Genomic DNA, 115,343 nt, shown 5'->3' on the forward strand with positions numbered 1-115,343 from the left:
CAAAATCTCGGCATCCGGGTCTCCCAGCTCGGCGACCGCGCCGGAGTGATCGGCGCCTCGGTCCTGGTCATCGAGCACGTGCTCAACCCCGTCGCCGTCGACCGCTCCGTAGCGGGCGGCTAGCACCCGAACAGGTACCGGCCGCGGTGCTGGGCGGGCTCACCCCTGCTGTGAGGGCGGCGTCCCCGGCCTGGCCGTCCTCCTCGCTAGGAGCAGGATCGGCGTGCTCAGTCGCGTGAGCGGACGGGCCCGGTCGTGCCGCGGAGCGAGATGGGCGGGGCGATCAAGAGGTGGCGGTGCGGGATCGCGGGGTCGGCGATGCGCCTGATGAGCAGTTCGACGGCACGGGCGCCCATCTCGTCGGCCGGGACGTCGGCGGCGGTGAGCGGCGGCTGCAGGTTCTCGGCCCAGTGCTGGGCGGCCACGCCGGCGATGGAGAAGTCCCGGGGCACGGCCAGGCCCGCCTCGGCCAGCGCGCGGTACATGCCGGACACCGCCGCCTCGTTGATGGTGGCGATGGCCGTCAGCTCCGGGTGGTCGGCGAGGAGTTGCCGGAGGCAGGTCTGCCCCGCCTGGGCGTCGTCGGCGCAGCAGACGTGCACGCCCCGCAGGCCGCGTTCGGCGATGGCGCGATCGAAACCGGCCTGCGCGCGATGGCCGGGACCGTACCCGGCGGCGACCAGCTCGGCGTTGCGGTTGACCAGGGCGAGATGCCGGTGGCCGAGGTCCGCCAGGTGATGCACGCACCTGCCGATGAGCGTCTCGTAGTCGATGTCCACCCAGGACATGTCCTCAGGGTGGCGGGTGCGGCCGATGCCGACGAACGGCAGCCCGCTCTCCAGTAGCCGGCTCACCCGGTCGTCCTCCAGCCGGATCTCCATGAGGACGACGCCGTCCACGCGCTTGCCGGTGACGACGCGTTCGAAGGAACGGTCGTGCTCGCCGCCCGAAGGGGAGAGCAGGACGTCCAGGTCGGCGCGGGCGGCGGCGTCGACCACGCTGGCCACGAAGCCGAGCTGCATGTCGGTCAGCCGCTGGCCGGCCGGTGGTATGACGAGGCCGATGGTGCGGGTGCGGCCCTCCTTCAGCGCGCGGGCGGCGGCGTTGGGCCGGTAGCCGAGTTCGTCGATGACCGTCTGGATGCGCCGCTTGGTCGCCTCCGACACCGGGCGCCTGCCGGTGAGCGCGTACGAGACGGTGCTCCGCGACACGCCCGCCCGCTTGGCGATCTCTCCGATGTTCACCCGTGCTCCTCGTCCTGTTCGCTCCTCGGTGACCATCGTAAGTCGAACCGGTTCACCCGGCGGCACCCTGCCCGATCACCCGCGGGGGATGTCCGTCCTGCGCGCCTCGCGCGCGACATCTCCGCGGCCCTTGCGCCCGCGTCCCATTGACGTCCACGGCGAAGCGGGCCTATGTTCGGTCGAACCGATTCGACTCGGTCCGGAAGTCAGCCCGGTCACGCCTGTCAGCGGAGGTCAGCTCAATGAGATCAGCGGCAAGGAGCCGGCGTGCGGCCGGCGCGAGTCTGGCGGTCCTGGCCGCCGTGGGCGGGCTGGTCGCCTGCTCGTCATCGTCCGGCGGGGGGACCGGTGGCGGCCCGGCGAACGGGAGCCACTCCGCCGGGGGTGGGACCTACACGATCTGGGATCCCTACCCGCAGTACGACAAGAGTTCGGCGTGGGTGAAGCTGCTGGATAAGTGCGGCGCCGACGCCGGCGTCACGGTCGAACGCACCGGTCACGACACCAGCGACCTGACCAACAAGGCGCTGCTGGCGGCCCAGCAGGGCAACTCGCCGGACGTGCTGATCGTGGACAATCCGGTGGTCTCCACACTGGCCGAGGCCGGGGTGCTCACCACCACCGAGCAGAACAAGCTCGACGTCACCGCGATCGCGCCGAACCTGCTGGCCGCGGGCCAGAGCGGCGGCAAGACCTACGGTGTCCCGATCGGCGCCAACACCCTCGCCCTGTACTACAACAAGGACCTTCTGAAGAAGGCCGGGGTGGACATCGCCTCAGTGAAGGACTGGTCCTCGCTGACCGCGGCGCTGGAGAAGGTGAAGGCGTCCGGGAAGAAGGGCATCACGTTCTCGGCGATCGGCACCGAGGAGGGCAGCTTCCAGTTCCTGCCCTGGTTCTGGGGCTCGGGCGCGAATCTCCTCAAGCTCGACTCGCCCGAGGGCGTCTCGGCGGTGGCGCTGTGGACCGACTGGCTGAAGAAGGGCTACGCCCCCAACTCCGTCATCAACAACACCCAGACGACCAGCTGGCAGGAGTTCGCCGGCGGAGACTTCGCCTTCGCCGAGAACGGCACCTGGCAGCTCGCCAACGCCAGGAAGACCGGCTTCGGCTACGGCATCATCCCGGTGCCCGGCAAGAACGGCGGCACCGCCCCCGCCCCTACCGGCGGCGAGTTCGTCAGTATCCCGGTGCGGTCCGACACGGGCCGCTACGCCACGTCCCGGAAGCTGGTGACCTGCCTGACCAGCACCGACAACTCGCTCACCACGACGACCACGCTCTCCTACATCGCGCCCACCGAGGCGGTGCAGGCCAAGCAGGTGGCGGCCACCCCGGACCTGCGGGTGTGGGTGGACGCGGTCAAGGCGGCCAAGGGGCGCACCAGCGACGACCTGGGCACCAAGTACCCGAAGATCTCCGAGCCGATGTGGGGCGCGGTGCAGGCGGCGCTCAGCGGGTCCAGGTCTCCCCAGGAGGCGATGGCCACCGCGCAGTCGGCGGCGGCGAGCGCGATCCAGTAGCACCATGAGCCGAGTCACACAGACACAGGCACGCCCTGCCGCCCGCGGCTCCGTACCGGCGGCGGCGCGCAGCCGCCAGGCGCCACGCGCGCGGTCCGGGCAGTGGGCGGCATGGGCCTTCCTCGCCCCGGTCGTGCTCTACCTGCTGCTGTTCTACGCCTATCCGCTCTACCGCAACGTCGAGCTGAGCCTGCGCGACTACACCGTGCGCTCCTTCGTCCAGGGCGACGCCCCGTTCGCCGGGTTCGCCAACTACGTGAAAGTGTTCACCGACGCGACCTTCTGGCCCGCGCTGTGGCACACCTCGGTGTTCACGCTGGTCTCGCTGACCTTCCAGTTCGCCATCGGGCTCGCGCTGGCGCTGTTCTTCCAGAAGAACTTCCGGCTGTCGGCCACGCTCAGAGGACTGTTCCTGGTGCCGTGGCTGCTGCCGTTGATCGTTTCCGCCTCGACCTGGTCGTGGATGCTGAACAGCGACTCCGGCGTGGTCAACGCGGTGCTGTCGTGGTTCGGGATCGGCCCGGTGAACTGGCTGACCTCGCCGGACTGGTCGCTGTGGTCGGTCGTCGTCGCCAACATCTGGATCGGCATCCCGTTCAACCTCGTGGTGCTGTACTCCGGACTGCAGACGATCCCGCCGGCCATCCACGAGGCCGCGGCGCTGGACGGCGCGAACGGCTGGCAGCGGTTCTGGAAGGTGACGTTCCCGCTGCTGCGCCCCGTGTCGGCGATCACGCTGCTGCTCGGCCTGGTCTACACGCTCAAGGTGTTCGACATCATCTGGATCATGACCAGGGGCGGGCCGAGCGGGGCCTCCACCACGTTCGCGACCTGGTCCTACCGGCTCGGATTCGGCAACCTGGTGCCCTCCTTCGGGCCCGGCGCCGCTGTGGGCAACCTGCTCATCGTGACGGCCCTGGTCTTCGGGCTGGTCCACATCCGCGCGCAGCGAGGGCGGACCTCGGCATGAGGCGCCTCAAGACCGCGATCGGGCTCGTGCTGACCGCCGTGATGCTGTTCCCGGTCTACTGGATGGTGAACGTGTCGTTCACCCGTGACCAGGACATGCGCAAGAGCCCGCCGAACTGGTTCCCCGCCGACGGCACTCTGGACGGCTACCGGGCGGTGCTGGACCACCAGCTGCCCTACCTGGGGGTGAGCCTCGTCATCGGGCTCGGTACGGTGGCGCTGACCCTGGTGCTCGCGGCGCCGGCGGCGTACTCGCTGGCCAAACTGCGCCCGCGCGGTGGCGGGGCGCTGAGCTTCGTGCTGCTGGTCGCGCAGATGATCCCCGGGATCATCATGGCCATGGGCTTCTACGCCGTCTTCCTGTCCACCGGCGTGCTCAACACCGTTCCCGGGCTCATCGTGGCCGACTCCACCCTTGCCGTGCCGTTCGCCGTGCTCGTCCTGACGGCGTTCATGTCCGCCATCCCCGAGGAACTGCTGCAGGCCGCCCGCACCGACGGCGCGGGCGCGGTGCGCACGTTCGTCTCGATCGTGCTGCCCGTCAGCCGCAACGCGGTCATCACGGTGTCGCTGTTCGCCTTCCTGTGGGCGTGGTCGGACTTCATCTTCGCCTCCACCCTCGACCAGGGCGGCGACCACCAGCCGATCACCCTTGGCATCTACCACTACATCGGCAACAACAACCAGGAGTGGAACGCCATCATGGCCACCGCCGTGATCGCCTCCATTCCGGCCACCATCCTGCTCGTCGTCGCCCAGCGCTTCGTCGCCGCAGGTGTCACCGCAGGCGCCGTCAAAGACTGATCTTCGAGAAGGGACCCTCACTTCATGACCGCCGCCGTCTCAGGCCCGGTGTTCTCCCTGCGGGAAATCCCGTTCAGCTACCGCGGTTCCTGGTTCGGTTTCTCCCCCGTGGTGGCGGAGAAGACCTATGCCGAGGACGTGCACCTGGTCTCGCACCAGACCGGCATGCACCCGATCCTGCGGCTCATCCCCACTGCCGGCGCCGCCGTCACCGCCACCCCGCACCAGCTCACCTGGAGCCGCGACGACGGGCGGATCGACCTCGCCTACGAGAGCGCCGACACCGTACGCCTCAAGGGACGCGGCCTCGGCCTGCGCCTGATGGCGGCCGACCCGCTGCTGACGCCGTTCAGCGGCCCGTACTTCTACCAGGACCCCGTCGACGGATCGTTCGTCTTCACCGTCTACCAGACCGGTCGCCGCTACCGGGTCACCGTGCTCGGCGGGCAGGCCGAGCCGTTCGGCGGCCAGGCGCTCGGCGCCGCCGACCGCGGCGTCGCCCTGAGCGGCGAGTGGGAGATCGCCGTCGAGGAGTACGAGACGGCCCGCGCCCCCTACGCCGGCACCGCCGCCTTCGAGCAGGTGGTCAAGGCGGCGCGCGCCGAGTTCGACGCGTTCGCCGTGGCGGTCGCCCCCTGGCGCAGCGACCGCACCCCCGCCGCCGAGCTGGCCGCCTACGTGCTGTGGTCGGCCACCGTTCGCACGGCCGGGTTCGTCACCCGGCCGGCCGTGCTGATGTCCAAGCACTGGATGGACAAGGTGTGGAGCTGGGACCACTGCTTCAACGCGATCGCCCTGGCCGGCGGCCTGCCCGAGCTGGCCTGGGATCAGTTCCGTCTGCCCTTCGACCACCAGGACGCCGCCGGCGCGCTGCCCGACTCCGTCACCCATTCCGAGGTCCTCTACAACTTCGTCAAGCCGCCCATCCACGGCTGGGCCCTGTGCCACCTGCCTCCGGAGCAGGACCCGGGCGAGACCTACCGGCTGCTGGAACGCTGGACCGTCTTCTGGCTCGACGCCCGCCGGGTCGGTGGCCGCGAGCTGCCGCACTACCAGCACGGCAACGACAGCGGCTGGGACAACGCCACCACCTTCGACCCCGAGCGGGTCGTCGAGACCGCCGACCTGGCCGCCTTCCTCGTGTTGCAGATGCGCGAGCTGGCTCGCCTGGCCCCCGGCCCGGACGCGTCCGCCCGGTGGACCGAGCGTGCCGACCGGATGCGTGACGCGCTCCTCGCCGAGCTGTGGGACGGTGAACGGTTCGTCGCCCGGGCCGCGCGCTCGGGGCGAACGTGGTCCAGCTCCAGCCTGCTCGATCTCATGCCGATCGTGCTGGGGGAGGAGCTGCCGCGCTACGTCCGGGCGGCGCTGGCCGCCCGGATCGAGCGGCACCTGACCGTGTTCGGGCTCGCGACCGAGCTGCCGGCCTCTGAGCACTACCAGGACGACGGCTACTGGCGCGGCCCCATCTGGGCGCCCTCGACGGTCCTCATCGAGGACGGCCTGCGCCGCGCCGGATATCCGGAGCTGGCCGACGAGATCAGCGCCCGCTTCCGGGCGCTGTGCGAGAGGTCGGGATTCGCCGAGAACTTCGACGCCCGCACCGGGGAAGGGCTACGCGACCGTGCCTACACCTGGACGGCCAGCGCCTACCTCATCCTCGCCGCCGCCCACGAGCGGCGAAGCAGGAGGTGATTCTCGCCCCGGCGAGGCACCCCACAGGCCCCGAGGTGGGCGTTCACACTTCTTCGCGGGGCGGGCGGACCGGCTCCAGAGAGATGGGCGCCGGGGCCGCCGTGGGCCCCGGCGAGGGTGTGGTGGGTTCAGGTCCGGGTCCACTGCTGGTTGGTGCCGCCGTGGCAGGTCCAGATTTGGACCTTGGTGCCGTTGGCGGTGCCGGCGGCGGCCACGTCCAGGCACTTGCCGGCGCCGACGGCGGTGATGGTGCCGTCGCTGTTGATACGCCATTTCTGGTTGTTCTGGCCGTTGCAGTCCCAGATGATCACGGCTGTGCCGTCCGCGGTGGCGGCGCCGTTGACGTCCAGGCACTTGTTCCCGTACACCCGCAGCTCACCCGAGCCGGTGGAGGTCCACTGCTGGTTGGCCTGACCGTTGCAGTCCCACAGCGCCACCTGGGTGCCGTTCGTCTGGGAAAGGGACGGGACGTCCAGGCACCTGCCGGCGTTGACGTTGCGCAGCACGCCGTTCGCCCCGGGATTCACCTTGATCGGCCCGTTGAAGCTGAGTTTCACGACGTATGCGAGCGCGGAGTACGGCTGGTTCGGCATCGTGATGTGCAGGCCGCTGGCGTCCTGGTTGCGCGTCGGCAGGGTGATGTACGTGCCGGCGGTGTCGCCGATCATCTCGACCTTGCTCAGGTTGGACAGGTCGACCCTGCCGCTCGCCAGGGACGCGAGGTTGAGGGTGGCGCCGTTGCCGGGCCATCCGAGCACGGTGGCGTACAGGACGGTGTTGTCCTTGCTGCGGGTGTAGCGGATGTCCTGGGCGGTGCCGGGACGTGGCGTGGTGAACGAGCCGCCGCCCATCTTGGTAGGGCCTTCACCGTAGGTGGTCCAGGCGCGGGTGGAGTAGATCGACTCCCCGTTGCGCCTCAGGTAGGTGCCGAAGGCGTTCAGCACGTCTTTCTGGCCCTGGGGGATCGTGCCGTCGATCATCGGTGAGATGTTCAGCAGCATGTCGCCGTTCTTGCTCACCCGGTCGATCAGCGAGTGGAGCATCGCCGGCGCGCTGTAGTAGCCGATTCCGTTGGTGTAGGACCAGCTCGAGCTGCTGATCGCGTCGTCGGTCAGCCAGTAGGGGTACTGGATGTCGCCGGGGCCGCCGCGCTCGTAGTCGAAGACCTCACCCTTGTTGTCGAAGCCGTCCTTGTAGGTGGCCACGACCTCCTTGCCCCAGGCGTTGGCCTGGTTGTAGTAGTACGACAGGAACTTGAGCCGCTGCGACTCGTCGACGTGGGTGAGGTTGAAGTCCTGCCAGAGGATGTCCGGCTGGGCCTTGTCGACGACCTCCTTCAGCTTGTCGTACCAGAGTTGGTTCTCCGCGGCCGGGCCGAGCTGTCCGTAGAGCTTCTTCAGCGACGTGGTGGGCTGGGCCGGCACGTGGTCGTAGTAGCCGGTGAAGTTGTAGGCATGGTGCATCGCCACCAGCAGCTTCATGTTCTTGGCGCGGATCGCGTTGGCGAACAGCTGCAGCAGATCCAGCTTGGGGCCTCGGCCGGCCGAGTTCCACTCGTTGGCCTGGCTGTTCCACATCGAGAAGCCGTCGTGATGCTCGGCGACCGGGCCGGCGAACTTGGCGCCGGAGTCGGCGATCAGCTGGGCCCACTCGTCCGGGTCGAAGTTGCCGCCCGCGGACTTCAGCTTCGGGGCGAACTGCACCCAATTGCCCGCCTTGTCGCGGGCGCCGTCGATGAAGGAGTTGTACGGCCAGGCCGAGGGATCGCCGTAGACGCTCTTGTGGTGGTTGTTCTCCGCGGATCCGCCGACGTACATGTTCCGCGGGTACCACTCACTGCCGAAGGCGGGCGTGGCGAAGGCCCCCCAGTGCCAGTAGATGCCGAACTTCGCGTCCTGGAACCATTCCGGCGCGGCCGGATGCTGGTCCACCGACGCCCACGTGGGCTCGTAGACCGAGGGGGCGGCCGTGGCCGTGCCGGTGAGGACGGGCGCCGTGAGAAGGGCTCCGGCGAGCAGGCCGGCGCCGGCGAGGGCGGTGAGTCTGCGGAGCGCCGATAGCTTGATGGGGGACACGCTGTCTCCTCGTGTTGGCCATCGTTTCGCGGACATGGGATGTATTGACGATCGGGGACGGACCGGCGGCCCGAGGGCGTCCGTGGGACGCCCTCGGTCGATTCAGCGCGTCGGGAATGACCTGCCGCACACGAGTGCGCTCAGGCGCGGGTCCACTGCTGGTTGGTGCCGGCGTGGCAGGTCCAGATCTGGACCTTGGTGCCGTTGGCGGTGCCGGCGGCGGCCACGTCCAGGCACTTGCCGGCGCCGACGGCGGTGATGGTGCCGTCGCTGTTGATGCGCCATTTCTGGTTGTTCTGGCCGTTGCAGTCCCAGATGATCACGGTTGTGCCGTCCGCGGTGGCGGCGCCGTTGACGTCCAGGCACTTGTTCCCGTAGACCCGCAGCTCACCCGAGCCGGTGGAGGTCCACTGCTGGTTGGCCTGACCGTTGCAGTCCCAGATCTGCGCCTGGGCACCGTTCGCCTGTGAGGCGCCGCTGACGTCCAGGCACCGGCCCGATCCCACGCCCTTCAGCGCACTCGTGTCACCCGGAGGCGTCGGAGTGGGCGAGGGGGACGGGGAGGGGCCGCCGCCCTGGAACTGGGTGAAGAACTTCCACACTTCCCCGGAGGTCCAGGTCCTCCAGCCGTCGCAGGTGCACCCGTCGATGGGACCGGGGTCGTGACCTGCTCCGTCGAACGCGGCCCACACCACCGGATACCCCGCCCGGCACCCTGAGTAGGCGGTGACGATGTGCGTCAGGCTGCCGTACGCCGGCTCCGGCGGGTTCTGCGGGGCGCAGCCGTTGTTCCGGACGAACGTGTCACGCAGCTGCCGCCCGGATGAGATGGACAACACGTTGTCCCTGATCCCGTGGAGCCCCATGTAGGCGACGGGCTGGGTGCCGCCGCTGCACCCGCTGAGGTTCGCGCCGGAATAGACCGCGACGGCACGGAAGACCGCCGGCCGGGCACAGGCGAGCGCGTACGTCATCGCCCCGCCGTAGCTGAATCCCGAAGAGAAGATTTGCGTCGTGTCGACACACAGGCCCGCTTCGATCTGCCTGATCATGTCGTCGACGAAGGTGACGTCCTGGCCGCCGGAGTTGCCCCAGCCGTTGTTGATGCCCTGGGGCGCGACGAAGATCGTGCTGTTGTTCGCGTTGTCCGCCAGTCGCCTGAGTCCGTAGTACGACCAGTTGTACCCATCGGTGCCGCCCGAGTCGACATCGTTGGCGGTGCCGCCCACCCAGTGGAACCCGAAGATCAACCGGTAGGGGTGACCGCTGTCGTAGTTGGCGGGAACACGCAGGATGTAGCTGCGGTTCTGGCCGCTGCTCACAAGTGAATGCGTACCGCTCGCCAGCGTCGGGGCCCGGCCGCAGCCGGCGGTCGGCGCAGCCGCGACGGTGCTGCGCGTGGCCGGCGTGGCTCCGCCGAACGCCGTACCCGCCGCTCCCAGGACGAGAAGTGCCGCCGCGGCGATGGCGGTGAACAAGGTTTTATGCCTCACGTTACGCAGCTTCCTTTGACGATGGGGGATAGGGGGTTTCCTGCTCGTACTTCCTTGAGAAGTGGGATCGTCACTGCATGCGTGGTACTCGCCGGCGGCGCCACGGGAGGGTGCGTGGCGGGCCGGAGGCCATGAGCCGGGGATGCGGAGCGGTACCCGCGGCCACCGCCTTGCTCCGATCACCGGTCGAACCGGCGAGAAGGCCTCGAGAGGTGTCCCGGCGGCCTCGGATACTCATTACGGTCCCGTCAGCCAGGACTGTCAAGCATTAAGCGGGCTTATCGTCGGTCCGTCCATGCGGCACTTCATGCCGTCGTCGAACCTCTGGTTCTCGTCCGAGCCCCGTCACCTCGGGATACATCGGACCTGGCCCGCCGAGCCTTCCGCGCCCGGGCGTGCCTGTGCCTGCTCCAGAGCCGGGCGACGAATGAAAATAAGTCCTATTCTTTCAGGCGATCACGAGAGCGGGGATGACCGTCAGCGGTGGAGAAGCGCGGGGACAGGCCCAGCTCGGCGGCCAGTGCCTGTTCGGGGGCGGCCGGGCGCCGGGGCGCTACCGGCACCGGGCTGGGTGCACCGGGGAGCGGGCCCTGGGGGAGCGAGGGCCGATCGAAGGGGTGACGTACGGCGCTAACGCCGCAGTCGTACCGGATCGGCCGGTCCACTGCGGCGGACGAGCCAGGCCTCGGTGATGTGGTGGAACATCGCCTCGGCGGCCCCGTCGGGATCGTGGGCGGCGATGCGTTCGTAGATGCGGCGGTGGCCGAGGTTCGAGGCCACGCACAGGGCCCGCTCGGTCCGGCCCATGTACCGGGCGGTGTTGATGACCTGGCTCTCCAGTGCCCTTACGACGCCACGAGCGATGCGGTTCCCCGACGCCTGCATGATCGTGTCGTGGAAGGCGCGGTCGCTTTCGGCGTACACGACGTGATCGTCCACGAGCTCGTCCATCCGGTCCACCAGCGCGCGTAGCCGCTCCACCGTGTCCGGGCCGGCCAGGCGGGCGGCGACGTTCGCCATGTCGGACTCCAGCACGCGCCGCGTGACGACGAGGTCGTCGAGAATGGCCAGGCTCTCGTCCTCGGCGATCGTCGCGGCGAGGACGAGCTCGTCGAGCATGTCCCACATCGCCGGAGGGTTCACCATGGTGCCGGCGCCCTGGCGGACCTGTACCAGCCCCTTCGCCTGCAGGACTTTCACGGCTTCCCGGACGACGGTGCGGCTCACGGAGAAGGCTTCGCAGAGCGCGGGCTCGGGGGGCAGGGGCGTCCCCGGCGGGTGCACGCCGCGAACGATGCGCTCCACCAGCTCGGCCGTGACCGCTCGGGCGAGAGTGGCCGGGCGTCGTACCCAGGCCGGAGGCGCCGGGATACCGCCGGCCGTTTCCTGCGATGCCGTCATATCCCCCTCCGGGTGGCCTGGCGAGGACAGCGCCACCGCGTCAGTATAAGTGACCCGTATTGACGTAAGACGTCATACGAGTTACGTTTCCGGCGAGATGGCCGGGTCCATCGGCCGCTCTCGGAGAGTGAGCAGCTATGAAGCAGCGAGTGGTGTGGTCGGTCCTGGTGGTCGCAGGCCTGACCCTGACCGGCTGCGGGAGTGCGGCACGGACGGACTCCTCGTCCGCGGCCTCCCGGCAGAAGCAGCAGAAACTCGTGGTCTGGGACTGGAAGTCCGGTGAACCGGCGGCCGCCGCGTACGTCGAGAAGGCGAAGGCCGACTTCGTCAAGCGGCATCCCGGCGTCACCGTCGAGTTCGTCGCCCAGCCGTACGACCAGTACTACACCTTGCTCGGCACGGCCATCCAGTCCAGGAACGGGCCCGACGTCATGCTCTTCAACGGAGGCGGCCAGATCCGCGACCGGGTCGACGCGCTCCTTCCGCTGGACCAGTACGTGGCCCAGGACAAGAGCCGGCTGGCGGGCTGGGACGCGTTCTCGAAGGACGGCAAGATCTACGCCGCGCCGGTGACCCTGCAGGGACATCCGATCTACTACAACAAGACGCTCTACAAGAAGGCCGGTCTCGACCCGGCGAACCCGCCCAGGACATGGGACGAGTTCGTCGGCGACTGCGCCGCCATCAAGAAGGCGACGGGGGCCGCGTGCTTCGCGCTCGGCAACAAGGAAGGCTTCGGAATCCAGTTCTTCATGTCCGGCCTGGGATCCGGCATCCTGACGCCTCAGGAGTACGACGACTGGATCGCCGGCAAGCGCGACTGGACCTCTCCCCATGTGCGGCGGATCTTCGAGCTGTGGAAGGACGCCGGCGACAAAGGGCTGAACAACGACGGCGCCAACTCCACCGCCATGTTCACGGACATCTTCAGGGTCTTCGAGAGCGGCAAGGCCGCTCACATCATCGGACTGATGTCGGACGTCGGGCACTGGAAGGACTTCGGCGAGTTCCTGCCGCCCGATGAGATCGGCGTCATGCGGGCACCCGTCGTCACCGAGGGAGCCACTCCGAGCCTTCCGTACGACGGCGGCATCGGCTACGCGGTCGCCAGATGGACGAAGGCCCCGCAGCTGGCCGCGGACCTGGTCCGATCCCTGACCTCGACCGACGCCTTGACCGCGTTCTACTCCAAGGCCGGCGCGATCGCGTCCGACACCACGATCGACGTCTCGCAGGCCGGCCCGGCCGTCGCCGCGATCGTGCCCGAGATCAAGACCGGCAGGCCCGCCCTGCACGTCGCGCTGTCCTCCAAGACCCTGGATCTGATGGGAAGACTGTCCCAGCAGCTCCTGAGCGGGTCGACCACCGTGGACAAGGCCGTGAAGCAGCTGGCCGCCTCCGACCGGGCCGGCTGATCGCGTGCCGCCCGGAGGTTCGTCGCCGTTGGTCCGCCTGGCCGGTTCCGGGCGGACCGAGGGCGCGACGACGAAACAGGAGGGAGGCCACAGGGACTCCCGTACGGCCACCCGGCCGGCCCCCCGTGGGGCGCGCGCCGAACGCCTCGCGCCCTACGTCCTGGTGGCCCCGGCCGTACTGGTCCTCGTGACGCTGCGGCTGTGGCCGCTGGTCCTGGGGATCGACTTCTCCTTCACCGGTGACGGCGAGCTCAACGGGACCCCGGTCGGTCTGAGCAATTACCTGGAGCTGGCCGGCGACCCGTTGTTCCGCACCTCGCTGAGCAACGTCGGGCTGCTGGTGCTGCTCCTCCCCGTGGCGGTGGCGATCCCGGGCCTGCTCGCGACCTTCATCTACCTGCGCGTGCCGGGTCACCGGGTCTACCGCAGCGTCTACTTCTTCCCCGCCGTGCTCTCACCGGTGATCGTCGGTGCGATCGTCAACCTCATGCTCGGGTTCGACGGCCCGTTGAACGCCGTCCTCGGGATGATCGGTCTCGGACCGGTCGACTGGCTCGGCGATCCGGGCATCGCCATGTTCACGGTTGTCGGTGTGCACATGTGGGCGACGTTCGGGATGGCCCTGGTGGTGTTCCTCGCCGGTTTCAGCACCTTGGACGCCTCGCTGCTCGACGCCGCCCGCGTGGACGGCGCGTCGCTGCGCCAGGTCATCTGGCACGTGATCATCCCCGGCCTGACGCGCACCATCCAGTTCGTCTTCGTGACCACGATGATCGGGATGCTGACGTCCATGTTCGGCCTGCTCTTCGTCATGACCAGCGGGGGCCCGGAGGGATCGACCTACCTGCCGGAGTACTACATCTGGCACCAGCAGGGACAGATGAACCGGCCGGCGCTCGCCTCGGCCGCGTCGACGGTTCTCTTCGTCGTCATGCTCGTGGTGGGGCTCCTGCAGATCACACTGCTCCGCCGCACGGGAAGGCAGGACTGATGCCGGGCACGCGTCTGGCCAGGTGGGTGGCCGCCGTTCCGATGGCCGCTCTCGCGTTGGCGACGATCTATCCTCTCGTGTTCACCGCCAACGTCGCGATGAAGACCCGGCGCGACTACGTCCTCGACCGGTTCTCCCCGGTGCGCTCCCTGCGCTGGGACAACATCGCGGAGGCATGGGCCGGTGCCGGGATGGCGCGGTACTTCGCCAACTCGCTGGTCGTCGTGGCGTTCGCCGTGGCCCTGCTGCTGTTGCTGGGCTCGATGGCGGGTTTCGCGCTGGGCCGGCTGCGGTTCCGTGGTTCTTCGGTGGTCTTCCTGGGCTGTCTCGCGGGGCTGTTCATCCCGTTCCAGGTGATCATGGTGCCGCTCACCAGGATCATGGCGGACAGCGGCCTCGTCGACACCTACCCGGGACTGATCCTGGCCTACGTCGCGCAGTTCCTCCCGTTCACCGTCTTCCTGATGACGAGCCACTACAGGACCATTCCGTCGGAGATCGTCGACGCGGCCAGGATCGACGGGAACACGGTGTACGGCGTGTACCGGCGGATCATGCTGCCGCTGGGGGTGCCGGCGCTGCTGTCGGTCGGCATCCTCGACACCCTCTTCTGCTGGAACGACGTGCTCATCTCTCTGCTGATGATGCCGTCGCCCGAGCACCGCACCCTGATGACCGGAGTGAACTCGCTGCGCGGGCAGTACTCCGATGACATCCCCACCTTCGCCTCGGGGGTCCTGATCGCGGCGATACCCGTGCTGCTGATCTATCTGGTCCTCCAGCGCCAGATCGCCGACGGCGTCACCGCCGGTTCCACGAAGGGCTGACATGCGGATCACGGGATATCGGACCACGACGACGGTTCAGGAATGGGGCCGGCCGGTCGGTGACGCCAACGGTGTCTTCGCCGACGGGGCCGTCCCGGTGCCGGTCGTCATGGTGGACACCGACGAGGGGATCACCGGCGTCGGCCTCGGGCCGCACGTGGAGATCGACGCCGTGTGGGCCGCGATCGAGGGCGAGGATCCACGCGGCGTGACGGCGCTCTACGACCGCATGTTGCGCCAGACGTTCAAGGCGGGGCACGCGGGAGCCGTGTTCGGCACGATCGGCGCACTCGACACCGCGCTGTGGGACATCAAGGCGCAGGCGGCCGGTGAACCGCTCTGGCGCCTGCTGGGCGGACGCGACAGAAGGGTTCCCGCCTACGCTTCGGGCCTGGACATCGGCCTGACCGACGACGCCCTCGTCTCGGTCTACCAGGTGTACGCCCAGCACGGTCTGCGCGCGGCGAAGATCAAGGGTGGCCTCGACATCGAACGCGACCGGCACCGCCTGACGTTGGTACGCGACGTCCTGACCGAGGCCGGGCGCGGATCACGGCCGGGTCTCATGCTCGATGTGAACGAGGCCTGGACGCGCAAGCAGGCGGTCCGGCACGTGTGCGAGCTGGAGCGCAGCCTGGATCTCACCTGGATCGAGGAGCCGGTGCGGCGGTGGGACGCCGAAGGCCTCGCCGCCGTCGGCCGTGGCATCCGCGCCTCGGTCGCCACCGGGGAGAACCTCACCGGGCTCGAGCAGTTCCGTCCGCTGCTGGCCGCGGGGGCCGTCGACGTCGTGCAGACGGCCGCGGTCTGGGGGGTGTCCCACTTCCTGCGGGTGTCCGCTCTGGCGCACGCCCATGACCTGCCGGTGAGCCCGATCGGCACCACGCCGGTCGGGCTGCTGCACGCCGCGACGTCGGTGCCGAACCACATGGCCAGCGAGCTTCAGGACCTGCGCCCGCCACTCGGGATATCGCTCGACCTGTACGTCGAGGACGGCGCGTTCATCCTCGGAGACGCGCCGGGGCTCGGCATCACCCTCGACGAGCAGGCCATCAGCGCCTGCACCCGGCGGCCGGACGCCAGGGCCGCAGGGGGCCCCAACATCCGGCCGGAGCACGCCGGACGACGACTGCTGCCGGTGACCGGCGGCCTTCAGGCGGAGCGGTCACCGGGAGGAGTCAGCGGTAGCCGGCGGCGATGACGTCGGCCTGGACGGCGTTATCCACGGCGTCGGTGGGGTAGCCGGCGACCATGGCCCCTTCATAGAAGGTGCCCGCGCTGAGGTTGGCGCCGCCGCCGGGCTTGCAGCAGTCGCCGCCGCTGCCCAAGACGATGGCACCCTGCTTCTTCATCGGGCTGTAGCCGTTGGGGAGCGAGCCGTCGTACAGCGTGTACAGGCTGCCGGACTGGGCGTTGCCGCCCTTGATGGCGAACCGGGTCGTGCCGTTGTTCTTCAGGGTGGCGGTGACGAACTTGTGGGGGAAGGCCCGCTGGTTGGGGTTCCACGACTGGCTGCCACCGGGGTAGAGCCCCCATTCGAGGTCGGCCTGGACCCACGGGCCGGTTCCCTGACAGCCGCCGAACCAGCATTGGGTGCTGAAGTTGATGGCGTCCATCGCACCGGCGGCGTCGGCCTTCCTGGTCGTCTCGCTGTTGCCGTAGTCGAAGCAGCAGCCGCCGTTGACGTGGGTGCCGCTGGTCACCATGTACATGCCCTCCGGCGCGCTGCCGGTGGGAACGCCGGTCAGGTGACCGTCCCGCCAGTAGCTGTTGCCGGGGTTGATGTAGAGCGAATAGGCCTTGCCGCCGCCGACGGTGAGCGACTCGGTGGTCGCGGTCGCGGGCCTGCTCTGCGGGGAGCCGGGGACCACGCTGGAGCCCTGGTACCACAGGTCGTTGCCCCGTCCGGACTGGTCGTACACGACGGTGATGACGCAGGTGGTGCCGGCGCAGAAGGAGTCCTGGGCCGCGGCGTCGGCGGCCCCGCCCGCGGTCAGGACGCCGATGTTCCGGGTCGTGTTGTCGGAGGAGCGCCTGACCTGGTACAGGTTGCCGCCGTAGGAGCCGTAGAGCGCCCGGGTCGTGCTGTGCGCGGCCACGCACGGTGTGCCGCCCGAGGCGTAGATGTCGCATGGGCGCGCGCCGGGCGGGGGCGGCGTGGGGCTGGTCTCGGCCCCGGTGCTCCACCTCTGGTTGGTGCCGCCGTGGCAGGTCCAGATCTGGACCTTGGTGCCGTTGGCGGTGCCGGCGGCGGCCACGTCCAGGCACTTGCCGGCGCCGACGGCGGTGATGGTGCCGTCGTTGTTGATGCGCCATTTCTGGTTGTTCTGGCCGTTGCAGTCCCAGATGATCACGGTTGTGCCGTCGGCGGTGGCGGCGCCGTTGACGTCCAGGCACTTGTTCCCGTAGACCCGCAACTCGCCGGAGGCGGTCGGTGTCCACTGCTGGTTGGCCTGACCGTTGCAGTCCCAGATCTGCGCCTGGGCACCGTTCGCCTGTGAGGCGCCGCTGACGTCCAGGCAGCGCCCCGACCCCACACCCACCAGTGGCGAGGTCGCCGCCGAGGCCGGTACCGACCATGTCAACACGGCGGCCAGGAGTGCCGTCACCGCCGCCACGACGGACGCGACGACGGCCCTCGGATGGCGCCGCCCACGCGGCGCACGGCCCCATAAGGGAACGGATGAAGGTTGCATGGGCGTACTCCTTGGGAGTAGGGCATGGCCGAGACGGCCGCGGGTCCCGCCGGGAGACGGTACGCGCCCGCCTGACGGGCGCCGAGGACCGGAGCGCCCCGATCCGGGAACAGGGCGTGAGGGCCGCTCGGAAATCGATCGCCACGATCGACGCGAATCGATTCGCCAACGTACGGAATCCGCTGAGGAGGGGAGACGGCGGGTGTACAGCGAAGCACATACGACGGGCGAACCGCCTGTCAAGGCTCCGCCTCGTCCGCTGTCCGCGGGAGGCTCTCCCGGTGGTTCCCATCGGCGCGGCTCGCACTCCGCCGAGCCCGGCTCGATGAAACGTTCATCCGGCCGGCCCGCGGGCACACGTCCGGCCCGAGGGTCAGTGGGACGAGGAGAAGAGGCGCTGCTGGATCTCCCGGCGGTAGTCGTCGAGAGTGTTGTCGATGTGCGTGGCGGCGGCCTGGGCGGCCGCTTCGGGGTCGCCGGCGCGGATGGCCTGGTAGATCGCCTCGTGTTCCTCGACGGCCTCGGCGGCGTGCCCGCCCACCGAACCCTGTAACCCGATCAGGCTGGACTGCGCCTGCAGTCGCCGGGCCTCCTTCACGGCGATCTGGAGGAACATGTTGTGCGAGGCCGTGGCGATGGCGGTGTGGAAAGTGTCGTCGCCCTCGTTGAAGAGGTCCTCACGTGCGGTCTCGAAGCCACGACGGCACATGACGGCCGCGTCCTCGATGGCCCTCAGTTCCGCGGGGGTGGCGCGGCGGGCGGCCAGCCGGCTGGTCTCTATCTCCTGCGCCCGGCGGAACTCGAACAGCATGTAGACGTGGTCCAGGTCGGTCGGGAGGAAGAAGGTCGCCCAGCGCCCGGTGCCGAGCATCCCCTCGTCGTCGGCCACGTACAGGCCGCGGCCTTTCTGAGCGCGCACCCGGCCCAGCGCGGAGAGTATCTTCACCGCCTCGCGTACGACGGTGCGGCTGGTGCCGAGCTGCCGGGCCAGCTCGTTCTCGGTCGGCAGGCGGTCTCCCGGGCGCAGGCGCAGCCGGACGATCAACTCCAGCAGCTGCTCCGTGGCCACCTCGTAGCCCGGCCGGTATCCGCTCTCACGCGGGGTGTCGGTCACCGTGCCTCCTCCTCGCCGTTCCCCTGCAAGAGTACGACTGATCGGCATTGTCGAACTTCGGCGTCTGGGCGGCCCCGATCAGTACGAAACATCTGAATGATTCATACGGGAATCGCCGATAGGGGCAGCCGTAGCGGCAAGCATCGCCGCTGTTCAGCAAGGTGAAGGAGTGGATCGTCGCCAGGGCCCGAGTCTACCTAGGGCGAAATGAGTGGGCTTAAGGGCTTGACGGGCACCAGCGTTCCGATCGTAATAAGGAGCGAGGTCCCGGGAGGTGCTCCTCTCGGAACCTCCGCGGCCGGAACACATGGGCGGGCTGTGACGGCGCTTCTCGGCCCTCGGCATCGTGGCCGGCCACGCCCGCGTACACGGTCTCGCCTCACCACCCGCCCCTTGGTGGTGTCACCGGTGAGGCGCGCCATGTCCCCATGCCGTCGAGCAGCATGATCCGGCCGGCCCGGGAGCCGGGGTCCGCACGGCCGGCCGCCGTCGTACCCCTGCCCGTTCGACGACGGCCTCCTCCTCGGGAAGGCGTCACCCGCTCGAGGAGGAGGGCGTGACCTGACCACACCTCCGACCCCAGAGGAACCACCGTGCAATCATCCTCGCCCGTCACGGCGCTGGGACCGCTCCTGACCGGCATCATCGCCGTGGCGCTGGCCGCGGCGTTCGCCCTCGTCGTCCCGGTCACCTCGGCCTTCGCGGCTGCCACCACCCTGTACGCGTCACCCTCCGGTACCGGAACCGCCTGCACCTCGGCACAGCCGTGCTCGCTGCCGGCGGCGCAGACGGCCGTGCGGTCGCTGAACGGCGCCATGTCCAACGACATCGTCGTGGAGCTGGCCGACGGGGTGTACCGGCTCTCCGCGCCGCTCCGGCTGACCGCCGCCGATTCCGGGAACAACGGCCACACCGTCACGTGGCAGGCCGCCGCGGGCGCTCGCCCCGTCATCAGCGGGGCCCGGGCGGTGACCGGATGGTCACTGGCCGACTCCGGGAAGAACATCTGGCGCGCCACCGTCGGCACCGGGATCGACACGCGGCAGCTGTACGTCAACGGCGCCGCCGCCACACGTGCCCGCACCCAGGTGAACCGCGCCGACTTCACCGCGACCAGCACCGGTCTGAGGTTCGGCAACAGCGCGCTGAGCTACCTGAACAACCTGGCCGACCAGAACCGGGTCGAGATGGAGAGCGTCGGCTCGTTCACCGACCGGTACGTGACGGTGCAGAGCATCAGCGGCAACGTCATCACGATGCAGCAGCCCGGCTGGAACAACAACACCTTCGGGTACGACACCTTCACGCAGCCGCACCGGGCGGGACCGCTGTACCTGGAGAACGCGTACGAGTTCCTGGACGCGCCGGGGGAGTGGTACATCAAGCCGGGGACCGGCATCCTTTACTACATTCCGGCGGCCGGGCAGAGCATGGGCGACATCAGCGTCGAGCTGCCCGTGCTGCAGTCTCTGGTGGACGTCGGGGGCACATACGACGCCCCCGCGCACAACATCGGCTTCAGCGGGATCACGTTCACCGGCACGAGCTGGCTCGGGCCCGGCAGCGGCCAGGGGTACGCGGACCAGCAGACCGGCTCGTACATCACCGGCAACTGGAACTGGCCCGCCGACAGGCTGACCTCCTGCCAGGAGGGCTGTCAGCAGTTCGAGGCCACCCGGCCGAACTGGAACCAGATGCCCGCCGCCGTACAGGTCTCCGCCGCCAACCACATCACCTTCACCGACTCCCGGTTCGTCAACCTGGGGCAGACGGCGATCGGCATCGGCAACGACGCCGACGCGCACGCCAGTGGGGTCGGCCTGGGCGCGAGCGACATCACGATCACCCGCTCCGAGGTCGCCCGCAGCTCGGCAGGCGGCATCCTGGTCGGCGGTGTCCGGGCCGACGCGCACCACCCCGGCGACCAGCGGATGGTCGACCGGAACATCACCATCAGCAACAACCGCATCCACGACCTCGGCCTGGACTACCGGGGCGTGGTCTCGGTCCTGACCACCTACGTCACCAACACCGACGTGTCGCACAACGAGGTCTACAACATGCCGTACACCGGCATGTCGATCGGCTACGGCTGGGGCGCCAACGAGCCCGGTGGCAGCAACCAGTACGCCAACCGCGGTCTGTACAACTACCAGCCGCGATACACCACGCCCACCACCGCGTCGGGCAACCGCCTCGTCGGCAACTACGTGCACGACGTCATGCAGCAGATGACCGACGGCGGGTGCATCTACACGCTGTCCTGGAACCCGAACGCCGTGATCAGCGACAACTACTGCCTGCGGACCAACGGCTGGTTCGGGGTCTACTTCGATGAGGGCTCCAAGTACTACACCGTCACCGGCAACGTGCTCTCGAACACCGGCACCTGGGCCACCGCCAACTACTGGGGCGGCGAGAACATGGGGAACCTCACCGTCACCGGCAACTGGTCGACCAACGGCAGCACCAACGTGACCAACGGCGACCGGGGCAACGTCGTCTACGGCAACGTCACCGTCGGCAACGGCAACTGGCCGGCGGGCGCCCAGGCCGTGATGGCCTCCGCTGGGCCCCAGACCGGTACGTCACCCTCGCCCACTCCGACGCCTCCGGGTGACACGAGTGCGCTGAAGGGTGTGGGGTCGGGGCGCTGCCTGGACGTCAGCGGCGCCTCACAGGCGAACGGTGCCCAGGCGCAGATCTGGGACTGCAACGGGCAGGCCAACCAGCAGTGGACCTCCACCGGCTCGGGTGAGTTGCGGGTGTACGGGAACAAGTGCCTGGACGTCAACGGCGCCGCCACCGCGGACGGCACAGCCGTGATCATCTGGGACTGCAACGGCCAGAACAACCAGAAATGGCGCATCAACAACGACGGCACCATCACCGCCGTCGGCGCCGGCAAGTGCCTGGACGTGGCCGCCGCCGGCACCGCCAACGGCACCAAGGTCCAGATCTGGACCTGCCACGGCGGCACCAACCAGCAGTGGACCCGCGCCTGACCTCGATGCGCCCCCGGACGCCGGAGCCGGGCCGCCTCTGCGGACCGGTTCCATCGGCCGCCTCCGGCCGCCGACGAATGCCGGTGACGGCCGGTCGGTCTGTGCATCGATTGCCGCTGGAGACCGTGCCGGTCTCCAGCGGCACCATGGCGAACCGGTCCATCTTTCCGGCAGGGTTTCAGGATTCTGACGAATCGATTCGCTGAAACTTACATCCCGCGCCATCGCGGCGGTCGCGACCGTCCCCTGGTCAGAAGCAAAGGGAAGGGGGCGTCGCGGGCGAGCGTCGCCAGGAGAAAGACCGCCCCCCTTGACAGTTCTGTCGCGGGCATATTTGCTCCGCTGCGTCATCACCTTCCCGCACTCTTCCGGAGAGGAGCAGTGGAGACTTTGTTGTTAACGTTAACATGAATTCTGCGAAACGCCTGAGCGGTTTCAGGCGTTCGATCCTCCTGATCAGAAATGCATCGCAGCAGCCCGATACTCTCACCCCGATAAAGGAGAGATGAATGATCCCACCATCAGAATCCCTTCATGTTCCATCCGTGGAGGGAGTTGGGTGATGTTACGGCGCAGCCCCTTCTTGGGGGCGATCGCGGCCGCGGTGCTTCTCGTCCTGACCATGGGGCACTCGGCGTTGAGCAAGAGCATCGATGGAGCCGCGCCGGCCACGGGCCGTTCCCTCGCGGCGACTGCCGGATGCGGCAGGACTCCGACGCTGAAGAGCGGTACTCAGTCGATTCAGACCAGCGGCAAGAACCGCTCCTACATTCTGCGGCTCCCCGACAACTACAACGCCAACACGCCCTACCGGTTGATCTTCGCCTTCCACTGGCTGGGCGGCACCGCCGCCGAGGTCGACTCGGGCGGGACCAGTGGCTATCCCTGGTCCTTCTACGGACTCAGGCAATTGTCGAACAACGGCGCGATCTTCGTCGCGCCCCAGGGCTTCAACAACGGCTGGGCCAACTCAGGGGGCGAGGACCTGGTATTCGTCGACGACATGATCAGGCGTATCGAAGCGGATCTCTGTGTCGACACCTCGCAGCTCTTCGCCACCGGATTCAGCTACGGGGGTGCCATGAGTTACGCGATCGCGTGCGCCCGGGCGGACGTCTTCCGTGCGGTCGCGGTCTTCTCCGGGGCCCAGCTCAGCGGATGCAGCGGGGGCGGTCAGCCCATCGCCTACATGGGGCTCCACGGCATCGGTGACACCGTGCTCGACATCTCACAGGGACGCTCGCTGCGTGACCGGTTCGTCCGGAACAACGGCTGCACCGTGCAGAACCCACGCGAGCCGAGTTCGGGCAGCCGGACGCACATCGTCACCGCCTATTCCGGGTGCCGGGCCGGGTATCCGGTCGTCTGGGCGGCGTTCGACAACGGTCACACGCCCGGTCCGGTCGACGGGACCTACACCGAGAACGGCATCGCGACCTGGACCAAGGGGGAGGTGTGGAAGTTCTTCTCCCAGTTCGACAGCGACTCGTCGCCCGGTCCCACACCCACTCCCACTCCCACTCCCACTCCCACCCCGACGCCTGTACCCGGTGGATGCGCGGCCATCATAGAGACGGTGAACTCCTGGCCCGGTGGCTTCCAGTCCACCGTCACCGTCCGAGCGGGCACCGGCGCCATCAACGGCTGGACGGTCGCCTGGACCTGGCCCGGTGGGCAGACCATCAGCAGCCTGTGGAACGGCGTCCGCTCCGGCTCGGGAGCCGACGTCAACGTCCGGAACGAGTCCTACAACGGCTCGGTCGCGGCCGGCGGCACCACCACGTTCGGCTTCACCGCCAACGGCACAGCGGCCACCCCCGCCCTCTCCTGCAGCGCCTCCTGACCAGGTGATGGCCGGCGACGCGCCGGACTCGCGAACCCCCGGCCGCGGCACCCTCGTCACCACTGGGACGCCGCGGCCGGGGCGGAGGACGATGTCCCCCGCCGGCGGGTCAGCTCTTTGTCCATTTCTGGCTGGTCGTGCCGGTGCAGGACCACAGCTGCACCTTCGTTCCGTTCGCGGTCCCGAAGTTGCTCGCCTCCATGCACAGGCCGGACTGCACTCCGATGACGGTGCCGTCGGCATTGACGTTCCACCGCTGGTTCGCCTGGCCGTTGCAGTCCCAGATGATCACCTGCGTGCCGTCGCCGGTGCCCTGCCCCTTGGCGTCCAGGCACTTGTCGCCGTACACCTGCAGCTGACCGGACGAGGTCAGGGTCCACCGCTGGTTGTCGCCGCCACCGCAGTCCCAGAGCTGGAGCTGGGTGCCGTTGCTCGTGCTCGCGTTCGGGACGTCCAGGCATCGCCCGGCGTTGACGTTGCGCAACACCGACGTCGAGCCACCACCGGGGCCGGTGGGGGGCAGGAGCGTGATCGTGTAGGTGTCGTCGATGGCGGTGTGCGGGAGGTTGACCGTCGTGCCGTTGCCGGACAGGGTCACCACGGAGTCCTGGACGGTGCCCGGGCCCTGGACGGCGCCGCCACCGTTGTAAGGGATGCGCTCGGCGACGACTCTCACCTGGTTGTTCCGCACGATGCCGCTCGTGGTGTCCAGGCGCCGCAGATCGACGGCGATGCCGCCGGTCGTGGTGCCGCCGCCGACCAGGATCTTGGCCGTCCCGGTCGCCTTCGTGGCGAACGCGTCGTACGAGGAGCTGGGGGTGACGGATGCGATCTGGCCGGTCTGGGAGCCGTAGAAGCGGTAGACCCACCATTCGCCCTTCGGCTGGTACTGACCTGCCGAGTCGCGGACGAGCAGGTTGCCGAGGTCGTTGTGCAGGTTTCCCCCGCCCGCCCAGTTGGCGCGCAAGCCGTCGGCTCCGGCCCTTTCCAGGCGAGCGATGTACCAGGCCCCGTCCGCGGGGTTCTGCTCGTTGGACGCCCCGTATTCGTTGATCTGGTACGGGCGCGGGTGCGGGATGCCCCGGGGGTTCAGCGTGCTGTCGGCCGCCGCCACATTCGCGACCGGGTCGCCGGGCAGGGAGTGCCAGCTGATGATGTCGGGGACCACGTTGTTGGCCTTGACGTAGTCCAGGTACTGGTTCCAGAACGCGTGGGTGGCCGAGGGTACGCACGCGCAGCTCGGCCCGACGATGAGATGCGTCGGGAACGCGGCCCGGATGCGCTGGTAGGCGCGCCTCCACATCTCGAAGTACTGGGACTGGGGGCGGTTCCAGAACAAGGTGATGTTGGGCTCGTTCCAGAGGTCCCACTGTACGGTGGCGCCCGTCGCCCGTACGTCATTGATCAGACGGGTGAGGAAGTTGTCGTAGTCGGTCCAGTCGCCGTTGTCGCCGGGGAAGCGTGAGATCGGGTAGCCGTCGGCGCCCCACAGGTCGTGGACGAGCAGGATGAACTCCCCGCCCAGCGATCGGGTGCGCAGCAGCTGGGCGCGGGTGGCGTTCCACCGGCGGTCGTATTTGCCCGACACCCAGCCGCCCGGGCTGTCGAGCTGCGCCCCGCCGGCGCGCATGTACCGGAACTTCACATCGGTGTAGAAGTGGTCAGGCGGCGCCGACGCGTTCTCCGTCATGCCGTAGATCCACCCCGAGGCCCGGTAGGTCGGAGAGCCGCCGCCGGCGGAGAAGTCGACGGTGATGGTCTGGTCCGCGGCCAGGGCCGGCGTGGCGTCCGTCATGACGGACCCGGCGACGAGCGCGCCGGCGGCGATGAAGGCGGCGATCCCACGACGGCTTCCGTGCCGCGTGCCGGCTGTGGCGCCCACACGGGACTCCTTGCTCACGGAGGGACGGGGCGGGTGGACCGGTGGCGTGGAACGCCACGGCCGGGCTCGGCGGATCAGGTCGCCGACGTTCATCTCGCGCTCCTCACTCAGGGGGTCGTGCTCACGGGTGAGCGGCCCGGCGGAGGTGTACAGGCGCCGGGCCGCCGAGACCGGGTCAGGTGCGGGTCCAGCGTTGGTCGGCGCCGCCGTCGCACGACCAGATGGCCGGCTTGGTGCCGTTGGCGGTGACTGGAACTCGAGGTGCTCAGCGCGTGCTCTGTCCGGTTTCGGGGCCGTTGTCAGGGCACGCCCGGCCAAAGCTCGGCCACGGAGGCGGCCGGGCCCGCCGACCTCACCGCGGGCGTCATCGGCCCGACTCAGTGTGGAAAGCACCGCGAGACGTGTCAAGGACATCCACGAATCGATTCGATCGCTGGTCGGCGCCCAAAGGGGCTGTGCGCTGGTGCGTCCTCATCCGGACGCGCCGTCCCGGGGATGAACGTTTCATCGTCGCGCCCCGCCGTGACAGCGCGACGGCATGCCATCGCGCCAGATCAGGTCATTTCGGCGGGCGACGGAGCGGTGGCGCGGGCGGAGGTGACCCCTTGACGGATCTCCTCACGTCATGTTTGCTCCGCCACACACCACCTCGGCCGGTCCGCACGGAAGGAGCGCTGGATTCACCCACGGAAATGTTAGCGCTCACAGAGGCAAGTCGAGAGCTGCCGTCGAGGTGGCGAATCGGTCGGCCTCCCCGCTGTGCTCGCCGCGAGCCGACTCGCCGAAATCTCCCCCAAGGAGGTCCTCTTGTCCGTGACAGACCCGCTGGAGCCGCACTGGATACGGTCACGTCCGAACGGACGCCGTGGAGGATGGGCGGCCGGCGTCCTCGCGACGCGCGCCCGGCGGGCGCATCCGGCGCCCCGGGGGCTCGTTGAGGGATTCGATGAGTTAACGCGAACAATGCCCATCGATTCGGGCTCCTCCTGATGGCGGCGAGGGGTTGAGCATGCGTACCTGGGGACGATGGTGGGCCGCCGCGGTGACGGCCGTGGCCTTGGCGGTGGCGGGCACGGCGACGTGGACGGGAGTCGCCGTCGCGGAGTCCAACGGCGGGGTACGGGTCATGCCGCTGGGCGACTCGATCACCGAGGGCACCCAGGTGCCGGGCGGATACCGGATCGGGTTGTGGCAGCGCCTGGCCGCCGGACGCTACACCGTCGACTTCGTCGGGTCACAGTTCAACGGACCGGGCGGCCTGGGCGACCACGATCATGAGGGCCATCCGGGATGGCGGATCGATCAGATCGACGCGAGCATCGCCGGCTGGCTGCGTACGTACACACCGCGCACGGTGCTGCTGCACATCGGCACCAACGATGTCCTGCAGAACTACAATCTGGCCGGTGCCCCGCAGCGGCTTTCCGCGCTGATCGACCACATCACCACAGCGGTGCCCACTGCGGACATCTTCGTCGCGACCATCATCCCGCTGTCCAACGCCGGGCAGGAGTCGGCCGGGCGCGCCTTCAACGCGGCTATCCCGGGCATCGTCCAGAGCAAGGTGAACAGCGGCGCACATGTCCACCTGGTCGACATGCACAGCAAGGTGACCACCGCCGACCTGATCGACGGTGTCCACCCCACGGCCGGCGGCTACGACAAGATGGCCGCCGCCTGGTACGACGCGCTCCAGTCGGTACCTGGAAGCATCGGCCAGCCGGGGGGCGGCACGCCCACGCCGGGTGCGGGGGCGATCAGGGGTGTGGGGTCGGGCAGGTGTTTGGACGTGTCCGGTGGTTCGCAGGCCAATGGCGCGCAGGTGCAGATCTGGGACTGCAACGGTCAGGTCAACCAGCAGTGGACGCCGACGGCGAGTGGTGAGTTGCGGGTCTATGGCGGCAAGTGCCTGGATGTGTACAACCGGGGGACCGCCGACGGTACCGGGGTGATCATCTGGGATTGCAACGGCCAGGACAACCAGCGGTGGCGGTTGGACTCCGACGGCACCATCACCGCGGTGGGGGCGGGCAAGTGCCTGGACGTGCCGAACAACGCCACCGCCAACGGCACCAAGCTGACCATCTGGTCGTGCAACGGCGGCGCCAACCAACGCTGGACCCGCACCTGACCCATGACATCCCTCCTCGGAGAGCGGCCGTCGACCTGCACGCCGTCACCCGAACCGATTCGACCACCTCCTGACCCACACCGGCGCCGCCGCGACGAGCGAGGGCGGATCGCCCCAGCCTCCAGGCGAACCCTCCAGAACCCCGACGGATCACCGGAGATCTCCCCGACACCCGGCAGGTAGAGGAATCAGATGCGCAGAAGTCTCGGCTCGGCACTGGCGACGGTGCTCGCAGCCTGCTCCATCGTCGCGATCGGCGGTGGGACGTCGCCCGCCGCCGCCCTGGACAACGGCCTGGCCCGCACCCCCCAGATGGGCTGGAACGACTGGAACAGCTTCGGCTGCAACGTCAACGACGGCCTGATCCGTCAGACGGCCGACGCCATGGTCTCCAGTGGCATGGCGGCCGCGGGCTACACCTATGTCAACATCGACGACTGCTGGTCCACCAAAACCCGCAACTCCAACGGTGACCTGGTGCCGGATCCGCAGAAGTTCCCCAACGGCATCAAGGCCCTGGCCGACTACGTCCATTCCAAGGGCCTCAAGCTCGGCATCTACTCCTCGGCCGGAACCACGACCTGCGCCGGGTACCCGGCCAGCCTGGGCAACGAACGGCGGGACGCGGCTCTGTGGGCCTCCTGGGGGATCGACTACCTGAAGTACGACAACTGCGGTGACCACCAGGGCCTGAACGGGCGGCAACGGTACACGGCCATGCGGGACGCGCTGGCCGCGACCGGGCGTCCGATCCTGTACAGCCTGTGCAACTGGGGGCAGGAGAGCGTGTGGACCTGGGGGATGCCCGTGGGCAACTCCTGGCGCGACACGGGCGACATCGCGGCGAACTGGAACTCGATCACCGGGATCCTGGACCAGCAGGTCGGCCTCGACGGGTACTCGGGCCCGGGCGGGTGGAACGACCCCGACATGCTGGAGGTGGGCGTCGGCGGGCTGACGGGGACCGAGGGCCGCGCGCACTTCAGCCTGTGGTCGCTGCTCAACGCGCCGCTCCTGGCCGGGAACGACATCCGCACGATGAGCGCCGACGCGCGCACGATCCTCACCAACACCGAGGTCATCGCGGTCGACCAGGACTGGGGCGGCAGGCAGGGCCACAAGATCAGCGACAACGGCGACCTGGAGGTCTGGCGCAAGCCGATGTCGAACGGCTCGGTCGCGGTCGTCCTGCTCAACCGGGGCACCTCGACCTCGACGGTCTCCACCACCGCCTCCGCCCTGGGGCTGGGGTCCGCGTCCTCCTACTCGGTGCGCGACCTGTGGGCGCACACGACGTCCTCCTCTACCGGGACGATCAGCGCGTCCGTCCCCGGGCACGGGGCGGCCATGTACGTCGTGACCGGAGGAGGCGTCGTCACGCCCCCGCCCGCGGGGGCGATCAGGGGTGTGGGGTCGGGCAGGTGTTTGGACGTGTCCGGTGGTTCGCAGGCCAATGGCGCGCAGGTGCAGATCTGGGACTGCAACGGTCAGGTCAACCAGCAGTGGACGCCGACGGCGAGTGGTGAGTTGCGGGTCTATGGCGGCAAGTGCCTGGATGTGTACAACCGGGGGACCGCCGACGGTACCGGGGTGATCATCTGGGATTGCAACGGCCAGGACAACCAGCGGTGGCGGTTGGACTCCGACGGCACCATCACCGCGGTGGGGGCGGGCAAGTGCCTGGACGTGCCGAACAACGCCACCGCCAACGGCACCAAGCTGACCATCTGGTCGTGCAACGGCGGCGCCAACCAACGCTGGACCCGCACCTGATCCCGTCCCGAACATCCGCACTGCCCCCAGGAGTGATCGTGAGATCGGCATTTGGGCTACCGGCCGGCATCAGGGCCGGGCGAAGAATCGCGTGGATGGTGGTCCTGCTCAGCATCGCGGCATTCTTTCCCGGCGCCGCGGCCAGGGCGGACAACCCGATCGTCCAGACCATTTACACCGCCGACCCGGCTCCGCTCGTCTACAACGGCCGCGTGTACCTCTACACCGGGCACGATGAGGACGGCTCGACTTACTTCACCATGAAGGAATGGCGGGTCTGGTCGTCCGACGACATGGTGAACTGGACCGACCACGGCTCCCCGCTGAGCGTCGCCACCTTCAGCTGGGCGAAGTCCGACGCGTGGGCGGGCCAGGCCGTCTACCGGAACGGCAAGTTCTATTGGTACGTCCCGACGACCAGCCGGGCCACCGGGCGGATGGCCATCGGGGTGGCGGTCTCGGACAGCCCCACCGGGCCGTTCAAGGACGCCCTCGGACACCCGCTCGTCGAGAACGGCGAGATCGACCCCACCGTCTTCATCGACGACGACGGGCAGGCCTATCTGTACTGGGGAAACCCGCACCTGTGGTACGTGAGGCTGAACGCCGACATGATCTCCTATACCGGCAGCCCGGCCCAGATCCCCCTCACCACCGCGGGCTTCGGCACCCGCACCGGGGATGCGAACCGTCCGACCCTGTTCGAAGAGGGGCCCTGGGTCTACAAGCGCAACGGCCTGTATTACATCGTGTTCGCCGCGAAATGCTGCTCCGAGTTCATCGCGTACTCGACGGCCCCGAGTCCCACCGGGCCATGGACCTACCGGGGGACGATCATGCCGACGCAGGGCGGCAGCTTCACCAACCACCCGGGTGTCATCGACTTCCGGGGAGGTTCTTACTTCTTCTACCACAACGGCGCGCTGCCGGGCGGCGGCGGCTTCACCCGTTCGGTGGCCGTGGAGAAGTTCACCTACAACGCCGACGGCACCATCCCGACCATCAACATGACGACGACAGGGGCGCCCCAGGTGGGCACCCTGAATCCCTACGTCCGGCAGGAGGCGGAGACGATCGCCTGGGAGTCCGGCGTCGAGACGGAATCGGCCGGCGAAGGCGGCATGGATGTCGGGTGGATCGAGAACGGCGACTCCATCAAGGTCAAGGGCGTCGCCTTCGGCGCCGGGGCGACGTCGTTCACCGCGAGGGTGGCCTCGGCGACCGGTGGCGGCAGAATCGAGCTTCGCTCGGACGGCCTGAACGGCACCCTGATGGGGACGTGCACCGTCCCGGGCACCGGCGGATGGCAGACCTGGGTGAACGTCTCCTGCCCGGTCAGCGGTGCGACGGGAACCCATGATCTGTACCTCAGGTTCACCGGCGGAAGCGGTTACCTGTTCAATGTGAACTGGTGGCGGTTCGACGCCGCCGCCCAGCCGGCCGCGTCAAGCATCGCGGCCCACCGCACCACCGGCTCGGGCAGCTGAGCCCGGCCAGGCCCGCCCGCCCGTCGCGACGGTGGCGCGACGGGCGGGGACGGCCTGATCGGTCCCGGATGGAGCGGTCATGCCGGCGTCGAGCGTCCCGCCCTGCGCGGAGTGCGAACTGAAGGGGACCGCTCCCGGGTGAGGACCCGGGAGCGGCCGCCGGTACCGAGCCGGTGCCGGCCTGTGAAGCGCGCGTCCGCTACTTCCGCTCGGGCGCGGCCTCCGCGCACGTCAGTGCGATGGTGGACGGCACTCCGCGCTCGGCCTTCCCCGAGGCGTCGGCACGGGTGGTGAACGACGGGCCCTCGTCCGTCTTGCCCGCCTCGGCCGAGGAGTCGTCCGCTTGGGACGACGGGCCGTCCGCCTCAGCGGACGTGCTGTCCGCCAGGGTGGACGGCGCGCGGCCGTTCCCGTCCGGCACGGTGCCCTCCACCGGAGTGGCGGGGATCGCGGGAACGGCCTCGATCTCCTCGGCGTCGACCTCCTTGCCGTCCTTCAGGACGACCAGGCGGCCGTCCTTCTCCTTGACCGTCAGGACGGTGGCAGAGCAGTGCGGGGCGCCCGGGGCCGTGGTCACGACCACGGTCGTGCCGGGGGAGGGCGCCGGGGACGGCTCGTCGGCGTGGGCCGCCGCGGTCAGCGTGGCGGCGAGAGCCGTGCCGAGCAGGCCCGTCGCGACGGCGGACCGCAAGCGTTTGATGAGCATTCGACATCTCCTTGTCGACGGTCGGTCCCGCGTTTCGCGGGCCGGTCGGGGACGACGGTGGCATCCGCGGGCTGAAGCGAACCTGAAGACGGCCGAAGTGATCTTTAGGTTCGCTTCAGGTCGCCTGGTGCAAGCTGGCGGGCATGCGGGTTCTGCTGGTGGAGGACGAACGGCGGCTGGCCGAGCTGGTCAGGAGCGGCCTGGCGGGGGAGGGGTTCGCGGTCGACATCGCGGACGACGGCGCCGAGGGCCTGTGGCTGGCCACCGAGAACGCCTACGACGCCATCGTGCTCGACGTGATGCTGCCCCGCGTCAACGGCTACGCCGTCTGCCGCCGCCTGCGCGACGCCGGGGACTGGACGCCGATCATGATGCTGACGGCCAAGGACGGCGAGTACGACGAGGCCGAGGCCCTCGACACCGGCGCCGACGACTTCCTGTCCAAGCCGTTCTCCTACGTGGTGCTGCTCGCCCGGCTGCGTGCGCTCGTACGGCGGGGCGGCCGGGAACGACCGGCCGTGCTGACCGTCGGCGACCTGGTCGTGGACCCGGCCGGCATGCGGTGCCGCCGCGCCGGGGTGGACATCGCGCTCACGCCCAAGGAGTTCGCCGTGCTGCACGCCCTGGCACGGCGGGCGGGCGAGGTGGTGTCCAAGGCCGAACTGCTCCAGCAGGCCTGGGACTTCGCCTACGACGGGGATCCGAGCATCGTCGAGGTGTACATCAGCGCGCTGCGCAGGAAGATCGACGCCCCCTTCGGCCGTTCGTCCCTGGTGACCGTACGCGGCGCGGGCTACCGGCTGGAGGGCACACCGTGAGCCGCGGAGCCGGCGACCGGAACCGGCCGGAGGCGGTGCCCGGGCGCGGCCGGAGACCGGAGGGGGCGGAGGCGTCGCGGGGGTGTATCCGAGGACGGGAGCGGGTGGAGGCGGTGCCGGGGCGCGCGCAGGGGCCGGAGGGGACCGCAGCGGACGCGGTGGAGGCCGGCGTGGATCCGGTGCCGCTGAGGAGGTGGGCGGCGCGCCGGCCCGCACGCTGGTCGGTGCGGCTGCGTGCCACCGTCGCGGCCACCCTGATCGTCGCCGTGGCGCTGGGCGGGGCCGCGGTGGCGTTGAACCGGGTGCTGGGCACCAGCCTCGAACAGAGCGCCGCGGCGGAGGCCTCGTTGAAGGCGGTTCGCGTGGCGGACACCCTGGCGGTCACGGCCCTGCCGGCGATCCCCGCTGCGGGAGCGGGCGGCACGCCGTGCGTCCCGGCCACGACCTCGGACGAGACGCCCGGCGTCCCCGCCGGGGATCCTGCCCGCGCGCCAGGCGTCCCGGCCGCAAAACCGAGCGGCGCGGCCGGGTCCTCTGCTGGAGGGCCGGGTGGTACGGCCGGCAGCTCCGCCGCCGGGGCGGGTGGCGCGGCCGGGGCCGTCGCGGACCCCGATGTCCAGGTGGGGCGTCTCTCCACGGCCGCGGTTCCCGGCGTGAGCGTTCAGGCCGAGGAGTACGACGCCGGCTACGCCTCCGTCACCACGACCGTCGACACCTCCGCCGGTCCCGTGCTGGTCACCGCCCGCAGCTCGCTCGCCCCCGCGCGGACCGCGCTGAGCGTCCTGAACCGCATGCTGGTCTTCGGGATACCCGCCCTGCTGCTGCTCGTCGCGGCGATGACGTGGTTCCTCGTCGGCAAGGCGCTGGTCCCGGTGTCCGGCATCCGGGAGAAGCTGGCGGACATCACCGCCCGCGACCTGCACCGGCGGGTGCCCGTGCCCCACGCGCGGGACGAGGTCGCGGCGCTCGCCCGTACGGTCAACGCGACCCTCGACCGCCTGGAGAACGCCGTCGAGCAGCACAAACGCTTCGTCGCCGACGCGGCCCACGAGCTGCGCAGCCCGATCGCGACGCTGCGCACCCGCCTGGAACTCGTGGCGCCCCCGACGGGCCGTGAGGCGCTCGCCGACGTGGAGCGGCTGCAGGCGCTGGCGGCCGACCTGCTCCTGCTCGCCCGCCTGGACGCCGGGGAACCGCCGGGCGACGCCGTGGTCGACCTCGGTCAGGTCGTCGTGGAGGAGGCGCTGCGGCCCCGGCCCCGCCGCGAGGTCCCGGTGCGCCTGGACCTCCAGCCGGACGTGCTGGTCCGGGGCTCCCGCGCCCAGCTTGCGCGGCTGGTGACCAACCTGGTCGACAACGCCGTCCGGCACGCCTCCTCCGCCGTGGACGTACGGGTCGTGGCCGCCGCCGGCGTGGTGCTGCTGGAGGTCCGCGACGACGGGCCGGGCATCCCGCCGGAGCATCGGGCGGCCGTCTTCGACCGGTTCACCAGGCTCGACGGGGCGCGGGCCAGGGACGAGGGCGGAGCGGGGCTCGGCCTGGCGATCGTCCGGGAGATCACCGGGCTGCACGGGGGGCAGGTGTCGGTGGCGGACGGCGGACCGGGCGCCTGCCTCCAGGTACGCCTCGCCGAGGCCCCGTCCGTGGCTCCCGTCCCCGAAATGATCGCCTGAGGGCAAGCGTGACGTCAGGGTCTCCCGTTCTTAAATCGTGTTAACGCTCAATCGGCCGCGGCGGCTTCACGATCGCCCAGGTGCGCTATTGACGGGCCTGTTTGATCGATTTAATGTCCTTCACGGCGTTGAAACGTTTTATCCCCCCAGCATTCGACGCCATCCGAACAGGAAGGGCAGCATGAGAGCCTTCTTGATGGCCGCGTTGGTCCTGGTGGTGGCGGCGGTGCCCGCCGAGGCCGCGGCGCGGGTCACCGATCTGCGGGTCACCGATCTCGAGACCGAACACGCCTCCGCGCCGATGGCGGTCGCCGAGGCCAGGCCCAGGCTGGGCTGGCTGCTTCGCGCGGGCGGCCGAGGGCAGCGGCAGACCGCCTACCGCATCACCGTCGACGACCAGGACGGCGACCGGGTCTGGGACTCGGGCGAGGTCAGGGACGCGCGCTCCTACGACGTGCGCTACGCCGGCCCCGCCCTGCGTCCCGCCCGCAGGTACACCTGGCGGGTGAAGGTGGCCGACGCCAGGGGCGTATGGTCCGGCTGGAGCGAGCAGGCCTCGTTCGAGACCGCGCCGGCGGCGGGCGGCTGGACGGGGACCTGGATCGGCGCGCCCGCCGGCGACGCCCCGAGGCCCGACCTGACCGGCGCCGACTGGATCTGGTACCCCGAGGGCGACCCCGCCTCCGACGCCCCGGCGGCCACGAGGTACTTCCGGGGCTCGTTCGACCTCTCGGCCGTCCCCGGCGTCGCCCGGCTGATCATGACCGCCGACGACGGCTTCACCGCCTGGGTCAACGGTGTCGAGGTCGGCTCCAGGGAGGCCTCGCCGGAGCAGGAGAACTGGCGCCGCCCGATCGTGGTGGACGTCGCCGGGAAGCTCCGTCAGGGGCGCAACACCATCGCCGTCCAAGCGGCCAACGGCAGGCCCGGCCCCGCCGGCCTCATGGGCAGGCTGGAGCTCCCCGGACGCCGGATCGACACCGGCGGCGCCTGGCGAACGGCCGACGCCGAGCCGCGGGACGACTGGAAGAGCACGACCTACGACGACTCGGCCTGGCCGGCCGCCAAGGTGCTCGCCCCCTGGGGCGGCGGCCCCTGGGGGAAGGTCACACCCGAGCGTCCGGCCCTGCCCGAGCCGCTGCTGCGCCGCGACTTCCGCCTCCTGGGCAAGGCCGTCTCCCGGGCCCGCCTCTACGCCGCCGGCGCGGGGTACGTCGAGCTCAGCCTCAACGGCAGGCGGGTCGGCGACGAGGTGCTGGAACCCGGCTTCACCAGGTACGACAAGCGCGTCCAGTACGTGACCCGCGACGTCACCCGCCTGCTGCGCCACGGCGGCAACGTGATCGGCGCGCGGCTCGGGCGGGGCTTCTACGGGATGACCCAGCAGAACGTCTGGAACTGGAACGACACGCCCTGGACCGCCGAGCCCCGGATGCTCGCCCAGCTCGTGGTCACCTACCGCGACGGCAGCACCCAGACCGTCGCCAGCGACGGCACCTGGCGCTACTCCGAGGGCCCGGTGCGCTTCGACTCGCTGTACGGCGGCGAGACCTACGACGCCCGGCAGGAGCAGCGCGGGTGGGACGCCCCCGGGTTCGACGCGAGCTCCTGGAAGCCCGCCGGCACCCTGCGCGCCCCGGCCGGGGCGATCGTCCCCGAGGAGCAGGAGCCGATCAGGGTCGCGGCCACGCTGCGGCCGGAGTCGGTCACCCAGCCCACGCCGGGCACCTACGTCTTCAAGCTGCCCCGCAACATCGCCGGATGGGCCCGCATCCGGGTGCACGGCCCCGAGGGCGCCAAGGTCGGCCTGAAGTACGGCGAGCGGCTGAACGAGGACGGCACCGTGCAGGCGGTCAGCGGGCACGTCAGCGGCCGTTTCCAGACCGACGAGTACATCCTCGCCGGCCGCCCCGGCACCGAGACCTGGGAGGCCCGCTACACCTACAAGGGCTTCCAGTACGTCCAGGTCACCGGCTGGCCGGGCGACGCCCCCACGGTGGACGACCTCGACGGCCGCGAGGTGCACTCCGACCTGACCCCCGTCGGGGAGTTCCACAGCTCCAACCCGCTGTTCGACCAGGTCCGCGCCATGACGCTGCAGACCGTGCGGAACAACTGGCACGGCATCCCGACCGACACCCCGATGTACGAGAAGAACGGCTGGACCGGTGACGCCCAGCTCATGGCCGAGATGCAGATGTCGGAGTTCGACCTGCGGCGGCTGTTCACCAAATGGATGACCGACCACCGCGACAGCCAGGGGGTCGACGGCCTCGTGCCGGCGATCGTCCCCGACAACGGCTGGGGTCTCGGCGCGGGCTGGCACGCGCCGCCGTGGCACGCGTCCTTCACCGTGATCCCGTGGCTGATGTACGAGCGGTACGGCGACCGCGACCTGCTCGCCGAGAACTACCCGGCCATGCGCACCTACCTGGACAACTGGCTCAAGCGCTCCGACACCGGCCTGTACTCCAGCACGCTGAACGACTACCTCGCGCCGGGGTACGGCGGCAACAGCCCCGAGGACATGCGCCTGGCCGGTACCGCCTACACCTTCATGAACGCCCAGATCCTCGCCAAGGTGGCCGACACCCTGGGCCAGGGCGCCGACGCCACCCGCTACCGGGCCGCCGCCGCGAAGATGAAGGACGCGTTCAACACCGAGTTCCTGCGCGGCGACGCCTACGTCACCAGGAGCGACCCGGACTACCGGCAGACCTCGGCGCTGATCGCGCTGGCCCTCGGCCTCGCGCCGCAGGAGTCGGAGAAGGCGATCACCGACCGCCTGGTCCGCGACGTCCAGGAGCGCGGCGACCACCTGAACACCGGCGCGCTCGGCACGAAGTACCTGCTCACCGAGCTCACCGCGCGCGGCCACGGCGACCTGGCCTATCGCGTGGCGAACCAGCGCACCTACCCGAGCTGGGGCTACTGGGCCGCCAACGGGGCGACCACGTTGTGGGAGCGGTGGGACACCGGCGCCCGCTCGCGCGACCACGTCTTCCTCGGCGGCGCGATCGGCGAGTGGTTCTACGAGGACCTGGCCGGCATCCGGCCCGCGGCGCCCGGCTACGACCGCGTTCTGATCGCGCCCCGGCCGCTCGGCGATCTGACCTTCGTCGACGCCGCCACCCGCACCCCGCACGGCCCGGTGAAGGTGCGCTGGAAGCGGTCCGGGGGCGTCTTCCACCTCGAGGTGGACGTCCCGGTCGGTGCGGTCGCCGAGGTCCGGGTGCCCGCGGCCTCGGCGGCGGAGGTCACCGAGAGCGGCAGGGCCGCCGGCACGGCCCCGCAGACCCGGCTGCTCGGCGCCGCCGACGGCCTGGTCCGGATCGAGGTCGGCTCCGGCTCGTACGCCTTCACGGTGCGCGCCGCCGGATGAGCAGGACCTTCACGGTGCCCGCCCTCAGGTGAGCGGGACCTGACGCCCCCCTCGCGACGGCCGGGCCGCGAGGGGGGCCGGTGTTCGGCTCGTCCGTCGCGGAGGGAGAGAGGACCGCACGCGGACGAGCCGGGCCAGGACGCGGCGCTACTTCAGGCTGCCCATGGTCAGGCCGCCTCTCCAGTAGCGCTGCAGGAGGAGGAAGGTCACCACCAGCGGCACGATCGACACCAGCGCGCCCGTGATGACCAGGTTGAACAGGTTTGTGCCGCTCTGGATCATCGCCGCGGCGTACCACGACTGCAGGCCGACCGTCAGCGGGTACAGCTGCGAGCTGCTCAGCATGACCAGCGGGAGGAAGAAGTTGTTCCAGGTGGCCACCATCGAGAACAGCAGCACCGTCACCAGGGCGGGCTTCAGCACCGGCAGCACCACCCGCGCGAAGGTGCCGAACTCCCCGGCGCCGTCGATCCTGGACGCCTCCAGCAGCTCGTCGGGCACCGACTCCTGCACGTAGACCCGCACCAGGTAGACCCCGAACGGGTTGAGCAGGGAGGGCAGGATGACCGCCCAGACCGTGTCGATCATGTGGAGCTTGCTGAGCAGCAGGTACGTCGGGATGACCAGCGCCGTCGACGGCACCATGATCATGCCGAGCAGCGCCGCGAACAGGAACCGTCGGCCCGGGAAGCGGAACTTCGCGAAGGCGTACCCGGCGAAGGTCGCCACCGCGGTCGACCCGACGCCGCCCGCCAGGGAGTAGAGGATGGTGTTGCCGAGCCACCGCAGGTAGGCGCCGTCGCTCTGTGTGAACAGCTGCCCCAGGTTGTCGAAGATCGAGGCCGGGTGGGCGAACCACAGCACCGCGCTGCCGAACAGGTCGTCGGTGCTCTTGGTGGCGGCGACCATCAGCCACCAGAAGGGGATCAGGAAGTAGACGCACACGACCACCATGAAGATCTTCACGGCGGCGTTGCCGCGCGGATTGACCGTGCTGCTCACCGCAGGCCGCTCCTTCGTCGGGTAAGGAACAGGAAGGCGTAGGACCCGACGAAGACGACGGTGCCGAGCGCGAACGAGATCGCCGCCGAGTAGTTGAAGTCGGAGTACTGGAACGCCATGTTGTAGGCGTAGACGTTCGGGGTGAACCCGCCGCTGATCGCCGTGCCCGCGATGGGCCGCAGCACCTGCGGCTCGGTGAAGAACTGCAGGGTGCCGATGATGGTGAACACCATCGCCAGCACGAGCGCCGAGGAGATCATCGGCACCTTGACCCGCAGGGCGGTGGTCACCTGCCCCGCGCCGTCGAGGGCTGCCGCCTCGTACACCTCGCGCGGCAGGCCCTGCAGCGCGGCGTACAGCACGATCATGTTGTAGCCGGTCCACTGCCAGGTGACGACGTTGCCGAGCCCGAGCATGATCAGGTCGGTCGACAGGAGGTTCACCTTGCCGAGGCCGAGCGCCTCGGTCAGGCCCGTGACGGGGCCGAGGTTCGGGCTGAACAGAAAGCCCCACATCAACGCGCCGATCACCGCGGGCACGGCGTACGGCATGAACAGGGTGAGGCGGAACAACTTGGCCAGCCGGCCGGTCACCGCGTCCAGGATCAGTGCCCCCAGCAGGGCGAGCCCCAGCATGATCGGGATCTGCACCAGGCCGAAGAGCAGGACGCGCAGGACGCCGCGCCGGAACTCGGGGTCGGCGAAGGCCTTGGCGTAGTTGGCGAGGCCGACGAACTGCTCGCCGGCCACCAGGGTGGTGCGTTGCAGGCTCAGCCACAGCGAGTACGCCAGAGGGGTCACCAGGAAGGCCAGCATGACCAGCACGAACGGGCTGACGAACAGCAGGCCGATGAGTCGCTGGTTCACGAGGGGCCGCGGTCGCCGTCCCGGAGGGACGGCCGTCACGGCCGGTTCCGGTCGGGCGAGCTGAACGGAATCCATCGGGGGGTTCTCCTCGTTATGAGGGCCGGGCGGGCGGCGTCATCGGCCCGCCCGGACCACTCTGACCTGCTAGGACGGGGACGCGGGGGAGACGGTGAAGCCCTGCTGCCTGGCGTAGTCACCGACCTTCTGCTGCAGGGTGTCGAGGGCGCCCGACCAGGTCGTCTTGCCCGCCACGGCCTGACCGAGCTGCTCGGTCAGCTGGTTGTAGGCGAAGTCCTGGAAGGGACTCCAGTCGAAGCGCGTCAGCCCGTCGGAAGCGGGGACGAAGACCTGGTTGACCTTCTGGTCGCCGAAGAAGGAGTAGGTCTTGTCCTTGAAGTAGTCCCCCTGGAGGACCTTGGTGGCCGTCGGGAACAGGAAGGCCTTGTCGATGCCGATCTTCCAGGCGGCGTCGCTGGAGGGCGTGGCGCCGGTGCCGTACAGCTCCCGCGCGACCAGCGTGGCCTCCTTGGGGTGCTTGGTCTGGTCGGTCACCGAGAAGGCCGAGCCGCCCCAGTCGCCCTGGTCGTTGCCGCCGGCCGTCCACTGCGGCAGCGGCGCGGCGCGCCACTTGCCGGAGGTCTTGGCGGCGACGCTGGACAGGTAGCCCGGGCCCCAGCCCGCGGCCAGGTAGGTCGCGTACTTGCCGGAGGTCAGGCCCGCGTAGAAGTCGGGGGTGCCGTACGCGGTGGGGTCGGCCAGCTTGGCCGACACCATGCCGCTCCAGTACTCCATGACCTTCTTGGCGTTGGCGTCGTTCAGGGTGACGCCGACGCTGGGCAGCTTGGCGGCCGAGTAGGTGTACGGGCGCGAGCCGGCCTGCCAGAACAGGCCCTGCAGCCAGCCGGCGGCGTCGGGGCTGGTGCCGAAGGCGGTGATGAACTTCGAGGGGTCGGCCTTCTGCAGCTTCTCGGCGGCCTGCTTGTACTCGTCCCAGGTCTTGGGGACGGGCAGCTTGTACTTGTCGAAGATGTCCTTGCGGTAGAGCATCGCCATGGGGCCGCCGTCGACGGGGATCGCGTAGACCTTGTCCCCGTCGCTGGCCTGGTTCCAGGCCCATTCGGCGTAGGCGCCCTTGTCCTCGTTGGCGCCGTACTGCCCCATGTCGAGCAGGTGCTTGGTGATGTTGATCGTGGGCAGTTCCTGGAACTCGATCATGACGACGTCCGGGGCGCCCGTGCCGGCCTTCAGCGCGGTCTTGAGCTTGGTGTACTCGTCCTGGCCCACACCCGCCTGGACCCAGTCGACCTGGACGTCCTTGTGGGTGGCGTTGAAGTTCTCGACCACGGACTTGAACTCGGGGTACCAGGCCCACACCTTGATGTGGACCGGGCCCGAGGCCTTGTCCGCCGAGGCGTCGCCGGCGGAGCTGGACGGTGATCCGCCGCAGGCGGCCGACAGCAGTCCAAGAGTGAGCGCGGCGACGCCCAGGGCGCCGTTCCGGAGTTTCATGCCTTGTTCCTCATCTTTCCGGGGGGATCAGAGCCCCTGGGCCAGGCGGTAGTACGCCTGGTTCCAGCGGAGCTCCTTGGTGAACTGCCGCGTCGTGGTCTCCCGGTCGATCAGCAGCAGTTCGACGCCGAGCATGTCGGCGAAATCGTTGAGCTCCTCCGCGCCGACGGCCGACGACAGCACCGTGTGGTGCGGCCCGCCCGCGATCAGCCACGACTCCACAGAGGTGCGCCAGTCGGGCATCGCCTTCCACACCGCCCGGGCGACGGGCAGGCTGGGCAGCGGCTCGAGGGGGTCGACGACCTCGATCTCGTTCGCCACCAGGCGGAAGCGGTCGCCCATGTCGGCCAGGCCCACGACCACGGCCGGCCCCGGCCGCGCGTCGAAGACCAGCCGCACCGGGTCCTCGCGGCCGCCGATGCCGAGCGGGTGGATCTCGCACGAGGGGGTGGCGGCGGCGATGGACGGGCAGACCTCCAGCATGTGGGCGCCGAGCACGAGCTCCTCGCCCGGCACCAGGTGGTAGGTGTAGTCCTCCATGAACGACGTGCCGCCCGGCAGACCGGTCGCCATGACCTTCAGGGTGCGCAGCAGCACCGAGGTCTTCCAGTCGCCCTCGCCGCCGAAGCCGTAGCCGTCGGCCATCAGCCGCTGGACGGCCAGGCCGGGGAGCTGGCGCAGGCCGCCGAGATCCTCGAAGTTGGTGGTGAAGGCGGTGAAGCCGCCCGCCTCGAGGAAGCCGCGCAGCCCGAGCTCGATGCGCGCGCCGTACCTCAGGGAGTCGTGCCGCTCCCCGCCCGCGCGCAGCTCGGCCGCCACCTCGTAGGTGTCCTCGTACTCCTTGACCAGCTCGTCGACCTGGGCGTCGGTCACGGCGTCGACCTCGGCGACCAGGTCGTTGACGCCGTAGGTGTTGACCGAGACGCCGAAGCGCCGCTGCGCCTCCACCTTGTCGCCCTCGGTGACCGCCACGTCGCGCATGTTGTCGCCGAACCGCGCCAGGCGCATGGTGGCGGCCTCGGCCCGGCCGGCCGCCGCCCGCGCCCAGGCGCCGACGCGCTGTGCCACCACCGGGTCGCTGACGTGCCCGGCGACGGTCTTGCGCGGCACGCCGAGCCTGGACTGCACGTACCCGAACTCGCGGTCGCCGTGGGCGGCCTGGTTGAGGTTCATGAAGTCCATGTCGATGGTGTCCCACGGCAGGGCCGTGTTGGCCTGGGTGTGCAGGTGCAGCAGCGGCTTGCGCAGCGCGTCCAGGCCGCTGATCCACATCTTCGCGGGGGAGAAGGTGTGCATCCAGGCGACGACGCCGATGCAGGCGTCGTCGGCCCCGGCTTCCAGGCACACCCGCCTGATGGCATCGGCGCTGGTGAGCACCGGCTTCCACGTGACCGTGAACGGCAGGGAGTCGTTCAGCTCGGACGCGATCCGCCGCGACTGCTCGGCGACCTGGTGCAGCGTGTCCTCGCCGTACAGCCCCTGGCTCCCGGTGAGGAACCAGATCTCGCGCTCGTCACGCGGCTTCATCGATGAACTCCCGTCCGTTGTGCTCGTGGTCGTGTGATTCCTGGCGGGTCCCGGGCGTGGCCGGGCGCCGATGCGGATCGGCGTGGCCCTCACGGAGGGCCGTAGAGGAGGTCATGTCCCATCCCAACCGGGCGTCGTTTTGTTAGCGCTCACTTTCCGGCTGCCCATACCGGTGTGCCTTTCGGTAGGGCAAGGCTAACCGGGGCGCGAGCGCACTCCTGCGCCGGATGGTCCTGCTCGGCGGCCCGGTGCCTCGGGCCGCACCGCCTGGTCGGACACCGGGACGGCTGGGGTGACGGCCGGTCCGGGGCTGGTTCGACTGTCATGGGCCCTCGCTGTCTGTCCCGTGCGGTGGATCCGAGTGTTTGCGATAACAGAACAGGGTGTCAATAGTTTCGTTTCACATTCCCGTAACCGTCGGGAAACGACTCCGTTCGAGGCGGAGACCAGCACTCCCGTGCGTGCCATGCCCGGGCCGGTCTTGACCGGAGGGGTTGGGAGCGCTAACAATCAGGCCCACCGATGAACGGCCGCGACATGCGAGCGGCCCCCGACAGCGGCGGGACGAGGAAAGGCGGGCGGCGCCGGCGGCGGCCGCGCGAGGCGCCTGCCAGGACCGCCCCACACCCCCCGGCCAGGAGGCAGGCCCATGCACAAGGCGTACCTGACGATCGATCCGGCGTTCCGCGTCGCCCCCGTCCGGCGGCGCACCTTCGGCACCTTCGTCGAGCATCTCGGGCGCTGCGTCTACACCGGCATCCACGAGCCGGGGCACCCCACCGCCGACGAGGACGGCTTCCGCGGCGATGTACTCGAGCTCACCCGCGAGCTGGGCGTCACCACCGTCCGCTACCCCGGCGGCAACTTCGTCTCCGGGTACCGCTGGGAGGACGGCGTCGGCCCGGTCGCCGAGCGGCCCGCCCGCCTCGACCTCGCCTGGCACAGCACCGAACCCAACACCGTCGGCACCGACGAGTTCATGCGCTGGGCCGCCAAGGCCGGCGTCGAGCCGATGATGGCCGTCAACCTCGGCACCCGGGGCATCCAGGAGGCGCTGGACCTCCTGGAGTACTGCAACATCCCCTCCGGCACCCGCCTTTCCGACATGCGGGTGAAGAACGGCGCGCCGGACCCGTACGGGATCAGGATGTGGTGCCTCGGCAACGAGATGGACGGGCCCTGGCAGACCGGCCACAAGACCGCCCGCGAGTACGGCAGGCTCGCCGCCGAGACCGCCCGCGCCATGCGCATGGTCGACCCGGGCCTGGAACTGGTCGCCTGCGGCAGCTCCGGCTCGGCCATGCCGACCTTCGGCGCCTGGGAGGCCGAGGTCCTCGCCGAGACCTACGACCTGGTCGACTTCATCTCCTGCCACGCCTATTACGAGGAGAAGGACGGCGACCTCGGGAGCTTCCTGGCCTGCTCCACCGACATGGAGCATTTCATCGCCTCCGTCGTCGCCACCGCCGACCACGTCGGCGCGAAGCTGAAGTCCCGCAAGAAGATCAACCTCTCCTTCGACGAGTGGAACATCTGGTACCTCAGCCGGTTCCAGTCGCAGGAGCCCCCGCGTGACTGGCCGGTCGCGCCGCCGCTGCTGGAGGACCACTACCACCTGGCCGACGCCGTCGCCTTCGGTGGCCTGCTGATCACGCTGCTGCGCAACAGTGACCGGGTCACCGCCGCCTGCCTGGCCCAGCTCGTCAACGTGATCGCGCCCATCGTGACCGAGCCCGGCGGCCGGGCCTGGAGGCAGACCACCTTCCACCCGTTCGCGCAGGCCGCCCGGCACGCCGCCGGCGACGTGCTGCGCACCGAGATCTCCTCGCCGTTGTACGACACGGCCGAGTTCGGCGAGGTCCCGCTCCTGCACGCCGTCGCCACCCATTCCGAGGAGACCGGTGAGATCGCCGTCTTCGCGGTGAACCGGTCCCTCGACCAGCCGCTGGAGCTCACCCTCGGCACCCGCGCCTTCCCCGGCGCCCGCGTCGCCGAGGCCACCACGCTCTGCGGCCCCGACGTCTACGCCCGCAACACCGCCGACGACCCCGGCCGCGTCACCCCCCGCCCCAACCCCGACGTCCAGGACGGCCGCGTCGTCCTTCCGCCCGTCTCCTGGAACGTCATCCGCCTCACCACCGCCTGAACCCGCCCGGCAGCCCTTCCTTATGAGGCCAAGGGCTGTCGGCCGGCCGTGATTGTTGCTATCTGTTGTAGATCGTTAACTTTCACGGCGGTCCGAGAGGCGAGATGGTTGCTGGTGGATCGGCAAGGGCGAGAGCGGGACTGGCGCGCGAGTACGCGATGGACCTGTGGCGCCGCTACCGGGAGGCCTACCGGCTGGCGGGACGGTACGAGGCGGCCGCGGAGTCCGAGCGCAAGGTCGCCGCGACGCTCCTGACCCTGACCGGCCGCGGGTGGCGGCTTCTGGTCGACCGGCGCTGGCCGGGCACGCGCTCCGCCAACGTCGACATGATCCTGATCGGCCCGGGCGGCGTCTTCGTCATCGACGTCAAGAAGTGGCGGCACCCTCCGGAGGTCGTGGACGGGCATCTGACCGCCGGAGGCGAGAGCCGCGGCGCCGAGGTCGACAAGCTGCTCGCCATGACCCGCACGGCGGAGCGTCATCTGGCCTCGCTCGGGATGTCGCCGATCGCGCTGCGGCCCGTCATGATCTTCGCCGGGCACCGCCTGGACGAGACCCTCGGACGGGTGCGCCTCCTCGGTGACCAGCAGGCGGCGCCGGCGCTGATCGCCGAGCCGGCACGGCTGACGGCGCCGATGGTGAGGGCGGTGACCTCTCATCTGGAGGAGGTCTTCCCGGCGTACGAATCGCCCGTGTTGGGAGAGGGGGATCGGGACGACACGCCGCCGGCGGAGGCCGACCCCCTTTTCGACCGTGAGGAGATCGAGCGGGCGGCGCTCAGAGCCGTCCTGGACGCCCCCATCGAGCGCTGGATGACGTTCCTGCACCCCGAACAGGTCGCGCTGGCCCGCCGCAACTGGAACGGGCCGGCCCGCGTCAGCGGCCCGGCGGGCACGGGGAAGACTGTGGTCGGCCTGCACCGGGCCGCCTACCTGGCCCAGCACGGCACGGGCCGGATCCTGTACGTCACCTACGCGCGCAACCTGCCTCGGGTGCAGAAGCAGCTGTTCCAGCGGCTCTCCCCGGCGACGGCGGACCGCGTGGAGTTCGTCAGCCTGCACGCCTGGGCCCAGGCGCTCCTCGCCGAGCGCGGCGTCCCGTCGGCGCTCAACCGCAAGGGAGCGGAGACGGCCTTCTCCATCGCGTGGTTGCGGACCGGCAGGGACAGCCCCCTGGCCGAGGTGGACCCCTTACCGGGGTACTGGCAGGACGAGATCGACTACATCATCAAGGGCAGAGGCATCGGTTCCCTGGAGGAGTACCGGACGGTGCTCCGGCACGGCCGCCGCACAGCCCTGCACGCCGCGCAGCGGGAGGCCGCCTGGCTGCTGTACGAGGAGTACGAGCTGATCAGGGGCGAGCGAGGCGTCCACGACTTCAACGACGTCCTTTCGATGGCCCTGCGCGAGCTGCGGGCCAGGCCCGCCGATCCGCCCTACACCGCCGTGATCGTCGACGAGGTCCAGGATCTCACCCTGGTCGGGCTGAGGCTGCTGCACACCCTGGTCGGCGACGCGCCCAACGGGCTCCTGCTGATCGGGGACGGCCAGCAGGCGGTCTACCCCGGCGGGTTCCGGCTCTCCGACGCCGGGATCACGGTGACCGGGCGGGGCGGCGTGCTGCGGACCAACTACCGCAACGCCTCGGAGATCTTCGACGCCGCCGTGGAGATCGTCTCGGCCGATCCGTTCGACGATCTGGAGGAGTCACGGCCGAACGGGCGGCGCGAGGTGGAGACGACGTATCACGACGGCCGGGTGATCAGGGCGCAGGCCCAGGACGACGTCGAGCACGACCGTCTGCTGGTGGAGGCGCTGCGCCGGCTGCCGGGCCAGGTCCCCGGTGACGGGGGCGGGCCGCTCTCCGGCGCGGCCGTGCTGTGCCCGGCCATCCGGGACGTCCAGCACTACCATCGGCTCCTCACTCGCGCCGGCATCCCGGTCCTCCGCCTCGAGGACTACACCGGACATCCCGTGAACGCGGTGAAGCTCGGCACCTACCGGCGGGCCAAGGGCCTGGAGTTCAAGTATGTCTTCCTGCCCCACCACGACGCCCTGACCCGCGCCCTGGACGGCGGCAACGCCGCCGACCGGGAACGCTCGGAGATCCTGCGCCGTCAGCTGTTCGTCGCGATGACCCGTGCCCGCGATGTGCTGTGGCTCGGCTCGGTGGCAGGGAACCGGGGCGATTAGCGCGGACGAAAATCGCCTCTTTTTCGGCTCTCCTGTCGTCGTGAATCAGTGAGGTCCCTTATTCGGCCGGACGGCGGCGGCCGTTGCGATTCGATATCGCTCCGCCGGGAAAGATCCGGTTTAACTATAATTGTCAGTGAGCGTGCGCAGGCGATGTCACCGCAGGGGCCGAGGACGGGAGTTGCGCCCTTGACATTCGATCCCCCCATTCATCTCGCAGGCGATCAACTGGGCGTCCGTTTTCCGGAGCGGCAAGAATTCAACCGAGAATCGCGAAGCATCGTCGATCGGCCCATCCGGTTCGACTCGCCGCTGCGGGCGTGCTGCGTGCCGGCGGCGTGGCTCGATGATCCGGTGACACGAGAGAGATCGCGTGAATTCTCCGGACGGCACGACATCCGCTTCAGGGGAGAGGCCTGCGTCCGGGCGGGAGCGTTCGTGACCGGCGCCACCGCCGGTCGTGGCGGAAAGGCGGGCGGTGGCGGTGGGCCCTCCCGTGGGTGAAACGGCCGGCGGGCGCGATCGTGCCGTGGCCGCGCGGGGGACCAAATGGGTCGTCAGGGGCACTACCGTTTACGGGGTGGAGGAGATCGATCGGCAGATCCTGACGTTACTGGCCGCGGACGGCCGGATGAGCTTCACCGACCTGGCCAAGGAGACCGGGCTCTCGGTGTCCGCCGTTCACCAGCGCGTGCGCAGGCTCGAGAAGCGGGGGGTCATCCGCGGGTACGCCGCGCTCGTCGACCACGACGCCGTCGGGCTGCCGCTCACCGCGTTCGTGTCGATCAAGCCGATCGACCCCGCCGCGCCCGACGACGCCCCCGAGAAGCTCGAGCACCTGACGGCCATCGAGGCCTGCCACAGCGTGGCCGGCGACGAGAGCTACATCCTGAAGGTGCGCGTGGAGTCGCCGATCGCGCTGGAGCACCTCCTGCAGCAGATCAGGGCCGCCGCCAACGTCTCCACCCGCACCACGATCGTCCTGAGCACCCCCTACGAGCACCGCACCCCCGACCCCGGCCACGGCACCTCCTGACCCCCGCCGCGTCCCTCGCCCGCCGAGCGGAGCGAGGCCATCGAGCGCGGCCCGGACGGGGGCTTCGTCCGGGCCTGGGGGTCACACCGGGGCCGAGACCGGTTCGGTGAAGCTCGCGCGGAGGCGTGCGGCGGCGGCGGCCGGTGCGCCGAGGTGGTCCAGGCCGAGCAGGGCGGCGCCCACGATCGGAGGCACGTCGGTGACCACCAGCGTCGCCGAGGGCGCCTGCGCCGCGTACCTCTCCTCCACCAGTGCCGTCAGCAGCGGGTCGCGGGCGGTGAGCACCCCGCCGCCCAGCACCACCTCGCACGGCTGGGCGAGCATGCCGAGGCGGCGCAGTGCGACCACCCCCATGACGGTCACCTCGTCGGCCTGGCGTTCCACCAGCGAGCGCGCCACGGCGTCCCCCTCGCGCGCCGCCGTGAGCAGCGCCGGCACGAGGCCGTGCAGCCGCTCGGCCGCGATGTCGCCGAAGTGCAGCCCGAGGACGACCTCCTCGGCGGACCGCGTCCCGAAGTGCCCGCGCAGGGCCTCCAGCAGGAGCGTCGCCGGCCCGCGGCCGTCCTCGGCGCGCACGGCGTGCCAGAGCACCTCCTCGCCGAGGCCGAAGCCGCCGCCCCAGTCCCCGCTGATCTTCCCGAGCGCCGGGTAGCGGGCGACCGCGCCGGACGGCGCGACGCCGACCGCGTTGATCCCGGCGCCGCACACCACCGCGACCCCGTACGCCCGGGACGCCCCCGCGCGCAGCAGCGCGAAGGTGTCGTTGCCCACCACGACCTCGCGGCCGTACCCCCGGGTGAGGATCTCCTCGCGCAGCAGGTCCTCCTCGACCGGCAGGTCGGCCCCGGCGACGTAGGCGGCCACGTGGTCGGCGTACGGGGGCCGGGCCGCCTCGCCGAGGGCGTGCCGCACCGCCTCGCCGATCACGTCGATCGCGGCCGGCACGCCGGCGCTCTGCGGGACGAACCCCGGGCCCCGGCCGCGGGCCAGGACCGTTCCGTCCTCGGCCACCAGAGCGATGTCCGTCTTGCTGTTGCCCCCGTCGACCGCAAGAACGGTCCTCATCGGTTCTCCTCCCTCGCCGTGCCCGCTTCCCCGTGCCCGCCCGCCGCGGGCGCGGTCCTCACGCCGGCACCGTCCCGCCCGCCGCCCAGGGGAGGAAGGGACGGTTGGCGGCGATGAGCCGCTCCGCGAGGTCCGCCGCCAGGGACGCCTGGCCGACGAGAGGGTGGGCCAGCAGGGCGTCGGTCACCCGGTCGGCGCCGCCGTGCAGGGCCGCCTCCAGGGCCAGCGCCTCGTAGGCGGTGACGTGCGCGATCAGCCCGGCGTACAGCGGCTCGACCGGGTCGACGGGCAGCGCCGCCGCACCGGAGGCCCCCACGCGGGCGGGCACCTCGATCACCGCGTCGTCGGGGAGGAACGGCAGCGTGCCGTCGTTGCGCAGGTTGACCACCTGCGTGTCGCCCCGGTCGCCGAGAAGGGAGGCGATCAGCGCGACGGCCGCCTCGGAGTAGAACGCCCCGCCCCGCTTCTCCAGCAGCTCGGGCTTGGTGTCGACGGCCGGGTCGGCGTACATGGCGAGCAGCTTCTCCTCCATGGCGGCGACCTCGGCCGCCCGCGAGGGCTTGGACCGCTGCTCGGTGACGACGGCGTCGTGCTCGTAGTAGTAGCGCAGGTAGTACGACGGGATGACGCCGAGCCTGCGGATCAGCGCCGCTGGCAGGCCGAGGCTCCCGGCGATCTCCTCACCGTGCTCGGCGAGGATCCTCGGCAGGATGTCCTCCCCGTCGAGGTACACCGCCCGTTCCCAGGTGAGGTGGTTGAGCCCGACGTGCCCGAGCGAGATCCGTTCCGGGGCGACCCCGAGGGCGGCGGCGAAGCGCCGCTGGAACCCGATCGCGACGTTGCACAGGCCGATCGCCCGGTGACCGGCCTGCAGCAGCGCGCGGGTGACGATGCCGACGGGGTTGGTGAAGTCCACGATCCACGCGTCGGGAGCGGCCTTGGCGACGCGCTCGGCGATGTCGAGCACGACGGGCACGGTGCGCAGGGCCTTGGCCAGCCCACCGGCCCCGGTCGTCTCCTGGCCGACGCAGCCGCACTCGAGAGGCAGGGTCTCGTCCACGTCGCGCGCGGCCTGGCCGCCGATCCGCAGCTGGAGCAGGACGGCCTGGGCGCCGGCGGCGCCGTCCTCGACGGTGGTGGCGGTGCTCACCGTGGCCGGGTGCCCGGCGCGCCGCAGCATGCGCTCGGCCATGCCCGCCACCAGCGACAGGCGGCGCTCGTCCGGGTCGACCAGCGCGATCTCCGACAGCGGCAGCTCGTCGCGCAGGCGGGCGAACCCGTCGATCAGCTCGGGCGTGTAGGTCGAGCCGCCCCCCACAACGGCCAGTTTCATTTACTTCACTCCTGTCAGCTTGACGCCTTCGATGAACGCCTTCTGGGCGAAGAAGAACACGATGATCACCGGTGCCATGGCCAGCAGGGTGGCGGCCATGGTCAGGTTCCACTGGACGCGGTGCACGGCCCGGAAGGACGCCAGGCCGAGCGACAGCGTCCAGTGCGCGGTGTCGGTCCCGGCGTACAGCAGCGGGCCGTAGTAGTCGTTCCAGCAGTAGAAGAACTGGAACAGCGCCACCGCCGCGATGGCGGGCCGGGCCATCGGCAGGATGACCCGCATCAGCGTGCGGAACTCCCCGCAGCCGTCCACCCGCGCCGCGTCGGAGTACTCCTTGGGGATCGTGACCAGGAACTGCCGCAGCAGGAAGATCGAGAACGCGTCGCCGAGCAGCATGGGCAGGATCAGCGGCCAGAGCGTCCCGGTGAGGTGGAACCGTGCCCAGATCAGGTACACCGGCACGGCGACGACCTGCGGCGGCAGCATCATGGTGGTGATGACCAGCAGGAACGCCAGTCTGCGGCCTCGGAAGCGCAGCCTCGCCAGCGCGTAGGCCACCGGGATCGAGGAGACCAGCGTGAAGGCCGTGCCGAGCAGCGAATAGAGCAGGGTGTTGCCGATCCAGGTGAGCAGCGGCGCCTTCTCGAAGATCTCGGCGAAGTTGCCCCACTGCCACTGCCGGGGCCACAGCTGCGAGGTCAGGGCCTGGTGGTCGGTCATCAGCGCGGTGAGGGCGATGAACACCAGCGGGCCGAGGAACATGATCGTCAGGGCGATGGCGAGCGCGTGGGTCGCGATCCACTGCAGGGTGAGGCGGCCGCGCCGGCCGCGTGGCCGCGCGGCGGCGGGCCGTCGCGCCGTGGGCGACGGCGTGAGGGTCAGGGTCACCGGGAAGCCCTCCTTCGTGCGGGCGCCGTCGTGGTGCTCGATGTCATCACTCCTCCTCGCCGAGGCCGCGGAACTGGCGCAGCAGGATCAGGGTGAACACCATCGACACCGCGAACAGGATGAGCGCGAGCACGCAGGCGTACCCCATGGCGAAATCCCGGAAGCCCTGCTGGAAGAGCCATTCGGGGAAGGTGAGGGTGGACTGGTCGGGGTAGCCGGGGGTGAAGACCGAGCCGGCGGAGTCGGTCGAGCCGGACGCGACCCGCGCGGCCACCATCGCCTGGGTGAAGTACTGAAGTGTCTGGATGACGCCGGTCACCGCCGCGAACATCAGCACCGGCCGGATCACCGGCAGAGTGATGTGGAAGAACTGCTGCCAGGGCCCCGCCCCGTCGAGCGCGGCGGCCTCGTACAGCTGCTTGGGCACGTCCAGCAGCGCCGCCAGGAAGATGACCATCAGGTCGCCCACCGACCACAGCGCGAGCAGCGTGAGCCCCGGCTTGGACCACGCCGGGTCCCCGAACCAGTCGGGGGAGGGCAGGCCGAGCGCCGACATGATCGCCGGCACCGGCCCGGTGCCCGGGTTGAACAGGAAGACGAACCCCAGCGTCCCGGCCACCAGCGGCACCAGGGACGGCAGGTAGAACACCGTGCGGAAGAACCCGGCGCCGGCCTTCAGCTTGGTCACCAGCTGCGCCACGCCGAGGCCGAACAGCACCCGCAGCGGCACCATCACCACGACCAGCCACAGCGTGTTCCTGATGGACGTCCAGGCCGCCTCGTCCTGCCAGAAGTACCGGTAGTTCAGCAGGCCGACCGGCTCCAGCGTGAACAGGTCGTAGCGCTGGAAGGAGAAGTAGACGGTCGCGATCAGCGGGTAGGCGAAGAAGACCGAGAAGCCGATCAGCCAGGGGGAGAGGTACAGCAGGGCCGTCAGGCCCTGGCCGCGCCGGCCGGGCACCTTGCGGAGTCCGGCCGGCGTCGCGATGGAGGCCGCCATGCGATCAGCCGCCCGCGGTGAGCTTGAGCTTGTCGTCGATCTTCTTGTCCACCTGCGAGAGCAGGGCGCCGAGGTCGGAGGCCCGGCCCGACTCCCACTGGATCTGCGCCTCCTGCAGGCTCTGCTGGTTGAAGACCGAGTTGATGTGCGCCGGGAGCGTGCTGCTGTTGGGGTTGGCGAAGATGTCGAGGAAGGTCTGGAAGTTGGGGTCCTTGTCCAGCCTCGGCGACCGCAGCGCGGGCAGGGTGCTCGGCACGTTGCGGATCGCGTTCGACAGGGTCACCACGGCGTCGGTGTCGGTGGTCAGGTACTTCACCAGCTCCCAGGCCGCCTCCGGGTGCCTGGCCCCGCGCGGGATGCCGATCACCGTGCCCGCGATGAAGCCGCCGCCGTACAGCTGGGGCTTGTCGTCGGACACCGGCAGCGGCGCGGTGCCGTACTCGAGGTCCTTGGCGTCGGCGGCGATCATGGCGTTGCGCCACTCGCCGTCGATCGCCATGGCGACCTTGCCCTTCATGAACGGGTTGTCCGCCGACCACTCGTCGCCCATGCTCTTGCGGAACTTCTCGAGCTTGTCGTAGCCGAACCAGCCGACCAGGTCCTTCTGCCAGGTCATCAGCTCCTTCCACGCCGGGTCGGAGCCGATCGCGGAGGTGCCGTCCGGGTTGGTCCACTTGGCGCCGACCATGACGCCGGTGTGCAGCGGGGCGTTCTCGTACATCTGGCTGGTCGGCATGAAGCCCGCGACCTTGATGTTCCCCGAGGAGTCGCGCACGGTGAGCTTCTTGGTGAGGGCGGCCAGCTCCGAGAGGGTCTTCGGCGGCTGCTCGCCCTTCATCAGCTTCTTGTTGTAGTAGAGGCCGTAGACGTCGGCGAGCATGGGCATCACGCACCGCTTGCCCTGGTACTGGGTGTAGTCCGCGATCACCTTCGGGAAGATCGACTCATCCACCTTGCTCGCCGCCAGGTACGGCTTGAGGTCCTGGAACATCCCCGTCTTGCAGAAGGTCGCCACGTTGTCGGTGGTGAAGGAGAGCGCCACGTCCGGCGGGTTGCCGCCGCGCACCGACTGGATGATCTGGTCGTCCTGGATGGCCTTGGTCGTGTTCACCGTGATCCAGGGGAACTTCTTCCTGAACCCCGCCAGGGCGTCGTCGAACGCCTTGAGCTCGTTGTCGGCGCTGAAACCGTGCCACATGGTGATGGTGACCGGTGTCCGGTCCTGCGTCTGCCCCACCTTGGGCGGGGCGTTCTCGGTGCCCGCGGTGCAGGCCGTGGCCGCCAGGACGGCGAGGCCTGCCGCCACGAGCGGCAGAGGGGATCTCACGGGGGGTTTCCTCCTACGGGCCAGTGGATGATCAGGAGGGGCGGAAGGTGGGCGGGGCCGCTAGGAAGGGACGGTCGAGCTGAAGACCTCGTCCCGCGCGGTGGCGAGGGCGAGGCCGAGGGCGCCGGTCAGCACGGGGTTGCCGTCGACCGTCGACACGCGCACCGGCGGCCGGGGGAAGGTCAGCGTGTGGAGTTCCCGCTCGACCATCTCGGCGAGCACGTCGCCGCCGGCGAGCAGCATGCCGCCCGTCAGCACCACGATCTCCGGGTCGACCACCGCCGTGATCGGCGCGAGGCCCATGGCCAGGCGGGCCGCCAGCTCGCGCAGCGCGGCGCCGGCCCGCTCGCCCCGCGCCCCGCCGAGGGCCGCGTCGCGTACGGCGTTCCGGACGGAGTGGGCGGGGTCGGTGCCGCGCAGGCCGTGGGAACGCAGCAGCCTCAGTACGGCGGGGCCGCCCGCGAGGGCCTGGAACCCGTGGTCGCCGCGCTTGCCGGTCTCCCGGGCGGTCGGCGCGCCGACGGTCGGCATGTAGCCGACCTCGCCGGCGCCGCCGGTGGCGCCGCGGTGCAGTCTGCCGCCGAGCACCAGCGCCGCGCCGATGCCCTCGTCGGCCCAGAGCAGGACGAAGTCGGCGTGCCCGCGGGCGACGCCGTGCGCCTGCTCGGTCAGCGCGACGAGGTTCACGTCGTTCTCCACGTCGACGGGCACGCCGAGCCCGTCGCGCAGGGTTCCGACCAGGTCGGGGATGTGCCAGCCGGGGATGTGGGCGGCGTAGCCGAGCCGGGCGGTGACGGGGTTGACGGCGCCCTGGATGCCGATCACGACGCGGTGCAGCGCCGCCGGGTCCATCCCCGCCTGCAGGCAGGCGCCCTCGACGGCGGCGCGCACCCGGGCGACGACGTCGCCGGCGCTGCGCCCGGGAGTCGGCAGGCGGTACTCCGCCCGCACGGCGCCGGTGATGTCGGCGACGGCGGCGGCGATGCGCGCCGGGGTGACGTCGAGCGCGGCGACGTGCGCGGCGTCCGGGTTGATGCGGTACAGCTCCGCCGTACGCCCGGGCAGGCCCTCGCGGATGCCGTCCAGCACGACGAGCCCGGCGTCCTGCAACCGGGACAGGAGCTGGGAGGCGGTCGGCTTGGACAGTCCTGTGAGCGCGCCCAGTTCGGGACGGGTCAGTGGCCCGCGCTCCAGCAGAACCTGCAGCGCGGCCCGGTCGTTGATCGCCCGCAGCAGGCTGGGTGTGCCCGGCTGCCCGGCGGGGTTCACCGCACTCGCCATGTGCTCATCGCGCCTCTCACGTGGACCGTTCCCCACCGAGTTAGGAAAGGTTACTAACTCCTACTCGGAACCTACCGGCACCTCCCGTGGCCAGGTCAATAGCCGCTACCAACCTGTGACCAGCCCGCCCCTCCCGCCGTGGCGGCCGGGTCGCGCCCCTCGAGCGGCACGTGCCCACCGCCCCCTCCCGCCCGCCGGGTCATGCCCCCACCCCGGACACGCGAACCGCCCGGCCCCGGCGCGGGGCCGGGGTCCGGGCGGTGAGGTGGTCAGGGGGACCGGGTCAGATCTGGCGGTACTCCTGGGTCCAGAACATGCCCCTTGGCCGCGCCGCGCAGTGGCCGTAGGTCATCTGGGCGTTCTGCGCGTAGCAGGAGTCCACCCAGTCGTCGCTGTCGGTCACCCAGTCGGTGGGCAGCGCCGCGACGATCTTGTCGGCGACCTGGACGTACTGGCCGTTGCCGCTCACCACCAGCGCTCCGTCGACGACCGCCTTGACCAGTCCGGACAGGTCGGTGTTGTCGTCGTGCTCCATCCAGACGACGTCCAGGCTGCTCCAGCTGAAGTTGGACCAGTCGATGAGCACCTGGCCCGGCCGGTAGTCCTTGTCCTGCTCCTTGATGTAGGGCATCTCCAGCGAGTCGACCCGCGCCTTGCCGTCGGTCCCCGCGCCGGTCACCCAGGCGTAGATCTCCGGGCCGCCCTTGTACCAGGGCTCGTGGTCGTCGAAGTTGGTGATGCGGGTGATGACGCTGACCGGCCGCGTCGCGGTCGCACTCGCGGACTTCGCGGCGCCGCCCGTCCGCGTGGCGCTCGCCGTCTTCAGCGCGGCCGACTGGCGGGCGACCTCCTCCTGGCTCCGGTCGGTGCCGCCGATGCCCGCCTTGCCGAGGGCCTGGCGCAGCGCCTGCCTGCTCAGTTCGGCGGACTTGCGCTCGTCCAGGCCCACGATGAGCACCGGGCGCTTGGGTGCCTTGTCCGCGTCCAGCTGGTGCAGCCGGCCGGCGGAGTCGTAGGCACTGACGCTGCGCACGGCCTTCTCGTCGGCCGACGGGGTGAACACGACCAGGGTCTGGTCGGCCGGGATCCGCTTGGTCACCCCCGGACCGGACCGCACCTCCAGCATCGACTCGTGCGCCGTCCCGAAGCCCTTCAGCCGCAGGATGTCACCGTCGGCCCGGCGGGCGTACTCGGCCACGTCCTCGGCGCCGGAGACCGAGGCGAACAGGTCCGCCAGGCCGGCCTGCCCGTCGCCGGCCAGCTCGCCCTCCAGGTGCGTCCGGAAGGTCTTGTCGCCGAGCCTGCGGGCGATCTGCTCGGCCAGCGCTTGCTTGTAGCGGTCCATCGTGGCGGCGCGCTCGGCGGCGGCGGTGGGCTCCGGCTTGGCGGAGGCCGGAGCCTCGGCGGAGGCCGCCATCGGCGCCAGGCCGCCGATCAGCGTGGTGGCCAGGGCGAACGCCGCCAGCCCAGCTAGCTTCTTCACTGCTTTTCCCAACTCTCGGTCGTACTTGTCTCGAACGCGGGCGCCTGCCGGGCAGGCCGGCCCGAGGAGCCGGTGGCGTGCCGCCGAAGCCCCCATGCGCACGCGGTGCGGCCGGCCGCCTCCCCATGACCGTCGATCCGGTCGGCCCCCTCGGCGGGGCGGCGCCGTCGAGGACGAAGTCTCACGAGATCGGTCAGTGAAGGACTTGGAGCGCTGATCGGCCTGTGATCGCGGCGGTTCCGGCGGGAGGCGTCACTGGCGGGCTTCAAGCCGTGGCCGCCGCCCCCTGACGGGACCGCATGATGCCTGGTCAGACGGCCGTTCCGCCTCCAAGCCGTCTCCTGACGGGGCCGCTTAGGGTGGCGGGGCTCCTGGACAAGGAGCCGGGCGACGACGCGACCGCCGGCGGCGCCGCGTCCGGCCGTGCCGGTCCGCGCCGCGCGTGGGGGGGAAGGCCCGGGGTGGGGATCACGGGTAACCCGCGGGAGGGACGACAAGGCGGATCACCCTCCCCTGCCAGGCTGATATTTCCTGCTTTCGACGCGGCTTCCGGGCAACGCTTGCAGCGGCGAGTCATCATCGTCCGGTGCACCTAGTCAGTCATGGGAACTGTGAGCGCGGCCACGTGCCGACGACAGGTGGGGGATTGCGATTCCAGGTCTTCGGCCAGATAGGGGCGTACGACCACGGGGGTGCCGTCGGCCTCGGCGGCCCCCGCCAGCGCGCCGTGCTGGCCCGGCTGCTGGTCTCCGTGGGGACGGTGGTCTCCCTCGACACGCTCATCGACGACCTGTACGGTGACGCCCCGCCGCCGAGCGCGGTGGCCACGATCCAGGCGTATGTCTCCAACCTGCGCCGGGCGCTGGAGCCGCGGCGCGCCCCCCGCGCCCCTGCCCGGCTGCTCATCGGCCGGCCGCCCGGCTACCTGCTCGCCGCCCCGGGGGCCGCGGTCGACGCCGTGAGGTTCACCGAGCTGGTCGAGCGGTCGGAGGCACGGCCGCCCGCCGAGGCCCTGGCCATGCTCGACGAGGCGCTGGAGCTGTGGACCGGATCGCCCTACGGCGAGTTCGCCTCGGAGCCGTGGACGATGGTGGAGGTCAACCGCCTGTGCGAGCTGCGCCTGGTCGCGGTCGAGCGGCGCGCCCAGGCCCGGCTGGACCTCGGCCGTCCGCAGGCGGCGATCAGCGAGCTGGAGGCCGAGGTGGCGGGGCATGCGCTGCGCGAGCGGTTGTGGTACCTGCTCGCCCTGGCCTTGTACCGCACCGGCCGGCAGGGCGACGCGCTGTCGACCCTGGGCCGCGTCAGGGACCTGCTCGCCGACCAGCTGGGCCTGGACCCCGGCCCGACCCTGCGCGCCCTGGAGAAGGACATCCTCCGGCAGGCGGGCTCACTCATGCCGTCCCCGGCCGGGGCGGCCGTCCTCACCCGGGCCGCGCCCCGCCCCGCGGCTCCCTACGGACGAGAGCGGCAGCTCGCCGGGCTGGAGGCGCTGCTGGAACGGGACGGCCTGAGCGTCGCCGCCGTGAGCGGCGAGCCCGGCATCGGCAAGACCCGCCTGCTGGAGGCCTTCGCCGAGCGGTGTGCCGACCTCGGCCGCACGGTGCTGTGGGGCCGCTGCCCGGAGACGGAGGGCGCACCCCCGCTGGGGCCCTGGCTCCAGGTGCTGCGGGCGCTGGACCGGCTTCACCCCGCCCTCGACTCCGCCGACCTCAACGGCCTCATGGACGACGAGGCCCCTCCCGGCTCGACCGCCGCCGCGCGGCTGCGCCGCCACCAGGCCCTCGCCGGCTGGCTGCGCGCCGCGGCGCGCACCCGGCCCCTCGTCATCGTTCTGGACGACCTGCACTGGGCCGACAGCGCGTCCCTGAGCCTGCTCGGCGACGTCGCCGCGCTCCTCGGAGGCGAAGAGGCGCAGGGGGACGACGCCAGGGTCACGCTCGTCATCGCGTTCCGTGACGGGCCCGAACGGCTTCCCCTCGGTGACGTTCTCGGTCGTCTCACCCGTCACGACCTGTTACGCCTCCCTCTGACCGGTCTCGGGGTCGAGCAGGTGCGCGCCATCGCCGCGGACATGGGCGCCGAGATCGACGAGCCGACGGCCGTCCGGCTGGCCGAGCGCACCGGCGGCAACCCGTTCTTCGCCCGGGAGACCGCTCGCGCCCTCGCCCACGGCGGCACCCTGGACGCGGTGCCCGACGCGGTGGCCGACCTGATCCGCAGGCGGGTGGGCGCGCTCGGCCGGCGGGCGGCCGAGGTGCTCGGCGCGGCCGCGGTGATCGGCAGGGACTTCGATCCGGGCGTCCTCGCCCAGGTGTGCGGTCAGGAGGTGTACGACCCGCTGGACCGTGCCGCCCAGGCCGGCCTGGTGGCGTTCCGGGTCGGCCGCATGGCCTTCGCCCACGACCTGATCAGGGAGACGTTGCTGCACGACGTCCCGCCGCTGCGCCGGGCGCTGATCCACCGGGAGGCGATGGCCGCCTTCGCCGAACGGCCGGGCGCCGACGTGGCCGTCATCGCCCACCACGCGCTCGAGGCGGGCCCGGCGGCCTACGCGGAGGCCGCCCGGTGGGCACGGGCGGCGGCCGAGCAGGCCTCGCTGCGCCTGGCCTATCACGAGGCCGCGTCCTGGTGGGGCCAGGCGGTGCGGGCGCACGGCGCCTCGTCGGGCGACCCCCTTGACCACGTGGAGCTGCTGCTGCGGCAGGTGCGCGCCCTGCTGGACACCGGCGATCCGATCGGAGCGCGGGCCGCCCGCGCGCAGGCCATCCTCGCGGCGGACCGCGCCACCGGCCGCGGCGATCGCGTTTCCGTCGTCCGCGCGCTGACCGCGCTGGAGGCCCCCGCCGTCTGGACACTGCGCAACCCGTACGAGGAGGTCGAGCTGAAGCTCGTGCGCCGGTTCGAGATCGCTCTGGGGGACCTGCCCGCGGACGACGGTCCCGAACGGGCCGAGTTGCTGAGCGGGCTGGCACAGGAGCTGTACGACGGGACCGACGACCGGCGCCGGGACCGCCTGTCCGCCGAGGCCGTCCAGATCGCCCGGCGGCTGGGCGACCCGCACCTGCTGATGCGCATGCTCAACGCACGGCACCTGGCGCTGACCCAGTCGATCCACGCCGAGGAACTCCTGGAGATCGCCACCGAGCTGCTCGACCTGGCGGTGGGCGCGCACATGCCGGAGTACGAGCTCCTGGCGTACATGCTGCTCACCCACGACCGGCTGGAGATGGCGGACGTGGCCGGCGCGGACGCGGCGGCGGCCCGGTGCGACGCCATCCTGGCGCGGCTGCCGCTTCCCTGGCCGCGCTTCCAGCACACCATGTGGCGGGCCAACCGGCTCACGCTGGCCGGTCGCCACGAGGCGGCCGCGGCGATGTACGACGAGGCGGAGGAGCAGGCCGACCGGCTCGGCATGTGGTACGCCGGCGCCGTGGTGGCCACCGGCCGTATCCTCCTGCACCACCACCGGGGCGACATCGCCGAGGCCGGGCCGCTGATCGACTCGATCGCCGGCATCCACGCCACCATGGACCACGACACCCGCATCCTGCAGCTGTGCGCCCAGGGCCGCGCGCGCGAGGCGGCCGCGACGGTCCGCGACGGCTGGCCGGTGCCGCCGCTGGACTGGTCGTGGCTGACCATGACGTGCCTGCAGGGGGCGGCGCAGGCGGCCCTGCGGGACCTGCCGGCCTGCCGGGCGACGTATGCGACACTGCTGCCGTACGCGGGGCGGATCTCGGTGGGCTCCGCGATCGCCCTGGCCGGTCCGGTGGACCGGTACCTGGCCTTGCTCGCCGGCACGCTGGGCGACCAGGAGGCGGCGGACCGGCATCTGTCCGCGCTGGCCCGCCTGGAAGGCGATTTCGACGTGCGGGGCGGCCGGGAATGAAAAAGCCGCCGGGAATCGGCGGCGTACGCAACGGGATGGCCCGCTGGCGGTCTGCTATTCTGGGGCCTTATCGTCACATGAATAACAAAGAGCATAAAGGCCCGGAGTTTCACATTACTACCAAGAATAATGAAGCAGGGGCTACCCGTCAACTCGAGCTCGCCAAGGAACAGCAATACGTCGGCCGCCTGTACGAGCGGCTCGACCTGCTGCGCGCCCGGACGCAGAAGCAGCTTGACGGCGTGCTCGCCCAGGGCGGCGGCGGCACCCACCAGAACCGCTCGGAGCGCGACAGCTTCGCCGCCATGTACTCCGAGCGGCTGGCCCGGCTGTGGGCGGTCGAGAACGGCCTGTGCTTCGGGCGCCTCGACCTGGCCGGCGAGAAGCCCCTATATATAGGTCGCCTCGGCCTGTCCGACGACGACCAGGCGAGGCTGCTCATCGACTGGCGCGCCCCGGTCGCCCAGCCGTTCTACCGCGCCACACCGGCGGCCCCCATGGGCGTCACCCGCAGGCGTCACCTGCAGACCCGGGGACGGCGCGTCATCGGCGTCGACGACGACCTGCTCGACCTCGACCGGCTGACCGAGGACGACCGCGCCACGCTGAACGGCGAGGCCGCGCTGCTCGCCGCCCTCGACGAGAAGCGCACCGGGCGCATGCGCGACATCGTCGCCACCATCCAGGCCGAGCAGGACCGCGTGATCCGCAGCGACCTGAACGGCATCCTGGTCGTCCAGGGCGGCCCCGGCACCGGCAAGACCGTCGTGGCCCTGCACCGCGCCGCCTACCTGCTGTACACCCACCGCGAGCGGCTCGCCCGGCGCGGCGTGCTCATCGTCGGCCCGAACCTCACCTTCCTGCGCTACATCGAGCAGGTGCTGCCCTCCCTGGGCGAGACCGACGTCCTGCTGTCCACCGTCTCCGAGCTGTACCCCGGGGTGACCGCCAAGGCCCGCGAGTCCGCCGCCGCCGCCGAGATCAAGGGCTCCCTCCGGATGGCCGAGGTGATCGCCCGGGCGCTGCGCGACCGCCAGCGGGTGCCACGCAAGCCGATCGACATCGACCTCGGCCGCTACAAGCTCCGCCTCGACCAGCGCACCTGCGAGGCCGCCAAGAACCGCGCGGTGCGCAGCCGCCGCCCCCACAACGAGGCCCGCTCGGTCTTCGTCCGCCACATCCTGAACGCCCTGGCCAAGCAGGCCGCCAAGGCGCTGGGCCGGGGCATGCTCGACGAGGGCGACCTCGCCGACCTGCGGGAGGATCTTCGCACCGAGCCCGCCGTCAAGAGCGCCCTCAACCGGCTGTGGCCCTACCTCACCCCGCAGCAGCTGCTCATCGGCCTGTTCGGCTCCCACGAACGCATGTCGTACGCCGGGCTCGGCCCCGCCGAGCGGGAGGTCCTGCACCGCGAGCCCCCGCGCGGCGGCGGCGACCACTGGACCGAGGCCGACGTGCCGCTGCTGGACGAGGCCGCCGAGCTGCTCGGCGACATCGACCCCGCCGTGCTGCGCGCCGCCGCCCTGCAGGCCGAGGAGGAGCTCGCCGCCGCCCGCCGCGCCGAGCAGGCCGAACGCGACTTCGAGCTCACCTACGCCCGCGAGGTGCTCGAACTGACCGGCATGTCGGAGATCATGGACGCCGAGCGGTTCGCCGCCCGGCACCGCGACGACGAGATCCACCTGACGACCGCCGAACGCGCGGCGGCCGACCGCACCTGGGCCTACGGCCACATCATCGTGGACGAGGCGCAGGAGCTCTCCCCGATGGCGTGGCGGATGCTCATGCGCCGCAGCCCCAACAGGTCCATGACCATCGTCGGCGACATCGCCCAGACCGGCTCGGCGGCGGGCGCCTCCTCCTGGGCGCAGGTCCTCGGCCCCTACGCCGACGGGCGCTGGCGAGAGGAGACGCTGACCGTCAACTACCGCACCCCGGTCGAGCTGATGGCGGTCGCGGCCGACGTGCTCAAGCTCGTCGGCCCCGGCCTCCGGGCCCCCGATTCGGTCCGGGAGACCGGGGAACGGCCGTGGTCGCGGCGCGTCGGCGGCGCCGCCGAGCTCGGGGACGTCGTGCGCGGCGAGATCGTCGAAGGCGGACGGCTGGTGGTGATCGTCCCGGCGTCCCGGGCGGCGGAGCTTGGGGAGGCCGTCACCTCGTCGGTGCCGGGCGCCGTGGCCGGGCCCGGCGCGGACGCCCTGGAGGCGCCGGTCGCCGTGCTCACCGTCGCCGACGCCAAGGGCCTGGAGTTCGACGCGGTGATCGTCGTGGAGCCCGGCGAGATCCTCGGCGAGTCGCGGCGCGGCCCCAGCGATCTTTACGTCGCCCTGACCCGCGCCACCCGCACCCTCGGCGTCGTCCACACCGCCGCCCTGCCTGCGGTCCTGGGACGGGTGACGCCGCGCTCGTGAAGGGGACTCCGTCCCGCCGGGCGAGCGCCATAAGCGCAGATGACGGCATTGACGGCACTCACGTCTCCTGTCCTAGCTGCGAAAACTTGGTGTTTCCGCTGATCGGGACACGGTTGACATCTGAGCTGAGGTCGGTAGTTTGCTGGACAGTCCAGCACGGGACTACCGGTTGGCCGTCTTCAGACATCGTCGGATTCTGCGTCACGACGGAGAGTGACTCCGTCTGCTCAACCAGGCGCAGCGCTGGCGTTCCGTCGAGTCGGGGCACCCCAGCCGGGTGGGGGGTTGGACCCGGGAGGGGCCCGGACACCCAGTAGACAACGGAAATCCGCGCTCGCCGCCGACGGGACGGATCCGGTCCGAAGGGTCGTCCGGGCCCTCTTCCCGTCCCGTGCCAGAGCCGCAGCGTGGTTCCTGGGTTCCCTTACGGAACAGAGGGAGACCCAGGGATCACCATGCGTACCGATTCGCCGCCGCACCATGCCTGCGGTTGGAGTGGGGTCCGCTGAGCGGTAGCGTTCGGTGGTTACCGAAGGTCCCGCGAGAAGAGAACCATTCCCTGTGGCGCAAACGGTGCAGGAAGACCAGCGGGTGCCGGCCGTCCCCGGCCCACCGCGGGCTTGGCATACCCTCTGGCGCGCCGCCACCGCGGTGGCCGGCGGCGTGGTGCTGTTCTTCGCCTTCCCCCCGGCCGGCCTGTGGTTCCTCGCGCCGCCCGGCGTCGCGCTGCTCACGCTCGCGGTGCGCGGCGTGCGCCCGCGGCGGGCCGCCTGGCTCGGCTACCTCGGCGGCGCCGCGTTCCTGGTGCCCGCGCTCACCTGGGTGCAGCCGATCGGCGACGACGCCTGGCTCGCCCTGGTCGCGATCGAGAGCCTCTTCTTCGCCGCCATGTCGGCGGGCGTGGCCCTGGTCACGCGGCTGCGGGGCTGGCCGGTGTGGACGGCCGCGCTGTGGGTGGCCCAGGAGTGGGCGCGCGGCCTGTTCCCGGTGGGCGGCTTCCCATGGGTGCGGGTGGCGTTCAGCCAGGGGGAGTCGCCGTTCACGCCGTACGCCGCGCTCGGCGGGGCGCCGCTGGTCACCTTCGCCGTGGTGCTGTGCGGCGGCCTGCTGGCCTCCGCGGCGGCGCGAATCGCGCCCCGGCAGGGCGGCGGCGCCGCGGTCAGGTGGACGGCGTACGTCCTGGCGGGCGCGCTGGTGGTGCCCCTGCTCGCCTACGCCGTGCCCCGGCCGGGCGCCGAGGCGTCCGGCACCGTCCGCGTCGGGGTGATCCAGGGGAACGTCCCCGGCACCGGCATGGGCTTCCTCGGCGACCAGCCCGCCGTCGTCCTGCGCAACCACGCCGACAAGACCCACGAGCTGGCCCAGGCGGTGCGGGCGGGCAAGGTGGCCAGGCCCGACATCGTGATCTGGCCCGAGAACTCCACCGACATCGACCCCTACCGCAGCACCTTCGCCTACGATGTCATCGACGCGGCCGTCCGCGACATCGGCGTGCCGGTGCTCGTCGGCGCCGTGGTCCGCTCGCCCGACGGGCAGCACCGCATGACGCGCGGCATCGTCTGGGACCCGGCCCACGGCCCCGGCGCCTACTACGACAAGCGCAAGCTGGTGCCGTTCGGGGAGTTCGTCCCGTTCAAGGAGCTGCTCGAGAAGTTCATCAAGCGGATCGACCTGGTGGGCCTGCAGTCGCTGCCCGGCGACCGCGACGGCGACCTGAAGATGGGGCCGGTGACGGTGGGCGCCGTCGAGTGCTACGAGGTCGCCTTCGACGACACCGTCCGCAGCACGGTGCTCACGGGCGGCAGCCCGCTGGTGGTGCAGACCAACAACGCCACCTACGCCCTTTCCAACCTCCCGCCGCAGCAGCTCGCCATGTCGCAGCTGAGGGCGGTCGAACACAACCGCGCGGTGATCACGGCCGCGACGACCGGCATCTCGGCCTACGTCGACCCCGACGGCAAGGTGCGCTGGCGCACCGCCGAGCGGGTGGCCGACATGGCCGTGGTGGACGTCCAGATCCGGAAGGGGGAGACCCTCGCCACACGCGTCGGGGCCCTGCCGGAACGGGCGTTGCTTCTCATAGGTGCAGGCGCCCTGGCCGTCGCTCTCTCGCGCCGGCGCAGGCCGCCTCAACTCGACAAATCCGAAGAAGAGGACGGGTGATGGAGCGCATCCTCGGGCGGGTGCTGGTCGTCGTTCCCACTTACAACGAGCGGGAGAACCTACCGATGATCGTGGGGCGGCTACGGGAGGCGGTGCCCGAGGCGCATCTGCTGATCGCCGACGACAACAGCCCCGACGGCACGGGCGCCGTCGCCGACGAGCTGGCCGCCGGAGACGACCACGTCCACGTACTGCACCGCCCCGGCAAGCAGGGCCTCGGCTCCGCCTACATCGCCGGGTTCCGCTGGGGCCTCGCCGAGGGCTTCGACGTGCTGGTCGAGATCGACGCCGACGGCTCCCACCAGCCCGAGGAGCTACGGCAGCTCCTCGACGCGCTGGCCGGGGCCGACCTCGTCATCGGGTCGCGCTGGGTGCCCGGCGGGAAGGTCCTCAACTGGCCGGCCCGGCGCGAGCTGCTGTCGCGGGGCGCCAACATCTACGTCCGCACCCTGCTCGGCATGCCCGTGCGCGACGCCACGGCCGGCTTCCGCGCCTACCGGGCCTCCACCCTGGAGAAGATCGGCCTGGACGACGTGCAGTCGCAGGGGTACTGCTTCCAGGTCGACCTGACGCTGCGCACGATCCGGCACGGCCTTCGGGTGACCGAGGTGCCGATCACCTTCGTCGAGCGCACCGTCGGGGCCAGCAAGATGAGCCGTTCGGTCTTCGCCGAGGCCCTGTGGCGCGTCACCGTCTGGGGCATCACCGGCATGCCCCGCCGCTTCGGCCTCTCCCGCTGACCCGGGCGCGTGTCCCGCCGGGCGTGGATCCCGGTGGGACACGCGCCCTGGGGCAGGGGAGTCGCGGGTGCCGGCCGCGCTAGCGGCTGTCGTGGGGGCGGAGGGAAGGCCGGGGGCCGCCGGCGGGCTCGGAGCCGGCCGGTTCGTCCACGATGACCTGGCCCCTGACCACCCGGGAGCCTCCGGCGTCGCCCGGGGCGGCCGCGCCGCCGAACATCACCCCGAACGGGGAGCGGGCCGCCATGGCGCGCACGCGGCGGCCGAGGAACCAGGCTCCCCAGGCGCGGGCGATCGGCCGGGTGAACGGCAGGATCAGGAAGAAGCCCGCGATGTCGGTGAGGAACCCGGGAGTGAGCAGCAGCGTGCCGCCCGCGACCACCAGGGCCCCGTCGGCCAGCTCGCGATCGGGCATGCGGCCGGAGTCGAGGGCCTCCCGCAGCGCCCGCCAGGCGCGGCGGCCCTCCCGGCGGACCAGCCAGGCCCCCAGCAGGCTGTCGAGGATGAGCAGGCCGACCGTCTGCCAGCCGCCGATCACCTCGCCGACCTGGATGAGAAACCAGATCTCCGCCACCGGCACGATCAGGAACGCTATGAAGAGCAGCACACGCAGCATGACTCGACCATCACCTCACGTCGTACAACGCTCCGCCCCCGTCGCCTGGTTCCCGGCGGAGGAGGGCATCTCCCCTCATAAGGCCCTCGTGGGACGCTAGGGGTGGCAGGCCGGGGCGGTCCAGCTGCCGAGGAGCCGGAGGGCCTGCTGTGACGGGCCGGGCTCCGCCGTGAAGATCACCAGGCGGGGCCCTGTGCCGCCCGGGAGCTCGAAGTTCTCGTAGTGCAGGGACAGGTCGCCGACCACCGGGTGGCGGAAGCGCTTGAGGCCGTGGCTCCTCTCCCTGACGTCACGGCCCGCCCACAGCGTGCGGAACGTCTCGCTGCGGATCGACAGTTCGCCGATCAACGCCGCCAGCGCCTCGTCGCCGGGATGCCGCCCCGCACCGAGCCGCAGCTGGCCCACGGTGGCGCGGGTGACCTCCTCCCAGTCGGTGAACAGCTCGCGTGACTCCGGCCTCAGGAAAGCGAACCGGGCGAGATTGCGGCCTTTGACCGTCTCGTCCAGCCCGGCGTACAGCTGCTCGGCCAGGTGGTTCCAGCCCGGCACGTCCAGGCGGTGGTTCATGATCAGCGCCGGGACCTGGTCCATGGACGACAGCAGCCGCAGCAGTTCAGGACGCGGCCGCTCCTCCCGCGCGGGCCTTCGTGCGGGACGGCGGCGGGCGGCGGACAGGTCGCGCAGGTGCGAACGCTCGACCTCGTCCAGCCGGAGCGCGCCCGCGATCGCCTCCAGCACCTCCTCCGAGGGGTGCCTCGCGCGTCCCTGCTCCAGGCGCACGTAGTACTCGACGCTGATCCCCGCCAGACGCGCGACCTCCTCGCGGCGCAGGCCGCGCACGCGCCGCCGGGGACCCCCCTCGATGCCGGCGCGGTCCGGATCGACCAGAGCCCGTCTCGACTGAAGGAAGCCACCAAGGTCACGGCCATCACTCATGCCCGCAGTATGCCGCTGGACGGGCGGCTCGAGCCTGGTCCTGCCGGTACCAGTATCCCGGGACCGCCCACTCGTCCGGGACCTGGCAGGCGGGCCACCGCCCCGGGCAGCCTTGACCCGTCCCCGCCGCCCGCGAACGGCGGCTCCCACCGCACCGAAGGAAGGGTCCCGGCATGTGCCACACCACCGACAGCAGACCCCCGGCGGCTCCCGGCGCCGGGACGGTCGCCGGGCACGGGCCCATCGAGATCACCACCGGCGACGGCGACTGCCTGGCCGCCTACTGGTCCGTCCCCGCCACACCCAACGGCCGCAACGTCGTCCTGCTCCCGGACGTGCGCGGCCTCCACCCGTTCTACGAGGCGCTGGCGCGGCGGTTCGCCGAGGCCGGGTTCCACGTCCTGGCCCTGGACTACTACGGGCGCAGTGCCGGGGTCGCCCGGCGGGACGACTCCTTCGACTGGCAGCCGCACCTGGCGGCCCTGGAACCGGCCCACGTCGAGGCGGACGTGGCGGCGGCCGCCGACCTGCTGCGGGCCGCCCACCCCGGGCCGGTGTTCACCGTGGGCTTCTGCATGGGCGGCGCGCACTCCTGGCGCCTGGCGTCCCGCGATCTCGGGCTGGCCGGAGCCATCGGGTTCTACGGCCCGCCGCGCTTCTTCGGCGACGCCACCGAGGGCCTGGCGGCGCCGCTGCTGATGCTGCTCGCCGGGGAGGACGAGGCGACCCCGCGGGAGGACTTCCTCGCCCTGGCCGCCGGTTTCGACCGGGCGGGCAAAGAGTACGAGATGCACATCTACGAGGGCGCGCCCCACTCGTTCTTCGACCGGTCCTTCGGACAGTGGGAGGAGGCCTGCGCCGACGCCTGGCGGCGGATCCTCGACTTCACCGAGCGGCACTCCGGCCCCGGCCTCCCGGACGCCGCGGGAACCGAGGACCGCCCGGATCTCCGGGAGAGCGAGCGGTACCTGCGCGGGGCGGCACGAATGGCCGAGCTCGACGGGGGATCCGGAACACGGCAGGCGGCCTACGACGGCCTCTCCGGCGTCGCGCCGGATCTGCCGCGCCTGGCGGTGGAGTTCGCCTACGGGGACATCCACTCCCGGCCGGGCCTGGCGGCGGCCTCGCGGGAGCTCGTCACCCTCGGCGTGCTGGTCGCCCTCGGCGGCTGCGAACCGCAGCTGAGGACGCACGCCGGCGCCGCGCTGAACGCCGGGCTCTCGCCCGTGGAGGTGAGCGAGGCGATCATGCAGGCGGTCCCGTACGCGGGCTTCCCCCGTGTCTTCTCCGCCATGGCCGCTGTCAGAGAGGTGCTCACGGAGCGTACCGGGGCGTAGAGGGACGGCTGCGGCGGAACATCGGCAGGTAAAATTTGCCCAGGCAAAAAAACGGCGCCTCCGGCCGCTTGCGCGTGGCCGGAGGCGCCGTCAGGTCAGGCGCTCTTACGCCGCTGTGCCCGAAGTATCGCCAGGCGCTCGTTGAGCACCTCTTCCAGGTCTTCGATCGTGCGGCGCTCCAGCAGCATGTCCCAATGAGTGCGTGGTGGCTTGGGCTTCTTCTGCTGAGGCTGCTCGGCATCGACTCTCAGCGCGGTCGCGCCGCAGTTGCGGCACTCCCACGTCGCCGGGATCTCCGCCTCGGCGGCAAGAGGCACGTCGAAGCGATGGCCCTTCGGGCAGGTGTAGGTCACCTCCTGGCGCGGGGCCAGATCGGTGTTGCGGTCGTTCTCGTAGCTGGTGGCTCCGAGCCGGGTTCCGCGAAGTGCACGCTCGCCCATGTTTCAATGCCTCCTGAGGGCCCCGTTGTGAGGGGTGGGTCTCCACGGCGTACAACGCCTGATACGGTGGATGGATTCCCACCCTTGAGGTGATCCAATCGCGCTTTTCGTCGCGGACCCTTCCGCGCCGAGCTCGATCTTCGTACCGTCCCCGCCCCGGCACCCTGTGTAACGAGCGTGGCCCCCTGCCTCTTCCCCGGCGCGCGCCCACGTCGTGAGCGTGATCAGCGCCGGGACGCCGGCGTCGACGGAGGGGAGCTCGCCACCGGGGGCGCACCCGTCCGGAAGACGGGCCAGCCGATCTCGGTTCGCCATCGGGACGGGTCCGCGGTGTCGCGCCGGCCGATGAGGTAGTACTCGCGGATGGGGCCGTCGACGGCGAGTGCGTGGCGGGTCACGTAGGTCGCCAGCGTGCCGTAGGCCCGGTCGACGTCGGCGGGCGGCCCCGAATGGGTGATCACCGCCAGCTCGGCGGCCGGTACGACCAGTGAGGTGACCCGCCCAAGCGGCCGTATGGCGCCGGCACAGGGGACGAAGACCGTGACCGGCCCGCGGTGGTGGGTGAACAGTTCGTCGGCGTAGAAGCCCCCGGCGGGTCCGCTCGGGACGAGGTCCTGCGCGGCCAGGATCCCGTACAGCTCGCCGAGCGCTCCCTGGAGCCAGGAGGCGGAGTCGGCGGCGTCGACGACCTCGCTGATCGCGGCCGCGGGGGTCGCCGCCACGCTGCGCAGCTCGATGGCGGCCGGGACAGCGGTGGCGGGAGGCGCCAGGAGGTCGCGCAGCGCGGTGACGGCGCGCTGGGTCCGGCCGAGTTCCTCCTCCAGACGGTCCAGGTGGGAGCTGATCCGCTCGTTGCGCGCCCGCAGGTCCGGGGCGTCCAGCACGGCCTGGATCTCCTCCAGCGGCATGTCGAGGTCCCGGAAGCGGCGGATGACCTGGGCGGTGGGGATCTGTTCGGTGGTGTAGCGGCGGTAGCCGGTGTACGGGTCCACGGCGGCGGGTTCGAGCAGCCCGACGCGGTGATAGTGACGCAGCGTCTTGACGGTCATGTGGGTGGCACGGGAGAAGTCGCCGATGGACAGGTACCTCAACATGGCCCCCATTTTGCGGTCTCCCCTTAGGGGAGGGTTCCACCTGCGTTCCCGCTTGACCCTTCCCTGACGGCAGCGGCGAACGTGGCCGTGGCGGCCGCACCGGCCGCCGGAAGGGACAGACAACCATGACGAATACCACTGAACCCGACGTCGATGTGATCGTCCGCAGCTACGTCGCCGTATGGAGCGAACCCGACCCGGAAGCGCGGCGCAGAGCCGTCGCCGGCCTCTGGGCGCCCGATGGCGTGGAGTTCGTGGAGGGCGCGCGGTTCCGAGGGCATGAGGAGCTCGACGCCAGGATCACCGAGGCGTACGAACAGTTCGTCGGAAGCGGCGACTACATCGTCACCGCCGCCGGCGACACGGCCGTCCACGACGACATCGTCACGTTCACGGTCCAACTGGTTCCGGCCGGCGGTGCGCGGGACGGCGAGGCCGCCTGGGCGGCCCGCGTCTTCCTCCTCCTCGGCGGCGACGGCCTCATCCGGGAGGACTACCACCTCACCGTGAAACCTCTCGTGTCCCAGTAGGACCCCTGTTCCTGCGGCCCGGACGGCATCCGGCCGGGCCGCAGCGGACGGGACGCGCAGCCGCTCGCGCGGCCGCGGCGATCATCAGGACCCGTGGACGGGAGCCGTGCCGACCCAGCGGTGATAGGCGTCCATGTCGACGTTGCCGCCGCACACGATGGTGACCACGTGCCGGCCGGCGAAGCGGTCACGGTCTTCGAGGATCGCCGCGATGCCGAGCGCGGCCGACGGTTCGACGACGAGGCCGGCGTGGTCGAGGAGCATCCGCATACCGGCGATGATCGACGCCTCCTGGACCAGGACGGCGTCGTCGGCGACCAGGAGGAGGTCGTCCAGGACGGCCGGGATGGGACACCGGCCGGCGACGCCGTCGGCGATGGTGTCGGTCGAGTCGGTGGTGACGACGCGCCGTTGGCGCCAGGAGTGCGTCATCGCCGGTGCGCCCAGCGGCTGGACGCAGATCACCTCGACCTCGGGCGCCAAGGCCTTCACCACATGCCCCACACCGGTGGCCAGCGCCCCGCCGCCGAGAGCGATCAGGACGGCGTCGAACGACGGCACGGTGTCCACCAGTTCCAGGCCGATGGTCGCCGCGCCCTCGCAGGTCTCGATGTCCAGGCTGTCCTCGACCAGCCGGATGCCGTCGTGCCGCGCGATGGCCGCCGCCCGCTCGCGGGCCATGTCGAAGTCGCCGTCCACCAGCTCCAACCTGGCGTCCAGCGCCCGGATACGATCAAGCTTGACCGCGGGCGCGAAGCGGGAGGCCACGACGGTGACGTCGGGCCCCCGGCCGCGACCGGACCAGGCCAGCGCTTGGCCGAGGTTGCCGGCGCTGGCGCACACCACGGCACTCGAGCCGTCGCCGGCCAGCAGGCTCGCGACCACCTCGGTGCCGCGGGCCTTGAAGCTGCGGACCGGGTTCACCGTTTCGAGCTTGATGCTCACCGTGCACCCGAGGTCGCGTTCCAGCGCCTCGCAGCGGTACAGGGGAGTGTCGAGGAAAACCGGGTCGATCACCCGGCGAGCCGCCCGGATCCGAGCAGTGTCGAGGCGCGTCTCCTGCATGACACAGCAGCGTACGCCGCCGCCCCTGGAAGGCGCCTGTGAGTGCCCGTCCGGGCCGTTCGCCGGACGGGCGCCGAGCGGTGCCGCCGTGCCCGCCTCAGGTGGCCTGGTGGGCGGTGGCCAGGCGTACCGCGAACGCCACCAGCACCACTCCGGTGACCCGCTCGATGCCCGCCTTGACCCGGGGGTGGCGGAGCCAGCGGCCGAGACGGTCGATCGTGGCGACGTACAGGGTGAACCAGGCCAGGTAGAGGAGGGCGAAGACCGTCGACAGCAGGATCGCCTGCGCCCAGGGCGCGCCGCCGTCGGTGTCCAGGAACTGCGGCAGGAAGGTCACGAAGAACAGCGCGATCTTCGGGTTCAGCGCGTTCGACAGGAAACCCTGCCGCAGGGCGACGCCGGGGCGCAGCGAAGCGCGAGGTCGCCCGGGGACTTCGGCCGCCTCGTCCCCTTCGGGTTCCCGGCGGGAGCGGGCGGCGGCGAGGAGGGTCCGCGCGCCGAGCCACACCAGGTAGGCGGCACCGGCGAGCTTCATCACCGTGAAGGCGGTGGCCGAGGCGAGCAGCAGCGCCGAGAGTCCGGCGGCGGCCGTCGTGGCGTGGACGGCGAGCCCGAGCGCACCGCCCAGCATGGTGAACAGCCCCGCCGTACGGCCGCCCGTCAGGGTGCTCTTGGTGATCAGCGCCTGGTCCGGCCCGGGAATCATGATCAACACCAGTGCCGCCAGCGCGAAAGTCAGCATGATCCCAAGTACACGGGGATCAGGCATGGGGCGTCAATGAAATCGCCCAATTCCGTGCGGTTCTGCGAGTCGAGCCGGACGGTGTCGGTGGTGGTGGCCGGCGTCTCAAACAGCAGGTCGATGAAGTCGCGCCACCCGGACTCGGCCCGATTCCTCGATTCCCCGCGACCCGGCCTCGGTGAGCACCACCACAGCGCCACGGCCCCCTAACAGACTCCGCCGCGGAGGGCGTCGAACAGCCGCTCGAGGCGCGCGCGGTGGTCGTCCGCCACGGCGCTCGGCGGCTCTCCGCCCATGAGGCGACGCGCGGTCTCCACCAGCACGGTGCCGTAACCGGCGATGAAGAAGGCGGCGAGCAAGCCCCCGTCGCCCTCGAAGGCCGGGTCGCGTTCGAGCTCCTCGGCCAGGGTCCGCTGAAGATCGGAGGCGATCTCTCTCACGCGCGCGACCAGCGCGGGCGACGCCGCGACGGTCCGGAAGAAGGGGATGGATCCGTCCTTCACACCGGAGAGGGCGTGGCGGGTGTCGACGAGACCGAGGGCCACATCGCGCAGGGACGCCAGCACGTCGACGCCCGGAGCGCGGTCGCGCACGGCAGAGCGCAGGAGCTCGACGGCGTCGACCGTGCGGTCGAGGAGGAGGTCCTCCTTGCGCGGGAAGTGGTTGAAGACCGTGACGCTGGAGACCCCGGCCTCCCGGGCGATCTCGGCGACCGTCACCATGTCGAACCCGCGATCGAGGAACAACCGGGTCGCGACCTCCGAGATCCTCGCACGCGTCTGCGGCCCGCCTCGCTCTCCGGTCCTGGGCATCCGATCTCACTTCCTCGCGTAACCAAATCTAGTCACATGACCTGGCGGCAGGTCCCGACGGTGAGCGCCGCGCCGATCTCCGGCCGACGTGTCAGCCGCTCGCACCGCCCGAGGGCCCGTCGTACGGCGGCGGTGGGGGTCGGGGGTCCTGCGCCGGTCCTCCTCAGCGGCCGGCTTCGTCCTGCCGAGCACCGGCCCGGTGCTCGGCCAGTTCGAGATCGATGAAGGCGGCGATCATGGCACGCCAGACGGCCTCGGCCACGCTCGGGGACAACCCGGCGCTCACCGCGCGCTCCCGGACCGCCTGGACGACCTGCTCCACGCGGCCGGGCGCGCGTACGGCCTGTTCGTCGGCCTTGAACGCGGCCGCCTGCCGGACCAGGGCCTGCCGGTCCGCGAGGAGACGGACCAGCTCACCGTCGAGCGCGTCGATCCGGGCGCGGACCTCGGCCAGGGAAGTGGGGTCGGACACGGGGATCCTCCTGTGGGGGTTCGAGGCCGCCGGAGGCCGGTCCCGAACCTTGAGGTGGAGGGCCGATCTCCGATACGACCCTGATCACGCGTGCGCTACGGCCGTTCCAGTCCCGGCCGTCAGGGGCCGACGCGCGAGAGACGATGCACGAAGGTCAACTTAGCACCGACGGACCAGGGGAGATCGTCAAGCCCTGGGGAGCGAACGCACCGCCGTCGGTCCGCGCACGCGGAGACGGAGATCGGCACCACAGCTGTGTCCCCGGGGCGGCGTGTGTCACCAGGCCTCATGCTTGCGATCCGTCCCCTTCCTCTGATGATCCTCTTCTGACATGGTCGAGGTCCGGGCCGGCCTGGACGACGGGTCCGGGCATGGTCGATCCGTACGCCGAGAGGGAAGAATGAGCATTCGCCTGGGTGGCGTGGTCATCGACGCCAACGACCTCGACGGGCTCGCCGGGTTCTGGAGCCGGCTGCTGGAGCGGGACATCACCCGTCGCGAGGACGACTGGATCAGTATCGGTCCCGACCTGGCCCTGCAACGGGTCCCCGAACCCAAGACCGTGAAGAACCGGATCCACCTCGATCTGGTCACCGATGACTTCGCCCGGGCGGTCGCCCGCGCCGCCGCGCTCGGAGCCACCTCGGTAGGGGAGATGCACGAGGATCTCTGGCAGGTCTGGCGGGATCCCGAGGGCAACGAGTTCTGCGTCTGCGTGTCCTGAGCACGTCGCGCCGCAGATCGGACGGCGCAGGCGTGGCCAAGTTCGTCGGCGGAACCATCCGGGCCGTGGCCGGGCGGCCGGAGACCACGGCCCCGAAATGATCTCGCGTCCTGTAGGGGACTTTCGGCCCTGTAGGTGCGGACGTTCGCCCCGGTGAACGGGCCGCTCCGGGCTTCTAGTTCGGTCGCGGCCCGCAATGGCGGTTCCCCTGCGTCCTGCCGTCTGGAGGCTTCATGCTGAGTCAGCCGCGATCGTCCGCGCCACGCTGCCGGTCGTCGGCGCGTCGCTGGACGCTACATGTGCGGTCCGGTGCCGTTCATGCGTGACCTGCGCAACCGGTTGCTGCGGGCCGGGGTGGCGGCTCCTGACATCCACCACGAGGTGTTCGGCCCCGACCTGTGGCCGGCGGCCGGTCGACGGTCCCTGGGACCGGTGGCGTACCCGCCGTCCCCCCGGAGGGAGGAAGATCGACGGCAGGGCTCGTCGTCGCCACGTGGCAGCCGGAAACGGCACTTCGATCACTACTCGCGCCCCCTTGTCACAGCTGGAGGATTGTGTGCTGTCCATTGCCGATCACTCGACCGAGCATCGCCGTGCCGGGGATTCGCCGCCGGCTCCGGCCACCCGCGACGTGTCCACGGAGACCAACGTCGGCTTGCTGACGTGGGCAGGGGCGCTCCGGAGCCGGCGTGTCTGAGGCCGAGCTTCCCGTCCTGATCCAGGGCGGCATGGGCGTGGGCGTGTCGGGGTGGCGGCTGGCCTGCGCGGTCGCTCGTACCGGGCAGCTCGGCGTGGTGTCGGGCACCGCGCTGGACGTCACGCTGGCCAGGCGGCTGCAGCACGGCGACCCTGACGGCGATCTGCGCCGGGCGCTGGAATACTTCCCGGCGCCCGCGATCGCGGAACGGGTGCTACGGCGCTACTTCGTGCCCGGTGGGATCCGCCCCGGCGTACCGTACCGGCCGGTGCCCCGGCTCGGGCTGCGGCCCGACCGCGCCCGCGACGAACTGGCCGTGGTCGCCAACTTCGCCGAGGTCCTCCTCGCCAAGCAGGGCCACGACGGCCCGATCGGCGTCAACTACCTGGAGAAGATCCAGCTGGCCACGCCGGCCGCCGTGTTCGGCGCGATGCTGGCCGGAGTCGACTACGTGCTGATGGGGGCGGGCATCCCGGCGCAGATCCCGCAACTGCTCGACGCGTTCGCCGCACACCGGCCGGCCGAGATCTCGGTGACCGTGGCCGGCGCCGGCGAGACCCGGCACACGATCGGCCTTGACCCGGCCGCGTTGCTGCCCCGCCTCGCCGAGCCGCTGCGGCGGCCGAAGTTGCTGGCGATCGTCTCCTCGCACGTGCTGGCCGCCTACCTGGCCCGCTCCCCGCAGACGCGCCCCGACGGGTTCATCCTGGAGACACCGGTGGCCGGCGGGCACAGCGCGCCGCCGCGCGGCCGCCCGCGACCGGACGCGGCCGGCGAACCTCTGTACGGCCCGCGAGACGAGATCGACATCGGCAAGGTCGCGGCTCTCGGGCTGCCGTTCTGGCTGGCCGGCGGCTACGGCACCCCCGCCGGCCTCGCCGATGCGCGGGCCGCGGGAGCCACCGGTGTCCAGGTCGGCTCGGCCTTCGCTCTGTGCCGCGAGTCCGGACTCGATGACGAACTCAGGCGCCACCTGCTGCGCCACGCCACCGGCGGCGCCCTGGAGGTCCGCAACGACCCGCGAGCCTCACCAACCGGCTTCCCGTTCAAGGTCGCGCAGGTGCCCGGCACCCTGTCGGAGCCCGGGATCCACGGGCAGCGGCCCCGGCTGTGCGACCTGGGATACCTGCGCACCCCGTACGTCAAGCCCGACGGCGCGATCGGCTACCGCTGCCCCGCCGAACCCGCCGACACCTACCTGCGTAAGGGCGGATCCGCCGAAGAGGCCGCGGGCCGCCAATGCGTGTGCAACGGGCTGACCGCCGCCGTCGGCCTGGGCCAGACCCGCGGCGACGGCTACCGTGAGCCCGCCCTGCTCACCCTGGGCCAGGACGCCGCCTTTCTCGACGGGCTGCCCGAGAACCACTCGGCCGCCGACGTCGTCCACCGCATCCTGAGGGGAGCTGACGCCCCCTGGTGAGGCCGCTGGAAGAGACCACCGGCGTACGATTCACCGCGACGAGATCGCGGTCAGGAGCCGGCGCGGTGCACGAGCAGCATGAACGTCCGGGCGTAGGAGACCCCGTTCGCCGGCCGGGGCCAGCCGAGACCGGCCAGCGCCCGTGAGGCCGCCTGATGATGGACGCCGTCGACGCGGACCTCGGCGGTTTCGACCGGCCCATCGGCGCCGTGGCCGCCCCCGAAGAACGCCTTGACGCCGATCAGGCCGTCGCGCTCGAATCCGCCGTCCAGTGCCGGCGCCAGGTGGGGCAGGAGCACATGCCCCATGGCCCAGGTCTGGACGGCGTCGTGATCGGCCCCGGTGCCCCAACCGATGATGCCGCCGTGGATGGCGTGCCACCCCGGGAACCCCTCGGGGTCGTCAGGGGGGAAGTGAGCGGCGAAGGCGCCGTTCTGGGTGAGCAGTTCGAGCACGGCGCTCCCGGTGGTGCCGACCCAGGTGCGGATCGCCCGGTCGACGGCCTCCTGCGTCGTGGCGCCGTATCCGGCGACGCAGTCGGCGATCGTGGTGCCGGCGGGCCGGTCGACGTCGAGCACGAAGTCGAGGTCGAGGTGGCCGGGATCGCCTGTATGGTCCTCCCGGAGCGCGACGGCCACGCTCCCAGGCCCCTTGGCCAGGTGCCCCTCGACCCGCCAGGGCCTGCCCATGGCCTCGGACAGGTGCCCGGCCACCATCTCCAGCACCACGTCGTCGGTCAGGCGCTCGCCGACCATCCGATTCTCCTTCCCCGCACGTACGTGATCAGACAGTAGTGCAATCCGGCGTGCGGGCAGCGGGACGCGGGCCGGGAAAGTGCCGGTCGAAAAGCCGTCGGGTTCGCTAGGGCCGGTCTCGAACGGCCGGTGGGTCGCCGGAGGCGGGTCAACACAGCGTCTACACGACCTGAACACGCCCTCTACCGCCCCTGGTCACTGTTGAGCCGACGGCGGGCGATCGTCTGCCGGTCACCCTCGAACAGGAGCCCGGTGGGACGTCGGGTCCACACCCTCGACCCATCCGAAACGGCCATCGGGCGCCGCCACCCATCTCACCACTGTCCCGTTAAGAGCAGCGCGATCCACCCAGTCCGGTCCGGCACGAAACCAGAAGCGTGAAAGGAAGGACCCGAGATGCGAACGCGTCACGCCACGTTGTCCATCGTCACATCATTACTCGTGGCTCTGTCCGGAGCCGCCCTGACGGAGGGCGTCCCCGCTTCCGCCGAGGCGCTCTCCCGTACCTCGACGCAGGCCGTCCAGCAGGTGACGGGAGGGCGGTACTTCCCCGCGCGGGCGCGGGTGCTGGACAACGTGGAGGTCGAGCCCGGCGCGACCATGGCGGTGAAGGTGGCCGGTGCGGCCTCGCTGCCGGCCACAGGGCTCGAGTCCGTCGCGGTGAACGTGGCCGCCAAGGGCAACAGTGACTCGGGGTCGGTGGTGGTCTACCCGTCCGGAGAGCTGGAGCCGGACGCCGCCGCCGTCAGCTACGACAAGGCGCACTACGCGGCCACCACGCTGGTGACCAGGGTCGGTGCGGACGGTCAGATCAATATCGTCAACCAGGGCACCGACAAGGTGCGGGTGTACATGGACGTCCAGGGTTACACCCTGCAGCAGGGGGACGGCCAGGGCGCGTCCTACGTCGGGCTCGACCCCAAGCGCATCCTGGCTCCGACCACCCTGGGCGCGGGCGCCAACTTCCAGCTGGAACCGCTGGGGAAGGGGGGCGTGCCCACATCGGGCGTCCAGGCCGTGGCGGTGATGGTCACCGCCAAGAGCACCTCGAGCGGCACCGTGCGGGTCTATCCCTCCGGTGAGGGCTGGCCGGTCGACGCCACCATCGACTACCAGGCGAACGCCGCCCAGCAGAGCTTCACCATCGCCAAGCTCGGCGCGGACGGCAAGGTGAACATCCACAACCTGGGCTTCGGCAGCGCCCAGGTCGCCGTGGACGTCGTCGGCTACCTGACCACCTCCACACCCTCGCAGCGGGCGGTACTGCGGTCCATCCCCCCGGTGCAGATCGCCGAGAAGCTGGTGGTCCCGGCCGGCGGCGACAAGTCGGTCGACCCCCGGGGCCTCGGCGGGGTGCCCGTCGTCGGCACCGACTCGGTGGGGCTCGGCGTGACGGCGTACGGCAGCGGCTCCGGCACCGTGCAGCTGCACCCCACCGGCACGGCCGTCCCTGAAGGACAGACGCTCACCTACGCCCCCGACACCGAGATCACCGGATTCACGATGACCAAGCTCGGGACGGGCGGCAAGGTCGACGTGCACAACAGCGGGTCGGCCCCGGTCACCGTCTGGGTGAACACCTACGCCTACACCCAGCTCGTCGACCCGGTGCTCCCCACGCCGAAGACGGCCGGTGAGGCCATCGAGAACGTGACCGGTGTCGCGGACGTCGCCGCGGCCGCCACCGGGGACGCCGACAACATCGCCGTCACCACGACGACCGACGACTCCGGCACCACCACGGTGAAGGTGCCGAAGGACCCGCGGCAGGGCATCACCGTGACCGCCGAGGCGGGCACGACCACGCTGAAGCTGCCCGCCTCCGGCGCCGCCACCCGGACCGACGCCGGAACCGTCGTCTACAAGGGCACCACCGACTCCTACTCCATCGGCGTGCAGCCCACCACCGACGGCGGTTTCCGCACTCTCGCCTACCTCGCCGACTCCTCCGCCCCCACCAGCTACTCCTTCCCGATGACCCTGCCGGACGGCGCGCACCTGGCCATCGACGAGCTGGACGGAAGCGCGCTGATCGTCAAGGAGCACGCCGGCGGGGAGGAATCCGTACTGCTGGAAGAGATCACCCGAATCCAGAAGCCCTGGGCCAAGGACGCCGGCGGGCACAGCTGGCCGACCAGTTACACCGTCGACGGCGACACCCTCAAGCTGAACATCGACCTCACCCCGGTCACCGACGCCTCCGGCGCCACCGTCTCGCCGGTCTTCCCGGTCGTCGCCGACCCCCGGGTCAAGCGGAACTGCGGCATCGTCACCTGCTCGTGGTACTTCAGCAAGGCGACCACCCGTTGGCTGAAGTCGAAGTTCGACAACTACGGCTGGACCGTCGCCACGGCCAGCGGCATCATCTGCGGCAACCTGCCCCACCCGGTGGCCAAGGGCGCCTGCGCGATCGCCATCGCCTACTACTACAACAGCGCCTTCAACAACACCCGCCGCGCCTACAACCGAGGCGGCTGCCTGGTGGTGAGGGTCAACGTCTTCTACGGCGCGACCCCCTACACCGCCTGGAGAACCGTCCGCTTCGACAACGTGCCGCTCAGCAACAGGTACTGCTACAGCAGCTGAGCCACCCGATCGGCCATCCCCGCGCGGGGGACGGCCGATCGGCCATGCCTGGGGAACCCGGACGAGCTCGCCGCCGGAGCGGACGCCGCACGCGTCTCCGGGCTGGTCGTGCCTGTGCCCGGCGACGGTTGGAGCGGCGCCGGACGGCCACGCGCTGACCATCAGCGTCGGCTCGTGACGACACAAGCCCGTCCCGAGCAGGACAGCCGACGACGGCCTTCCCGGCCGCGGCGCGAAAGCCTGCCAGGACGAGGGTGTCCCGGTCCTGGCGGCCCGTAGACGGCAGCGGGGGAGCGTGATCCAACGTCGGGGGGCCGGGCGCTTTCACACCTTGCGGCTCGTCCGGGGCCCGTCCAACCCCCAGGAGATGATCTGGCTGGGCGTGATCGTGATGATCTGCCGGGAGAAGCCCGGCGCCGGCGGCTCGTGATCCGTCAGAGCCACCGCCGAACCCCGGATCTCGATGCCGCGCGGCACCCACGGGTCCACCGAGACAAGGTCGTCCACGACGAACGACACGGTGCTGCCCGCCTGGATGTTCCTGAACTTCTTGGAGGCCCCCAGCGCGCCCCCGCCGATCGTGATCGTGCCCGCGGTGGCGTCCACGAAGAAATTCACGGGGTTGTTCTGCACCTGGCCGGCCGGAGAGACGGTGGCCAGGCGGCCGAGGTGCTGGGTGGTCAGATAGTCAAGTTCAGCCTGGGTGAAAGTCATGCGGGACAGCCTGCAACCCGGCCCCGGCGGGGTCAAACGCCCCCGGACGGCCGGTGCCTCGCTTTCGGACGCGCCCGCTGTCCGGCGAGGTGAACGTCCGTGGTCTCCCCGCCAGACGCGCGGCTTTCGCGCCGGTACCCGGAGCGCGCCCTGCCGGGCAGCGGCGGCTCGGCCCTGTCCTCTTCGGCGTGAACCTCCGCACGGGCCGCGCGGGCCGATGCCTCCTCGGCATGGGCGGTGACCGCGGCGATCTGCTCCAGGCGCGCGGCCCTCAGCGCGGCCGGCTCCCGCTCGGCGTTGATGCGCACCCTCTCCGCGCGGACGGCGTACTGATCCCCGCCTACAGGGACGTAAGCCACCTCCCTCTGCAGGCGGGGGACCGGTCAGGCGGGCGTCGGCACAAGGGCGACGAGTTCGGCGAACTCCTCGGGGGTGAGGATGCGCACGCCCAGGGTCTCGGCCTTGGCCCGTTTCGACCCGGCCTTGTCCCCGGCGACCAGCAGTGATGTCCTGGCCGAGACGCTGGAGGATGCCTTGCCACCCGCACGTTCGATGAGCTCGTTCATCTGGTTGCGTGACAGCGTCTCCAGGGGCCCGGTCATCGCGCCCGTGACCACGACGGACATGCCCGCCAACGGCAGCGCGGCCGCCGCCTCTGCTGCGTCGGCTTGTTCGCCGCCGGAGGTGCTCGGGGTGGCGCCGGGTTCGGTCATGGTGACGCCTGCCGCGACGAGCTTGTCGATCAGGTCGCTGAGCTCGGCCAGCTCGGCGACCACCACGGGGGCCTTCTCGGGACCGATGCCCTCCACCGCCTGGATGGCCTCGGCGCCGGCCGCGCGGATCGCCTCCATGGTGCCGAAGTGCCTGGCGATCCGGCGGCTCATGGACCGGCCGGTTCCACGGACGCCGAGCGCGCAGAACACCCGGCTGAGGGGCTGGGACTTGGCGTGCTCGATCGCGGCGAGGAGGTTGTCGGTGCTGACCTCGCCCATCCGCTCCAGGGCGAGCAACTGCTCGCGGGTGAGGTAGAACAGGTCGGCGAAGTCGGTGATCAGACCGGCGTCCAGCATCTGCTGGATGCGGTTGTCGGCCAGGCCGGCGATGTCGAGCTGGTCGCGGCCGACGGCGTAGCTGATGGAGGCGATCGCCCGGCAGGCGCGGCCGCGGACGCACCGCCACCGCTCCTGGGAGGTGTCGATGGCGTCGCCGCAGGTCGGACAGACCTGCGGGAAGGCGATCGGCTGTTCGTCTCCGGTGCGAAGGTGCACGACGGGAGCCTCCACGCGCGGGATGACATCACCGGCCTTGTAGACGACCACGCTGTCGCCGAGCATCAGGCCGCGGCGGGTGATGTCGGCGACGTTGTGCAAGGTCGCGTAGGTGACGACACTGCCGTCCAGCTCGACGGGCTCCAGCACCGCGCGCGGGGCGATGACGCCGGTGCGGCCGGTGTTCCACTCCACCGCGACCAGCTTGGTGATCTTCTCGGTCGCGGGCAGTTTGTAGGCGGTCGCCCACCTGGGGGCGCGGGAGCTGAACCCGGCCTGGGCCTGGTCCTCGGCCAGATCGCACTTGATGACGATGCCGTCGATGCCGAAGGCCAGCTCGGGACGGGCGGCGGCGATCTGCTCGATGCGCTCTCGCACCTGCTCCAGACTGGTGGCGACGATCCCGGCGACCGGTGTCTCGGCCGTGGTCCGCACGCCCTGCTCGGCGACCCAGGCCATGATCTGGCTGTGCGGCAGCTCCCGCAGCCGTACGGCCAGGTCGGATTCGTCCCCGGGGGAGGGGAGCGCGGCATAGCCGAAGAACGTGAGCTCGCAGACATACGGCCGGTCCTGGGCGCGCAGGGTGCCGGCCGCGGCGCTGCGCGGGTTGGCGAACGTCGTGCCGTCGTGCGCGGTCCGCTTGGCGCACGCCTGCTCGAACTGCTCGGTGGTCATCATCACCTCGCCGCGGATCTCCACCGTCACCGGCTCGGCCAGCCGGCCGGGCAGCCCGACGATGGTGCCGATCGCATGGCTGACGTCCTCACCCGCGACGCCGTCACCTCTGGTGACCAACTGCGTCAACCGGCCCGCGCGGTAGCGGGCGGAGATCGCCAACCCGTCCAGCTTGGGCTCCACGCTGAAGGCGGTGACCGGGCGGCCGAGTCTGCGTTCCAGGGAGGCGGCCCAGTCGGCCAGTTGCTCGGCGCTGAACACGTTGTCCAAGCTCAGCATGGGCACGGTGTGCGGGACGTCGCCGACCACCGCGCCCCCGGCGACCTTGCCGGTGGGGGAGTGCGGCAGAACCTGGTCGGGGTGGGCCTGTTCGTAGGCCGCGATACCGCGCACCAGCCGGTCGTAGGCGTCGTCATCCAGGCTGGAGGTGCCATCGCCGTAGTAGGCGGCGGAGGCGTCCACGGCGAGCTGGACCGCTTCGGCGTAGGCGGCCTGGTCGGCGAGAACGGTGATCGGTGGCGCGTCGCTCATGGCTCCATCATGCCGGGCCGCACCGACAGTTCCGGGACCGGCGAAGACGGGATGAGCAGGGACGTCGCCGTCGTCCCTCCGGCGGGAGGGTCAGCGCGGTGAAGTGAAACGGCCGCGCGGACGACGCCGGAGGGCCGCCCCGGACACATCCGGGGAGGGGCCGGCCCGGGATGCGTCCCTTCCCGGGCGCAGCGCCATCGGACTCCGGGCACCTGGCGAGCCTCGATCGCACGTCGGTGTCGGCGGGTGCGGCGCTTCCACGGCTCGCGAGGCGCTTTCCATGACGGTCGGCGTCCGCGCCCGTGGTTCACGACCGCCAACCGGCGGTGTTCGGACCCCTCACACCCGCCGTTCGGCGAGGAGCCCGACGACGCGCTCGGCCAGCGGGGCGGCGCTGGCGGGGTTCTGCCCGGTGGCCAGGCGGCCGTCCACGACGACCTGAGCCTGCCAGTTCGGGCCCGGTTCGTGCCGGGCGCCCCGCTCCACCAGCTTGTCCGCCAGCAGGAAGGGCACCACGTGAGCCACGCCGCGCAGCTCCTCCTCCGCGTTGGTGAACGCCGCCACCCGCTTGCCCGCCACCAGGTGTGACCCGTCGGACAGCGTGAGGTTCACCAGCGCGGACGGGCCGTGGCAGACGGCCGCGATCACGCCGCCCCGCTCGTACACCTCCCGGCCGACGCGGAGGACGCCCGGGTCGTCGGGGAAGTCCCACATGGTGCCGTGGCCGCCGGCGTACAGCACGGCGTCGTAGCGGGAGGGATCGACGTCGGCCAGGCGGGCGGTGTCGCGGGACTCCGGCGTGGCGAGGAAGGCCACCTGGGCGGGGTCGGCGGGGTCGAATCCGTCCTGCGGGGGTTCGCCGCCGCGCACGCTGGCGACGTCCACCTCGTATCCGGCCTTGCGGAAGATCTCCCAGGGGTGGGCCGCCTCGGGCACGTAGTATCCGGTCTTCTCCACGCCGCCGAGGTCGTCGTGGCTCGTCAAGGCGATCAGGATGCGCTTGCTCATGTCGACAGCATCGCCCCCGGCGGCCATCAGTCACAAATAACCAACCTTGCGCTTAGCCATCAGAATAGTGATATGTCGCCTCTCTCGCTCGACCTGCTCCGTACCTTCCTCGCGGTGCACAGGACCGGCTCCATCACCGCCGCCGCGCAGACGCTCGGCCTGTCGCAGCCGGCCGTGACCGCGCAGGTCAAGACCCTGGAGTCGGCGTTGGACCGGCCGCTGTTCGACAGGCTGGCGCGCGGGGTCGCGCCCACGCCGGCCGCCGACGAGCTGGCCCGCCGGGTGGCGGCCTCGCTCGACGCGCTGGACGAGGTGGTGGAGTCCGAGCTGCCCGCGGACGGGGCCATGCATCTGGGCGGGCCCGCCGAGTTCCTGTGCGAGGTGGTGATGCCGATGCTCGCGCCGCTCGTACGGGACGGGCTCCGGCTGCGCACGACCCTCGGCCTGTCCGACGACCTGCTGGCCGACCTGGCCGGGGGCCGCCTGGACCTGGTGGTGTCCACGATCCGCCCCCGCGTCCGCGGCGTGCGGGCGGACCCTCTGTACGACGAGGAGTTCCTCCTGGTCGCCGCCCCGGAAGTGGGCAACGCGTTGCGGGCGGCCGGGGGCGAGGTCGGGCCCAGGGTGCTGGCGGGGGTGCCGCTGGTGGCGTATGCGGAGGATCTGCCAATAGTGCGGCGTTACTGGCGGATCGTGTTCGGCCGGCGGCCCGCGATGGCCGCCCAGATCGTCATCCCCGACCTGCGCGGCGTGATCAGCGCGGTCAGGGCCGGCATGGGCATCTCCGTCCTGCCCGCCTACCTGTGCCGCCGCGACCTGGAGGCGGGAACCCTGGTCACTCTGGCCGACCCGGAGGAGCCGCCCATCAACACCGGATACCTCGCCGTCCGCATGGGCGCCCAGGCCAGGCCCGCCGTGGCCAGGGTGCGAGCTCACCTGCTCGAAACCTTCCGGGCGGATCCGCTGTACTGACCGGGCGAGCCCGGGCCGTCCCGCGGAGCGGTTCGAACACCGGGCGGGCGGCGGCGTACACGGCGGGCGAGGATTCGGCCGGATTCACGATCGCCGCCGCCCGACCGGTCTCCTCCGGCAGCGGGCCGCGATGGCGCTGATCGAGGCTTTGCCGGTGAGAAGGAACAGCGTCAGTCGGTCGTGACCGACAGCACTCACCCTTGGCCGCCTGTCTTTGCCGCTGGGTTTCGGACAGCGGCCCCGTGCGAGTCGAGACCTTGGCGTACGTCGGTGCCGCCGGAATACGGCAGATCCGGGCCTTCGGGCAAGGGCCGCGTCCGCGGCACGGAGGTGGACGCGGCCCGGGTGATCAGGCGAGGGTGACTTCGACGGGCAGCTTCTTGATGCCGTTGACGAAGTTGGACCGTACACGCGGGACGTCCCCGGCGAGGCGGATCGAGGACAGGCGGGGGATCAGCTCCTCGAACATGATGCGGATCTCAGTGCGGGCCAGCAGGTTGCCCAGGCACAGATGCGGGCTGCCCTTGCCGAAGGCGATCTGGTCGTTGTCGGTGCGGGCGACGTCGAAGTCGTAGGGGTTGCCGAACACCTCTTCGTCGCGGTTGCCTGAGGCGTACCACATGACGACCTTGTCTCCCTCGCGGATCCGCTTGCCGCCGAGCTCGACGTCGCGGGTCGCGGTGCGGCGGAAGTGGTAGACCGGGGACGCCCAGCGCAGGAATTCCTCGACGGCGGTGGGGATCAGTGAGGGGTCCTCCTGGAGGCGGGTCAGCTGTTCCGGGTGCTGGATCAGTGCCAGCATGGAGTGGCTGATCGTGTGCCGGGTGGTCTCGTTGCCGGCGACGACGAGGAGCAGGAAGTAGTTGTCGAAGTCCTGGTCGCTCAGCGGGACTCCGTCACGCGGGGTTTCGTTGACCAGGCGGGAGACCAGGTCGGTGCCGTTGCCGCCGCGCCGCTGCCTGGCCAGTTCGCGGCCGTACTCGAAGACCTCGAGCGAGGCGGGGGAGCGGAACGGCAGGTCTCGGTACTTCTCGCTCTCCTCGCTGTGGAGCAGGACGTCGGCGTAGTCCGGGTCGGTGTTGCCGATGATGCGGTTGCCCCAGTCGATGAGCTTCTGATTGTCCTCCGGCGGTACGTCGAGCAACCGGGCCAGCACGTTGATGGGGAAGTCGGCGGAGACGTCGGCGACGAAGTCGAAGCTGCTCTTGGCGAGCGCCGCGTCCAGGGTCTTGGCCGTCAGGCCGCGGAGGAAGTCCGCGTACTGGTTGATCGTGCTCTGGCCGAACTGGCGCTGCAGCAGGCTGCGCAGGGCGCGGTGGCGGACGCCGTCCAGTTCCAGAATGGAGGCGCGCTTCTTGATCTGGTCGTCGTCCAGCTCCTCCAGGTTCACGAAGCGGGCGGAGGTGAAGGTCTCGGCGTCCCGGCCGACGCGGGCGATGTCGGCGTGGCGGGTCACCGACCAGAACCCGGAGTTGGGCGCCGGTTCGGGCTGCCAGTGGACGGGGTCTTGGTGACGCAGGGTGTGGAACATGCGCCAGGGGGTGACGCCGTCGGTGAAGTTGTCGAGGTTCGCGAGGTCGACCTGATCCAGCGGCAGGGGTTCCCGCACTGCGTCGAGGGGAGAACGGTGGACAGCGGTCATGGGAGCTCCTGAAGGTGACGGCCGGCTCGGTTCCGGGGACGGGGATGCGCTCACCGATGCCTCCTGAGGGGCGAGAGCAGGGGAGTGGGCGAGGGACCCGAGGCGGAGGGCGCAGCCACCCCTTCCATTTGGCATCAAACGTTATGGATCCCGGAGTGCTCCCGCAAGAGGTGGCCGGGAAGAAACTTATCCATATGGATAGCAATTGACCGGGCCTGCGCTGAGACCTATCTTGTTTGGAGCCAAATGAGTTCGCCGTGTCGTGAACCCCGGCTGAAGGACCGGGCACCTGCCGCGCAGTACCGGCCGGTGACCCCGGCCTCCGCGCTCTGACACTCTCTCCGTCCCCAGGAGGACCGGCCATGAAGGTCGTCGTCGACATGAACAAGTGCCAGGAACACGGACAGTGCGTCTTCGCCGCCCCTGAGGTCTTCGCCTTCGACGAGGCTGGACGCCTCGCCTATGTGACCGGCCCGGACGAGGCGCTGCGTGCCGAGGTCGAGGAAGCCGCAGACGTCTGTCCGCTGCAGGCCATCCGGATCGAAGACTGACATGACACCCAGAATCGTGATCGCCGGGGCCTCCATGGGAGGCCTGCGGGCGGCCGAGCAGCTGCGCGCCGCGGGCTGGCGGGGCGCGATCACCGTCGTCGGTGACGAACCGCATCCCCCCTACAACAGGCCTCCGTTGTCGAAGGAGGTGCTGGCCGGCAGGGCGCCGTTCGAATCGCTCGCCTTCGCTCTGCGCGAGTCCGTCGCCGACGTCGAATGGCGCCTAGGAACCCGCGTCACCGGCGCGGACGTGGATGGCCACTGGATCGCCATCGCGGGCCCGGACATGGTGGAGGGGGCCGAAACGCTGGACTTCGACGCCCTGGTGATCGCCACCGGCATGCGCCCGCGCCGACTGGGCTGCCCCGGCCCCACGGCCGGCCGCCACACGGTCCGCACACTCGCCGACGCGGAGGGCCTTCGAGCCGAGCTGCTGCGCCCGGGTGTGCGCGTGGTCGTCGTCGGTGCCGGCTTCATCGGATGCGAGGTCGCCGCGACGGCCGTCGCGCTCGGCGCGGCCGAGGTGACCGTGGTCGATCCCGAGCCGCTGCCCATGCTGCGGCCGCTCGGCGAGCCGCCGGCCCGAGAACTCCTGCGGCGTCACCTGGAACGCGGCGTCCGGTTCGTCCTCGGTGCCGGCGTCGCCGCCTTCACCGGCGGCAGCCGGGTGACCGGAGTCGTGCTCGGCGACGGCACCGAACTGCCCGCCGACGTCGTCGTCGAGTCGGTCGGTTCCCTCGCCAACACCGAATGGCTGGCGGGCAACGGCCTCGACCTCAGCGACGGCGTGCTCACCGACGAGCACCTGCGCGCTGGATCGCTGCCGGACGTGGTGGCTGTCGGAGACGTCGCGCGCTTCCCCAACGCGCGCTACGACAACGTGCCGCGCAGGGTCGAGCACTGGTGCATCCCGGCCGACACCGCCAGGCACGCGGCCCGCACACTCGTCGCCGGTCTCCGTGGTGAGGAGCCCGGCGTGGAACCGTTCGCGCCGCTGCCGACCTTCTGGAGCGACCAGCACGACTTCCGCCTCCAGTCCTTCGGAGCACCCGCCCTCGGCACCGCCGACGTCCGCGTGCTCGACGGCGACCCGCGCGGTGACGTCGTGTTCGGCCACCACCACGACGGCCGGCTCGTCGGAGTCGTCGCCCTGGGCGGCCGCAGCGCCGCCGCCTCTGCGGCGCGCTACCGCCCCGAGCTGCTGAAACAGCCCGCCCTCTTCTCCTGACGCGCCCCAAGGAGTCCCCATGGCCACCTGCAGCAACTGCGCCGGGAGGTCTTCGAACGCGACGACTACGACACCGTCGTGGTGCTGGACTCGCACTGGGCCACCACCGTCGAGTTCGTGGTGACCGCCCAGGAGCGGCGCGCCGGGCTGTTCACCTCCGAGGAACCGCCGCGCGGCATCACCCGGATGCCCTACGACTACCCGGGCGACCCCGAACTCGCCCGCAACGAGTACCGCCGCGTCCTGTCGGACGGCACCACCGTCGAGCCCCCGCGGCGCTGACCGCGGGGGGAGGCTGCCTTGTAGGGTCGCCGGGATGACGGAGACAGGCAAGGCGGGCCGATCGCGCGGGGACGGCGGTACGGGTGGGAACGCCGGGCGGCCCCGCAAGACCCCCAAGGCGGTCGACTACGGCGCGGGGCGTGAGGCCCTGCTGAAAGCCGCGGTCGCGGTGGTGGCCCGGGGCGGGCTGCGCAGACTCACTTATCGAGCGGTGGCGGAGGAAGCCGGGGTCACTCACGGCCTGGTCGTCCACCACTTCGGCTCACGCGACGCCCTGATCGAGGAGGCACTCGCACACGCCGTCCGCACCAGCGTCAGCGTCAGCGCGCTGGAGAGCGGCACCGGAGAGGTGTCGGACCTCGCCGCGGGGCTCTCGGCGATGGTCAGTTCGGACCCGGAAACCCAGGCGTTCCAGTACGAGCTGCTGTTGGAGGCGCGCCGCCGGCCCGAACTGCTCGGCCATGTGCGCGGGTTGTACGACGAGTACTTCGACGCGACCAGGCGTGAACTCTCCCGCATCCTGTCGGACGACGCGGACGAGGCTCTGACCCGGCTCGTGTTCGCTGCCCTGGACGGCCTCGTCCTGCACCAACTCGTGTTCGCCGAGCCCGGGGTGACCGAGGCCGCGCTCGCCCGGCTGCGGTCCCTGCTGCGGCTGCTCGGCACCCGGGACGGCCGCGACGGCTAGAACGAGTGCCGGCTCACGGTGCCGACGGGCGCCCGAGGGGGTGCCGGCTTTCCGTGCACACCCCCACATGACCACCGCATGCCCAGGCGCTGTCCGTCACCGCCGGGGTGATCGACCGGGCCGGACGGGACGAGGACGCCCATGCCCTGGGACGCGTACCGAACCGGGAGATGCTCGACTCCGTCGCACCGGACGTCCCCGTCCGCGAAGGCCGGTGGTGTTCTCAAGGTTCGCAGGAAGGCTCAGGGCGTTTGGCGCGGCGACCACTGCGCCGTGGAGCGGGCTGCCGGCCGTCCAGCAGTGCCAGCCGGCGCCCTTCACCGTTCTGCTCCACCTGGAGCACCACCTGGCGCAGCCCTTCGGCGATATGGCGGCACTGCTCGTCAGTGAGCCGCTCGGTGACGAAGGCCTCCTCCTCGTTGAACGCCGGAAAGACCCTCTCCATCAGGGCCGTACCCTCCGCGGTCAGGGCCAGCAGCACCAGTCGCCCGTCGAAAGGGTGATCGGAGCGCGTCACGAGATTCCGGGATTCGAGCGTCCGGGAGACACCGGTCAGGGTTCCCTTGGAGATGCCGGCCTCCTCGGCGACGTACCTGGTCTCCGACTCGCCCGAGATCCACAGCACCCAGAGGACGACGAACGCGGTCCAGGTCAGATCGGCCTCTCGCAGGACCGAGTTCTCCAGGTGCTGACGCACCGTGGACGCGGCTCGGTAGATGTTCGCGACCACGGCCATCTGCTCGCGGCGCAAGGTCACTGCTCCGCCCAACTTGGCGTCGACCAGTTTCTCGGTCTCCGTGATGGAACGCTGCGACGGCACTCGGATCCCTCCAACCGTTCGGAGCCAAAATACTACGCTCCCCGGACCCGGGCGGTTTCGCGGACCCGTCGCGCAAATGGCGTTTCCAGTTCGCGGCCATCCGTTCCCGGGGTCAGGGGCGGCGATGACCTTCGGCTGAGGTCCGGAGTGGACGGCGATCGGCCGGTCGGGGCGATCGCCGTCCACCGCTCACGGACGGGTGTAGAGACGGTAGGTGGACAGGACGTTGAGCCGGTGCAGGTTGCGGCACAGGTCGAGCATGCCGCGGCGGGCCATGTCCTGCGGCACCTGGTACCGCGCGAGGGCGGCGGTCAGTGTCGGGTCCAGGCCTTCCGCCCACGGGTCGGTGCACGCGCCCATGGTCTCCTCCACGGTACGACCGGCCCGCACCGCGGCGAGGACCTCGTCGTGCAACCGCTCCAGGTACGCGATGAGGTCGTCGATGGCGGCGTGGCCGTCGCCGGAAGGTCCGTGGCCCGGCACGATCGTCAGCGGGCCGGACAGCGCCTGCTTCATCCTCCGCAGGGTGCCCAGGTACGGCTCGGGTCCGCCCTGCAGCAGCATGGGGGCGATACCGGCGTGGCACAGGAGGTTCCCCACCCAGGCGACGCCCGCGTCGGGGACGTGAACGACCGTGTCACCGGGACCGTTGCCGGGGCCGAACCGCCACAGCTGGACCACTCGTCCGCCCAGGTCGATCTCGGCGAAGGTGTCGAACACGACATCCGGGGCGCGCCAGGTCGTCACCTCGTCGAACAACGCCTCGTCGCCGTACATGTTGCCCGACCTGACCTGCTTCTCGTAGGCGAGGTCGGTCATGTTCTCCTTGTTGAGCCGCGACGACACGATGACGGTCTCCTTCGGGAACGCCATGTTCCCGAAGGTGTGGTCACCGTGGTAGGTGGTGTTCACCAGGAACCGCAGCGGCCGGTCGGTCAGCCCGGCGACCAGTTCCTGGATCATCGTGGACACGTCCGGGGTGATCCCCGCGTCGACGACCAGGGCGGCGTCGCGGCCGACGACCAGCCCGTTGTTGTCCTTGGGCGGCACCGTCGCCATCAGCGCGTGCACGCCGTCCGCGAAGGTGTGGGGCACCAGCCGCAGGCCTGCGGGGGACAGGTTCGGGCCCGCGTACCCGCCCGGCCGTTCGGCCAGCTCACGTTCGGGGATGTGGCTCGTGGACATCATGCCTCCAGCAGCGCGCCGAGCCGTTCGAACAACAGCGGCACCTGCTTGCCGAGTTGCGCGCGGACCAGGTGCTCGGCCATTTTCGGCACGCCGTCGAGTTCCAGCCGGAACTCGACCCGGCAGCCGTCCTCGAACGGCCGTACGGCGTATCTCTGGGTCACGCCGGGACGGGCGCCGGCGGCGGTCCGGATGGTGATCAGCTCGCCGGGGACGTACTCGGTGATGGTGAGGTCCAGTTCGGTGCGCCGTCCCATGACCTTGCGCACCTGGGCGACCGCCGCGCCCTCCCGTGGCGGTCCGTCGACGTGGGCCTCCAGCACGTCCGACTGCCAGGCCGGATAGCCCTCCAGGTCGGACAGGACGGTGAAGACGGCCTCCGCTGAGTACGGGTAGTCGGCGGTGTGGTCGACGGTGATCACAGGTGGCTCCTCAGCAGCTGGGCGGTGAAGGGGTTGAGTTCGACGGGGGCGTCCTCGCCGATGACGACGGTCCCGCCGAGGTTGGTCAGGCGTTCGCCGATGACGGCGTTGGGTTCGAACGCGAAGGTCATCCCGGGTGCCAGGGGCAGCTCGCCGCCCATCGTGGGCAGGTCGAACAGCCGGCCGTACCGTGCCGCCTCGGGCAGCCTGCGCAGGCCCGCGCCGAAGCCGCAGACGGGGCCCATCGGGTTGAGCGTGTGGACCAGGGGGTGGACGTTCCAGGCATCGGCGTCCCGCAGCGGGCCCTCCATGGCCTCCACCAGGTCGCCGAAGGTGTTGCCCGGACGGGCCGCGGCCAGGCCCGCCTCGTAGCTGGCGCGGGCGACCTTCGCGCCGGCCTCGATGTCGGGGTGCGGCTCGCCGACGGCGATGGCGACCTGGTGCTGGGTCTCCTTCATGCCGAAGCGGCAGAACACCTCGGCCATGATGACGTCGCCCTCCTCGATGACGCGGGGCGCCTGCGGCCGGTACGACCAGGCGGGCGGTCCCCAGGAGACGAAGCCGGGCCCGGACGACAGCAGCATGCCGGGGGCGGCGAGGCCGCGCCGGAACGCCGCCTCCATGCCGGCCGCGTACACCTCGGCCTCGCTGACGCCCGGCCGGGCCACCTCGAGCATGGCCTCGGCCATGGCGTCGCCGGTCTCGGCGGAGTGCCGGACGACGGCGAGTTCCTCCTCCGACTGGCAGATGGTGGCGAACAGATAGCTCAGCCCGACAGGCTTGAAGGTCACCTCGGGCAGCTCGGCCAGCACCTGGGACCACAGCCCGTGCGGCATGATCGGGTTGATGTGGAACGGCGGGTAGGGGTCCAGCCCCAGCACGCCGACGGCCGCCGCGTCCAGCCGGTGCTCTCGCAGGACCTCCACCACACCGGCCGCGTGTTTGGCGACGCGGATGCGCTCCGGGGGGATCCACAGCGTCTCGCCTCGCCTGGTCGCCTGGATGTGGTCGGCGACGGGGAGCGTCGACCAGGTCAGTTCGATGGGGTCGGCGTCGCGGCAGAAGATGACGATGGCGCCGGGCCGGTCGTTGGTGAAGTACACATCCGGGGCGAAGGGCGCCAGGTCCACGCACTCGTGCTCGCCGTAGGCGATGAGCGCCTCCACGCCCTCGGCTTCCATGATCTCGCGGGCGAGCGCCCAGCGGCGATCCCGCTCGGCCAGGGAATATGTGGGGATTTCCATGCCGGCCACGCTAGGGACGGACACCGCCGCACCGCCTCCGTCACCTGACGGTAGTGGCCGGCGCCGCCCGGCCGTCCGCTTAGGTAACGGCTCAGGTGATGACCAGCCTGGCCAGCTCGGCCCGGGAGGTGATGCCCAGCTTGGGAAAGGCCTTGTACAGGTGGTAGGCGACCGTGCGCGGGCTCAGGAACAGCTGTGAGCCGATCTCCCGGTTGGAGGCGCCGCCGGCCGCCAGCCGTACCACGTTGAGCTCCTGCGGGGTGAGCGTCGCCGGCAGGTCCTCGCCGAAGTGACAAGGGGACGGCGATACACCGGTGGCACGCAGTTCCGCCGCCGCTCGCTCGGCCCACGGGACGGCACCGAGGCGGGTGAAGGTGTCCATGGCGGCGTTCAGATGCGTCCGGGACTCGGTGCGGCGCTGCCGGCGTCGCAGCCATTCGCCGTACAGCAACTCCGTGCGGGCCTGCTCGAAGGGCTGCTCGCTCTCGCGGTGCAGGGCCAGCGCCCGCTCGTACGCCGCGCCGTCGCCGGTCACCATGGCCTGGCAGCGCTCCAGGATGGCCAGCGTCCAGGGCTGCCGGGTGGCCCGCGCCCAGGAGGCGAAGCGTTCGAGCGCCTGATGTGCCCGGTGAGGGGTGCCCGCCCGGACGGCCGCCTCGACATGGTCGGGGTAGGCGTACCTCCAGATGAAGGCGTTCCGGCTCGGCCCGGCGGGGACGCCGTCCATGCGCTCCAGGACCGAGGCGTACCGGCCCGCCACCAGGTCGAGCATGATGGAGGCGTAGATGGCCCACGTGCCGCCGGTCATCCACGTCTCGGCCGTCTGCGCTCGTGCCATCAGCTTGTGGCATTCGTCCTCGGCCCCGGCCACCGCGGCGAGCCAGGCGGACATACCGGACAGGTAGAAGTGCCAGTACGGCTGGTCGATGTCCGCCGCGATGTGCAGCCCCTCGCTCACGCTGGCTCGCGCCGCGCGGTGGCCTCCGTTGAGGATCTGGGCGGCGGCCTGCAGCATCATGGCCTGTGGGAGCCGCCCGACCCGTCCGGCCTGGCGGCACTCCGCGACCAGGAGGTTCGCGTCCTCCAGCATCACCTGCTGGTCGCCATGGACGAATCCGAGGTAGGTCGCCATGACGCGCAGCTCGTACGGGAGCGCCGGCCGGCGTCCGAGAATGGAAGGCATGGTGATGACGGCGTTGTATTCGCCTCGCAGCAGGTGGGACACCTGCCGGTTGAACTCGTTGATCACGCTCAGCGGGCCGTCGACGAGCGGGGTGAGTTCCGCCGTGCGGCGGGCCAGGGCGGCCTGGCCGGGATGCGGACGGCTGCTCCAGGTGTAGACGGCGGCCAGGCTGAGCATGGACAGCGTTGTCTCCTGATCGGATGCGCCCAGGGCCTCCACGCCGTCGTGGAGCAGCCGGGTGGCCTCCAGCGGCCGCCCCGCGTGGAAGGCCAGCATCGCCCGCACCCGCGCCACGTCGGCCACCACCGCCGGCTCCGACACCACCGGCACCGCCCGGCGGGTGAGCTCCTCGGCGCGCGGCCACAGGCCCGCGTCCAGAGCGGCGGCCGCGGCGGCGGACCAGCGTCGTGCCTGGGCCGCCGGATCGGCCGAGAGCCGTGCCGCCCGCTCGTACCCCGCTGAGGCCGCGGCCCGGCCACCGCGTCTGGCGGCGCGGGTGGCGGCCTCCTCCAGCCCTCGGGCCACCTGCTCGTCGGGTCCCGTGGCCACGGCCGCCAGATGCCAGGCCCGCCGATCCTCGTCGGTGACCTCGGCCAGGGCCTGATGCGCGGCGACCCGCTGGGCCACGTCCGCCGCCAGCCGGGCCGCCGTGCGGACCAGGGGATGGCGGAAGGCGACACCCGCCCCGGTGATCCGGACCAGCCCGGCGCGTTCGGCGGGGGCGAAGTCGGTGAGCGACACTCCCAAGCCGTGCAGCGCGCGGTTGAGCGTGTCGAGGTCGCCGCTGTCGTCCAGCGCCGCCACCAGCACACATGTCCGGGACGCGGCGGGCAGCTCCTCGATCCTCGCGCGGAAACCCGCCAGCACCCGGCCGGAGACAGGCTCGGCCACGCCGAGGGAGAAGGCCAGCGGTACGGACGCCCCGGCCCGTTGCTCGGGTGTGAGCGTGTGCGGCAGCTCCAGCAGCGCCAGGGGGTTGCCGTGCGCCTCGGCCACGATCAGCTCGCGCACGGCCAGCGCCAGCTCGTCCGCACGCTCGGCGAGCAGGCGCGCGGCCGGCTCCGGGGCCAGCCCGGTCAGCCGCAGCTCCGGCTGGCCCGAGGCCGGGAAGGACGGTCCGTCGTCCCTCGCGGCGAAGATGACGACGATGGGCTCGGCGTGCAGGCGGCGGGCCGCGAAAAGCAGGGCGTCCGCCGACTCCTGGTCCAGCCACTGGGCGTCGTCCACCAGGCAGACCAGCGGCTGGTCGGCCGCCAGTTCGGTCAGCAGGCTCAGGGTGGCGAGCCGGATGAGGAAGCGGTCACCGGGCGCCGCCCTGCCCAGCCCCAGCGCGCTCATCAGGGCGTCGGCCTGTTGTCCCGGCAGCGCCTGGATGCGGTCGAACATCGGGCGGAGCAGCAGGTGCAGCGCAGCGAACGGCAGCTCGGCCTCCGACTCGACCCCGCTCACCCGCAGGACACGCCCCTGAGCGGTGCGGGCGACGTACTCCAGCAGCGCGGTCTTCCCGATTCCCGCCTCACCACTCAGGATGAGTACGCCAGTACGATCGGCCAGCAGCCGATCGATCGCCGACTGTTCCGCCTCGCGGCCGTAGAGCATGCCTCATAGTGTGCCGCAGTGGGCGTCCACCCCAAGGCAGGGGTGAACCCCCCCGATCGGGCAGAGCGCCGTGTACTCACGGGACTGCTTGCCAGCCCTCCCGCAACGGCGGCACCACTCCCGACTGCGCGGCACGCACTTTCTGCCTGCGGTCGTCGTCGGCAGGTGGGGCGCGGCGCGTGCTTGTCGGCGGCTTGGTTGGTGCTGTCCCGATCAGTGCTGGGCGCTTGGTCGTTCGATGGGGGCGGCGTTGATGTCGGCGGCGGTCAGCAGGGCGTCGAGCAGGCCCGGGAAGCGGATGTCGAGGTCTTCGCGGCGCAGTGACAGTAGGTTCTCGCGGCCGTAGGGGCGCTGCCAGATGATCCCGCTGTCGCGCAGAACCTTCCAGTGACGGGTCAGCGTCGACTTCGACACGCCGTCGAGGATCGTCCCGCACGCCTGCTCGCCGCCCGCGGCGAGCGTACGGACGATCTCCAGGCGCAACGGGTTGCCCAGGGCCGTGAGGACGTTCTCCAGCCGGATCTGGTGGCGTTCGGGATGCTGAGGGATCACGGACACAGTTTACGTACGCGTACTAGCGAACATTCGTCATCCTCCTTCGATCTAGATCTTACGTCTGTTTACGTATCTACGTACTGTATGCGAGTATGCGTACAGTCATACCAATGTGGAAGGCGGACTGATGACCGATATGTCCATGTCGTCGGGTCGGAGTCGGCGAGGTGGCACCCGGCTGGGCTGGAGCCTGGCCCTGCTGGCGCTGGCGCAGCTGATCTTCTCCCTCGATCTCAACATCGTGTTCGTGGCGCTGCCGGAGATCGGCGCCGACCTGGGCTTTTCCGGCCAGACACAGCAGTGGGTCGTCAGCGCCTACGTCGTGTTCGCGGGAGGGTTCCTGTTGCTGGGCGGACGCGCCGCCGACCTGCTCGGCCGCCGCCGGATCTTCGTTCTCGCCCTGACCGTCTACGCCGCTTCCTCGCTGGCCGGCGGACTGGCGGGCACCCCGGGTGTCATCGTCGTCGCCCGCGCGATCCAGGGCATCGGCGGAGCGCTACTGCTGCCCTCGACCCTGTCACTGATCAATACGCTCTTCGAGGAGGGGCCCCGGCGGAATCGCGCGCTGGCGGTGTGGGGCGGCGCCGGAGCCAGCGGGCTCACGGTCGGCGCCCTGCTCGGCGGCGTCCTCACGCAGGCGTTCGGCTGGCCTGCCGTCTTCTTCGTCAACGTGCCCTTGGCCGGCCTTGTCGCCATCGCCGCCCTGGCCGTCATTCCGCGTGACGGGCGTCGTCAAGAAGACCGCAGGTTCGACCTGCCAGGCGCCATGACGGTGACCGGCGGCGCGACACTGCTGGTGTTCGTCCTGGTCCAGGGACCGGAGATCGGCTGGATGTCCCCGGCGATCATCGCGGTGGTGGCTCTGGCGGTGGTGCTGCTGGCCGCGTTCGTGGTCATCGAGTGGCGCAGCGCCGACCCGCTGATGCCGCCCCGGCTTTTCGGCAACCGCAGCCTCGTGGCCGGGATCACGGTCACCTTCCTCTACATGGCGACGTTCGGCACCCTGCCGTACTTCCTGACCGTGCTGCTGCAGACCGTCCATCGCTTCAGCGCACTGCAGACCGGCCTGGCCTTCCTCGTACCGTCACTCGCGATCGCGACCGGTACCCAACTCGGAGAGCGCCTCGCCACCCGCCTCGGCACCCGCACCACCCTGCTCGCCGGTTTCCTCACCGGAGCGGTCGGCACTCTCTTCCTCGCACTCGGATTCCACCACAGCAGCGGTTACCCCGCGATCGTCCCGGGGCTAGTGATCTCGGGCGTGGGCCAGGGCGTCACCTGGACCGCCATGTGGATCGCCGCAGCGGCCGGAGTCGCGCCCCGCGAACAAGGCGTCGCCTCCGGCATGGCCTCCACCACGCTCAACCTCGGCAACGCCATCGGTCTCGCGGTACTCATCGCGATCGCCAACGCCGGCGCCAAGGGATCAGGGCCGGCACTCCGCTCCTCGATCGCCGACGGAAGCCGTACCGCCGTCTACCTCGCCGCCGCCGGCATGCTGCTCGGAACCCTCATCGCGCTGCTCTCGCCGCGCCGTACCGCCACCACCCCGCAGGCCGCAGGCGACGACGTACCCGAGCCGGCCGAACGCCACACGGTCTGATGGGGGGGAGCCCTGCCCGCCCGATGGGGGGCGGGGACTCCAGTGGGTTCAGCGTGAATGAAGGTCTTCACGACGGAACCCACTGGACTTCGACCACGAGAACTGTCCAATACGTCACCGACCTGCTGCGCAAGCACCTGAAAGCGATCAGATCGCGGTGGCGGTCCCTGCCGGCGGGCCGGATCGTCGTGATCGTCCTGGCCGTGCCGCGCCCCGACCAGCACGAGCACCCACGAACCCCGCCACCAGCGGAAACCAAGTTGGTGGATCTCCGATGAAGATCCGACTGCACCTCGGTCAGTCGATGCCTTCGACGATGCGGAAGTCGCGCTCGACGCCGTCGGAGAGGGCGACCAGCGCCTCCTGGTAGGCCGCACTCTCGTACGCCGCGACGGCCTGCTCGAAGCTGTCGAACTCGACCAGGACGGTGCGCTCGGCGATTCCGGCGTCATGCGCCACGACCCGGCCGCCACGGACGCGGGTCCGACCGCCCGCGGCCCGGACGGCCGGACCGGCCAGCTTGTTGTAAGCGGCCAGCTTCTCAGGGTCCGAAATGGTGCGGTAGACGCTGACCCAGTAGCCCTTGAGCATGGAACCTCCAGTGCTGGGATGAGTGCATGTGACTTACGGGTTGTCTCGGACGAGCGTCGGCGGGCGAGAGCGAGGCTTGTCAGCGTCGTGATCGCCATGGCGCCGATGCCGACCGGCGCCGCGGTGGTGTAGGCGCTGTCGTCGGGAAGAGGTGGCCGGGGCCGGTGCCGCGGCGAGGATAGCGCTCCACGGTCATGGCACCCCCTTATCGTCGAAGTGACGATACCTATGATGGCACATCATCCGGGGTGGGACATATGTGACGAATGCCACGGGAGTACCCGACGCTGCGGACGACATAGTTGAAGCTCTCGGCGCGCTCGCCGTCGATGAGGGCGTGATGGTCGCCGCAGGGCCGGGCGAGCGGCTCACGATGTGGCGAACCTCGTGACGTCAGCCGGGGGACGAACGCCGGGTCCGCCTGGAACAGGTGTCTTCTGGATCACCATTGACGTGTCTCTCATGCTCGCGGGTCAGGGCGGCGGCGGATCGGCCGTACAGGTAAGCGCTACGGGCGGCGGTGGTCTTGTCGATCTTGATGGCCGGGCTGCGGCCGCCCTTGCTGTCCTTGGCCTCGGTCCTCCACTCGATCCGTGTCACCAAGGGAGAAGCAGGGGAGCTGCGTCAATGCCGTGCGAAGGTTCGGACGGAATCAGCGTTCCGGCGAGTCGGAGTCTCGCGCGTCGCGGCAGCGACAGTTACGCAGAGCTACCTTTCCCTTGGTCGCACCGAGGGGCGGTCTCGGCGACCACGAGTCCCGCCTGGTCGTCGTGCAGGTGTCCGGCCGGCGGGCAGAGTCCGCGCTGTGACCTGCGGTCACCGCGTGATCGCTTGTCTTCGTTCAATGCCGGAGCAGTTCGCAGAAGCGGTCCAGGGCGCGGTCGGTGCGGTGGCGGTCGCCGGTGGTCGTCAGATCGAACAGCAGGCCTCGGATGACGGCCATCACCAGCGTGGGAGTGACGGTGTCGTCAGGGGTGGTGGCGATGTCGCGGAACGTGGCGCCGAGGGTGTCGAACCAGTTCGTGATCGCCTCGGCCTGGTCCGGGTAGTTCTCGGGGTGAGCCAGGCCGTCGGCGTGCACCTCGAAGATCAGCCGTACGTACGGGGTGCGCTCGGGTGCGCTCATCCAGGCCCAGATGCCGCGCAGGCGTTCCTCCGGAGAGGCCGCCTCCGGCGGGAGGCTCTCAGCCAACCGTGTCGCACCGCGGCGGCGGGCCTCGGCAAGGACGGCGGACACCAGCTCCTGCTTGCTGCCGAAGTCGTAGAGCAGCATCCGCGGGCTGGTGTCGAGAGCCGCGGCCAGCGGCCGCAGACTCAATCCGGCCAGGCCGTGTGCCAGTACGTAATCGGTCGCCCGCGCCAGCGTGGCCTCCCGTCGGGCGGGATCTGGGGGTCGCCCCACGGTGGATCATCCTCTCGCCAGCGCCGAACCGTACCTACGTCAGTATATGGTACGACTGTTTCAACAACGGCAGGAGACAGTCATGCATATACTCGACCGGGCACTCGCACTGGGCGCTGGAGGCCCCGTTGGTGCGGCCTGGATGGCCGGACTGGCCTACGGACTGCGCCGCGGCGGGATGGATCTCAGCGAGGCCGATCTGATCGTCGGCACGTCGACCGGCGCGATCATCGGCGCAGTGCTGGCCACCGGCCAAGACCCCGGCCGGCTCGCCACCCCGATCCGCCCTGCCGACTCCGGCAGCACTCCTCCCCAGGTGGACAGGCGCCGACTGGGCGAGGTGTTCGCCGTGCTCGGCAGTGCCGCCGCCAACCCCGACGAGGCGCGGCGCCGAGTGGGCCAGATCGCGCTGGCCGCCGAGACCGGCCCCGAGCAGGCACATATCGCCCGGATGCGTGCCCTGGCCGGCGCAGACCAATGGCCGGACCGGCAGCTGCTCATCCCCGCGCTGGACGCCGAGACAGGCGAGCAGGAGGTCTTCGACGGTGCCAGTGGCGCACCGCTGCCCGCCGCCGTGGCGGCAAGCACCGCCTTTCCGGGCATCTACCCACCGATCACCATCAACGGCCGCCGGTACATGGACGGCTCCCTGCGGTCGGCGACCAACGCCGGACTCGCGGCCGGAGCTCGCACGCTCGTCGTGATCGACCCGCAGGCGCACCTGTTTCCCCGCGAGTTGCTCCACCAGGAGCTGGAGGTCGCCGGGGCACGCACAGTGGTGACCATCGATCCAGATCCGGAATCAATACGCGCATTCGGTTCGGACCTGAATGACCGGACGGCCTGGGAACCTGCCTACCAGGCGGGTCTTCGCCAAGCCACCGATGCCGCAGAGCAGCTCCGTTCCGCGTGGAAGACCGGATCAGACACGGACTGAGCGCCCGATCTCCGGGGTGGTGCGCCCAGGGCGGGGCCAACGAGACGCACGAGTCGGCGGCGATGCCCGCCGGCCGGACTGAGCGCATGACCGCGTACCCGGACCGCGGTCGACGCCGAATGACAGCTGATCAGCGACCAGCCACCAACCCGCGACAGGTCGTTCGGTCGTCTAGTGCGTTGACCACATACGTTCACCGGGTCTGATGACACGCCGTTCGAGGTCCATGGCGGGTGTGCCGGGTGGCCCTACCGCTTAGCCCGAGTGGTGGGGCAACTGTTACGTTCCGTGCATGAAAAGAGTGCCGTTCACCGGCGGTGAGAAGGAAAGCCTCCAGGCCAGCATGGACCGGCATCGCGACGCGGTGCTGTGGAAGGTCGAGGGTCTGGACGACGAGGCGCTGCGACGCCCCATGACCCCGTCGGGGACGAACCTCCTGGGCCTGGTCAAGCATCTGGCGGCGGTCGAGTACTGGTGGTTCGCCGACACGTTCGGGCAGGAGCACGAGGAGCTCCCGTTCGACGACGATGACGAGGACGCCGACCTGCGCGTCGACCCCGGCGAGACCACGGCCGACGTCCTCGCCTTCTACGCCCGCGCCCGCGCGTCATCGGACAAGGTCATCGAGAAGTTCGGCCTCGAGGACCTCGGCACCAACGAGCGCGGCGAGAGGATGACGCTGCGCTGGGTGCTCATTCACATGATCGAGGAGACCGCCCGGCACGTCGGCCACATGGACATCGTGCGCGAGCTCATCGACGGCGCGAGCGGCGACCACCGGCGCGCCTAGTGCTGTCACCGGCAACGATCACCAGGTTGGGTGAGGATTTCAGGCGGCCGGTGCAAGGGGTCGGCCGCGCCAGCGGAGACCCTTCTCGCTACGGATGCGGGCACGTTCGCGGCGTTGGGCGGCCGGCACGTCGGGGTGACGGGGGGCGTCACCTACTTCCATGGCTGCTACTCCGTCGGGGCTTCGCCAGCCGGAACCCCATCTTGATCATCACCATCCCCACCCAGGCCGCGCCGGCACCTACACCGGAACGATCAACCACCAGGTCGCCCCATACTCCAGCGGTAGGTCGGAGCTGCCACTCGCCTCTGCAGGGAACGCACTCGGCATTCAGACTCGCCTCGTCCCTTCACGGGCGAAGTTCGGTTCCGCCGCTTCCAATCGCGGTACCGAGATGCCCAATCGTCGTGCTTCGGCCAGGGTGTCCCGGCAGATCTCACGCGGCTCCTCGGCGTCGGGGTCGGAGTGCGCCGCGAAATTCACGCGCACGGGCGCGACATGAGCGGTCAGCCAGGCGAGGACGAGGGCCGTCAGCCAGGTGGGCGCACGGAACGGCAGCACACCGGCCCGGTGACGTCGCAAGTCAACGCCGCGCGCCTCGAGGAGCGGCAGCAGCTCGCGGCCGGCCAGCAGCCCCTCGCGCAGGTCGCCCGTCGCCCCGGCCAGTTCGGACAGGGAACCCCGCCGCAGGCCCTGTGAGAACAGGCAGGCATCCGACACGAAATGGACCCACAGCCAGCCGCGGAAGTCAGGCTGCTCCTTGAGCCGGAGCCCGGCCTCGCGAAACGCCTGGCGCACGGCGCGCTCCCGGTCGGTCGGGGGCCGGCCGAGGGTGCCGAAGATGACCGACGGCAGCAGCGCCCCACGGAGCACGCCGTCCGCGCCGAATCCGCCACCGGCCTGGGGAAAGCCCCAGGCGATCTGGTCGACAGGGAGTGCGCCGATCGCGGCCAGCGGCTCGGTCCAGATGTTGCCGAAGACCAGCACCGTGGCCTGGCCGACACGGGGGGACAGGAAGGCCGTCGCCTCCGCGAGGCGGTGGTGCGGCACGCTGAGCACGATCAGGTCGAAGTCGTGGTCCGGCTCCAGCGCCTCGCGGTAGCGCACCGGCCACTTCTCGACGACGCGCTGCCCCCACACCCGGCGCCGCGTATCGATCAGGTCGAGGTCCACCGCGTCTCCGTACGTCGCCGCGCGCCCCGGCCGGACGTAGAACTCGATGTCATGTCCCGCCTGTTGCAGGGCCCAGCCGTAGACGGTGGCGATCACGCCTCGGCCGAACATAAGGATCTTCACGCTGCACCTCGTGGGGTACGATCGATCTGGAGACCATCTCCACTTTTCGAAAATATGGAGACCGTCTCCATTTTGTCAACGCGAGGTAGCGCATGACCGCCGACAAGCCGCTGCGGGCCGACGCCCGACGCAACCGCGATGCCCTGATCGCCAAGGCGCGAGAGGTCTTCGACGCCGGCGACTTCTTCGACCTGCGCTTCGATGACTTCGCCCGCCTGGCCGGGGTGGGCACCGGCACGCTGTACCGGCACTTCCCCACCCGGGAGGCACTGGCCGAGGCGGTCTACCACGGGGAAGTCGCCGAGCTGTGCGACCGCGCCCGCCGGCTACAGGCCACGCTGCCCGCGGCGGAGGCTTTGGCGACCTTCCTGCGCGGCATGGTCGACCACATAGATGCCCACGAGGGCCTGGCCCGGACGCTGGCCACGCTCATGGCCGATCGCTCGGGTGTCCTCGCCGAGGGCAGCCGGGCGCTGGAGCAGGCTGTGACCGACCTGGTGGCCGCCGCCGTGCGGGACGGCGCCGTTCGCGACGACGTGGGCGCCGGTGCCGTGATGATGGCGCTGCACGGCATCGGTGCCGCCCATGACCGCCCCGGTTGGCGGGCCGAGGCCGACGATGTCATCACCCTCGTGCTGGACGGGCTGCGCCGCCCGCTATGACAAGGTGCGCACGAGGTCGCATGCCGCGAGTGAAGGATCCGGTCAGTGGTACGGCGGCGACGATGCGGCCCGGGGTGGTCAACCGGCTGATGCCAGGGTCAAGGTCTCCGTCGGCGTCGTCCACAAGACAGCCGCCGGACCGAGACCGCCGCGGCCGCCGCGAACGACCCCCGCTGACCAGCACCTCATCGGCTGACCGGGGCTCTACCGGCCATCCCGCGACCACCCGCGTCAGAACGGCCGGTCACGATAAGAGGCGTCCAGGTTGGTCCCGCGCGGCGCGAGCTCGTCCCCCAAGAACACCAGCAGCTCCTTGACGCTGCCGGCGGCCAGGTCGGGCCTGTAGATGACCGAAGTGCCGCCGGTCTTCATCCCCGCCACCGTCAGCCGCAGCTTGGGCCGGTCCTGCCCCCGCTCGGGTCGTGTGACCAGCTCCAAAGCAACTTCGCGGCCGGCCCGAGCATCGGGCGCAGAGGCGGGACCCTTCAGGCGGGCAGGAGACGCATGAGAAGGTTACGTGGTCCTGCGAGGTGATGGCCGGCCAGGCCGGTCATGCGGCGCGACATCGTCACGATGCGCTGGGCGGGTTTCCTGCGTCGGAGGTCGTAGACGTGCAGCCCGGACCCCACATCTCCGGCGGTCTGCAGGCAGTCGGTGAGCGCGGCCGCGTCCAGCAGCGCCTGACACGCGCCTTGTCCGAGTGAGGGTGTCATGGCGTGCGCCGCGTCGCCGACCAGAGCGACGTTGCCTGCCACGAACGATTCCAGGTGGGGCGACAGGTCGTAGATCTCGTGCCGCAGCACCGCATCCTCGTCGGCTTCGGCGAGAATGCGCGGGATCGGGTCGTGCCAGCCCGCGTAGCGGGCGCGCAGATCGTCAAGGGTCTCGCGGTGGCCCTCAGGGGTGGACACGGCGGCGTACCAGTTGGTGGAGCCAGGCTCTTGCGGGGTGATGCCGAACACCTGGCCGGGCCCCCACGTCTCGCCGTGCTCGGGCGGCTCGAATCCGGCGACGCCCCGCCAGGCCACGATCCCGGTATAGCGAGGCCGGGTAGCGGTGCCGAAGTAGGCGGGGCGCACCACGCTGCGCAGTCCGTCCGCCCCCACCACGAGGTCGTAGTCCTTGCATAGCGACTCCGGGTCGGTGATATCTGTCCCGGTCACGATCGCGGTATCTCCCATGGCGCCGAGCAGCAGCCCCATCAGTGAGATTCGGGACAGCATCAAGACCGGTGTGCCACCCTTGCGCTCGATGCGTTCCAGTGGCAGGTCGGCGATCCGGCGGCCGTCAGGCGTGCGGATCCGGGCCTTACGGTAGGGAACCGTACGGTGGCGTAGTTCCTCGCCGAGGCCGAGTCGCGCGAGCGCGGCCTGTGCGTCGGGACGTAGGCCGAGGGCGGTGCCCTCAGGTCTGATCTGCGGCCGGCGTTCGAGCACGGTTACCTCCCAGCCGATGCTGCGCAGCCCGATGGCGGTGGCCAGTCCACCGATGCCGGCACCGACGACGGCCGCGGTTCCATTCATGTCGCATCTCCTTCTCCGTTCACCGCAGCTGTGGTACCACTGTTGTGGTGAACGGCGCAAGCCGCGATAATGAGGCCATGGCGGAGAACCGAGACCGGCGCGACCAGCTGCGTGACGCAGCGATCGAAGTGCTGGCCCATCAGGGCGGCAGGGGACTGACCCACAGAGCCGTGGATCGCCAAGCAGGACTGCCGGAGGGCACGGCCAAGAACTACTTCGCCAGCCGCGACGCGCTGCTGCAAGCCGCCGCCGAGCGGTGCGTCGAGCGATACTGGGCCGACTTGAAACGAGCGCAGGCAAGCCGGATCGAGGGACGCGACGGACTCGTCGCACTGATGAGAGACCTGCTCGCTCGTGCGCTCACGGCCAACAGATCCAGAGTGCTGGCCTACCTCGAGTTGCACGCGGAGGCCGCACGCAGGCCGAGCCTGCAGCAGACGCTGGCCGAGCTCACCAAGGCCGACCTGGAGTTGCACCTGGAGTCCCAACGGGCGGCAGGCCTACCCGCGACGCAGACGGCCGCCGCCACGGTGACCATGTGCGTCAACACGGCCTTGACCTACCTGCTCACTCAGACTCCTCAGACGCTCAAGGCCTACGGTCTGGACGACCTCGACACCTTCCTGCGCGACCTCATTGACACCGCTTATCCCCTGAAGCGGTAATGGCGGGCCCGGAGGTCGATCGCTTCGCGGACGGGGGCGGCGGCTGTTCCTGGGTTCCTCAACCCCGAATGACCTTCACGCCGTCGAACCGGGCCGGGTCGTTGACCAGCACCCGCTTGCCCTCGGCCAACACGGCGTCGTTCGCGGTGCTCCACGCGATCGCCGGCGCCTCGGCGATCCGGGCCACGGTCAGGTGCTGCACCTCGATCGCCTCCAGTGCCGATCGAGGAGGTACCGCTCGAGTGCCGTTCACTCTCGTGATGTGCTGGACCTCAACTATGGTTAAGGTTGCATGCTTGCGGCATGGTCTTCACTGATAACGAGTACACCTACCTATCCGAACACCCGTTGGGGCGGCTGGCGACGATCGGGCCGGACGGAGCGCCGCAGGTCCACCCCGTGGCCCTCTGGCTGGACGAGGCGGCCGGGACCATCGACATCGGCGGCCCGGCCCTGGCCAGGAGTCAGAAGTTCCGCAACGTCCAAGCCGACCCGCGAGTCTCCCTCGTCGTGGACGACCAGGCCGAGACGCCCAATGCCATCGGCCAGACCGGCCGGGGTATCGAGATTCGCGGGCAGGCTGAGATCGTGACGCTCGACCCGCCGCTGATCGCGGCGTTCACCAAGGAAACGCTCCGCATCCACCCGCACCGGATCATCACCTGGAACATCGGCCAGTTCGCCTCCTCACCCGGACGGCCTTCGCACCTGCAGGGCTACAGCTCCCGCAACGTGTCCAGGTGAGGTGGCCCGGGCCCGTTCTTCGCGTACGCGCCCGGGGGGGAAACGATGACAGGCGACCCCGCGTCCGCTTATAGTGCGGTTGGCACTAGTGCGGATGGCAAGGTGAGGTCATGGGAGCCGATCTGGTGGGGTTGACGGTTCTGGCGCTGCTCGCCGAGAGGGACCGGCACCCCTACGAGATGCGCCTGCTCATCCGGCAGCGGCGCAAGGACTACGCCATGGGCTCGCCGCGCAGCCTCTACCGGGCGGTCGAGCGGCTGGAGCGGGCGGGGCTGATCGAGGAGGCGGAGACCGGCCGGGAAGGCCGGCGGCCGGAGCGCACGGTCTACCGGATCACCTCGGAGGGTTTCGAGTCCTTCCAGGACCAGCTCGGCGAGTTGGTGTCGGTGCCGCTGGAGGACCATCCCGTGTTCACGGCCGCCGTCGGGCTTCTGGCCCAGCTCCCTCCGGCGGCGGCCGCCGCGGCGCTGCGCACCCGGGTGGTGCTGCTGGAAGGATCGATCGCCGAGCTGGAGGCGCAGCGGGCCGGGCTGGGACGGCGGCTGCACCGCCTGCTGCTGCTCGAACTGGAGTACCTGCTCGCGCTCCGGCGGACCGAGCTGGCCTGGGTGCGACAGCTGGCCGACGACATCACCGGCGGAGCGCTCACCTGGGACGCCGAGGCGGTCAGGGCCGACCCCGGCCTGCTCGTCACCCCGGAGGCCGACCAGGGGGTTCTCCCATGAGCTGAGCGAAGGCCCCGGCCGGTGTGCGCCAACACGCCCGCCGGGGCCAGATCCGAGCCGGTCCTCACGCGAGCGCGAGCCGGTGCCTCAGATGCGCGAGTCAAGGCTACCGGTGAGCTCCACGAGGACGTACCTACCGACCGTTACGTCTGACGAGGATGCACCATGCCTGTGAACGTGCTGATCATCGGTGCCGGCATCGGCGGCCTGGCGCTGGCCCAGGGGCTGCGCCGGGCCGGCGTGCCCGCCATCGTGTACGAGCGGGACCGCGGCCCCGCCGACCGCCCCCAGGGGTACCGGCTGCACCTGAACCCCACCGGCGTCCAGGCTCTGCGCGAGTGCCTGGCGCCGGACGTGTTCGAGGTGTTCCAGGCCGCTTGCGGGCGGCCCGCCCGCACCATGACCTTCTACACCGAGACCCTGCGCCGGCTGCTCACCGTCGAGGTCTCGGTCACCGGCCACCGTTCGGTCGGCCGGGACACCTTCCGCGGCGCCCTCCTCACCGGCCTGGAGGGATCCATCCGCTTCGGCAAGACCTGCACCGGCTACCGCCGCGACCCGGACGGTACGGTGACCGCGCTGTTCGCCGACGGCACCACGGCCACCGGGGACGTGCTGGTGGCCGCCGACGGCACCGGTTCGGTGATCCGCCGGCAGTACCTGCCGCACGCCGAACGCCTGGACACCGGCATGCGGACGATCGCCGGCCGCCTCCCGCTCACCACGCGTGTCCGCGCGCTGCTGCCCGGCTCGCTCTCCACCGGTCCCGTCACGATCACCGCACCCGGCGGGATGGGGATGTTCCTGGCCCTGCAGGAGTTCCAGCGGAGCGCCGCGGACGACTTCGTCAGCTGGGGCCTGGGGGCCCGCGCCACCACCACGGGCGAGCTGTCGGGCCTGTCCGGCGAGCGGCTCCGCGCTCTCGTCGCCGAGCTGACCGCCGGATGGCACACGGATCTGCGTGCCCTCGTCCACCAGACCGACACGGCGGCGGTGACCGCGACGGCCATCCGCAGCTCGGTGCCGGTCCCGGCGTGGACGCCCGGCCCGGTCACCCTGCTGGGTGACGCCATCCATGCCATGACCCCGGCACGCGGCATCGGCGCCAACACGGCCCTGCGGGACGCCGCGCTGCTCGCCCGCCTGCTGGCCGCGGTCGCGCGCGGGGAGCGTCCCCTGCTGGAGGCCGTCGGCGAGTACGAGGCGCTGATGACGGAGTACGGCTTCGCCGCCGTCCGGGCGTCGCTCGCCGAGCTCAAACGCCAGACTGCGCTGGACGGCCGCGCCGCACTCGCGCTGACCAGGGCGGCGTTGCGTCTGATGGACGCGGTGCCCCCGCTCAAGCGGCGCGTCTTCGCCGACTTGGGCGAGTAGGGGCGGCACGGCGCGACGGGCGGCATCGGCCGCCAGATCGTGGGTGAAGGGCTGCGCCGCGGCCACGACATCACCGCCTGCGGCCGGCGTGCGGCGGCCCTTCAGGATCTCGTCACCAGGAGCCGCAGCGACCTCCACCGGTCACCGGCCGGGCTGATCGCGACGCCCGGAACCCGGACATCGTTCGCCGGGCGGTGGCGCCCCTCTCCCGGCTGCTTCTGGCTGAGGCAGGTCGGTGATTCGCCGCCAGGTCGGTTCCCTGAGGCGGAAAGGGCCGGCGGGGGTCAGCGCCCGGCACGACCGGCCGTGCGGACGCGATGATCAGGGGGTGGGGCGCCGGCGATGTTCGAGGAGCTGGTCGAGCTGCGTCTCGAACCAGGCGAAGGCGTCACGCATCTCGATGAGGCGGTGGTCCGCGCGGTCTCCGGCGGAGGCGACGCCCTGGTCGGCGATCTGCCGCAGGCGGCCGAGAGCGCGGAGTTTGGCTTCCAGGGGCGCCTGCCAGCTGCCGGAGGCCAGGCGGTAGTAGATGCGGCGGTCACCCGGCCGCGAGACGCGCTCCAGCATGCCGGCGGTGATGAGCTGCCTGGTGCCGGTGCTGACCGCTCCGGCCGACAGGCGCAGCCCGTGCTGGATCTGCTCGGCGGATTGCTCGGGCGGGTCGCAGACCATCATCCAGGCGGCGATCCGCATCATGGCGCGGGGGATGCCCATCTCCGGTCCGAGAGCGCCGAGTTCTTCGATGAAGGCGGACTGCCATCCGGGGTGTTCGGTCATGCGCGTGCCTCTGTGGTCGGGCGTTCTACGCCAGGGTGGGGAAGAGGGCCAGGGCGCTGTCCCGTTCGATCGCCGTCCTGTCGGCGTGGGTGAAGCCCTCGTAGTCGCGGATGCCGGCGATGGTGGCCGGGACGGCGGCCTCGGTGGCGAATACGTAGTCGCTGCCGAAAAGGATGTGAGAGCTGTCGGCCACGGTGAGCAGGGAGGCGAAGGCGTGCGGAGACGCCGACAGCGCGGTGTCGTAGTAGAAGTTCCCCAGGAAGTGATCGGGCCCTTCGGGGAGGACGTTCTTCTTGAACCGCAGGTAGTAGCTGAGTTGGTCGGGCATCTTCTCCTCCAGTCTGCGGGAGGCAGAGAATATCTTGCCCATGCCGTCCGCGACGATCGGGAGCGGCCCTTTCAGGTCCGCCAGCATGGCGGCGGTGACGCCGACCCGGGCCGCCATGTAAGGGACCGCACCGCCCGCGTGCGCGAGGACGAACCGGATGCGCGGGTAGTTCTTCGTGACGCCGTTCACCATCAGGGAGAAGGCGGTTCGTGTGGTGTCGAAGCAGACGTCGAGCATCGCCTCGGGCAGCCCCAGGTGGGAGTACTCCTGTCCCGGGGGTGACTGGGGATGGACGAACACCACGGCCCGGCGTCGGTCCAGCTCGGCGAAGAGCGGGCGGAACCGGGGGTCTCCGAGGTAGTACCGGCGTTCCACTTCGGTAACTGCACGCCCAGGCCCTCGCTGACTCCGAGTTTGGACAGGGCTCGGGTGTACTCCTTGGGGACGATGTGGTGGTGTACGTCGATCAGTCCCGGTTCCGCCATGGAACATCACTCCCTTGATCGCCCCTTGGGCTCGCCGATCTATTGATTCTCTAGTTTCAGAAACTAGTGAAAGTAAGGGCGGACGTCAACGAATGCGCACCACCGGAGGCGAGCCCTGCGCCTCGGGGCAGGCGATGCGCCTCGGCTTGACGCTCGCCCGCTCCCCGGCGGGACAAGGCGCGGCTTCGCCATCACGCCTATTACGCCACCCGCGCCGACCTGCCGCGCGGGCCGGCCCGTGCTCGTGTGCCTGATCGCATTCCCGGCCATTCGCGCCCGGCTGATCATGACGGTGCCCGCCCTGCAGGCCAGGACGCTACAACGCGCGTTCGACGCCCAAGAGCTCCTCGCCGACGCCCTGCGCGCCGCCTACCCTGGCGAGCTGGACGAACAGGTGGGGCAGGTCGTAGTCCTTCAGATCGACCAGCTCGTAGTGCGCGTCGCCGCGCCTGACCGCATGGTCGTGGACCCGGCGGGAGACGGCCTCGCCGTTGCGTCCCGGCCGCGTGCTGCCGGCAATGATGCCGATCTTGATCATTTCTCCACCTTCAGCGTGACTTTTCCGCGGATAAGACCGCGCTCAGCGGCGCGGTGCAGGTCTGCCAGGGACTCCAGCGGGCGAACGTCCGCCATGACGTCCACCACGCCCTTGTCGATCAACGCCACGAGCTCGGTCAGCTTGCCCGGGTCGTTGCGGGCCACGAAATGGACGGCGCGTGGATGCTCGATCGGCCGGGTGATCGAGACGAATTCCTTGGCCAACTCCGTCACCGAGGCGGGCACGTCGGCCACCAGGTTGATCAGCACGTCGTTGCCGCCCGGCAGGGGTGCGACGGTGTGGTCGACGACCTCGTCGGCGCCCAGCGCCCGTACGGCGGCTGCGCTGCGCGGGCCGGCGGTCGCGACCACGTGCGCGCCCGCATGCTTGGCCAGTTGCACGGCGAACAGCCCGACGCCTCCGCCGGCGCCGTTGATCAGCACCCGGCTGCCACGGCCGATGCGGGCATGATCGAAGACCGCCTGCCACGCGGTGAGCCCGGCCACCGGCACGGCGGCCGCGTCCGTCAGCGGGATCCGCTGTGGTGCCCTGGCCAGCATGCTCGCCTTCGCGACCGCGTATTCGGCCGCCGCCCCGTCGATGAGCCCGATCACTCGATCGCCGGGGGCGAGGTCACCTGCCGCGGTGACCACGGTGCCGGCGACGTCCCAGCCGAGCGTGTGCGGCAGTGTGACGCCGAGCACGTCCCGCAGCAGGCCCATCCGCAGGCCGACCTCCGAGGGGTTGAACGACGTCGCGGCCACTCTGATGAGCACCTCGCCCGGCCCGGGCTTGGGCACCGGCACCTCGTCCAGCGAGATCACCGAGGCGTCGCCGTACTCGTGGATGCGGGCGGCCCGCATGGTGGCGAGGAAGTCCGGGGCGTGCTCGCTCGCCCACGTCTCGAACGTGCTCGCGGGCGCTCCGGTGACCTCCTCCACGGTCCGGGTGGTCGGGCCCGGCTCGGCGAGAGCGCGCAGCATCTCGTCCACGGCCGCCGGGGGCCATCCCAGCCCGAGCAGCCGTAGCCGGGCCTCCTCCGCGGGCTCCTCCTCCCAGCGCACGGGCCGGCCGATCGCGGCGCCGATCGCCCGCGCCTGCTCCCGCCGGGTCAGCGGCCGGGGTCCGGTCAGCGTGTAGACGGCGCCGTGGTGCCCTTCGTCGAGCAGCGCGCGCACCGCGACGGCTGCGACGTCCCGCTCGTGGATGGGGGAGAGGGTCGCCTCGCCGTGCGGCTGCCGTACGACGCCCGCGCGGACCTGCTCGGCCCACCGCAAGGTGTTGGCCGCGAACGCGTGCGGGCGCAGCACCGTCCACTCCCGGGCGGTCCCGGCGATCAGGCGCTCGATCTCGACCTCGTAGGGGCGGGCGGCGGCCGAGGACAGGTAGACCACCCGCCGCGCCCCGATCAGCTCCAGCACTTCGCGGGCGCCTTCGGCCGAGGCGAACGGCCACAGCAGGAACACCGCGGCGACACCGTCGAGAGCCGCCTTCAGCGCGACCGGGTCGGTCAGCTCCCTCGTGACCGTGCGGACGTCGGCGCCCGCGTCTTCAAGTTGGTTCACCAGAGGGCGGCCGATCGTGCCGGTCGCCCCGCTGACCAGGACTCTTGTCATGCCGTAACCCTAGGAGTCCTGAGCGAGGCGTCCAATGCGTTTCTGTCCACCTTTTATACGTGATCGTCTCCTGCCTTAGACTCACAGCATGGATGTGCTGAGCGACGTGGTCGCCACCATGCGCGTGGGCGTGCCGCGCTCGGCGCGTGTCGAGTGGCGGGCGCCGTGGGGGCAGCGGTTCCCGTCGGCGCCTGGCTCGGCGGGCTTCCAGGTGGTGTTGCAGGGCTCGTGCTGGGCCATCCCACCGGAAGGTGACCCGATCCCGGTCGGGACGGGCGACGTGCTGTTCTTCCCCCAGGGGCACGGCTACGCGCTGGCCGACTCGCCCACCAGCCCCATCGCGGAGCCCGACTGTGACCCCCATGCCCCGGCCGAGCTGTTCGCCTCGGCCGCCATGGAGGGCGGCGGGCCCGTCACCGTGACGCTCTGCGGCGGCTACCGGCTCGACTCCAGCCGGGTGCATCCGCTGCTCAGAGGGCTGCCCGAGATGATCCACCTGCCCGCCAGGCTGGGGCGCAACACTGAGCTGCGCGCCGCCGTCGAGCTGCTCGGCAAGGAGATCGAGGACCCCCGGCCGGGCGCGGACATGGTGGTGTCGGCGCTACTGGACATGCTGCTGCTGTACATCCTGCGCGCCTGGTTCGACGTCTCGGTGGAGCACTGCAAGGTTGACAGCTGGGCCGCCGCGCTGGCCGATCCGGCCATCAGCGCCGCACTTGACGGCATCCACCGCGACCCTGCCCACGCGTGGACGGTCGAGTCGCTCGGTCGTCGCGCCGGGCTGTCCCGCGCGGCGTTCTCCCGCCGGTTCACCCAGTTCGTCGGGCAGCCGCCACTGACCTATCTGACCTGGTGGCGGCTGGGTACGGCCGCGCGCATGCTGCGCGACTCCGACGCCGCCTTGAGTGAAATCGCCGCCGCGGTCGGATACGGCTCGGAATTCGCCTTCGCCAATGCCTTCAAGCGCGAGTACGGCATGGCCCCCGGCAGATACCGCCGCCTGGGCTGTCCGCCTTCAGGCCGAACGGCGGCGGGCACCGCTCCAGTCCTCGGCTCTCGGAACCCCGAGATGCTGCCCACTTCGTAGATCCGGCGGGCGCACTCCAGATCATCAGGGCAGGGCAGGTCGCTGTAGGCGGCCTCATGCTCGGCGCGGATGGCGCAGCCAGGACGCGGGCCCGGCCCTCTTGCCGTGGCATTCACCAGGCGACCAGCACCCCTGATCGGGTCACCCCCGCCGGAGCAGCAGCCGCCTCCGGCGGCGGAAGGCTATATGTGCGTAGGTTCGGCAACCGGGCGGGCGACCGGGCCCGGGTGCTACTCCGACGCCACCCGGCAGAATCGACCGGAAAGTTATCGACCGGAGTTTGTCGTATCCGGGCCACGTTGTTCGTAGCCAGGATGAGAGGCCGCCCACCAGGGGCGCCGCGACGACCACAGGAGAGGCCGACCGATGCCGCACCCGCAGGCCAAGATCCACCGCATGTTCGAGCTCCTCGAGCCGATCGCCACCGTCACCTTCTCCGAGGTGCCCAACGAGGCGTTCCTGGCCCTCGGCATGCGCGACTACTGGGACGGATACTTCGCCGGCCGGGCCGCGCCGCTGGGGCCGGCACCGGCCGAGGTGGTGCACGCGGTCTTCTACAACTTCGCCGATGGCGAGGTGGCACGCCACATCCCATGGGTGTGGGGGAAGATCACCCCGCAGGAGGCGATCGCCGTACGCGAGCGGAGCAGCGCCGCCGCCCTGCGGCAAAGGATCGGGGAGCTCGCCGACTCCTCCGGTCTGGTAGGGGCCGCCGACCTCGCCACCCGAGCAGCGGTCAGCGCGCCGACCGAGGGCCGAGCGCTGTACGCGGGGCTGCGGGCGCTCGACGTGCCCGAGGAGCCGGTGGCCAGGCTCTGGCACGCGGCGACGCTGCTGCGCGAGCACCGCGGGGACGGCCACAACGCCGCCCTCGTCGCCCACGGCATCGGCGGCACCGAGTCCCACGTCCTCATGGCTGTTTCCCTGGGAATGAGGGCGGAGGACTTCGGCCGGATCCACCATCTGCCCAAGGCACAGCTGGCCGCCGTCGTCGACGGGCTGCGCGGCCGCGGCCTGGTGGACGCCGCCGGCGGGTTCACCCAGTCCGGCCGGGAGACCAAGCAGCGGATCGAGGCCCTCACCGACGAGCTGGCAGCCCCGGCGTACGACGTGCTCAGCGCGGACGAGCTCGACGAGCTGATCGCGGGGCTCGAGCCGATCGCCGCCGCGGCACAGGCCGTCGACGACTGAGCAGGCGCATCACGCGGTGTACGCGTCGAGGTGACTTACCGAATGCGGAGCGGGAGCGGCTTGAGCCGCTGCTGCCCGAGGGGGGCCGGCGGGGCGGCCGGTGGAATGACCACCGCAGGACGATCAACGGCGTGTTGTGTCGCGCCCGCACCCGCTGCCGGGACCTGCTCGAACGCTTCGCTAGTCGCTCGGCCAGGCCGTGGTGGGCGGCGGGTGCCGTCGCTTGTCATGCTCACTCTTTCGCCATGCCGGTAAGGGGCTTTCCTGCTCCGGTGAGCGGACGGACGGCCGGTTTCGCCAGGAGACCCGTTCGCACGCTACTGGGTCTGCTGCAGGTCCTCTCGTACCGCTTTCGTCAGCGGGTGCTCACCGCCCAGCACTCGCTCGCAGTCGGCCAGCGTCGCCTCGAGCAGCGGGATCGCCCGGCTCGGATCCCCGGCCGACTCATAGGCATAGGCCAGGTTGTGGCGCAAGGTCAGCGTGTCGGGGTGGTCGGCGCCCAGCACCCGCTCAAAGCCGGCCAGAGTCGCCTCATACAGCGGAATCGCCCGGCCCGGATCCCCGGCCGACTCATAGGCATAGGCCAGGTTGTGGCGCGAGGTCAGCGTGTCGGGATGGTCGCCGCCCAGCACCCGCTCCCGCTCCGCCAGCGTCGCCTCATACAGCGGGATCGCCCGATCCAGATCTCCTGCCGCCTCGTAGGCATAGGCCAGGTTGTGGCGCGAGGTCAGCGTGTCGGGATGGTCGCCGCCCAGCACCCGCTCCCGCTCCGCCAGCGTCGCCTCATACAGCGGGATCGCCCGCCCCAGATCACCCGCCGCCTCGTAGGCATAGGCCAGGTTGTGGCGCGAGGTCAGCGTGTCGGGATGGTCGCCGCCCAGCACCCGCTCCCGCTCCGCCAGCGTCGCCTCATACAGTGGAATCGCCCGCCCCGCATCACCCGCCGCCTCGTAGGCGTCGGCCAGATTGTGGCGCGAGGTCAGCGTGTCAGGGTGCTCGGCGCCCAGCACCCGCTCACAGTCGGCCAAGGTCGCCTCGAACAGCGGAATCGCCCGCCCCAGATCACCCGCCGCCTGGTAGGCGTAGGCCAGGTTGTGGCGCGAGGCCAGTGTGTGGGGGTGGTCGGCGCCCAGCACCCGCTCGCGCTCGGCCAGCGTCGCCTCAGCCAGTGGAATCGCTCTGCTCAGATCACCCGCCGCCTGGTAGGCGTGGGCCAGGTTGTGGCGCGAGGTCAGCGTGTCGGGGTGCTCACCACCCAGCACCCGCTCCTGCTCGGCCAGTGTCGCCTCGAACAGCGGGATCGCCCGCCCCAGATCACCCGCCGTCTGGTAGGCGTCGGCCAGGTTGTGGCGCGAGGTCAGCGTGTCGGGATGGTCGCCGCCCAGCACCCGCTCCCGCTCGGCCAGCGTCGCCT

Annotated in this window: 91 protein-coding genes and 1 pseudogene (1 of these 92 running past the window's edge); 43 read left to right on the forward strand and 49 right to left on the reverse strand. The window is 70.8% G+C overall.

Features of this window, described 5'->3' with window-relative positions:
- Nucleotides 1-227 precede the first annotated feature (227 nt).
- Nucleotides 228-1,244 carry a LacI family DNA-binding transcriptional regulator gene (locus tag KIK05_RS32220; protein ID WP_214414612.1) on the reverse strand — a complete coding sequence of 339 codons (1,017 nt, stop codon included), beginning with the start codon at nt 1,242-1,244 and terminating at the stop codon, nt 228-230.
- Between the two features lie 242 nt (nt 1,245-1,486).
- Here KIK05_RS32220 and KIK05_RS32225 point away from each other — a divergent pair, with 242 nt between their 5' ends.
- From KIK05_RS32225 to KIK05_RS32240, 4 genes are read left to right on the forward strand one after another with little or no spacing between them, the layout of a single operon-like run.
- Nucleotides 1,487-2,767 carry a sugar ABC transporter substrate-binding protein gene (locus KIK05_RS32225; protein WP_214414613.1) on the forward strand — a complete coding sequence of 427 codons (1,281 nt, stop codon included), beginning with the start codon at nt 1,487-1,489 and terminating at the stop codon, nt 2,765-2,767.
- 4 nt (nt 2,768-2,771) lie between these two features.
- Nucleotides 2,772-3,737, forward strand: a complete 966-nt coding sequence (locus tag KIK05_RS32230; protein ID WP_214414614.1) for a carbohydrate ABC transporter permease — start codon at nt 2,772-2,774, stop codon at nt 3,735-3,737.
- Complete coding sequence (locus KIK05_RS32235) at nt 3,734-4,540, forward strand: carbohydrate ABC transporter permease (protein ID WP_214414615.1); 807 nt, start codon at nt 3,734-3,736, stop codon at nt 4,538-4,540. The genes KIK05_RS32230 and KIK05_RS32235 overlap by 4 nt, the downstream gene beginning before the upstream one ends.
- A 24-nt stretch (nt 4,541-4,564) precedes the next feature.
- Complete coding sequence (locus KIK05_RS32240; protein ID WP_214414616.1) at nt 4,565-6,235, forward strand: amylo-alpha-1,6-glucosidase; 1,671 nt, start codon at nt 4,565-4,567, stop codon at nt 6,233-6,235.
- Between the two features lie 128 nt (nt 6,236-6,363).
- Here KIK05_RS32240 and KIK05_RS32245 read toward each other — a convergent pair whose 3' ends face one another.
- The 3 genes from KIK05_RS32245 to KIK05_RS32255 form a co-directional block, all read right to left on the reverse strand.
- A complete protein-coding gene (locus KIK05_RS32245) occupies nt 6,364-8,310 on the reverse strand; it encodes an alpha-L-fucosidase (RefSeq protein WP_214414617.1) in 1,947 nt (648 codons plus the stop codon).
- Between the two features lie 140 nt (nt 8,311-8,450).
- Complete coding sequence (locus tag KIK05_RS32250; protein WP_308250198.1) at nt 8,451-9,803, reverse strand: lectin; 1,353 nt, start codon at nt 9,801-9,803, stop codon at nt 8,451-8,453.
- A 630-nt stretch (nt 9,804-10,433) separates the two neighbouring features.
- Nucleotides 10,434-11,204 carry a FadR/GntR family transcriptional regulator gene (locus tag KIK05_RS32255; RefSeq protein ID WP_250563828.1) on the reverse strand — a complete coding sequence of 257 codons (771 nt, stop codon included), beginning with the start codon at nt 11,202-11,204 and terminating at the stop codon, nt 10,434-10,436.
- Nucleotides 11,205-11,341: 137 nt separating this feature from the next.
- Between KIK05_RS32255 and KIK05_RS32260 the strand changes: the two genes are divergently transcribed.
- Genes KIK05_RS32260 through KIK05_RS32275 form a run of 4 tightly spaced genes read left to right on the forward strand, consistent with a single transcriptional unit; the run spans nt 11,342 to nt 15,638 of the window.
- Nucleotides 11,342-12,619 (forward strand): ABC transporter substrate-binding protein, encoded by a 1,278-nt coding sequence (locus KIK05_RS32260; protein ID WP_214414618.1) that lies wholly within the window; start codon nt 11,342-11,344, stop codon nt 12,617-12,619.
- Nucleotides 12,620-12,647: 28 nt separating this feature from the next.
- The gene (locus KIK05_RS32265; protein WP_214414619.1) at nt 12,648-13,610 is read left to right on the forward strand and encodes a carbohydrate ABC transporter permease; all 963 of its coding nucleotides are present in this window, start codon (nt 12,648-12,650) and stop codon (nt 13,608-13,610) included.
- Nucleotides 13,610-14,437, forward strand: coding sequence for a carbohydrate ABC transporter permease (locus KIK05_RS32270; protein ID WP_214414620.1), 828 nt, complete (start codon nt 13,610-13,612; stop codon nt 14,435-14,437). Before KIK05_RS32265 ends, KIK05_RS32270 begins: the two co-directional genes overlap by 1 nt.
- A 1-nt stretch (nt 14,438) precedes the next feature.
- On the forward strand, nt 14,439-15,638 hold the full coding sequence (locus tag KIK05_RS32275) for a mandelate racemase/muconate lactonizing enzyme family protein (protein ID WP_214414621.1): 1,200 nt from the start codon (nt 14,439-14,441) through the stop codon (nt 15,636-15,638).
- Here KIK05_RS32275 and KIK05_RS32280 read toward each other — a convergent pair.
- Entirely contained in the window at nt 15,616-17,046 is a 1,431-nt protein-coding gene (locus KIK05_RS32280) for a lectin (protein ID WP_214414622.1), read from the reverse strand. The two genes, KIK05_RS32275 and KIK05_RS32280, sit on opposite strands and share 23 nt — an antisense overlap.
- A gap of 460 nt (nt 17,047-17,506) precedes the next feature.
- On the reverse strand, nt 17,507-18,247 hold the full coding sequence (locus KIK05_RS32285) for a FadR/GntR family transcriptional regulator (protein ID WP_214414623.1): 741 nt from the start codon (nt 18,245-18,247) through the stop codon (nt 17,507-17,509).
- A 593-nt stretch (nt 18,248-18,840) separates the two neighbouring features.
- On the opposite strand from KIK05_RS32285, the gene KIK05_RS49100 reads away from it, so the two are divergent.
- Both KIK05_RS49100 and KIK05_RS32295 read left to right on the forward strand, forming a co-directional pair.
- Nucleotides 18,841-21,252 (forward strand): lectin, encoded by a 2,412-nt coding sequence (locus KIK05_RS49100; RefSeq protein WP_308250199.1) that lies wholly within the window; start codon nt 18,841-18,843, stop codon nt 21,250-21,252.
- Between the two features lie 562 nt (nt 21,253-21,814).
- Entirely contained in the window at nt 21,815-23,095 is a 1,281-nt protein-coding gene (locus KIK05_RS32295; protein WP_250563831.1) for a CE1 family esterase, read from the forward strand.
- 109 nt (nt 23,096-23,204) lie between these two features.
- On the opposite strand, the gene KIK05_RS32300 is transcribed toward KIK05_RS32295, so the two are convergent.
- Nucleotides 23,205-24,977: an RICIN domain-containing protein gene (locus KIK05_RS32300; protein ID WP_214414624.1), complete on the reverse strand. Its 1,773-nt coding sequence runs from the start codon at nt 24,975-24,977 to the stop codon at nt 23,205-23,207.
- A 1,009-nt stretch (nt 24,978-25,986) separates the two neighbouring features.
- Between KIK05_RS32300 and KIK05_RS47380 the strand changes: the two genes are divergently transcribed.
- The 3 genes from KIK05_RS47380 to KIK05_RS32320 all read left to right on the forward strand — a co-directional run bounded on the left by KIK05_RS47380 (nt 25,987) and on the right by KIK05_RS32320 (nt 30,368).
- A complete protein-coding gene (locus KIK05_RS47380; protein WP_250563832.1) occupies nt 25,987-27,108 on the forward strand; it encodes a lectin in 1,122 nt (373 codons plus the stop codon).
- A 192-nt stretch (nt 27,109-27,300) separates the two neighbouring features.
- A complete protein-coding gene (locus KIK05_RS32315) occupies nt 27,301-28,881 on the forward strand; it encodes a lectin (RefSeq protein ID WP_214414625.1) in 1,581 nt (526 codons plus the stop codon).
- 95 nt (nt 28,882-28,976) lie between these two features.
- Nucleotides 28,977-30,368 (forward strand): glycoside hydrolase family 43 protein, encoded by a 1,392-nt coding sequence (locus KIK05_RS32320; protein ID WP_250563833.1) that lies wholly within the window; start codon nt 28,977-28,979, stop codon nt 30,366-30,368.
- Between the two features lie 199 nt (nt 30,369-30,567).
- Here KIK05_RS32320 and KIK05_RS32325 read toward each other — a convergent pair whose 3' ends face one another.
- The gene (locus KIK05_RS32325) at nt 30,568-31,074 is read right to left on the reverse strand and encodes a hypothetical protein (RefSeq protein WP_214414626.1); all 507 of its coding nucleotides are present in this window, start codon (nt 31,072-31,074) and stop codon (nt 30,568-30,570) included.
- Between the two features lie 143 nt (nt 31,075-31,217).
- Here KIK05_RS32325 and KIK05_RS32330 point away from each other — a divergent pair, with 143 nt between their 5' ends.
- From KIK05_RS32330 to KIK05_RS32340, 3 genes are all read left to right on the forward strand, one after another.
- On the forward strand, nt 31,218-31,892 hold the full coding sequence (locus KIK05_RS32330; protein ID WP_214414627.1) for a response regulator transcription factor: 675 nt from the start codon (nt 31,218-31,220) through the stop codon (nt 31,890-31,892).
- 104 nt (nt 31,893-31,996) lie between these two features.
- A complete protein-coding gene (locus tag KIK05_RS48385) occupies nt 31,997-33,565 on the forward strand; it encodes a sensor histidine kinase (protein ID WP_308250200.1) in 1,569 nt (522 codons plus the stop codon).
- Nucleotides 33,566-33,746: 181 nt separating this feature from the next.
- On the forward strand, nt 33,747-36,947 hold the full coding sequence (locus KIK05_RS32340; RefSeq protein WP_214414628.1) for a family 78 glycoside hydrolase catalytic domain: 3,201 nt from the start codon (nt 33,747-33,749) through the stop codon (nt 36,945-36,947).
- Between the two features lie 147 nt (nt 36,948-37,094).
- Here KIK05_RS32340 and KIK05_RS32345 read toward each other — a convergent pair whose 3' ends face one another.
- The 4 genes from KIK05_RS32345 to araA all read right to left on the reverse strand — a co-directional run bounded on the left by KIK05_RS32345 (nt 37,095) and on the right by araA (nt 41,851).
- Complete coding sequence (locus KIK05_RS32345) at nt 37,095-37,949, reverse strand: carbohydrate ABC transporter permease (RefSeq protein WP_214414629.1); 855 nt, start codon at nt 37,947-37,949, stop codon at nt 37,095-37,097.
- The gene (locus KIK05_RS47395) at nt 37,946-38,815 is read right to left on the reverse strand and encodes a carbohydrate ABC transporter permease (RefSeq protein WP_214414630.1); all 870 of its coding nucleotides are present in this window, start codon (nt 38,813-38,815) and stop codon (nt 37,946-37,948) included. The genes KIK05_RS32345 and KIK05_RS47395 overlap by 4 nt, the downstream gene beginning before the upstream one ends.
- A gap of 144 nt (nt 38,816-38,959) precedes the next feature.
- Complete coding sequence (locus KIK05_RS32355) at nt 38,960-40,324, reverse strand: ABC transporter substrate-binding protein (RefSeq protein WP_214414631.1); 1,365 nt, start codon at nt 40,322-40,324, stop codon at nt 38,960-38,962.
- Between the two features lie 27 nt (nt 40,325-40,351).
- Nucleotides 40,352-41,851 carry an L-arabinose isomerase gene (gene araA / locus KIK05_RS32360; RefSeq protein WP_214414632.1) on the reverse strand — a complete coding sequence of 500 codons (1,500 nt, stop codon included), beginning with the start codon at nt 41,849-41,851 and terminating at the stop codon, nt 40,352-40,354.
- 649 nt (nt 41,852-42,500) lie between these two features.
- Between araA and arfA the strand changes: the two genes are divergently transcribed.
- From arfA to KIK05_RS49105, 3 genes are all read left to right on the forward strand, one after another.
- Nucleotides 42,501-43,997 (forward strand): arabinosylfuranosidase ArfA, encoded by a 1,497-nt coding sequence (arfA, locus tag KIK05_RS32365; protein ID WP_214414633.1) that lies wholly within the window; start codon nt 42,501-42,503, stop codon nt 43,995-43,997.
- 158 nt (nt 43,998-44,155) lie between these two features.
- On the forward strand, nt 44,156-46,189 hold the full coding sequence (locus KIK05_RS32370; RefSeq protein WP_250563834.1) for a nuclease-related domain-containing DEAD/DEAH box helicase: 2,034 nt from the start codon (nt 44,156-44,158) through the stop codon (nt 46,187-46,189).
- A 580-nt stretch (nt 46,190-46,769) separates the two neighbouring features.
- Entirely contained in the window at nt 46,770-47,225 is a 456-nt protein-coding gene (locus KIK05_RS49105; RefSeq protein ID WP_214414635.1) for an Lrp/AsnC family transcriptional regulator, read from the forward strand.
- 81 nt (nt 47,226-47,306) lie between these two features.
- On the opposite strand, the gene KIK05_RS32380 is transcribed toward KIK05_RS49105, so the two are convergent.
- The 7 genes from KIK05_RS32380 to KIK05_RS32410 form a co-directional block, all read right to left on the reverse strand.
- Entirely contained in the window at nt 47,307-48,290 is a 984-nt protein-coding gene (locus tag KIK05_RS32380; RefSeq protein WP_214414636.1) for an N-acetylglucosamine kinase, read from the reverse strand.
- A 58-nt stretch (nt 48,291-48,348) separates the two neighbouring features.
- Nucleotides 48,349-49,623, reverse strand: coding sequence for a 6-phospho-beta-glucosidase (locus tag KIK05_RS32385; RefSeq protein ID WP_214414637.1), 1,275 nt, complete (start codon nt 49,621-49,623; stop codon nt 48,349-48,351).
- Nucleotides 49,624-50,511, reverse strand: coding sequence for a carbohydrate ABC transporter permease (locus tag KIK05_RS32390; protein WP_214414638.1), 888 nt, complete (start codon nt 50,509-50,511; stop codon nt 49,624-49,626). It abuts the gene before it with no gap.
- A 46-nt stretch (nt 50,512-50,557) separates the two neighbouring features.
- Complete coding sequence (locus KIK05_RS32395) at nt 50,558-51,511, reverse strand: carbohydrate ABC transporter permease (RefSeq protein ID WP_214414639.1); 954 nt, start codon at nt 51,509-51,511, stop codon at nt 50,558-50,560.
- 4 nt (nt 51,512-51,515) lie between these two features.
- On the reverse strand, nt 51,516-52,838 hold the full coding sequence (locus KIK05_RS32400; protein ID WP_308250201.1) for an ABC transporter substrate-binding protein: 1,323 nt from the start codon (nt 52,836-52,838) through the stop codon (nt 51,516-51,518).
- Between the two features lie 60 nt (nt 52,839-52,898).
- Nucleotides 52,899-54,119: an ROK family transcriptional regulator gene (locus tag KIK05_RS32405; protein ID WP_214414640.1), complete on the reverse strand. Its 1,221-nt coding sequence runs from the start codon at nt 54,117-54,119 to the stop codon at nt 52,899-52,901.
- Nucleotides 54,120-54,402: 283 nt separating this feature from the next.
- Entirely contained in the window at nt 54,403-55,602 is a 1,200-nt protein-coding gene (locus KIK05_RS32410) for a DUF3103 family protein (protein ID WP_214414641.1), read from the reverse strand.
- 646 nt (nt 55,603-56,248) lie between these two features.
- Here KIK05_RS32410 and KIK05_RS32415 point away from each other — a divergent pair.
- From KIK05_RS32415 to KIK05_RS32430, 4 genes are all read left to right on the forward strand, one after another.
- Nucleotides 56,249-59,491: an ATP-binding protein gene (locus KIK05_RS32415; protein ID WP_214414642.1), complete on the forward strand. Its 3,243-nt coding sequence runs from the start codon at nt 56,249-56,251 to the stop codon at nt 59,489-59,491.
- A gap of 77 nt (nt 59,492-59,568) precedes the next feature.
- On the forward strand, nt 59,569-61,902 hold the full coding sequence (locus KIK05_RS32420; RefSeq protein ID WP_214414643.1) for a HelD family protein: 2,334 nt from the start codon (nt 59,569-59,571) through the stop codon (nt 61,900-61,902).
- A gap of 561 nt (nt 61,903-62,463) precedes the next feature.
- Complete coding sequence (gene lnt, locus KIK05_RS32425; protein WP_308250202.1) at nt 62,464-64,065, forward strand: apolipoprotein N-acyltransferase; 1,602 nt, start codon at nt 62,464-62,466, stop codon at nt 64,063-64,065.
- Nucleotides 64,065-64,805 (forward strand): polyprenol monophosphomannose synthase, encoded by a 741-nt coding sequence (locus KIK05_RS32430; protein ID WP_214414644.1) that lies wholly within the window; start codon nt 64,065-64,067, stop codon nt 64,803-64,805. Before lnt ends, KIK05_RS32430 begins: the two co-directional genes overlap by 1 nt.
- A 79-nt stretch (nt 64,806-64,884) precedes the next feature.
- On the opposite strand, the gene KIK05_RS32435 is transcribed toward KIK05_RS32430, so the two are convergent.
- Both KIK05_RS32435 and KIK05_RS32440 read right to left on the reverse strand, forming a co-directional pair.
- Nucleotides 64,885-65,418: an FxsA family protein gene (locus tag KIK05_RS32435; protein WP_214414645.1), complete on the reverse strand. Its 534-nt coding sequence runs from the start codon at nt 65,416-65,418 to the stop codon at nt 64,885-64,887.
- A 96-nt stretch (nt 65,419-65,514) separates the two neighbouring features.
- The gene (locus tag KIK05_RS32440; RefSeq protein WP_214414646.1) at nt 65,515-66,354 is read right to left on the reverse strand and encodes a helix-turn-helix transcriptional regulator; all 840 of its coding nucleotides are present in this window, start codon (nt 66,352-66,354) and stop codon (nt 65,515-65,517) included.
- Between the two features lie 173 nt (nt 66,355-66,527).
- Here KIK05_RS32440 and KIK05_RS32445 point away from each other — a divergent pair, with 173 nt between their 5' ends.
- Nucleotides 66,528-67,691 (forward strand): dienelactone hydrolase family protein, encoded by a 1,164-nt coding sequence (locus tag KIK05_RS32445; RefSeq protein WP_214414647.1) that lies wholly within the window; start codon nt 66,528-66,530, stop codon nt 67,689-67,691.
- Nucleotides 67,692-67,786: 95 nt separating this feature from the next.
- On the opposite strand, the gene KIK05_RS32450 is transcribed toward KIK05_RS32445, so the two are convergent.
- Both KIK05_RS32450 and KIK05_RS32455 read right to left on the reverse strand, forming a co-directional pair.
- Nucleotides 67,787-68,131 (reverse strand): RNA polymerase-binding protein RbpA, encoded by a 345-nt coding sequence (locus KIK05_RS32450; RefSeq protein ID WP_214414648.1) that lies wholly within the window; start codon nt 68,129-68,131, stop codon nt 67,787-67,789.
- Nucleotides 68,132-68,355: 224 nt separating this feature from the next.
- Entirely contained in the window at nt 68,356-69,225 is an 870-nt protein-coding gene (locus tag KIK05_RS32455; RefSeq protein WP_214414649.1) for a MerR family transcriptional regulator, read from the reverse strand.
- A 125-nt stretch (nt 69,226-69,350) separates the two neighbouring features.
- Between KIK05_RS32455 and KIK05_RS32460 the strand changes: the two genes are divergently transcribed.
- Nucleotides 69,351-69,755: a Cif family virulence factor gene (locus KIK05_RS32460; RefSeq protein ID WP_214414650.1), complete on the forward strand. Its 405-nt coding sequence runs from the start codon at nt 69,351-69,353 to the stop codon at nt 69,753-69,755.
- Nucleotides 69,756-69,839: 84 nt separating this feature from the next.
- Here KIK05_RS32460 and KIK05_RS32465 read toward each other — a convergent pair whose 3' ends face one another.
- The 4 genes from KIK05_RS32465 to KIK05_RS32480 all read right to left on the reverse strand — a co-directional run bounded on the left by KIK05_RS32465 (nt 69,840) and on the right by KIK05_RS32480 (nt 72,846).
- On the reverse strand, nt 69,840-70,820 hold the full coding sequence (locus tag KIK05_RS32465; protein WP_214414651.1) for a threonine ammonia-lyase: 981 nt from the start codon (nt 70,818-70,820) through the stop codon (nt 69,840-69,842).
- Nucleotides 70,821-70,917: 97 nt separating this feature from the next.
- A complete protein-coding gene (locus KIK05_RS32470; RefSeq protein ID WP_214414652.1) occupies nt 70,918-71,562 on the reverse strand; it encodes a LysE family translocator in 645 nt (214 codons plus the stop codon).
- 206 nt (nt 71,563-71,768) lie between these two features.
- A complete protein-coding gene (locus tag KIK05_RS32475; protein WP_214414653.1) occupies nt 71,769-72,374 on the reverse strand; it encodes a TetR/AcrR family transcriptional regulator in 606 nt (201 codons plus the stop codon).
- Nucleotides 72,375-72,537: 163 nt separating this feature from the next.
- Nucleotides 72,538-72,846 carry a chorismate mutase gene (locus tag KIK05_RS32480; RefSeq protein ID WP_214414654.1) on the reverse strand — a complete coding sequence of 103 codons (309 nt, stop codon included), beginning with the start codon at nt 72,844-72,846 and terminating at the stop codon, nt 72,538-72,540.
- 400 nt (nt 72,847-73,246) lie between these two features.
- Between KIK05_RS32480 and KIK05_RS32485 the strand changes: the two genes are divergently transcribed.
- Together KIK05_RS32485 and KIK05_RS32490 are read left to right on the forward strand one after the other, a co-directional pair.
- A complete protein-coding gene (locus KIK05_RS32485) occupies nt 73,247-73,570 on the forward strand; it encodes a VOC family protein (RefSeq protein WP_250563835.1) in 324 nt (107 codons plus the stop codon).
- A gap of 689 nt (nt 73,571-74,259) precedes the next feature.
- Nucleotides 74,260-75,687 carry a nitronate monooxygenase gene (locus KIK05_RS32490; protein ID WP_308250203.1) on the forward strand — a complete coding sequence of 476 codons (1,428 nt, stop codon included), beginning with the start codon at nt 74,260-74,262 and terminating at the stop codon, nt 75,685-75,687.
- Nucleotides 75,688-75,737: 50 nt separating this feature from the next.
- On the opposite strand, the gene KIK05_RS32495 is transcribed toward KIK05_RS32490, so the two are convergent.
- Entirely contained in the window at nt 75,738-76,442 is a 705-nt protein-coding gene (locus KIK05_RS32495; RefSeq protein WP_214414655.1) for a DUF6348 family protein, read from the reverse strand.
- A gap of 396 nt (nt 76,443-76,838) precedes the next feature.
- Here KIK05_RS32495 and KIK05_RS32500 point away from each other — a divergent pair, with 396 nt between their 5' ends.
- A complete protein-coding gene (locus tag KIK05_RS32500) occupies nt 76,839-79,028 on the forward strand; it encodes a hypothetical protein (protein ID WP_214414656.1) in 2,190 nt (729 codons plus the stop codon).
- 324 nt (nt 79,029-79,352) lie between these two features.
- On the opposite strand, the gene KIK05_RS32505 is transcribed toward KIK05_RS32500, so the two are convergent.
- The 3 genes from KIK05_RS32505 to KIK05_RS32515 form a co-directional block, all read right to left on the reverse strand.
- On the reverse strand, nt 79,353-79,742 hold the full coding sequence (locus tag KIK05_RS32505; protein ID WP_214414657.1) for a PPOX class F420-dependent oxidoreductase: 390 nt from the start codon (nt 79,740-79,742) through the stop codon (nt 79,353-79,355).
- 383 nt (nt 79,743-80,125) lie between these two features.
- Nucleotides 80,126-82,216 (reverse strand): NAD-dependent DNA ligase LigA, encoded by a 2,091-nt coding sequence (gene ligA / locus KIK05_RS32510; protein WP_214414658.1) that lies wholly within the window; start codon nt 82,214-82,216, stop codon nt 80,126-80,128.
- Nucleotides 82,217-82,555: 339 nt separating this feature from the next.
- Nucleotides 82,556-83,224, reverse strand: coding sequence for a type 1 glutamine amidotransferase domain-containing protein (locus KIK05_RS32515; protein WP_250563836.1), 669 nt, complete (start codon nt 83,222-83,224; stop codon nt 82,556-82,558).
- A 72-nt stretch (nt 83,225-83,296) separates the two neighbouring features.
- On the opposite strand from KIK05_RS32515, the gene KIK05_RS32520 reads away from it, so the two are divergent.
- Nucleotides 83,297-84,196: a LysR family transcriptional regulator gene (locus tag KIK05_RS32520; protein ID WP_214414660.1), complete on the forward strand. Its 900-nt coding sequence runs from the start codon at nt 83,297-83,299 to the stop codon at nt 84,194-84,196.
- 349 nt (nt 84,197-84,545) lie between these two features.
- Here the strand turns inward: KIK05_RS32520 and KIK05_RS32525 are convergent, their stop codons facing one another.
- Complete coding sequence (locus tag KIK05_RS32525; protein ID WP_214414661.1) at nt 84,546-85,838, reverse strand: cytochrome P450; 1,293 nt, start codon at nt 85,836-85,838, stop codon at nt 84,546-84,548.
- 362 nt (nt 85,839-86,200) lie between these two features.
- Here KIK05_RS32525 and KIK05_RS32530 point away from each other — a divergent pair, with 362 nt between their 5' ends.
- Genes KIK05_RS32530 through KIK05_RS32545 form a run of 4 tightly spaced genes read left to right on the forward strand, consistent with a single transcriptional unit; the run spans nt 86,201 to nt 88,587 of the window.
- The gene (locus KIK05_RS32530; RefSeq protein WP_214414662.1) at nt 86,201-86,389 is read left to right on the forward strand and encodes a ferredoxin; all 189 of its coding nucleotides are present in this window, start codon (nt 86,201-86,203) and stop codon (nt 86,387-86,389) included.
- Between the two features lies 1 nt (nt 86,390).
- On the forward strand, nt 86,391-87,617 hold the full coding sequence (locus KIK05_RS32535) for an NAD(P)/FAD-dependent oxidoreductase (RefSeq protein WP_214414663.1): 1,227 nt from the start codon (nt 86,391-86,393) through the stop codon (nt 87,615-87,617).
- 36 nt (nt 87,618-87,653) lie between these two features.
- Nucleotides 87,654-87,899: a class III extradiol ring-cleavage dioxygenase family protein gene (locus KIK05_RS32540; RefSeq protein WP_308250204.1), complete on the forward strand. Its 246-nt coding sequence runs from the start codon at nt 87,654-87,656 to the stop codon at nt 87,897-87,899.
- A gap of 34 nt (nt 87,900-87,933) precedes the next feature.
- Nucleotides 87,934-88,587: a TetR/AcrR family transcriptional regulator gene (locus KIK05_RS32545; protein WP_214414664.1), complete on the forward strand. Its 654-nt coding sequence runs from the start codon at nt 87,934-87,936 to the stop codon at nt 88,585-88,587.
- A gap of 223 nt (nt 88,588-88,810) precedes the next feature.
- On the opposite strand, the gene KIK05_RS32550 is transcribed toward KIK05_RS32545, so the two are convergent.
- The 6 genes from KIK05_RS32550 to KIK05_RS32575 form a co-directional block, all read right to left on the reverse strand.
- Nucleotides 88,811-89,407, reverse strand: a complete 597-nt coding sequence (locus KIK05_RS32550) for a MarR family winged helix-turn-helix transcriptional regulator (protein WP_214414665.1) — start codon at nt 89,405-89,407, stop codon at nt 88,811-88,813.
- A 189-nt stretch (nt 89,408-89,596) separates the two neighbouring features.
- Nucleotides 89,597-90,592, reverse strand: coding sequence for an MBL fold metallo-hydrolase (locus tag KIK05_RS32555; protein ID WP_214414666.1), 996 nt, complete (start codon nt 90,590-90,592; stop codon nt 89,597-89,599).
- Entirely contained in the window at nt 90,592-91,014 is a 423-nt protein-coding gene (locus KIK05_RS32560; RefSeq protein ID WP_214414667.1) for an SRPBCC family protein, read from the reverse strand. Before KIK05_RS32560 ends, KIK05_RS32555 begins: the two co-directional genes overlap by 1 nt.
- Nucleotides 91,011-92,258, reverse strand: coding sequence for a M24 family metallopeptidase (locus KIK05_RS32565; protein WP_214414668.1), 1,248 nt, complete (start codon nt 92,256-92,258; stop codon nt 91,011-91,013). The genes KIK05_RS32560 and KIK05_RS32565 overlap by 4 nt, the downstream gene beginning before the upstream one ends.
- 91 nt (nt 92,259-92,349) lie before the next feature.
- Nucleotides 92,350-95,040, reverse strand: coding sequence for a helix-turn-helix transcriptional regulator (locus tag KIK05_RS32570; protein WP_214414669.1), 2,691 nt, complete (start codon nt 95,038-95,040; stop codon nt 92,350-92,352).
- Nucleotides 95,041-95,253: 213 nt separating this feature from the next.
- On the reverse strand, nt 95,254-95,592 hold the full coding sequence (locus KIK05_RS32575; RefSeq protein WP_214414670.1) for an ArsR/SmtB family transcription factor: 339 nt from the start codon (nt 95,590-95,592) through the stop codon (nt 95,254-95,256).
- A gap of 130 nt (nt 95,593-95,722) precedes the next feature.
- On the opposite strand from KIK05_RS32575, the gene KIK05_RS32580 reads away from it, so the two are divergent.
- On the forward strand, nt 95,723-97,198 hold the full coding sequence (locus tag KIK05_RS32580) for an MFS transporter (protein WP_250563838.1): 1,476 nt from the start codon (nt 95,723-95,725) through the stop codon (nt 97,196-97,198).
- Between the two features lie 297 nt (nt 97,199-97,495).
- Here the strand turns inward: KIK05_RS32580 and KIK05_RS32585 are convergent, their stop codons facing one another.
- Both KIK05_RS32585 and KIK05_RS32590 read right to left on the reverse strand, forming a co-directional pair.
- Nucleotides 97,496-97,789, reverse strand: coding sequence for a DUF1330 domain-containing protein (locus tag KIK05_RS32585; RefSeq protein WP_214414671.1), 294 nt, complete (start codon nt 97,787-97,789; stop codon nt 97,496-97,498).
- Between the two features lie 841 nt (nt 97,790-98,630).
- Nucleotides 98,631-99,191: a TetR/AcrR family transcriptional regulator gene (locus tag KIK05_RS32590; RefSeq protein WP_214414672.1), complete on the reverse strand. Its 561-nt coding sequence runs from the start codon at nt 99,189-99,191 to the stop codon at nt 98,631-98,633.
- A gap of 82 nt (nt 99,192-99,273) precedes the next feature.
- Between KIK05_RS32590 and KIK05_RS32595 the strand changes: the two genes are divergently transcribed.
- On the forward strand, nt 99,274-100,128 hold the full coding sequence (locus KIK05_RS32595; protein WP_284681489.1) for a patatin-like phospholipase family protein: 855 nt from the start codon (nt 99,274-99,276) through the stop codon (nt 100,126-100,128).
- A 292-nt stretch (nt 100,129-100,420) separates the two neighbouring features.
- Complete coding sequence (locus KIK05_RS32600) at nt 100,421-100,918, forward strand: DinB family protein (protein ID WP_214414674.1); 498 nt, start codon at nt 100,421-100,423, stop codon at nt 100,916-100,918.
- Between the two features lie 330 nt (nt 100,919-101,248).
- On the opposite strand, the gene KIK05_RS32605 is transcribed toward KIK05_RS32600, so the two are convergent.
- Nucleotides 101,249-102,214, reverse strand: a complete 966-nt coding sequence (locus KIK05_RS32605) for a ketopantoate reductase family protein (protein ID WP_214414675.1) — start codon at nt 102,212-102,214, stop codon at nt 101,249-101,251.
- 92 nt (nt 102,215-102,306) lie between these two features.
- Here KIK05_RS32605 and KIK05_RS32610 point away from each other — a divergent pair, with 92 nt between their 5' ends.
- On the forward strand, nt 102,307-102,876 hold the full coding sequence (locus KIK05_RS32610; RefSeq protein WP_214414676.1) for a TetR/AcrR family transcriptional regulator: 570 nt from the start codon (nt 102,307-102,309) through the stop codon (nt 102,874-102,876).
- A 231-nt stretch (nt 102,877-103,107) separates the two neighbouring features.
- Here the strand turns inward: KIK05_RS32610 and KIK05_RS32615 are convergent, their stop codons facing one another.
- Nucleotides 103,108-103,314: a hypothetical protein gene (locus KIK05_RS32615; RefSeq protein WP_214414677.1), complete on the reverse strand. Its 207-nt coding sequence runs from the start codon at nt 103,312-103,314 to the stop codon at nt 103,108-103,110.
- Nucleotides 103,315-103,361: 47 nt separating this feature from the next.
- Nucleotides 103,362-104,399: an FAD-dependent monooxygenase gene (locus tag KIK05_RS32620; RefSeq protein ID WP_214414678.1), complete on the reverse strand. Its 1,038-nt coding sequence runs from the start codon at nt 104,397-104,399 to the stop codon at nt 103,362-103,364.
- Between the two features lie 77 nt (nt 104,400-104,476).
- Here KIK05_RS32620 and KIK05_RS32625 point away from each other — a divergent pair, with 77 nt between their 5' ends.
- The gene (locus KIK05_RS32625; protein ID WP_214414679.1) at nt 104,477-105,064 is read left to right on the forward strand and encodes a TetR/AcrR family transcriptional regulator; all 588 of its coding nucleotides are present in this window, start codon (nt 104,477-104,479) and stop codon (nt 105,062-105,064) included.
- Between the two features lie 67 nt (nt 105,065-105,131).
- Here KIK05_RS32625 and KIK05_RS32630 read toward each other — a convergent pair.
- A pseudogene (locus KIK05_RS32630) lies at nt 105,132-105,290 on the reverse strand (ISL3 family transposase); the annotation flags it as partial.
- 77 nt (nt 105,291-105,367) lie between these two features.
- Between KIK05_RS32630 and KIK05_RS32635 the strand changes: the two are divergent.
- The 3 genes from KIK05_RS32635 to KIK05_RS32645 all read left to right on the forward strand — a co-directional run bounded on the left by KIK05_RS32635 (nt 105,368) and on the right by KIK05_RS32645 (nt 107,907).
- Nucleotides 105,368-105,808, forward strand: coding sequence for a PPOX class F420-dependent oxidoreductase (locus KIK05_RS32635; RefSeq protein ID WP_214414680.1), 441 nt, complete (start codon nt 105,368-105,370; stop codon nt 105,806-105,808).
- A gap of 110 nt (nt 105,809-105,918) precedes the next feature.
- Nucleotides 105,919-106,533 carry a PadR family transcriptional regulator gene (locus KIK05_RS32640; RefSeq protein WP_214414681.1) on the forward strand — a complete coding sequence of 205 codons (615 nt, stop codon included), beginning with the start codon at nt 105,919-105,921 and terminating at the stop codon, nt 106,531-106,533.
- A 165-nt stretch (nt 106,534-106,698) separates the two neighbouring features.
- Nucleotides 106,699-107,907, forward strand: a complete 1,209-nt coding sequence (locus KIK05_RS32645) for an FAD-dependent oxidoreductase (RefSeq protein ID WP_214414682.1) — start codon at nt 106,699-106,701, stop codon at nt 107,905-107,907.
- 321 nt (nt 107,908-108,228) lie between these two features.
- Here the strand turns inward: KIK05_RS32645 and KIK05_RS32650 are convergent, their stop codons facing one another.
- The 4 genes from KIK05_RS32650 to KIK05_RS47400 form a co-directional block, all read right to left on the reverse strand.
- Nucleotides 108,229-108,684 (reverse strand): GbsR/MarR family transcriptional regulator, encoded by a 456-nt coding sequence (locus KIK05_RS32650; protein WP_214414683.1) that lies wholly within the window; start codon nt 108,682-108,684, stop codon nt 108,229-108,231.
- A gap of 25 nt (nt 108,685-108,709) precedes the next feature.
- Nucleotides 108,710-109,387 carry an amidohydrolase family protein gene (locus KIK05_RS32655; protein ID WP_214414684.1) on the reverse strand — a complete coding sequence of 226 codons (678 nt, stop codon included), beginning with the start codon at nt 109,385-109,387 and terminating at the stop codon, nt 108,710-108,712.
- A 426-nt stretch (nt 109,388-109,813) separates the two neighbouring features.
- Nucleotides 109,814-110,035: an NADPH-dependent FMN reductase gene (locus tag KIK05_RS32660; protein ID WP_214414685.1), complete on the reverse strand. Its 222-nt coding sequence runs from the start codon at nt 110,033-110,035 to the stop codon at nt 109,814-109,816.
- The gene (locus tag KIK05_RS47400) at nt 110,032-111,651 is read right to left on the reverse strand and encodes an alcohol dehydrogenase catalytic domain-containing protein (protein WP_250563840.1); all 1,620 of its coding nucleotides are present in this window, start codon (nt 111,649-111,651) and stop codon (nt 110,032-110,034) included. Before KIK05_RS47400 ends, KIK05_RS32660 begins: the two co-directional genes overlap by 4 nt.
- A gap of 88 nt (nt 111,652-111,739) precedes the next feature.
- On the opposite strand from KIK05_RS47400, the gene KIK05_RS32670 reads away from it, so the two are divergent.
- Together KIK05_RS32670 and KIK05_RS32675 are read left to right on the forward strand one after the other, a co-directional pair.
- Nucleotides 111,740-112,738: an AraC family transcriptional regulator gene (locus KIK05_RS32670; protein ID WP_214414686.1), complete on the forward strand. Its 999-nt coding sequence runs from the start codon at nt 111,740-111,742 to the stop codon at nt 112,736-112,738.
- A 366-nt stretch (nt 112,739-113,104) separates the two neighbouring features.
- On the forward strand, nt 113,105-113,929 hold the full coding sequence (locus tag KIK05_RS32675; protein ID WP_214414687.1) for an SCO6745 family protein: 825 nt from the start codon (nt 113,105-113,107) through the stop codon (nt 113,927-113,929).
- 317 nt (nt 113,930-114,246) lie between these two features.
- On the opposite strand, the gene KIK05_RS32680 is transcribed toward KIK05_RS32675, so the two are convergent.
- Nucleotides 114,247-115,343 carry the end of a tetratricopeptide repeat protein gene (locus KIK05_RS32680; protein ID WP_214414688.1) on the reverse strand. 1,678 nt of this gene lie beyond the right edge of the window, so only the last 1,097 of its 2,775 coding nucleotides appear in the window; its start codon lies off the right edge, out of view; its stop codon occupies nt 114,247-114,249.

The sequence above is a fragment of the Sphaerisporangium fuscum genome (assembly GCF_018531465.1).
Classification (GTDB): domain Bacteria; phylum Actinomycetota; class Actinomycetes; order Streptosporangiales; family Streptosporangiaceae; genus Sphaerisporangium; species Sphaerisporangium fuscum.

Coding starts and splice junctions, on each gene's coding strand:
- KIK05_RS32225 (WP_214414613.1), top strand. CDS start 1,487: ATGAGATCAGCGGCAAGGAGCCGGCGTGCGGCCGGCGCGAGTCTGGCG.
- KIK05_RS32230 (WP_214414614.1), top strand. CDS start 2,772: ATGAGCCGAGTCACACAGACACAGGCACGCCCTGCCGCCCGCGGCTCC.
- KIK05_RS32235 (WP_214414615.1), top strand. CDS start 3,734: ATGAGGCGCCTCAAGACCGCGATCGGGCTCGTGCTGACCGCCGTGATG.
- KIK05_RS32240 (WP_214414616.1), top strand. CDS start 4,565: ATGACCGCCGCCGTCTCAGGCCCGGTGTTCTCCCTGCGGGAAATCCCG.
- KIK05_RS32255 (WP_250563828.1), bottom strand. CDS start 11,204: ATGACGGCATCGCAGGAAACGGCCGGCGGTATCCCGGCGCCTCCGGCC.
- KIK05_RS32260 (WP_214414618.1), top strand. CDS start 11,342: ATGAAGCAGCGAGTGGTGTGGTCGGTCCTGGTGGTCGCAGGCCTGACC.
- KIK05_RS32270 (WP_214414620.1), top strand. CDS start 13,610: ATGCCGGGCACGCGTCTGGCCAGGTGGGTGGCCGCCGTTCCGATGGCC.
- KIK05_RS32275 (WP_214414621.1), top strand. CDS start 14,439: ATGCGGATCACGGGATATCGGACCACGACGACGGTTCAGGAATGGGGC.
- KIK05_RS32295 (WP_250563831.1), top strand. CDS start 21,815: ATGTTACGGCGCAGCCCCTTCTTGGGGGCGATCGCGGCCGCGGTGCTT.
- KIK05_RS47380 (WP_250563832.1), top strand. CDS start 25,987: ATGCGTACCTGGGGACGATGGTGGGCCGCCGCGGTGACGGCCGTGGCC.
- KIK05_RS32315 (WP_214414625.1), top strand. CDS start 27,301: ATGCGCAGAAGTCTCGGCTCGGCACTGGCGACGGTGCTCGCAGCCTGC.
- KIK05_RS32320 (WP_250563833.1), top strand. CDS start 28,977: ATGGTGGTCCTGCTCAGCATCGCGGCATTCTTTCCCGGCGCCGCGGCC.
- KIK05_RS32325 (WP_214414626.1), bottom strand. CDS start 31,074: ATGCTCATCAAACGCTTGCGGTCCGCCGTCGCGACGGGCCTGCTCGGC.
- KIK05_RS32330 (WP_214414627.1), top strand. CDS start 31,218: ATGCGGGTTCTGCTGGTGGAGGACGAACGGCGGCTGGCCGAGCTGGTC.
- KIK05_RS32340 (WP_214414628.1), top strand. CDS start 33,747: ATGAGAGCCTTCTTGATGGCCGCGTTGGTCCTGGTGGTGGCGGCGGTG.
- KIK05_RS32355 (WP_214414631.1), bottom strand. CDS start 40,324: ATGAAACTCCGGAACGGCGCCCTGGGCGTCGCCGCGCTCACTCTTGGA.
- araA (WP_214414632.1), bottom strand. CDS start 41,851: ATGAAGCCGCGTGACGAGCGCGAGATCTGGTTCCTCACCGGGAGCCAG.
- arfA (WP_214414633.1), top strand. CDS start 42,501: ATGCACAAGGCGTACCTGACGATCGATCCGGCGTTCCGCGTCGCCCCC.
- KIK05_RS32370 (WP_250563834.1), top strand. CDS start 44,156: ATGGACCTGTGGCGCCGCTACCGGGAGGCCTACCGGCTGGCGGGACGG.
- KIK05_RS32380 (WP_214414636.1), bottom strand. CDS start 48,290: ATGAGGACCGTTCTTGCGGTCGACGGGGGCAACAGCAAGACGGACATC.
- KIK05_RS32385 (WP_214414637.1), bottom strand. CDS start 49,623: ATGAAACTGGCCGTTGTGGGGGGCGGCTCGACCTACACGCCCGAGCTG.
- KIK05_RS32395 (WP_214414639.1), bottom strand. CDS start 51,511: ATGGCGGCCTCCATCGCGACGCCGGCCGGACTCCGCAAGGTGCCCGGC.
- KIK05_RS32405 (WP_214414640.1), bottom strand. CDS start 54,119: ATGGCGAGTGCGGTGAACCCCGCCGGGCAGCCGGGCACACCCAGCCTG.
- KIK05_RS32420 (WP_214414643.1), top strand. CDS start 59,569: ATGAATAACAAAGAGCATAAAGGCCCGGAGTTTCACATTACTACCAAG.
- KIK05_RS32430 (WP_214414644.1), top strand. CDS start 64,065: ATGGAGCGCATCCTCGGGCGGGTGCTGGTCGTCGTTCCCACTTACAAC.
- KIK05_RS32435 (WP_214414645.1), bottom strand. CDS start 65,418: ATGCTGCGTGTGCTGCTCTTCATAGCGTTCCTGATCGTGCCGGTGGCG.
- KIK05_RS32440 (WP_214414646.1), bottom strand. CDS start 66,354: ATGAGTGATGGCCGTGACCTTGGTGGCTTCCTTCAGTCGAGACGGGCT.
- KIK05_RS32445 (WP_214414647.1), top strand. CDS start 66,528: ATGTGCCACACCACCGACAGCAGACCCCCGGCGGCTCCCGGCGCCGGG.
- KIK05_RS32450 (WP_214414648.1), bottom strand. CDS start 68,131: ATGGGCGAGCGTGCACTTCGCGGAACCCGGCTCGGAGCCACCAGCTAC.
- KIK05_RS32455 (WP_214414649.1), bottom strand. CDS start 69,225: ATGTTGAGGTACCTGTCCATCGGCGACTTCTCCCGTGCCACCCACATG.
- KIK05_RS32460 (WP_214414650.1), top strand. CDS start 69,351: ATGACGAATACCACTGAACCCGACGTCGATGTGATCGTCCGCAGCTAC.
- KIK05_RS32465 (WP_214414651.1), bottom strand. CDS start 70,820: ATGCAGGAGACGCGCCTCGACACTGCTCGGATCCGGGCGGCTCGCCGG.
- KIK05_RS32470 (WP_214414652.1), bottom strand. CDS start 71,562: ATGCTGACTTTCGCGCTGGCGGCACTGGTGTTGATCATGATTCCCGGG.
- KIK05_RS32475 (WP_214414653.1), bottom strand. CDS start 72,374: ATGCCCAGGACCGGAGAGCGAGGCGGGCCGCAGACGCGTGCGAGGATC.
- KIK05_RS32485 (WP_250563835.1), top strand. CDS start 73,247: ATGAGCATTCGCCTGGGTGGCGTGGTCATCGACGCCAACGACCTCGAC.
- KIK05_RS32495 (WP_214414655.1), bottom strand. CDS start 76,442: ATGGTCGGCGAGCGCCTGACCGACGACGTGGTGCTGGAGATGGTGGCC.
- KIK05_RS32500 (WP_214414656.1), top strand. CDS start 76,839: ATGCGAACGCGTCACGCCACGTTGTCCATCGTCACATCATTACTCGTG.
- KIK05_RS32505 (WP_214414657.1), bottom strand. CDS start 79,742: ATGACTTTCACCCAGGCTGAACTTGACTATCTGACCACCCAGCACCTC.
- ligA (WP_214414658.1), bottom strand. CDS start 82,216: ATGAGCGACGCGCCACCGATCACCGTTCTCGCCGACCAGGCCGCCTAC.
- KIK05_RS32515 (WP_250563836.1), bottom strand. CDS start 83,224: ATGAGCAAGCGCATCCTGATCGCCTTGACGAGCCACGACGACCTCGGC.
- KIK05_RS32520 (WP_214414660.1), top strand. CDS start 83,297: ATGTCGCCTCTCTCGCTCGACCTGCTCCGTACCTTCCTCGCGGTGCAC.
- KIK05_RS32525 (WP_214414661.1), bottom strand. CDS start 85,838: ATGACCGCTGTCCACCGTTCTCCCCTCGACGCAGTGCGGGAACCCCTG.
- KIK05_RS32530 (WP_214414662.1), top strand. CDS start 86,201: ATGAAGGTCGTCGTCGACATGAACAAGTGCCAGGAACACGGACAGTGC.
- KIK05_RS32535 (WP_214414663.1), top strand. CDS start 86,391: ATGACACCCAGAATCGTGATCGCCGGGGCCTCCATGGGAGGCCTGCGG.
- KIK05_RS32545 (WP_214414664.1), top strand. CDS start 87,934: ATGACGGAGACAGGCAAGGCGGGCCGATCGCGCGGGGACGGCGGTACG.
- KIK05_RS32555 (WP_214414666.1), bottom strand. CDS start 90,592: ATGTCCACGAGCCACATCCCCGAACGTGAGCTGGCCGAACGGCCGGGC.
- KIK05_RS32565 (WP_214414668.1), bottom strand. CDS start 92,258: ATGGAAATCCCCACATATTCCCTGGCCGAGCGGGATCGCCGCTGGGCG.
- KIK05_RS32570 (WP_214414669.1), bottom strand. CDS start 95,040: ATGCTCTACGGCCGCGAGGCGGAACAGTCGGCGATCGATCGGCTGCTG.
- KIK05_RS32580 (WP_250563838.1), top strand. CDS start 95,723: ATGACCGATATGTCCATGTCGTCGGGTCGGAGTCGGCGAGGTGGCACC.
- KIK05_RS32585 (WP_214414671.1), bottom strand. CDS start 97,789: ATGCTCAAGGGCTACTGGGTCAGCGTCTACCGCACCATTTCGGACCCT.
- KIK05_RS32595 (WP_284681489.1), top strand. CDS start 99,274: ATGCATATACTCGACCGGGCACTCGCACTGGGCGCTGGAGGCCCCGTT.
- KIK05_RS32600 (WP_214414674.1), top strand. CDS start 100,421: ATGAAAAGAGTGCCGTTCACCGGCGGTGAGAAGGAAAGCCTCCAGGCC.
- KIK05_RS32610 (WP_214414676.1), top strand. CDS start 102,307: ATGACCGCCGACAAGCCGCTGCGGGCCGACGCCCGACGCAACCGCGAT.
- KIK05_RS32620 (WP_214414678.1), bottom strand. CDS start 104,399: ATGAATGGAACCGCGGCCGTCGTCGGTGCCGGCATCGGTGGACTGGCC.
- KIK05_RS32625 (WP_214414679.1), top strand. CDS start 104,477: ATGGCGGAGAACCGAGACCGGCGCGACCAGCTGCGTGACGCAGCGATC.
- KIK05_RS32635 (WP_214414680.1), top strand. CDS start 105,368: ATGGTCTTCACTGATAACGAGTACACCTACCTATCCGAACACCCGTTG.
- KIK05_RS32640 (WP_214414681.1), top strand. CDS start 105,919: ATGGGAGCCGATCTGGTGGGGTTGACGGTTCTGGCGCTGCTCGCCGAG.
- KIK05_RS32645 (WP_214414682.1), top strand. CDS start 106,699: ATGCCTGTGAACGTGCTGATCATCGGTGCCGGCATCGGCGGCCTGGCG.
- KIK05_RS32650 (WP_214414683.1), bottom strand. CDS start 108,684: ATGACCGAACACCCCGGATGGCAGTCCGCCTTCATCGAAGAACTCGGC.
- KIK05_RS32660 (WP_214414685.1), bottom strand. CDS start 110,035: ATGATCAAGATCGGCATCATTGCCGGCAGCACGCGGCCGGGACGCAAC.
- KIK05_RS47400 (WP_250563840.1), bottom strand. CDS start 111,651: ATGACAAGAGTCCTGGTCAGCGGGGCGACCGGCACGATCGGCCGCCCT.
- KIK05_RS32670 (WP_214414686.1), top strand. CDS start 111,740: ATGGATGTGCTGAGCGACGTGGTCGCCACCATGCGCGTGGGCGTGCCG.
- KIK05_RS32675 (WP_214414687.1), top strand. CDS start 113,105: ATGCCGCACCCGCAGGCCAAGATCCACCGCATGTTCGAGCTCCTCGAG.